Origin of the sequence: Nocardia sp. NBC_01377 (genome assembly GCF_045040005.1) — a bacterium.
Classification (GTDB): Bacteria; Actinomycetota; Actinomycetes; order Mycobacteriales; family Mycobacteriaceae; genus Nocardia; species Nocardia noduli.
In genome coordinates this window covers 5,355,903-5,471,245 of record NZ_CP109566.1, presented here as the reverse complement: position 1 = coordinate 5,471,245, position 115,343 = coordinate 5,355,903, and the positions used below count along the sequence as shown (strand labels likewise).

Below are 115,343 nucleotides of genomic sequence, written 5' to 3'. Positions count from 1 at the left end.
GGTGATGAGCGAACCGGTCGCGTGCACGATGTCCAGATGCTCGATCGTCGGTTCGCCCGGCCGTGCTCCGGCGAAGGCGGCGTCGACGGCCGGGTGGATCCGTTCCTGGAAGGCGCGGGCGCAGTGTGCCTCGGATTCCCACACATCGATGTAGCGCAGCCCGCCGTCGTCGCGGCGCACACACAGGTGCAGTAGCGAACCGGCCAGTGGTTCCGGACCGAGCTCTTCGATGATTCGCGTGTAGAGCTCCTCGCCGATCGGGACATCTTGAATGTAGGCGTACACCATGGCCGGAATCCCTTCTGAATTCATCCGAATCAGCATCGGACGAATATTGGTAGAATAGGCGTCGATGAACGACAACGTCAAGGCAGGCAAGCGGCGATACAACGCACCGCTACGCGCCGCGCAGGCGGCCGACAGACGTCACGCGATCCTCGGCGCCGCACGACATCTGTTCGTGGTCCGCGGATACTCCGCCACGACGGTGGCCGAGATCGCCGCGGACGCGGGTGTTTCCGTCGACACGGTGTACGCGTCGATCGGACGTAAGCCGGTCCTGCTCCGAGAACTCGTCGAAACCGCCCTCTCCGGCACGGACCAGGTCGTTCCGGCTCGGCAGCGCGAGTATGTGCGCGCCATCCGCGAGGCGACCTGCGCCGAGGACAAGATCGCGATCTATGTCGACGCGCTGGTCGCCATCCAGCAACGGCTCGCGCCGATCTTCCTCGCCCTGCGCGAGGCAGCGAGCACGGATTCGTCGTGTGCCCGGATCTGGTCCGAGATCGGTGAGCGGCGTGCCGCCAACATGCGTGAGTTCGCGGCCGACCTGCGCGGCACCGGGCAATTGCGCGAGGACCTGTCCGATGACGATGTGGCCGATGTCATCTGGAGCATGAACGCCACCGAGTACTGGGTGCTGCTTGTCGGCGAACGCAATTGGACCGTCGAGCGCTTCCGCGACTGGCTGGTCGACGCGTGGATCCGCCTGTTCCTTCACGATCCCCCGGTGCCTCGCGATGGTGCGCACCCGAACGGTGCGCCCCGATAACGCTTGCCGACAGGTTCGAAGGTCCGATCCGTCGACGTGTGCCCGGCCGAATCCCGCGCCGCGATACCGCAGGGGGATTCACGCCCGTCCGCTTCGCCCGGCGTAGGTACCGTGGCTGGTATGCGTACCCGGCGACTGATCGCGTTGACACTGACCATCGTCGCCGCCGTGGTGGTGGCGGCGTGCTCGTCGGATGCCGACCCGCCCGAACCGACGACCGGCGATTGGCACGGCGCGATCCAGGTGCCGGGGCAGCCGATCGAGATCGGTGTGAGCTTCACCGGCGACGGCGCCGCGACCATCGATATCCCCTCGCAGGGCCTGCTCGCCGTGGCGCTGAAGGATGTGCGATCCGACCGTGGCGGTGTGGAATTCGCGATCCCGGACATCCCCGGTGATCCGGTCTTCGGCGGACGTTACGAATCCGACCGCATCTCCGGCGATTTCACGCAGAGCGGTCGGAGTTTTCCGCTGACCCTGGAACGGGGGAAGGTCGCGGGTGTGGCGCGACCGCAGGAGCCGAAGCCGCCGTTCCCGTACGAATCCGAGGACGTCACCTACCGTAACGGCGATATCACCATCGCGGGCACACTCACCACCCCGCGTGGCAGCGGGCCGTTCCCCGCGGTGGTGATGATCACCGGAAGCGGCGCGCACAACCGCGACGAGGAGATGCTGGGCCACAAACCCTTCCTGCTGCTCGCCGACGCCATGACCCGCGCGGGCTACGCGGTGCTGCGCACCGACGACAGGGGTATCGGCGGCACCGGAGGGAAACTCGAGGACGCGAATTACACCGACCTGTCCGGCGACGCGGCGGCCGGGGTGAACTTCCTGCGCGGCCGAAAGGATATCGATCCGGCGCGCGTCGGATTGTTCGGCCACAGTGAGGGCGGCTATCTCGCCCCGCTGGTCTCCGCGCGGCCCGACAGCGGCGTGGCGTTCGCGATTCTGATGGCGGGCCCCTCGGTGCCGGGCGACCAGGTGCTCGTCGAACAGACCCGGGTCATCATGGCGGCCAACGGTGCGTCCGCCGCCGATGTCGACAAGCAGGTGAGCGAGAGCGCCGAGTTGGCCGCCTTGCTGAAGGTGGGCGACCTCGAAGGCGCCAAGGCATTCCTGAAGCGGTCCAACGACGCGTTGCCGCAGGACAAGCGCCTCCCCGACGACCAGGTCGGCGCACAGGTCACCCCGTATTTCGCCGCGCTCATCCAATACGATCCCGCCCCCGCGCTCTCCGCGCTGCGCATCCCGGTCCTGGCCTTCTTCGGCGGCACCGATCTCCAGGTGATCCCCGCGCAGAACGAGCGGCCCATGCGCGACCTGCTCGCCGGTGACCCCGCGGCGACCGTCCACACCTTCCCGGGCCTCAATCATCTGATGCAGCCCAGCGCGACCGGCGCGCTCGGCGAATACGGCACCATCGAAACCACCGTCTCCCCGGAAGTGCTCACCTACATCACCGGCTGGCTGACCCAGCGTTTCCCGCCGAAGTAGTGCCGCGCGCCGACGGCCGGAGGTCGGCGCGGTGCGATGGCGGGGCTTACATAGACTGTGAGTTATGAGCGCACTTACCGCCGAGTTGATGGATTACGCCGAGGTCATCTCCCGGTACGAGCCGGTGCTCGGCATGGAAGTCCACGTCGAACTGTCCACCGCGACGAAGATGTTCTGCGGTTGCCCGACCGAATTCGGCGCCGAGCCGAATACCCAGGTGTGCCCGGTCTGCCTCGGACTGCCCGGCTCGCTGCCGGTGGTGAACGAGAAGGCCGTGGAGTCGGCGATCCGGATCGGTCTCGCGCTGAACTGCTCGATCACCCCGTGGGGCCGTTTCGCCCGCAAGAACTACTTCTATCCGGATCAGCCGAAGAACTACCAGATCAGCCAGTACGACGAGCCGATCGCGACGAACGGCTACCTGGACGTGGTGCTCGACGACGGCAGTATCTTCCGCGTCGACATCGAGCGCGCCCACATGGAAGAGGACACCGGTAAATCGCTGCACGTCGGCGGCGCGACCGGTCGCATCCACGGCGCGAGCCACTCCCTGCTCGACTACAACCGCGCGGGCGTGCCGCTGATCGAGATCGTCACCAGGCCGATCACCGGGGCGGGTGAGCGCGCGCCCGAGGTGGCCCGCGCGTATGTGACCGCCCTGCGCGAGGTGCTGAAATCGCTCGGCGTCTCCGACGTGAAGATGGAACAGGGTTCGCTGCGCTGCGACGCCAACGTCTCGCTGATGCCGGTGGGCGCGAAGGAATTCGGCACCCGCACCGAGACCAAGAACGTGAACTCGCTCAAGAGCGTCGAGGTCGCGGTGCGTTTCGAGATGCGCCGCCAAGGCGCGGTGCTCGCGGGTGGCGGCACCATCGTGCAGGAGACCCGCCACTTCCACGAGTCCGACGGCACGACCTCACCCGGTCGCATCAAGGAGACCGCGGAGGACTACCGCTACTTCCCCGAGCCGGATCTGGAACCCGTTGCGCCCGCGGCGGATCGGGTCGAGGAGTTGCGCGCGACCATTCCGGAGTACCCGTGGCTGCGGCGTGCCCGCATCCAGTCCGATTGGGATCTGTCCGACGAGGTCATGCGCGACCTGGTGAACGCGGGCGCGCTCGATCTGATCATCGCCACCGTCGACGCGGGCGCGCCCGCCAACGAGGCGCGTTCGTGGTGGGTCGCCTACCTCACCGAGAAGGCCAAGGAGCGTGAGGTCGCGCTGGAGGATCTGCCGATCACGCCCGCGCAGGTGGCCGAGGTCATCGGGTTGGTCGAGACCAAGACGGTGAACAACAAGGTCGCCAAGCAGGTCGTCGATTTCGTGCTGGCGGGCGAGGGCGATCCGGCGAAGATCGTGGAGGCCAAGGGCCTCGGCATGGTCAGCGACGACAGCGCGCTGCGCGCCGAGGTCGAGAAGGCGCTGGCCGCCAACCCGGATATCGCCGACAAGATCCGCTCCGGCAAGGTCGCCGCCGCGGGCAAGATCGTCGGCGACGTCATGAAGGCGACGCGCGGTCAGGCCGACGCCGCCCGCGTCCGCGAACTGGTCATCGCCGCCTGCGAGTGAGGCGGGGCGTCTAGTAGAGAGCCGTGTTCGGCCCGCTACGTAGTCGAAGGTCTTCGAGAGACGAACGGCGCTCACCTCGGTGAGCGCCGTTCGTCATGGCCCGGGTATTCCTAGTCCGGTCCGCCGCCCCCGCCGGACTGCGGCAGCGGTATGCGCACGACGCGGTCGTCGTTGGGACCGGGCTGTCCATCGGTCTTGTTCACCGTGCCGACCCAGAAACTGCCGTCGGGTCCGATGGTCGCGCCGCCGAGCTGACCGTATTTGTCCTGGGACAGCAGGCTCGGCGCGGTGGTGATCGCGTGGGTGTTCTCGTCGACCGTGGCGAGCGCGAGCGCCTTCGCCGAGGTCATCGCGACGGCGACACCGTCGACCGCCGCCGCGCAGCCCGCGACGCCCGGTCGGTCGGGCCAGGTCCACCCGATGCTGACCTGACCGTCCGGGCCGAGGCGTTGCAGCCGGTCCTCGCCTGGCATGCGGTCGGTGATCCAGACGCTGTCCTTACCGTCGCGGCACAGGTCACCGGCGACGCCGATACCCGATAGCACGATCGAGGACGACGCGCCGGGCGCGGGTGAGTCGACGCGCAACACCTTGCCCGCCAGCGAGGAGGGCGTCGACGCCAGCCCCGGATTGCCCGCGTCACCGGTCAGTACGAGCAGCTGATCCGGTGTCGCCCACTCCAGCGCGCCGTGATTACCGGTCTGCCCCTTGGGAATTCCGGTCAGGATGTCCTTCTGTGAGCCGCCCTCGCCGATGCGGACCACCCGGTTGTCGCTGCCGGTGGTGATGTAGGCGTACATCAGCCCGTCTTCGCGGTAGGTGGGCGAGAGCGCGATATCGCTGAGCCCGCCGTCGGTCGATCCGTCGACATCGACCTTCGCGACCTCGACCGGCGGCGTATCCGGGTCGACCACCTTGAGGATGCGCCCGGTGCGGCGTTCGGCCACCAGCGCGCCCTCGCTGATCCCGATGATGCCGCCGGTGGTGTCCAGGCAGGTGGCGACCACGGCGGGGTCGGGATCGATGCACGGGCCGCTCGGTCGTGTCGTCGACGGCGGTGTGTTCGACGGGGGTTTCGGATCGGCCGGATTGAACGTCGGTTCCGGGGTGAACGGGCTCGACGCCGAATCGTCGAACCGGGCGCATCCGGCCACCAGGACGGCACCGAGCGCCAGACACATCGCGACGCGACCCACGACAACCACACTCATAGCTCAGACGTTACGGAAATAGTGCCGGGCGCGCCCCTCCCGGGTGGGTGTCGCGGGTCCCGCGGTGTCGCGGGGCGGTTGACACGCCGTCGCGTTCGGGCGGTCAGACCGCACCGCGCGGCATAGGGTATGCCCCGTGAGTGAGCGGAGCGAGCGAACCATCGACTCCTGTGAGCGGAGCGAGCGAACCATCGACTCCTGTGAGCGGAGCGAGCGAACCATTGACGCCCATCCGGCCCGGTGGACCCGAGCGACAGAAAGGCACGGCCGTGGCCGATAAGCCGAAGGACACATCCGAGCAGACCGAGCCGCAGGCCGGTGCGCAGAAAGCGGTGTCCACGGGTAAGGGCGTCGGCAGCCCCTACGATTCCCCGACCGGGCAGTTGCCCCGGGTCGGGATGACCAAGGAGCCCACGCCGAGCACCACGGTCCCCGTGGACGGCGTGCCGCGCACCGACGACGAACTCGGTCTCGATCCGGGTCCGGACGTGCCGACCGTGTCGCAACCCACCGACACCTCCGGCACCGGGGCGACGGCGGCGCCGCCGACCACCGCGGGCGCGACCGCGGCGGGTGCCGGTGCGGGCGCGGCGGGCGCGACGGCCGCCTACTCCTACGCGAGTATCCCCCCGGCCGCGAACACCCCGGGCGAACCGAGCCGGTCGTTGCGCCGTCGACCGGTCGACAATCGCCGTGGCACACTCGATTTCGGACTGTTCGTCTTACGTCTCGTGGTCGGTGGCACCTTCATCTATCACGGCCTCCAGAAGCTCACGGGCTGGTTCAACGGTCCCGGCCTCGACGGCACCCGCGACATGATGGCGGGCGGCGGCTGGGATCACGCGACGCTGTGCGCCGTCCTGGTGACCATCGGCGAACTCGGTGGTGGCGCACTGCTGGTCCTCGGTCTGGTGACACCGCTCGCCGCGGGCGCGGTGCTCGCGGTGATCCTCGACGCGTGGGCGTGGAAACAGGGCATGATCCCGGGCTTCCAGTATCGCGGCAGCGTGCCGTCCGGGGTCGAACTGGAGAGCGTGCTCGCGGGCACCGCCGTGGTCATCCTCCTGACCGGGCCGGGACGCTGGTCGCTCGACCGCAACCGCGGCTGGGCCATCCGCCCCCGGTACGGGTCGTTCGTGGTCCTGGTGCTCGCGGTGGTCGCCGCTGTCGTGACCTACTGGTACCTGCACGGCGGTAACCCGTTCACCGGTATCGGGCCCTTCGACTGATCGAAGAGTCCGCGCAGACAGCAGCGCCCCTCGAATCCGCGAAGGATCGAGGGGCGCTGTCGTTTTCGGGTATTGCTGTCGTTTCGGGTATTACGGAACGCGCCGCACGGCGCCCTTGTCCGCCGAGGTGGCGAGCGCGGCGTAGGCGCGCAGCGCGGTGGTCACGGTGCGCTCGCGGTCCAGCGGATGCCAGGGCCGTTCGGACGCTTCCATTTTCGCGCGGCGCTCGGCGAGCACGGCGTCGTCCACGAGCACCTCGAGGGTGCGGCTTGCGACGTCGATGCGGATCTGATCGCCACTGTCGACCAGACCGATCACACCGCCGCTCGCCGCTTCCGGCGAGATGTGCCCGATCGACAATCCGGAGGTGCCGCCGGAGAAACGTCCGTCGGTGATCAGCGCGCACACCTTGCCCAGACCCGCGCCTTTCAGGAACGCGGTGGGGTGCAGCATCTCCTGCATACCGGGACCACCGGACGGGCCCTCGTAGCGCACGACGATCACATCGCCCGGCTTGATCTTCTTGCCCAGGATCGCCGAGACCGCCTCCTCCTGCGACTCGACCACCACGGCCGGGCCCTGGAAGGAGAACAGATCCTCGTCGATGCCCGCGGTCTTGAGGATCGCGCCGTCGGGAGCGATATTGCCGCGCAACACGACCAGGCCGCCCTCCACGGTGTAGGCGTGCTCCTTGTCGCGGATGCAGCCGCCCGCGGCGTCGGTGTCCAGCGAGGACCAGCGGTTCTCGGTCGAGAACGGTTCGACGGTCCGCACCCCGCCCGGTGCGGCGTGGAACAGTTCGATCGCTTCCTCGGAAGCCTTGCCCGAGCGGATATCCCAGGTGTCGAGCCATTCGTCGAAGCTCGGTGTGTGCACGGTGCCGACGTCGGTCTCCAGCAGTCCGGCGCGGCGCAGTTCGCCCAGGATCGCGGGGATGCCACCGGCGCGGTGCACGTCCTCCATGTGGTAGTCCGAATTCGGCGACACCTTGGACAGGCACGGCACGCGACGGCTGATCTCGTCGATGGTCTCGAGATCGAAGTCGACCTCGCCCTCCTGCGCGGCGGCCAGGGTGTGCAGCACCGTGTTGGTCGAACCGCCCATCGCCACGTCCAGCGCCATCGCGTTGCGGAAGGCCTTGGCGTTGGCGACATTGCGCGGCAGCACCGACGCGTCGTCGTCGCGGTACCAGCGGGTGGCGATATCGACGACGACCGTGCCCGCCCGCTCGAACAGCGCGCGGCGCGCGGCGTGGGTGGCCAGCGTGGAACCGTTGCCGGGCAACGCGAGTCCGAGCGCCTCGGTGAGGCAGTTCATGGAGTTGGCGGTGAACATGCCCGAGCAGGAACCACAGGTCGGGCACGCGCTGCGCTCGACCTCGGACAGCCCGTCCTCGGACACGTCCGGGTTGGCGCTGGCCGAGATCGCGGTGATGAGGTCGGTCGGCGCCTGTGCGACACCGCCGACCACGACCGCCTTACCGGCTTCCATCGGACCGCCGGAGACGAACACCGCCGGGATGTTGAGCCGCATCGCGGCGTTGAGCATGCCGGGGGTGATCTTGTCGCAGTTGGAGATGCACACCAGCGCGTCGGCGGTATGGGCGTTGGCCATGTATTCGACCGAGTCGGCGATGATCTCGCGCGAGGGCAGCGAGTACAGCATGCCGCCGTGGCCCATGGCGATACCGTCGTCGACCGCGATGGTGTGGAATTCGCGCGGAACGCCACCGGCGGCACGCACCGCGGCGGCGACGATCTCACCGACATCCTTCAGATGCACGTGGCCGGGGACGAACTGGGTGTAGGAGTTCGCGATGGCGACGATCGGCTTACCGAAATCGGAGTCGGTCATACCGGTGGCCCGCCACAGGGCGCGGGCTCCGGCGGCGTTGCGGCCGATGGTGGTCGTACGTGAACGAAGCGGTGGCATGGAAGGTCCTCGATGGGTCGCGGGGGCTGATGTGCGACAGCGCGGCGCCGGCTCGCCGGCCACCCCACGGTACTCCCGGCGGGCCCGCTCACCGTCGGCGGGAGCCGAGGGGAGACGGGCGGTCACGAGTGTCGCGCGGAGTGGTTTCGCGGTGGTCACCGCCGTTCGGCATGCCCGGCCTACCGTGCTGTCGTCGGGCTTTCGGTGTCGCCGCGAGGGTTGTCGTCGGCGCGGGCGGTGTCATCGGGGAGGTGTCGGTCCCGAAACCGTCTCGGCGGCGCGCGATTCGGAGTGTGTCACCGGAATGCGCGCCGATATGCGGAGCGTCACCAGTCTATCGCGGCGCGGATGTGGCTCTCACCACTCGTGTCATCCGTCACACGAAAGAGTGGGTGTGGCCGTCAGTCTCGCTCGTCGGCGGTGTCGTCGGGAGCCTTCGGGTCGGTCTCCGGAGCCGCTTTCTCGGCGGCCTCCTCGTCCGCTTTCTCGGCGGCCGCGCGCTCGGCCCAGGCCCGTTCCTCGGCTTCCTCCGCCGCGGTGAACAGGTCGGGAATCTGTCCGTCGGAGGCGGTGATCAGGTCCCGGAGTCGGTCGTAGCTCACCGCGGGCAACGTCACCTCCGAACCGTCGGTCAGGTGCGCCCGGACGAAGCCGCGCTTGGGAATCCGCAGCCCTTCGACCTGCGCCCAATCCAGATGCCGTGACCCGAACACGGTGCGCAGATCGAGCCCGGATTCCGACACGGTGGTCTGCGTGCGCAGCACCCAGACACCCACCGCTATCGGCAGCGACATCAGCCACCAGAGGAAGGCGGGCGCGCCGACGAAGAAGAAGAAAGTGCCGAGCAGCAGCACGACCACGCCGAGAAACGCCAGGCGCGGGGTCCTGATGACCTTCGCCGTGGGCGCGGGCAGGTCGTGCTCGGTCGAACTACCCGTATCCGATCCCTCGGGCACGGTGTGGGACGATTCAGTAGGTGGCACGGACTGATGCGGTGATGACACACCACCATCCTCGCATCCTGGTGAACGGACACAAGCAACCGCACTGTCCCACATAATGGGACGCACTGGGTCATCTGTTTGACTCATCGGTTCACGCCCGCTTAACGTCGTGCGCGTGAATCGAAACCAGTTGCTCGTACTCGGCCGGCGCGTCCAGCGTTGAGCCTGACTGCCTGAGTCGAATACGTCAGCTCGCGTTGCGACGCGCCACCCTCGTTCAGCCCTGTGCTGACGGGGGCTTTTTTGTGTTCGGGCGAAAGTCCGCCCGTGTTTGTCGGTCATGTCGAATTGATCAGCATTTGTCCGGGGTCGAGTACGAGAACAGTTAGGAACGAAGACGGTGAGTGCACCAACCGCACGGCCCGGGCCATCGGCCCGCAGGCCTGCGCCCTCGAGTCAGCAAGCCGCGACAGCGGCCACCACCGCGGCGAACCGCCGCCAGGTCCCGCCCGAGCGGGTCACCGGCGCGCAGTCCGTCGTCCGTGCGCTCGAGGAGCTCGGCGTCGACACCGTATTCGGCATTCCCGGCGGCGCGATCCTTCCGGTGTACGACCCCCTCTTCGACTCGACCAAGGTGCGCCACGTGCTGGTGCGCCACGAGCAGGGCGCGGGCCACGCGGCCACCGGTTACGCCCAGGCCACCGGCAAGGTCGGTGTGTGTATGGCCACGTCCGGCCCCGGCGCGACCAACCTGGTGACCCCGATCGCGGACGCCCAGATGGACTCGGTCCCGATCGTGGCCATCACCGGCCAGGTCGGGCGCAGCCTGATCGGCACCGACGCGTTCCAGGAAGCCGATATCTCCGGCATCACCATGCCGATCACCAAGCACAACTTCCTCATCACCGAGGGCATCGACATCCCGCGCATCATGGCGGAGGCGTTCTACCTGTCGGCGACCGGCCGACCCGGCGCGGTGCTCGTCGACATCCCCAAGGACGTGTTGCAGGCACAGACCACCTTCAGCTGGCCGCCGGAGATGCGGCTGCCCGGCTACCGTCCGGTCACCAAACCGCACGGCAAGCAGGTGCGCGAGGCCGCGAGGATGATCCTCGAGGCCAAGCAGCCGGTGCTCTACGTCGGCGGCGGCGTCATCAAGGCCGACGCCTCGCCCCAGCTGCTCGAACTGGCCGAACTGACCGGAATTCCGGTGGTCACCACGCTGATGGCCCGCGGCGCGTTCCCGGACAGCCACGACCTGAACATGGGCATGCCGGGTATGCACGGCACCGTCGGCGCGGTCGCCGCGTTGCAGAAGTCGGATCTGCTGATCACCCTCGGCGCGCGTTTCGACGATCGCGTCACCGGTCAGCTCGACTCCTTCGCGCCGGGCGCCAAGGTCATCCACGCCGATATCGACCCCGCCGAGATCGGCAAGAACCGGCACGCCGACGTGCCGATCGTCGGTGACTGCCGCGAGGTGATCGCCGAACTGATCGAAACGCTCAAATCCGATCCGGCGGGCCCGCCGAAGTTGGACCTGACCGCCTGGTGGACGTACCTGGACGGCATCCGCAAGAGCTACCCGCTCGGCTGGAGCACCCCGAGCGACGGTTCGCTGTCGCCGGAGTACGTCATCGACGCGCTGGGCAGGCTCGCCGGACCCGACGCCATCTACTGCGCTGGCGTGGGCCAGCACCAGATGTGGGCCGCGCAGTTCATCAAGTACGAGAAGCCGCGCACCTGGCTCAATTCCGGTGGGCTCGGCACCATGGGTTACGCCGTCCCGGCCGCCATGGGCGCCAAGATGGGCGCGCCGGACAAGGAAGTGTGGGCGGTCGACGGTGACGGCTGCTTCCAGATGACCAACCAGGAGTTGGCCACCTGCGCCGTGGAGGGCGTGCCGATCAAGGTCGCGCTGATCAACAACGGCAACCTGGGCATGGTCCGGCAGTGGCAGACCCTCTTCTACGAGGAGCGGTACTCCAACACCGATCTCGGAACCCACACCCTGCGCATCCCCGACTTCGTGAAACTCGCCGAAGCGCTCGGCTGCGTCGGCATCCGGGTGGAGAAGGAAGAGGACGTGGAGGCCGCGATCCGCGAGGCGCAGTCCATCAACGACCGCCCGGTGGTGATCGATTTCATCGTCGGCAAGGACGCCCAGGTGTGGCCGATGGTCGCAGCGGGCACCGGTAACGACGAGATCATGGCCGCGCGCGGCATCCGTCCGCTCTTCGACGAGGACGAGCAGGCCGCCGAGCCCGCGATCATCCACGAGGCCCTGGCCCAGGGGCAGGCCGCGCAAGAGAAGAACCAGGTGAACGAATGAGTACGACCCACACCCTGAGCGTTCTCGTCGAGGACAAGCCGGGCGTGCTGGCGAGGGTCGCGAGCCTGTTCTCGCGGCGCGGGTTCAATATCGAGTCGCTGGCGGTCGGCGGGACCGAACTCCCCGAGATCTCCCGCATGACGATCGTCGTCACCGTCGAGGATCTGCCGCTGGAGCAGGTCACCAAACAGCTCAACAAGCTGGTGAACGTCATCAAGATCGTGGAGCAGGACGCCGACGCCTCGGTGGCCCGCGAACTGATCCTGGTGAAGGTGCGCGCCGACGCCAGTGTGCGGACCCAGGTGATCGAGGCCGTGACGCTGTTCCGCGCCAAGGTCATCGACGTGTCCCCGGACGCGCTCACCGTCGAGGCGACCGGAACCCGGTCCAAACTCGACGCACTGCTGCGAATGCTCGAACCGTATGGCATTCGCGAGATCGTGCAGTCCGGCGTGGTCGCCGTCGGTCGTGGGCCCAAGTCCATTACGGCGACCCGCTAGGGCCTGATCGGTCGATCGCGGCCAGCGGCTAGTGTTGGCTGCGATCGACGGTCGGCGCATCGCGCCTTCCCCGCCGCCGCGGGGATCTGATTTCGATATGTACGAATTGACAACCAATGCACGGCGCAAGCAGCGCGGTGCGCCCCGCCTCGGGCGGGGATAATCCCGGAAGGAACCACAGTGGCAGTCGAGATGTTCTACGACGACGACGCCGATCTGTCGATCATCCAGGGCCGCAAGGTCGCTGTCATCGGCTACGGCAGCCAGGGCCACGCGCATTCGCTGAGCCTGCGCGACTCGGGCGTCGAGGTCCGTGTCGGTCTCGCCGAGGGTTCGAAGTCGCGTCCGAAGGCCGAAGAGGCCGGTCTCACCGTCGGCACCCCCGCCGAGGTCTCGGCCTGGGCCGACGTGATCATGGTGCTCGCGCCCGACACCGCGCAGGCCTCCATCTTCACCAACGACATCGAGCCGAACCTGAAGGACGGCGACGCGCTGTTCTTCGGCCACGGCCTCAACATCCACTTCGGCCTGATCAAGCCGCCCGCCGAGGTCACCATCGGCATGGTCGCGCCCAAGGGCCCCGGCCACCTGGTGCGCCGCCAGTTCGTCGACGGTAAGGGCGTTCCCGCCCTGATCGCCATCGACCAGGACCCCAAGGGCGAGGGCCAGGCGCTCGCGCTGTCCTACGCCAAGGGCATCGGCGGCACCCGCGCCGGCGTCATCAAGACCACCTTCAAGGAAGAGACCGAGACCGACCTGTTCGGTGAGCAGGCCGTGCTCTGCGGTGGCACCGAGGAACTGGTCAAGACCGGTTTCGAGGTCATGGTCGAGGCCGGGTACGCGCCGGAGATGGCCTACTTCGAGGTGCTGCACGAGCTGAAGCTGATCGTCGACCTCATGTACGAGGGCGGCATCGCGCGCATGAACTACTCGGTCTCCGACACCGCCGAATTCGGCGGCTACGTCTCGGGTCCGCGTGTCATCGACGCCGACACCAAGAAGCGGATGCAGGACATCCTCAAGGACATCCAGGACGGCACCTTCGTCAAGCGCCTCGTCGCCAACGTCGAGGGCGGCAACAAGGAGCTCGAGGGTCTGCGCAAGGCCAACGCCGAGCACCCGATCGAGGTCACCGGCGCCAAGCTGCGCAACCTGATGAGCTGGGTCGATCGCCCGATTACCGAAACCGCCTGAGTCACGGTGTCATAGCGTCACAGCGCGATGGCCCGCTCCCGATGGGGGCGGGCCATCGGCGTTTTCTAGCTGCTGCCGAACAGGCCGTGCGGGCGGTGCGGACGGAACGGATTGTCGAACGGGTCGTGCCGATCCCAGGGATCGCAGTGGTCACGCGGTCCGTGCCGCGGGTCGTCCCACAGGTCCGACCAGGGATTGTCGAACAGGTCGCCGTGGCGGCATTCCCGCCTGTCGTGCTTGACGTCGGTGACCTCGGGACGCTGATCGGCCGAAGCGGGCCCGGCCGCGACGGTGACCGGAACCGCGGCGAGCGCGCCCGCGACGGCCAAGCCCGCCAGCAGCCGGCGGGAGGTGGGGGATTTTCTCGTCGTGAACAACGTAATACCTTCCAACTTCTCGAAATTCGGCACGTCGCCTGCCTTCGCGGCGTCGTGGCCAGCGGGCGGCGTGGCCGGAAACCGAGGGGAGGAAACCTCGACCGATTCGCCGACGCGGCGGCCACCGCACGAACACACTGTGCCGCACCCGGATCGAAAGGTCACCGGTCATCGCCCGATTCCGGAGAAAATTCATCCTTCGGTATGAGTCCGGACGCGCCGGGATGGGGCGAAGCCCTGAGAACGCCTGCCGCGGGCGCGAAATCCGTGCCGTACGTGCTCGAGCGCGGTCGGTCAGCGCGTCGACCGGTCCGGCTAATCATTGGCGAACCAAATGAGTTACCACCCCACCTGGCCTAACACGCCCATTCGGGCAACACTCTTGCGATGTCGCATCCATCGGGCAAGACTGAGCGGATGACAGATTCGGTCGGTGTGCTGAGCGCTGGTTCCGGGGTCGAGAAGGGGCGCGCGGCCCGCAAACGAGTACCACGTTCGGCCCTCGGGGGCTGGCAGCCGCCGAAGAACCGCACCGACCCGATCACGATCCTGGAACGCCAGGCGCGGACCCGGCTTCCCGAACTGGTCCCGATCCGATACGCGCGGATGGTCGCCGAGCCCTTTCCCTTCCTGCGCGGCGGCCCCGCGATCATGGCGGCCGATCTGGCCACCACCGAGAACACCGGATTGATCGTCCAGTTGTGCGGCGACGCCCACCTGTCCAACTTCGGCCTGTTCGCCTCACCCGAACGCGCCCTCGTCTTCGACCTCAACGATTTCGACGAAACCCTGCCCGGCCCGTTCGAATGGGACGTCAAACGGCTCGTCGCCAGTGTCGCCGTCGCCGCGAGGAGTAACGGATACAGCGACACCAAGGCCGAGTACGCCGCGATGGAGGCCGCGCGCGGATACCGCGAACATATGCTGCGGCTGGCCGAGATGGACGGCATGGCCGTGTGGTATCTCCAGGTCAACGCCGACGCCGTCGCCGAACTGGTGCGCAAACCCAAGCGGCGCGAAGGCGTGGAGAAGGCGCTGAGCACGGCACGCTCGCACACCAGCCTGCAAGCGTTCTCCAAACTCACCGAGCTCGACGAGAACGGCGTCCCCCGCATCCGGCACCGGCCGCCGCTGCTGGTGCGCATCGACGAACCGGAGGCGCTCGACATCTCGGCGGTCTTCGCGGCCTACCGCAAAACCCTCCCCGAGGAACGCCGGATCCTGCTCGACCGTCACGAACTCGTCGACCTCGCGCTCAAAGTGGTCGGCGTCGGCAGCGTCGGCACCCGATGCTTCGTCGGCCTGATGGCCGACCGCGACACCGGAAGCCCCCTGTTCCTCCAGGTCAAAGAGGCCGAAACCTCCGTCCTCGCACCGCATCTGACCGCCAGCAAATTCAAACACCAGGGCCACCGCGTCGTGCACGGCCAGCGCCTCATGCAGGCCGCGAGCGATATCTTCCTCGGCTGGGCCACCGGCCCCAACGGCCGCTACTTCTACTGGCGGCAACTGCGCGATATGAAGGGCTCGGCGGTTCTGGAGAACCTGTCACCCGGCGCGCTGGCCAAATACTCGATGCTGTGTGGTCACACCCTCGCCCGCGCCCACGCTCGCTCCGGGGACCGCGTCGCGATCGCCGCGTATCTGGGCGGCGGTGACGCCTTCGACCGGGCCATGGCCGAATTCGCGATGGGCTACGCGGATCAGACATTGACCGACCATCGGGAATTGGAGGACGCCGTCGCCTCCGGTCGGGTCACCGCGGCGACCTCGGGGTTCTGAGAAAGGCTCGACGCCGTTCCGCCCGGAGTCGAGCCGGACTGGGCGTCCACCGGGTCCGACGCCCCGTTCTACACTGGCTACCGATGAGTAAGTTCTTCGATTCGGTAGACGAGGTCACCCGTCGGCTCACCGCCGCCGGGTACCTGCCGTCCACCGATATCGCCACGGCCGTCTTCCTCGCCGACCGCCTCGGCAAACCCCTGCTCATCGAGGGCCCAGCCGGAGTCGGCAAAACCGAATTGGCCCGAGCCGTCGCCACCGCCAGCGACGCCGACCTGGTGCGGCTGCAATGCTATGAAGGCATCGACGAGGCCCGCGCCCTCTACGAGTGGAACCACGCCAAACAACTGCTGCGTATCATCGCCGCCGACGACAACGGCTGGGAAGGCACCCGCGACCACGTCTTCACCGAGGAATTCCTCCTCGAACGCCCCCTGCTCGCCGCCATCCGCAACCCTGACCCGACCGTGCTGCTCATCGACGAACTCGACAAGGCCGACGTCGAACTCGAAGGCCTCCTGCTCGAAGTACTCGGCGACTTCCAGGTGAGCATCCCGGAACTGGGCACCATCGGCGCGATCCGAAAACCCTTCGTCGCACTCACCTCCAACGCCGACCGCGACCTGTCGGAGGCATTGAAACGTCGCTGCCTCTACCTCCACATCGACTACCCGACAGCGGAACTGGAACGCGCCATCGTCGGTCTGCGAGTCCCCGAGTTGGACGCCGCCACCGCGACCGCCGCGGTCGAGGTCGTCGGCGCGCTGCGCGAACTGTCCCTGCGCAAAGCTCCCTCCATCGCCGAAACGGTGGACTGGGCGCGAACCCTGGTGACGTTGGGCGCGCGCAATCTCACCACCGGTGTGGTGCGCTCGACGCTGGGCCTCGGCATCGACACCACCGACCCGCGCCTGCCCGAGCAGCCGGAATCACTCGACGCCCTGCGCGACCGCGTCGTCTCGGTCCTGGCCGACGACGACCGCACCACCACAACGGAATTGGCCCGCGAAACCCTCGGCAGACTCGGCGGCTACGGCGGCGCGGGAGCAGGCCCGACCCCGAATCCCGTCGGCACCGGCTCCGGCATGGGCTGGTCCTCCTACCAGACCATGAAAACCCTCCGACCCGAGGACTTGATCGACCGCATCGCCGAAACCATGGGCGGCACCGACGAACTCGCCACCGCCGTCCACACCATCGAAGCCCGACGACGCGCCGACGCCTTCCGCACCGAGGCCATGCTGCGCTCGGCACAACTGCGCGGCACCGACTACATCGCCCGCCGCGGCGTCGAATCCGCCACCGACCACGTCGACTTCCTCGGAGCCCGCGAACAGGACCTCGCCGAAATGCGCCGCCTGGTCACCCCGTTGGCCCGCAAACTCGCCACCCGCCTCGCCGCCCGCCGCAAGAAATCCGTCCGCGGCCACATCGACATGCGTCGCACCCTGCGCCGTTCCATGGCCACCGGCGGCGTCCCCATCGACCCCGTCCTGCGCGCCCGCAAACACGGCCGCCCCGACCTGGTGATCCTCGCCGACCTGTCCGGCTCCGTCACCGGCTTCGCCGAATTCACCCTCCACCTGACCCAAGCCCTCCAAGACCAGTTCTCCCGGGTCCGCAGCTTCGGTTTCGTCGACACCTGCGACGAGATCACCCCCTACTTCACCCCCGGTACCCCACCCGCCCCCGGCATCGCCACCCGAATCATCCGCGAAACCAACGTCTCCCGCTTCGGCAGCAGCAACTACGGCGAAGCCTTCCGCGCCTTCACCACCACCCACCTCGACGCCCTCGGCCCCCGCACCTCCCTGCTCATCCTCGGCGACGCCCGCACCAACCGCACCGCCCCCAACCTCCCCGCCCTCCACCTGATGCTCGACCGCGCGAAACACGTCTACTGGCTCAACCCCGAGCCCGCCCGTTCCTGGTCCACCGGCGACTCCGCCGCAGCCGTGTACGCCGAGCACGTCACCATGCACGAATGCCGCAACGTCGAACAACTCGCCCGGGTGATCACCCGGCTACTTCCGGTGTGAGATTCGTACTTCGAGAGGCGCTTGCGCAACGATCGCCGTGACAACGGGCGGCAGGCTCCATTCCTCCACTAAAGTCTCCTCCGACTGGTGGCTCGGACGATTCTGGGGTGGCGATGACGGCGGAGTGGGAATTCGATGTTCCGACGACGGGTAGCAAGTACCTACCGCCCGATGCCAGGTACATGGACGCTCTCACCAGCCAGGGGTACGACTTCGAGGCCGCTGTCGCAGACCTGATCGACAATTCGATCGATGCGGGCGCCAACGATGTGGTGATCCATTTTCTGCGCGACGGCGACGCGCTCGTCAGTTTGCTGGTAATCGATGACGGTCGGGGAATGACCGACGACGAACTCGATGTGGCGATGACGGTCGGCGGTCGACGCGGGTACGCGGCGAACGCCCTCGGCATGTTCGGAACAGGACTCAAATCGGCGTCGCTGAGCCAAGCCTCCGCGGTGACGGTCACCAGTCGGACCCGGAAGACCCGCCCCGCAGGTCGGCGGTGGGTGATGGAACGCGCTCGCACGGGATTCCAATGCGACATCGTCGAATCGCGTTACGCCCAGGCATTGATCGACCGGTACAACGGTCAACCGATCACCTGGCAGGGCACGGTGATCCGCTGGGACGGCGTCAAGAACTTTCCACGACACGGCGGCAGCGGCCAGACCGACCGCTATCTCCAACGAACGATCAACAAGCTGGGTCTGCATCTCGGGCTGCAACTCCATCGCTTCCTGCTGCGCGACGACTTCAACATCACGATCGCGGTCGAAGACATTCGTACCGGCGACATCTATATGAATTTCGGTGTGGTGCCGCTGAATCCGTTCGGCTACCCGGTCACCGGACATCCCGACTATCCGCGTGTGTTCGTCGCCGATGTGCCTTCGATCGGTGCGGTTCGGCTGGCGGCCCATGTCTGGCCCCCGAAGTCGTCCCTGGACGAGTACAAGTCGGTCGGCGCTGTCCTCGACCGACAGGGCTTCTACTTCTATCGCAACGATCGAATCGTTCAATCCGGCGGGTGGAACAACTTCCGTCAGCCCGAACAGCATCTCTCCCTCGCCCGAGTCGATATCGATCTCCCACCGGACACCGATGAGGTGTTTCGGCTCAGTGTGAAGAAGGAAGGTGTCGAGGCGACACCGGAATTCGTCACCGCGCTCGAGAACGCGGTGGACCACACCGGTCGTCTGTTCACCGACTATCTCGCGGACGCACAGCAGACCTATCGTGAGGCGCGCAAACGCGCGGGTCTGACCCGCAAGGCGGTGATCCCGCCCGGTAGAGGTTTCGCGCCCGCGATCACGGAGGCGGTCGAAGACGAACTGCCGATACTGCCGGGCGAAGTTGCCATCGCCGTGCAGTGGAGCAAACTCGCGGATGATGTCTTCTTCGACATCGACCGGGACAATCGGACGATCGCCCTGAATCGAAAGTTCCGGACCGCGATACTGGGCGGCCGGCGAGGCAGCCTGAACGACGCGCCGGTGATGAAGTCGATGTTGTACCTGTTGGTTCACCAACTGTTCGAGTCGGAATTCAGCGGCCCGCGCGCCAGAGACAACATCCAATTGTGGCAATCCATCCTCCTCACCGCGGCGAGGGCCGAGATCCGCGAGATCGACAACGACGAGACGGGAGAGCTCGCGTGACCGAACTCGATGGGTCGCGACTGGAGCTGCATAGCGCTGTTCTCGCCGATATGGCGGGGAGTCGACCGAAGCGCCTGGTCAGAGCCATGGAATACCAGGCCGAGGATATTTCGGTCGACGCGCAGTCCTGTGCGAACGAGTCGGATTTTCGTCACGCACTCCTGTTGTCGGCTTCCGACGATCGGCTCATCGACATGTGGCGCAAACAGTTGACCCGGTGGGATTTCGCCGAGAAGGCCGCATGGTCGACGACATCACCGCGAACCGATGAGCGTCGCGCCGAGATCTATCGGATACTCGGCCTGGAGGACGGCACCGCGAAACTACTCGAGGCAGTCGTACCGATAGCCAAAGTCGCACAGGCCGTGGTGATCAGCGAGAAATTCGTACCGTGGTACACCCCTGCGTCACAGCAGGGAAGACCGTGGTATTGGCCCTCCTACCGCAAATTGCTGGAACAGAAGAAGTGGCCGGAGGAGGCGATCGCGGGTCTCGACGCCGCGACGGACAGCGTTGTCGAGCGACTGGCGGATCCCACACGTGCCGACTCGTATCAGTCGAAGGGCCTCGTGGTCGGATACGTTCAGTCCGGAAAGACCGCGAATTTCACCGGCGTGATCGCCAAGGCAGTCGACGCGGGCTACCGTCTGGTCATCGTGCTCGGGGGCACGCTGAATCTACTGCGCGCGCAGACCCAGCGGCGTCTGGATATGGAACTCGTCGGCCGCGAGAACATCTTGCGGGGCGCAGGGGAATTCGAGTCCGACTACGCGGACGACCCGGCGTGGAGTCAAGGGAAGTTCATCGAATTCGGTGCTCTTCCGTCAACCTTGTCCGCGTTCGACATCGTGCGAATGACGACTCGCTACGACGACTACAAGAGCCTGTTGCAGGGCATTGTCGCGTTGGAATTCGAGAAGCGAGAGCCCGCTCTGCCGCTCTACGATCCCCGCAACCTGCACCGTGCCTCGGCTCGGCTGATGGTGGTCAAGAAGAACAAGGCCGTCCTGACCAAGCTCGTCAAGGACCTCCGGAAGATCAAGACACCGTTGGCCGAGATCCCGGTACTCATCATCGATGACGAGTCCGACGAAGCATCGGTGAATACCTCGCGTTCCAAGTCACGACCGGATGCGGACCGGACGGCGATCAATCAGAAAATCGCCGATCTCTTGACCATGCTGCCTCGGGCGCAGTACGTCGGATACACCGCGACGCCGTACGCGAATGTCTTCATCGATCCGAGCGACACCGCCGATATCTTTCCGAAGGACTTCATCGTCTCGCTGCCACGCCCCGAGGGCTACATGGGGGCCAGCGACTTCCACGATCTCTACACCGAGATCACCGACAAGGAAAAGAACTACGCCAACTCGAACGAGAAGGCCCACGTCCGGGACGTGACCGTCGAGGACGAAGACGACACCGAAGCTCTACTGCAAGCAATCGATATGTTCGTCCTGACCGCAGCCGTCAAGCTGTTTCGTGAGGACAGGGGCGGGCTCGGCGACGGTTACTTCGACCATCACACGATGCTCATCCACGAGTCCAGTTGGGTGGAAGATCATCGCGATCTTCGCGGTCGCGTCACGAAATTGTGGTTCAACGCGGGGTATGCGGGCTCCAGCGGCCATGCCCGGCTCCGCTCGTTGTTCGAAGACGATATCGCTCGGGTGTCCGGAACACGTGCGCCGAAACATCTGCTGCCTGCCTCGTATGAGGAGGTCATGCCCTATGTCGGCCCGGCGGTTTTTCGGATCGGCGGCGACCAGAAGCCGATCATCGTCGTCAACGGGGACAAGGAGTTGGAGACCGGGGAGGCCGATTTCGACAGGCGATCCATCTGGAAGATTCTGATCGGCGGCCAGAAGCTCTCCCGCGGTTTCACCGTCGAAGGGCTCACCATCTCGTACTTCCGCAGGCGTGCCTCGAATATGTCGGCGCTGATGCAGATGGGGCGCTGGTTCGGGTTCCGGCCGGAATATCGAGATCTCGTTCGGCTCTATATCGGTCGCAGCGAGGTCGGTGCCGCCAAGCAGGATATCGACCTCTACCACGCGTTCGAAGCGATCTGTCGCGACGAGGAGGATTTCCGCCAAGAGCTGACGCAGTTCGCGGTGCTGGTGGACGGCGAGCCTCAGATCACTCCCGCACAGGTGCCGCCGCTCGTCTCTCAGCATCTACCACTGTTGAAGCCGACCAGCCCGAACAAGATGTACAACGCTCGACTCGTCGAGATCGATTCGGCTGGCCAATGGGTCGAACCGACTGCCTATCCCTCGGTCGTGCCGGACCTGCGGCACAACACCAAGCTGTGGCTGAACGTCCTGGATTCGACATCACCGGACGCCGTCGACGTCACGTTCGTATCGGACAAGAGTGCTGAACGCAGCTTCTCGGCCTTTCACGGCAGTCTGGACGGTCTCGAATTCCTCGAGCTCGTCCGGTCGTTGAAATGGCTGGCTCCCGGTCAATTCCAGCCGTATCTGGAATACCTTCGGCAGGTCACCGACGGCGCGTTGGTCGATCGATGGACTGTGCTCGCGCCGCAGCATCGAGGAACCGGTCAGACTCTCCGATCGGGTGGAGGTCGTCGATACTCGTGGTTCGCGCGTACCCGGCGTCGCAGTCCGTTGTTCGGTGCCATCGCCGATCCGAAGCACCGCTTGGCCGCGTTGCAGATCGTGCACTTACTGTCCGACTCGGGCGGCAGACACAGTGATCGATCCGTAGATCCCCAGACCGGAGTGGTTCTGATCTATCCGATGATCGAACCCGGCCATCGGGTCGAGGCGGAATCCGGCGTAGTCGATCCGGGCCATGTGGTCGTGGGTTTCGCGTTCGTGGCCCCGACCGCGGCGCACTCGCCGAGTGGGAGAAAGGTCAGGTTCACCACTATCGATTCCTCCAAGGACGCGGCCATCATCGACACCGCGCCGGTCGACGCGTAGCGCCGAATCTGCCCGGTGCGGGCGAATCGAGCCCGCGACGAAGGTTATGATTCTCGATCATGTCGTCGGATGCGGGGGCGGCGCCATCAGCCCAGATGATCGATCTGTTCGCGGGTCCCGGTGGATTGGACGTCGCCGCACAGTGGCTGGGTATTTCGGTGACCGGCGTCGAATGGGACGAAGACGCCCTCGCAACGCGGCTCGCCGCAGGGCTGGATACGGAGCCCGGAGATGTCCGCGATCGCGGGCCGGAATTGTTCCCGGACGCGACCATTCTCGCGGGCGGGCCACCGTGTCAAACGTTCTCGGTAGCGGGATCCGGTGTCGGTCGGGAGGCGTTGGACGAAGTGTTGAATTTCGTCGACCGAATGGGTGACGGTGATCGTACTGTCCGTGTGGAGCTCAAGAAGCTCAGGGATGAGCGCACCGGTCTGGTTCTGGAACCTCTGCGCTGGGCGCTAGACGCCATCGATCTCCACCGACAGCCGTACGAAGTCATTGTGCTGGAGCAGGTTCCGGCTGTGCTGCCGGTATGGAAGCGAATGGGCGAGGTGTTGCGATCCCGGGGGTACAGGTTCACCGCCGACATCCTCCGCACCGAGCAGTTCGGAATCCCGCAGACTCGTCGTCGCGCGATCCTGGTCGCCCATCTCCATCGTCAACCATCGCTGCCGGTGGCGACGCACCGACGGTTCAGGCGCGACGGCTCGATCCACCCGGACGACGCGCACCTCCCCGCCTGGATTCCAATGGGTCCGGTCCTGGCGGGACACGACAAGTTCGTTGTCGTCTCGAACTACGGAACCGGCGGTGATCCGAAGGCACGTGGCAGGCGTCGGTACGACGAGCCCGCCTATACCGTGACCGGGAAGGTCTCGCGAAACAAAATGGAGACCCTGCGGGGACGGTATATCCGTAACCTGGACCACCGCGACGCAGGGCACCTCCAGACATTTCCGCGTGACTATCCATGGACAGGCCGAGACCTCGCTCAACAGATCGGCAATGCGATCCCGCCGAGATTGGCTGTTCATGTTCTGAGCCGAGCGGTATTCGACCGTGCTCCCGACGAGAACGCGTTGAATACCGCGGTTGCGGGGCGGTGGGGAGAATTTCGGACCGGATATCGGAGTGCGCTTCTGGGGGCGGGCACCGTTCCCGATGAATCCGCCGAGCCACTCGATCAGCATGCTCGAACGCTCCCGACTCTGTGGTGAGTATCCGGTGAATTTCCGCATCGTCAGGCGCTGACAGTGTCCACGTCGCGTGGCCTCGAGCCGCAGACCATGCCTCAGAGGTGCTGGCCGACAGCCTTTCGGCCCCGCACCTCCGCGACGGCGACCGGCCGCCGCTCCGCCCGCGACAACTCACACGCCTCGGCGACATAGAACGCTTCGAGTGCTTCCGAAGGCGCGCAAGGGTTTTCGTGCCCCTCGGTCGCCACCCCGATGAACGCCGTCAACTCCTCCGTATACGCCCGCCGGAAGCGATCCATGAAGCTGCGATACGCGGGTGGCGCGAAGGTGGGGTGGCCGGGTTCCACCGACCGCAGCGGTGCGCGGTGGTCGAGCCCGACGACGGCGTTCGCTCGTGAGCCGAGCACTTCCAATCGCACGTCGTAGCCCGCCCCGTTGTAGCGCGACAGCGACACGGTGGCGAGGGTGTCGTCATCGAGGGTCAGGATGACGGCGGCCGTATCGACGTCACCCGCTTCGGCGAACAACGGATCTCCGCGGTTCGCTCCCCGCGCGTACACCTCGACCACTTCCCGCCCGGTCACCCACCGGACCATGTCGAAGTCGTGTATACCGCAGTCGCGGAAGATTCCGCCGGAGTGGGGGATGTACGCGGCGGGCGGTGGTGCCGGATCGAGGGTGGTGGCGCGCAGGGTGTGAAGTCGGCCGAGTTCACCGGACCTGACGGCGGCGCGGGCGGCGTTGTAGCCGGGGTCGAAGCGGCGTTGGAAGCCGATTTGTACGGGGACGCCGGTGTTTTCGAGGTGGCGTAGGACTTCGAGGGTTCCGGTGAGGTCGGCGGCGATCGGCTTCTCGCAGAAGACGGGGATGCCGAGGTCGACGGCGCGGATGATGAGGTCGGGGTGGGAGTCGGTGGCGGTGGCGATGACCAGGCCTGCGAGGTCGGCGGCGAGGAGGGTGTCGATGTCGGGGACGGCTTCGACGCCGAGTGCGTCGGCGGTGGCGTTGGCGCGGGCGCTGTCGATATCGGTGACCAGGACGCGGTCGACCTGCGGGAGCACCCTGAGGGTTTCGGCGTGGGCGGTGCCGATTCGGCCGGTGCCTGCCAGTCCGATGGTGACGGTGCCTCGGGATGTCATCGACTTTCCTCCTACTGATGCGGTGGTATGTCGTTGTCTGTCAAGGGGATCGGTGCGGTGGTCGCGCGGACGACCAGGGTCGGTTCGACGCGGTGGCGCACGGGGTCGGTGCGGCCCTCGCGCAGACGTTCGGCGAGTGCTTCGACGGCGAGCCTGCCCATCGTGACGCGTGGCTGGTCGACGGTGGTGAGGGAGAGGTGGCGCAGGGCGGCGAGTGAGGTGTTGTCGTAGCCGACGACGGAGACGTCCCGGGGGACCCGCAGTCCGGCTTCTTCGAGGGCGGACATCGCGCCGATCGCGTTGAAATCGTTGCCGCAGACCAGCGCGGTGGGGAAATTGCCGTGGGAGAACAGGTTCAGGAGTTTGCGGACGGCGGCCATGCCCGCGGAGTCGGTGTGTTCGCTCGGCAGCACCATCGGTTCGAGGCCGTGTCGTCGCATCGCGTCGCGATAGCCGCGGCGGCGGGCGGCGGAGGTGGAGGCGCCGCCGCCGTCGAGGTGCACGATGCGGCGGTGGCCGAGGCGGACCAGGTGGTCGACGGCGAGGGCCGATCCGGTTTCGCCGTCGTCGTTGACGGTGTCGATTTCGGGGGCGGTGGAACTACGGGAGACCAGCACTACCGGACTCTGCTGTGCCGCTTCGCGAATGGCGGCGGCGGGGAGGACGGGGGAGAGCAGGACGATGCCGCCTGGGCGGAAGGCGAGCAGGCTTTCGAGCGCGGTGCGTTCTCGGGTGGGGCTGCGACGACCGGTGTTGAGGATGAGTTCGAGGCCTGCCTCCCGCGCCGCCGCGTCCATGCCCTCGACGACGTCGGCGAAGAAGGTGTTGCGCAGGTCGGAGACCATGACCCCGACGATATCGGAGGTTCCGCCCGCCAGGGAGCGGGCCATGAGGTGCGGTTGGTAGCCGAGATCCTTCGCGGCGGCCAGCACGGCCCGCCGACGATGCGCGCTGACCTTCGGCGAGTCCCGCATGACGAGGGATACCAGCGCCCGGGAGACACCGGCGCGGGCGGCGACGTCGTCCATGGTCGGACGTCCCATGTCGCCTCCGCCGGTGGTTCGGTTCGACCTGCCGTGACGGAGGTTACAAGGTCGGCGCTGCCCCGGCAATAGAGCGCTCCAATAGCGAAAGCTCTCGGTCGACCGATTGATGGGAGGGGTGAATGCGCAGCTAGATCGCTATAAATACATCGGCGGCGCGCCCCTTGACATGCTGTGGTGTGCGTTACATAGTTGGAGCGCTCCAACAGTCGGAGTCCACTCGCACGTCGAAGGCCGGAGAGTCCGATGACCGAATCTCTCTACCCGCTGCGTATCGCCGCCGCACCGATTTCCTGGGGTGTGTGCGAAGTCCCGGGATGGGGGCACCTGCTCGACGCGCGCACGGTGCTCGCCGAGATGGCCGCGCTCGGCATCACCGCCACCGAACTCGGCCCGCCCGGATATCTGCCCACGGAACCGGGAGTGTCGCGCGGACTGCTGGACGGATTCGGTATCGAGGCGGTCGGCGGGTTCCTCGCGACGGTGCTGCACCGCGAACCCGAACGCGCGCTCGAACTGGCCCGCGAAACCGTGGCGATGTTCGCCGGGTGCGGCGCCGAGATCCTGGTCCTCGCGGCGGCCACCGGCCTCACCGGCTACGACACGCGCCCCCGGCTCACCGGTCCCGAATGGCGGACGCTGGTGACGACCGCCGCCGCCATCCGCGATATCGCCGCCGCCGACGGCGTGCGCACGGTGCTGCACCCGCATATCGGCACCCATGTGGAAACCGAACCCGAGATCGAACGGTTCCTCGCCGATTCCGATCTCGATCTCTGCCTCGACACCGGGCACCTGCTCGTCGGCGGTACCGACCCGGTTCTGTTGGCACGCAGGTACTCGGACCGGATCGGCCACATCCACCTCAAGGATGTCCGCCTGGCAGTCGTCGACGAAATCCGTTCGGGGCGTATCGAATACAGCGACGCCGTCCGGCGCGGACTGTATGCGCCGCTCGGCACGGGGGATGTCGATATCGCGGCGCTGGTGCGGGTGACGCGGACGGCCGGTTATCGTGGCTGGTACGTCATCGAACAGGACGCCGTTCTCGATACCGGTGCGTCAGCGGAAACCCCCAGCGGGGATATGCGGGTCAGCCTCGACTATCTGTCCGCCGTGGGGTTCGTGGCGGATTCGGCGCCGGTCTAGCGGTGACCGATCTCGAAGTGCTGACCGTCGGCAGGGTGGGCGTCGACCTCTATCCGCAACAGAGCGGTGTCCCGCTCGCCGAGGTCGAGACCTTCGCGAAATACCTCGGCGGCACCGCCACCAATGTCGCGGTCGCCGCCGCGCGTCTGGGCAGGCGTAGCGGGGTGCTCACCAAGGTCGGCCCGGACGGCTTCGGTGGTTACGTCCGCACCGCCCTCGAGCGGTTCGGCGTGACCGCGCGCTACGTCGGCACCGCCGCGGATCTGCTGACACCTGTGGTCTTCTGTGAACTCACCCCGCCCGCCGACCCGCCGCTGCTGTTCTATCGCGCGCCGATCGCACCGGATCTCACACTGACCCCGGACGAGGTGCCCTGGGATGTCGTGGACTCGGTGCCGCTGCTCTGGGTGACCGGCACCGGTGTGAGCGCCGAACCGGCTCGCGGCACCCAGCACGCGATCCTCGAACGCCGCGCCCGCCGCGCGCACACGGTGCTCGACCTGGATTACCGGCCGATGTTCTGGCCCGACGAGACGACGGCGACACGCGAGATCGGTGACATGATCGGTCACGTGACGGTCGTCGTCGGCAACCGCGCCGAGACACGGGTCGCGGTCGGTACCGCGGACCCGGACGAAGCCGCCGATCGCCTGCTGGCGCGCGGCGTGCGGATGGCCGTGGTCAAACTCGGCGCGGACGGGGTGCTGATCGCCACCGACCGCGAACGCTGGACGGTGCAGGCCTGTCCGGTGGAGGTGGTGTGCGGGCTCGGCGCCGGTGACGGATTCGGCGGCGCGCTCGTGCACGGACTGCTCTCGGACTGGGACCCGCACCGCATCGCCACCTACGCCAATGCCGCGGGCGCGCTGGTGGCGTCACGCCTTGCCTGTGCCGACGCGATGCCCACCGTCGCGGAGATCGAGGAGTTGCTGTGCCGATGAGCCGGTCGCACCCGGTCGGGACTCGACGTCGTGCGGCGATGTCGCCGAGAACGACCATGCTGAGCGCGATTGGTCGATACCACCTGCCTGTTCTTCCCCCCGCGGGACACCCGCCCAGCCAGCGGAAGGGGCGATCGGCCGTGGACGCGCACCGAGAACGAGGTCCGATGAATCCCCTTGACGGGACATGGATTCGATGAGGCTGCACCGCCCTTCGGGCACGCTCGCAGACGGAAACGACCCGGTGTCGCTCACACCGGAGGACGCCGGGTGGTCCTACACCGGCCTCCGGGTAGTTCTGGTACCTGCCGGGTCGACGCGCATCCTGCACACCGGCGATTCCGAGGCCTTCGTCGTGCCACTGGCAGGATCGGGCACCGTCCACGTCGACGGCCTGACCTTCGAATTGCGCGGCCGCGATTCGGTGTTCACGCGGGTCACCGATTTCGCGTACATCCCGCGCGACGCGGAAGTCCGGCTGTCGAGCGCACACGGTCTCGAAGCCGCGCTGCCCCTGGCTCGGTGCGAACGCAGGCTGACGCCGAAATACGGTCCGGCCGAGGATGTTCCCGTCGAGGTGCGTGGTGCCGGACAGGCGACCCGCCAGGTGACGAATTTCGGCGTCCCCGGGGTTTGGGACCACGCCGACAAACTCAACGCCTGCGAACTGATCACCCCGGACGGCAACTGGTCCTCCTACCCGCCGCACAAACACGACGAGGCGAGCGATTGCGAGGTCGTCAACGAGGAGATCTACTACTTCCGTATCGCCGGTCGCGACGGAATCACGCCGTCGCGTGCGGGTTTCGGCCTGCACCGCACCTACACCGCCGACGGCGCGCTGGACGAGAACGTCGCGGTCCGCGACGGCGACGTCTTCCTGATCCCGCGTGGATACCACGGCCCCTGCGTCGCCTCGCCCGGTTATCCGATGTACTACCTCAACGTGCTCGCGGGCCCCGCCCCGAAGCGTTCGATGGCGTTCTGCGACGACCCCGCGCACACCTGGATCCGCGAGCGCTGGCGCGACGAGCCCGCCGATCCGCGCTGCCCGGTCACCGACCATCGGGGCAGGCGCCCGTGAGTGAGTTCACCGAAGGACGGCCCGCATGGAACTGACCACGGCTCGGGCACTGGTGGCATGGCTGATCGCCCAGCGTTCGGAAAGTATCGATGGACGCGAAGTCCCGCTGTTCCCGACGGTTTTCGCGATATTCGGGCACGGCAACGTGCTCGGCCTCGGCACCGCGCTCCAGGAGCGCGCCGCCGAGATCCCGGTCTGGCGCGGTCAAACCGAGCAGGGCATGGCGCTGGCCGCCGTCGGCTACGCGAAGGCCACCGACCGCAGGCAGGTGGGGGTGGTGACCTCCTCCATCGGTCCGGGGGCGTTGAATATGGTGACCGCCGCGGCCGTCGCCCACGCGAACCGTCTTCCGCTGCTACTGCTGCCCGGCGACACCTTCGTCGGTCGGGCCTCCGATCCGGTCCTGCAACAGGTCGAGCATTTCGGCGACCCGACGGCCACCGTGAACGACGCCTTCCGCCCGGTGAGCCGATATTTCGACCGGATCACCCGCCCCGGACAGCTGCTCGCGACGCTTCCCCAGGTGCTCCGCGTGCTCACCGACCCGTCGGAGACCGGCCCGGTCACCTTGGCCCTGCCGCAGGATGTGCAGGTCGAGACGTTCGATTTCCCCGAGACGCTCTTCGAGCCGACCGTGCACCGAATTCCACGTCCCCGCGCCGATATTCGTGAACTCGACGAGGCGTCGGCGCTGCTGCGGACGTCACGGCGGCCGCTGCTGGTGCTGGGCGGGGGCGTGCGGTACTCGGGGGCGGCGACGGCCGCGATCGAACTCGCGCGACGGCACGGCATCCCGATCGCGGAGACCACAGCGGGACGCGCACTGGTCCCGCACGATCACCCGCTCTACGCCGGGCCGCTCGGCGTCACGGGTTCGGAATCGGCGAATACCCTCGCGGCCGAGGCCGACGTGGTGCTGGCCGTCGGCACCCGTCTACAGGATTTCACCACCGCGTCGTGGTCCGTCTTCGCCGAGGACGTCCGGCTGATCACCGTCAACACCGCGCGTTTCGACGCGGTCAAACACGGTGCCCTCGCCGTGGTGGGTGACGCCGCCGCGACCCTGCCCGAGCTGTCGCCGCCGGGGTGGACGGCCGACCCGGACTGGACATCTCGCGCGGCGCGACTGCGCGCCGCCTGGGACGCGCGGATCGACGCGCTGCGCGCTCCGGCCACCGGGACGCCGACGTACGCCCAGGTGGTAAGGGTCGTCAACGAACTCAGCGAGTCCGGTGACTACGTCATGACCGCGGCGGGCGGCCTACCCGGCGAACTCGTCGGAGGCTGGCGGGCGACGGGTGGATCGCCTTGCATGGACGTCGAGTACGGCTTCTCGTGCATGGGTTACGAACTCGCCGGTGCGTGGGGTGCCGCGATGGCGCGTGCGGACGGTCTGGTGACGACCCTGCTCGGCGACGGCTCCTACCTGATGGCGAATTCCGAACTCTTCTCCGCCGCTTTCGCCGGCCATCCATTCGTGGCTGTGGTCTGCGACAACGACGGATACGCGGTGATCGCCCGGCTCCAGGAGGGCCAGGGCGGCACCGCGTTCAACAATTTCTTCACCGACTGCCGCACCGAGCACACGGACCCGCCGAGGGTCGATTTCGCCGCGCACGCGCGGGCGCTCGGCTGCACGGTTTTCACCGCGTCCGCGCTCGACGAATTCCGGGACGCCTACGCGCGGGCCCGCGCCGCCGCCGTGTCGCGGCCCGCGGTCGTGGTGGTCCGCACCGATCCGCGCGTCTGGACCGAATCCGGGGCGTGGTGGGAAGTCGGTGTGCCACAACATCTTTCCGGGGGCACCGAATACCGGGCCGGGAAGCGGGATCAGCTGCGCTACCTGCGCGGTCGATGAATCCGACCCGTATTCGGTGACGGATACCCCTTTTGGGAGATCGCACGCATATTCGTGTCTTCGGCGAGGGATAGCTCACAGTGGGCGGCGCCGTAGGTGGAGGAATTCCGCGGATCGTGGCATCGTTGATGTATGAGACCAGGGCATTCCGTTTTGCCAGAATCTGGCTCGTCAACAGAAAGTATGAAATGGCTCAAGGCATTGTGAAGTGGTTCAACAGCGAGAAGGGCTTCGGCTTCATCGCGCAGGACGGCGGAGGCCCCGACGTCTTCGTGCATTACTCGGCTGTCAGCGGTTCGGGCTTCCGTTCCCTCGATGAGGGTCAGCGCGTGGAGTTCGAGATCGGCCAGGGCCAGAAGGGCCCGCAGGCCCAGGACGTGCGCGTTCTCTGATCGCAGCGGCCGCGCTCTCTGATCGCGACCAGGCTTCGACGGCCCCCGTACCCTTCGGTGCGGGGGCCGTCGCCATGTCCGCCCTTGTCGTCGGCGTATCGGGTCGCGAAGATCCACTCGTGCAACGCCTCGCCGCCTTCGCCCAGCGGATTGTCCCGTCCCTGGGTCGGTCCGGCGACATAGCCGTCCAGGGAGATGGAGATGTTGTGCGCGCGCAGCTTCGCCATGGTCGGCCCCGTCCCTATGTGATTGCATTATGCAATCGGTTGGGCCGAGGTTGGACCGGCCAGTTGTATATTGCAAGCAGTAGAACCGACGGAGGAGCATCATGCGCGACGAGGGACGCTCGGGTTGCCCGATCAACGCGACCATCGAGGTCATCGGCGATCGGTGGACCCTGCTGGTGCTGCGGGACGTGATGTTCGGTAACCGCAGGTACTTCCGGGAGATCCAATCGGGCTCCGAGGAAGGTATCGCCACCAATATCCTGGCCGACCGGCTCAAACGCCTCGTCGCCGCCGGGCTGCTCACTCGCGAGGACACCGGACGCGGGCAGAAGGCCGAATACCGGCTCACCGAACCCGCCGTCCAACTCGTCCCGGTCATGGCGCACCTCGGCGCGTGGGGGCTGCGGCATCGCCCGACCACCGAGCGGTTGCGGGTGCGCGCCGAACTGCTCGAGCGGGGTGGTCCCGAATTGTGGTCCGAGTTCATGGACGAACTGCGGGAAGCGCATCTGGGTATTCCGCGCCCCGATCCCGACCGGCCCACCGCCACCGACCGGTTGGCGCGGGCGTACGCGGCGGTCGCCGAGAGATAGGCGCGGTCGCCCGCCGCGATCTGTGGCCGTGTGCCACAGGCGATCACGGCGCGCCGTGACGGAGCCCGGTAGGGCAACCGGGCGCGCCCGGCGTTCGCGCACGTGACACCATAGATCCATCGGGCACGTCCGCAGTGGGCGGTCGGCGCCGGGTATGGAGGAACGCGCACCATGGTTCACGGCACGGTGAAATGGTTCGACACCGAAAAGGGGTTCGGTTTCATCGACCAGGACGGCGACGGTCCGGATGTCTTCGTCGACTATCTCGAGCTACAGGGCTCGGGATTCCGCGTGCTGACCGCCGGGCAGCGGGTGCAGTTCGAGGTGCGTCTGGTGAAGGCGGGGCCGGAAGCCGTCGCCGTGCGGGTCGTGGGCTGAACTATCGTCGCGCGCCGACGGCCAGCGCCTCGGCGCGGAAGAATTCCGCGGTCAGAGCTCTGGCCCGGTCGGTATCCGGGTCGGGTGTCCGGGGAAAAACGTCTGTGGCACGGTCGAATTCGTCCATGATGAAGGCCGCGATCGGGGTCGGCACCGCGCCGCTGCCCATTTCCCTGGTGCGCGACTTGAGTTCGGTCAGCTCCGTCACCGCCGCGACGAAAGCGTCGGTGAGCGTGCACTGTTCGAGCAGTGTCGGCAGGTGCATGGGCGCGACGGCGGCGCCGGGGTGTTCGCGCAGCCAACGCAGCGCCATGGCCGGGCGCAGTGAGTAGAACACCTTCTTGAGCGAGCGATGGTGTTCGGCGAGTTCCCACTGTTTGCGGCCCAGGTGCAGGTAGTGCCGCGCCACCTTGTTCCGATCGGCGACCCGGTCGGCCAGCTCGCGCAGGTCGTCCCGGAAACGGTCGTCGCCCCGGTACACGATGGGTGACATCAGCCACTCGATGAGTACGGCGTTACCGCTCACCAGCAGTCGCAGCGCCTTGGCGAGATCCCACCCGTTGACGTCGAGCAGGCCGACCAGCGGTGTTTCGATCACATCCCGACCGCGCCACGGCGTCAGGTAGTCGTCGAGGCTCGCGATGTAGACGAAGCGGCAGTCGTAATCGGAATCGGGGGAGGGGAACCCCCATGCGCGGCTCCCGCTTTCGATGGCCAGGCGTACCGAGACCCGATGGTCGAGCTCGACCCGGCCCAATTGGGCATCGATGGCCCCGACCACGGTCGGGTCCATGGAATCGGGGATCGCGCGCAGTGCCATGGGCCGATGGTAGGGGTCGACCGTCGATCGGTGCAGCTCGTTTTCGGCGGTGCGCGGGAGCGCGGTCGCGGACGGCGGAAGATTCCCGGACGGGCCGGAACATCTATCACCAACGGATCACGGTGCGGCGTGACCCCAATTCCATGGGCACCGGAGTTAATGGCCCCGATGCTTTGGTGACGAGAATTGACCGGCATCGCTCCTCGCGTCCACCTCGCATTTTCACGCGATCTCAATGATTTCGACAGGGTCTTCTCAAAGATCGAAGCTGGTCGGTTGTCCATCAACTTGATCATGCATATATACAGGTCAGAGCCATATTTTTGAGGCGCAAGCCCTGAATTTTCGTGGCCTGAGCCATTCTTTCGGGTGCGATGTGTTCTGCGTCACTAAATATCTCGATTACGTAACCGGATTCGTGGTACCTCCGATGTGTCCAATGTCAGCCAGTTGCGACTGGATATATTTCGACGAAGAGGAAAACAAATGATCCCCGTTATCATCGACACCGGTTCCGCTGCCCTGAACGGCATCTTCAGCACCGCGGGCGCGGCGCTCACCGGTCTTTTCAACACCCTGTGGACGGGTTCCTTCGGCGGCTGATCATGCCGTCGGTCGGTCATCGACCCGGTTGCGCGCCGCATGCTCGGCGCGACCACGTGTGGGAAGGCCTCGCACCCGGCGGTGCGGGGCCTTCCGCCGTCGTGACACCGCGATTCGCCGACGGAGACGCCACGCGTACCGGGGGGTAAGGGCACCCGAAAACGCGCCGACTAAGCTCGAGTCGGTAATTGCCGACCCTCTTCCCAGGAGTATCCCACCGTGAGCCAAGCAGGCCGTCCTGTTGTTCTGATCGCCGACAAGCTCGCCCAGTCGACCGTCGACGCGCTCGGTGACGGTGTCGAGGTTCGCTGGGTCGACGGCCCCGACCGCCCGGCGCTGCTCGCCGCGGTCCCCGAGGCCGACGCGCTGCTCGTCCGCTCCGCGACCACGGTCGACGCCGAGGTCCTCGAAGCGGGCAAGAATCTGAAGATCGTCGCCCGCGCGGGTGTCGGCCTCGACAACGTCGACGTGCCGGCCGCCACCGAACGCGGCGTCATGGTCGTGAACGCGCCGACCTCCAATATCCACACCGCCGCCGAGCACGCGGTCACCCTGATGCTCGCCGCCGCGCGCCAGGTCCCCGCCGCCGACGCCACCCTGCGCGAGCGCACCTGGGCGCGCAGCAAGTTCAACGGCGTCGAGATCTTCGACAAGACCGTCGGCGTCGTCGGCCTCGGCCGCATCGGCCAGCTCTTCGCCGCGCGCCTGGCCGCCTTCGAAACCAAGATCGTCGCCTACGACCCCTATGTCTCCCCGGCCCGCGCGGCCCAGCTCGGCATCGAACTGCTGAGCCTGGACGAACTGCTCGAGCGCGCCGACCTGATCTCGATCCACCTGCCGAAGACCCCGGAGACCAAGGGCATCATCGGCAAGGAGGCGATCGCCAAGACCAAGCCCGGCGTGATCATCGTCAACGCCGCGCGCGGCGGCCTGGTCGACGAGGCCGCGCTCGCCGACGCCATCAAGTCCGGCCACGTGCGTGCGGCGGGCCTGGACGTGTTCGAGACCGAACCGTGCACCGACAGCCCGCTGTTCGACCTGCCGCAGGTCGTGGTGACCCCGCACCTGGGCGCCTCCACCTCCGAGGCCCAGGATCGCGCGGGCACCGATGTCGCCAAGTCCGTGCTGCTGGCGCTCGCGGGCGAATTCGTCCCCGGCGCGGTGAATGTCACCGGCGGCACGGTCGGCGACGAGGTCGCGCCGTGGCTCGACATCGTGCGCAAGCAGGGCGCCCTGCTCGGCGCGCTGTCGGACGAACTGCCGGTGTCGGTCGAGGTGCAGGTGCGCGGCGAACTCGCCGCCCAGGATGTCGCGGTGCTGGAACTGTCCGCGCTGCGCGGTGTCTTCTCGGCGCTTGTCGAGGATCAGGTCACCTTCGTCAACGCGCCGACGCTGGCCAAGGAACGCGGTATCACCGCGCAGGTCACCACCGCGCCGGAGAGCCCGAGCCACCGCAGCGTCGTCGATCTGCGCGCCGTCTTCGGTGACGGACGCACCCTGAATGTGGCGGGCACGCTCACCGAGCCGCAGCAGGTGCAGAAGATCGTCAACATCAACGGTCGTAACTACGACATGCGCGCCGAGGGCCTGAATCTGGCCATCCTGAACTACGACGACAGGCCGGGCGCGCTCGGCAAGATCGGCACGAAGCTGGGCGAGGCGCAGGTCGATATCCTCGCCGCGCAGCTGAGCCAGGATGTCGACAAGGAAGGCGCCACCGTCATCCTGCGCGTCAACCGCGAGGTTCCGGCCGAGGTCCAGGCCTCGATCGCCGAAGCCGTCGGTGCGGCCAAGATCGTCCTCGTCGATCTGTTCTGATCGCCGCTACATCTCACGGTCAGAACTGAACGGAGCATTGTTGTCATGAAGCTTGCTGTCATCCCGGGTGACGGAATCGGTCCCGAGGTCATCGCCGAGGCGCTCAAGGTGCTCGACGTCGTCGTGCCCGGCGTCGAGAAGACCGAATACGACCTGGGCGCCAAGCGCTACCACGCGACCGGCGAGATCCTGCCCGACTCGGTATTGCCCGAGCTGAAGCAGCACGACGCCATCCTGCTCGGGGCGATCGGCGACCCGTCGGTGCCCAGCGGAGTGCTGGAGCGCGGCCTGCTGCTGCGCACCCGATTCGCGTTGGATCACCACGTCAACCTGCGGCCGTCGAAGCTGTATCCGGGCGTCACCAGTCCGCTCTCCGGTGATCCCGACATCGATTTCGTCGTGGTGCGTGAGGGGACCGAGGGCCCGTACACCGGCACCGGTGGCGCGATCCGTGTCGACACCCCGCACGAGGTGGCGACCGAAGTCAGCACCAACACCCGCTTCGGCATCGAGCGTGTGGTGCGCTACGCCTTCGCCAAGGCGCAGGCCCGGCGCAAGCATCTGACATTGGTGCACAAGAACAACGTGCTCACCTTCGCCGGATCGCTGTGGCAGCGGACCGTGGACGAGGTCGCCGCCGAATTCCCCGAGGTGCGGACCGCGTATCAGCACATCGACGCCGCGACCATCCACATGGTCAACGATCCGGGCCGCTTCGACGTGATCGTCACCGACAACCTGTTCGGCGACATCATCACCGATCTCGCCGCCGCCGTCAGCGGTGGTATCGGTCTGGCGGCCAGCGGCAATATCGATGCGTCCGGGGTCAACCCGAGCATGTTCGAGCCGGTGCACGGCAGTGCCCCCGATATCGCGGGGCAGTCCAAGGCCGACCCGACCGCGGCGATCCTGTCGGTCTCGCTGCTGCTCGAGCACCTCGGTGACGCCGACGCCGCCGCCCGCATCGAGGCGGCGGTCGCCAAGGATCTCACCTCGCGTACCGAGGCGGCGTCCACCGTCGCGATCGGTGACCGCATCGCCGCCGCGGTCTGACGCGAACGGCACGACGAAAGGCAAGCCCCGTACCGGATCCAGTACGGGGCTTGCCTTTTCGTGATTCGGCCAGCTCTCGGTTGTGCATCGCTGCGTCACCGTATCGCCACTGCATCGCCGGGTCGCCCTATCGCCGCCGCTGCACTGCGGCGTCACCGCTCGCTAGAAGGTGCCGGCGGATCCCGTGACGCCCTTCCGGAGGTGGTGGACGCGATCGTTGCCGCAGTTGCGATAGCGGTCCGACCGGTGGTGCGACCGCCCAGCGATCGGTCGCGCGCGCGAATCGCCCGCCTCACGGGTGGATGTTCGAGGACGGCGTGCGATCCAGGTGAGACGACCGCTTCCCGGGTTATCGCGGGGGTGTCGGCGGTGACGGAAACTGTGGTGGGGCAGGGTGATCCGGCGATCCGCCGGGTGACGTCGGGCAGGGCGGGGCCGGATATCCCGGTGCTCCGGGAGGTACGGGAGGCCGAGGAATCGGCGGGTGATCCGACCGGCCCGACCCCGGGGAATCCTGCGGTCTCGGCGGAAACGGTGGTACCTGCTGTTGCCGCGGCCCGCCGGGGTGACCGTGCGGTCCCGGTGGGAAGTGCGGCGGCGGCGGGAAGGGCCCGGTCGGCGGCATCGGTCCGCTGAACCGCTGGTAGGCGGCTTGGCGCGAGGTGCCGAGCAGATCGCCGAGTTCGGCCCACGTGTGACCTTCCTCGCGGGCCTGCCTGGCCAGCGTGTGCAGGATGTCGTCGACGAGATTGCCGAGATTGCGCGTCGCGCTGAGGGCGGCGAGCACCGGAACCGCCGGTGTGCCTTCCCCCGGACGCAGCACGCCGACGACGAGTTCGGCATTCGCGGAGAGCAGGGTGGCGAGCGTCGCCCGCTCGTCGTGTAGGTCGGTGCGGGGTTCTTCGGTCATATGTCAAGGCTGCCTTGACGTCGGGCGTGTGTCAAGGTCAGGTTTACATGTGCGGCGACCTGGTCTGCCGAACGAGTTCGGTGCTCGCTCGCTTCGTCGCACCGCGTACGAGGCCGACTACGTCACGTGTTCGAGCGGATGGCGTTCGGCGACCCGCCCGTGATCGCGCAGGACGAAGTTCACGACGAGGTCGTCGGCGATCTGGATCAGTACATCGCGACCTTCGACCCCAGCGGCCCATTCGTGCGGCAGACCGGACAGTCCGTGCAGCGCGCCGAGCAGGTTGCCCGCGACCGCGCCCGTGGAATCGGAATCGCCGGAATGGTTGACCGAGAGCAGCAGTGCCGCGCGCACGCCCTCGGTCTCGGCCCGCAACGCGCAGTGCACGGCGACGGCGAGGCACTCCTCGGCGATCCACCCCGCGCCCACCTGTTGCACGACCTCCGAGGTGGGCGGCTCGGTGTCGGCCAGGGTGAGCGCGCGTTCCAATGCGGTGGCCGTCTGCGCGCCGCGCGGCATCGACGCGACCTGAATGATCGTTTCCCGCAGTGCTTTCCGAAGGTCGAATCCGCTCATCACGCGATCGATCAGCGCACCGAAGGCTCCGGCAGCCAGATATCCGGTGGGATGGCCGTGGGTGAGTTGCGCGCAGCGCGCGGCCGTCTCGAAAGCGGCGTCCGGGCCGGAACCCACCAATCCGAAGGGCGCGGAGCGCATTACCGTTCCGCACCCCTTCGAATGGGCGTTGACCGGGCCGGGATATCCCATCGGGGCCGGGGGCACATAGCCCTGCGACTGTCGCGAGACTCCGCTCAGGCAGGTGTCGCCCGGGGCCCGGACCGCGTAAAGGAACGAGTGATTCGACAACCAGCCGTCGGGTGCGTGGCCGGGCGCCTGGGCTTTCTGGGTGTGCTGCCACCGTAGTAGGGCCCGGCGCATGACGGGCGCGATATCGGCGCCGGGCGGGCAGCGCAACAGACCCTCCGCGGTGAACAGGGTCATCTGGGTATCGTCGGTAACCTGTTGCGGCGGTCCGTAATCGGGGGCGAACCCGGTCACGCCCGCTTCGCCGTGCTGTTCTCTGATCTGGGCCAGACTCCGGAATTCGATCGGCCAACCCAGCGCGTCCCCGATGGCCCCGCCCAGCAGTGTGCCGCGCACGCGGTCGACGATCTCCACATACTCCACCATGATCCGATCTTGTCAGGTTCGGGCCGCCGCGCGCGGTGATAATCTACTCGCGAAACCTCTACTCGTGCGGTGTCTTCGTCCGATCCGACGGCACCAACGGGATCGCCACGGTCGCCAGCGCCGCGGCGGCCAGGTAGGCGGCGGGGAATCCGCCGACCGTGATCAAGGCGCCGAACGCCGGTGGAATGGCGGCCATCGCGAGATTCTGGCCGGTGTTCTGGACGCCGAGGCCGCGTCCGCTCCAGTACGGGCCCGCGATCTCGGCGACGGCGGTGAAGGCAAGACCGTTGTCGGACACCGTGATCACCGATGCCGCGATCAGCAGCGGGATCGCCACCCACCACCAGTTCGACCACGCCGCGAATCCGAGCGCGGCCATGCAGATCATCGCGGCCACCGCGACCGTGCGCAACGGGCCGAGCCTGCTGCCCACGTGATCCGACCACGCGCCCGCGCCGATCCGCCCACCGGCGCCGAGCAACTGCGTGACGGTGACCAGTGCCCCCGCCGTGGGCAGGGACCAGCCGATATCGCGGTGCAACCAGAGCAGGGCGAAAGTCCACACCACACCCTGGGGCACGCACAGCAGGACCGACACCGCGTGTATGCGCCACAGCGTGGAGTCGCCGCGGTACGGGTTGACCCGGTCGACGGATTTCGCGTCGGGCCGCGGCGGATCGATGATGCCGAAATAGCAGCCGACGGCGGCGAATCCGGCCATCAGAGCCGGAACGAGCACGGCTGCCGAGATACCGTGCCCCGCGGCGACGGCCGGGATGGCCAGCGCGGCGATGCCGACGCCGAGCGGCTGGGCCGTCTGGCGTATGCCCATCGCCAGTCCTCGACGCCGCGGCGGGAACCATCCGACGATGACCCGGCCGCTCGCACCGTTGGTACTCGCCGCGCCGACGCCGCCGAAGAACAGCAGCGCGCCAAGTGCGATGTCGTTCGTGGCGGTCGCGGCCGCGCAGCCCGCGGCCAGCATGACCAGCGGACCGCCGACCAGAACCTTGTGCTCGCCGATCCGGTCGACCACGTATCCCCAGGCGATCAGGGTGCACACCAGGCCGACGGTCGGCATGGCGACGAGCACGCCCGCCATCGGCAGCGACATGCCGCGGTCGGTGAGCGCGGGGAGCAGGAAGGGCACCCCGTGGGCGAATACCGCGCTCGACGCCTGGGCGAAGACACCGAGGCCGAGCATGGACCACCGTCGAACGTCGCGCACCTGTGTCACGGTAGCCATCGGCCTCACCCCGGTATCCCGCGTCTCCGCGCATCTCGCTATCATCCCAATATGTGGAATGAAAATCTCATTGAATGAACTCCTGGCGATACGCTACACCGTGCGGGCAAGTCGATTTCGGCGAAGCGATGTCGAACTTGTCACATCTGGCGGTATTCGGGCACCCGCGTCGACCGCCTCGCCTGCGTGTTTGCCCCGACCTCGCCGCTCGCCGCGCCATCCGGTCGCCGCGGCGGTCCTCGCGTCGCGCGAAAGTGACGAGAACATGTTCCGGACCACTCGGTCGGGTGCGTTCGGGCAGGTGGCGACCGCTCGATAGACTGCCGGGCATGCGTCTAGGTCGAGTTGCCAGTCCCGATGGGGTCGCGTTCGTCAGCATCGAAGGAGAGGGCGGCGCCGACGCGGCGTCGCTGACGGCCAGAGAGATCGCCGAGCATCCGTTCGGCACTCCGACGTTCACCGGACGGAGCTGGCCCCTGGCCGATGTGCGGATGCTCGCGCCGATCCTCGCCAGCAAGGTCGTCTGCGTCGGCAAGAATTACGCCGCACACGCGGCCGAAATGGGTGGTAGCGCACCCGAAGAGCCGGTAATCTTCATGAAGCCGAGCACGTCGATCGTCGGTCCGAACGCCTCGATCATCCTGCCGCCCAGCTCATCCCGGGTGGATTACGAGGGCGAACTGGCTGTCGTCATCGGCCGTCCGTGCAAGGATGTGCCCGCCGCACGCGCACTGGATGTGATTCTCGGGTACACCGTCGCCAACGATGTCACCGCACGGGATCAGCAGAGCAAGGACGGGCAGTGGACCCGCGCGAAAGGTTACGACACGTTCTGCCCGCTCGGCCCGTGGATCGAAACCGCCGTCGACCCATCGGATCTGGAGATCGTCACCGAACTGGACGGCGAGGTGAAGCAGCGTAGCCGTACATCGCTTCTGCTGCACGATATTCCGAAGCTCGTGGAATGGGTGACCAGGGTGATGACGCTGCTGCCCGGCGACGTGATCCTCACCGGAACACCGGAGGGAGTCGGTCCGATGCAGTCGGGGCAGCAGGTGTCGGTGACCGTCGAAGGTATCGGCACCCTGACCAATTCCGTTGCGACCAAACACCGCTAGCGACCGTTCGAACGAGTCCGAAAGAGAGCTATGACTGAAGTACGGGTCCGCTTCTGCCCGTCACCGACCGGAACACCGCACGTCGGCCTGATCCGCACGGCGCTGTTCAACTGGGCCTACGCCCGTCACACCGGTGGCACCTTCGTCTTCCGTATCGAAGACACCGACGCCGCACGTGATTCCGAGGAATCCTACGCGGCCATCCTGGACGCGCTGCGCTGGCTCGGGCTCACCTGGGACGAGGGGCCGGAGGTCGGCGGACCGTACGAGCCGTACCGGCAGTCGCAGCGTCGCGCGCTGCACCTGGACGTGGTCGGCAAACTCCTCGACGCGGGCGAGGCGTACGAATCCTTCTCGACTCCCGAGGAGGTCGAGGCGCGGCACCGGGCCGCGGGCCGCGATCCGAAACTCGGTTACGACAATTTCGATCGCGATCTCACGCCCGAGGCGATCGAGGCGCACAGGGCCTCCGGACGCCCGGCGGTGATCAGGTTGCGGATGCCCGATACCGATCTCGGCTGGCGCGATCTGGTCCGCGGTGAGACGGTATTCAAGGCGGGTACGGTTCCCGACTTCGCGTTGACCAGGGGTAACGGTGATCCGCTCTACACCCTGGTGAATCCGGTCGACGACGCGCTGATGCGGATCACCCATGTATTGCGCGGGGAGGATTTGCTCTCGTCCACTCCGCGTCAGCTCGCGCTGTATGCCGCATTGGAACGAATCGGCGTCGCCGAGTTCACCCCGGAGTTCGGTCACCTGCCGTTCGTAATGGGGCAAGGCAACAAGAAGCTGTCCAAGCGTGATCCGGAATCCAATCTGTTCGCCCACCGGGATCGCGGATTCATTCCCGAGGGTTTGCTGAATTACCTGGCGTTACTCGGGTGGGGTATCTCGGACGATCACGATGTTTTCTCGATGTCGGACATGGTCGAGGCATTCGATATATCGAAAGTGAATTCGAATCCGGCCCGATTCGACCAGAAGAAGGCCGACGCACTCAACGCCGAACACATCAGGATGCTCGATCCCGGCGATTTCGCGCATCGGCTGCGTGAGTTCCTGACGGAACACGGACATATCGGTGCCGACGTCGACGACAAGTTGTTCGCCGCCGCGGCGGACTTGGTGCAAACCCGGATCGTCGTCCTTTCCGACGCGTGGGAACTGCTGCGATTCCTGTTCGCGCCCGCCGAGGAGTTCGCCATCGATCCGGCGGCGGGTGCGAAGAATCTCGGCGCGGAGGCCGTGCCGGTTCTCGACGCCGCGATCGCCGCGCTGGAGTCCCTTCCCGCGTGGGCTACCGCGGGTATCGAGGAGGCGCTCAAAACCGCGCTGATCGACGATCTGGGCCTCAAACCCCGCAAGGCTTTCGCGCCGGTGCGCGTCGCGGTGACCGGATCGCATATCAGCCCACCGCTGTACGAGTCGCTGGAGTTGCTCGGACGCGAGCTGTCGCTGGACAGGCTGCGCTCCGCTCGCGGCTGGACCGCCACCGCCTGATCCGGCAAAACGGTCGAAAATAGGGCTTTGACCAGGCGATTTGTAGTTTACTGGCCGAGGTTTGGTACTCTTCTTCTCGGCCGGAACACGGCCCCGCGGTAGGCCAGTACGACTGGTCCGACTCCGGGGCTGACGTCCTGGTCATTGGGGTATGGTGTAATTGGCAACACAGCTGATTCTGGTTCAGCCATTCTAGGTTCGAGTCCTGGTACCCCAGCGGAAATGTTGCACATCTCTCGGTTCGCGACCGAAAGTGGTTCAGCATCCGGCGATTTGGTCGCCGAGCTTCGGTCGGTTAAGCTGGCCGAGCTTCCTCGGATCGCAAGATCCACAAGGTTGATCACCGCGGAAACGTGGGAGATCAAGTCCTGGCCCCGTCGTCTAGCGGCCTAGGACGCCGCCCTCTCAAGGCGGTAGCGCGGGTTCGAATCCCGTCGGGGCTACACAAGTGGAAGGCTCACGCTCACACAGGGCGTGAGCCTTTCTTGTTTCGCAATGTCTTGTGGGGGCGCCGCCCCCACGCCCCAGCCCGGCGGGGCTTCGCCCCCCGGTTCCCCCCGTTGGGCTCCGCCCTCGCCCCCGTGGTTCGGTTTCCGAAATATCTTGCGTTCTAGGTGGATTGGCTTAATTGCCATTATTTCCGGGGGCATCGCCGTGGTGCGGTTGCGGGCTTTTCTGTGATCTTGTTCCGTGATTGTGCGGGGTGTTTACCGGGGTTGCCGGGGTTTGCTCGGCTAGGTATCGAGTGATGCCTCCGCGGTGTGTCGCGGGTGGTGAGAGGCTCGTCACGTGAAAAAGCCCTACTGGTCGGTCGACCAGTAGGGCTTTTTCGTTATCCGGCGCCTGTGAGCGGCGACGGAGGGGAGCTGCTACCCGCTCTTGCGGCGGAACTCCCGCTTGTGGCTGGCGTTGCCTTGCGGCGCGGCGGCCTTGGAACGGCCGTCGAGGTGGTCGTTCGCCTTGGCGTTCTGGGAATTCTTGCGGTCGAGCGCCTCCTTGAACTTGCGCTTCACTTCGTCGGCACCGCCGTTGGAACTACCCGAATCCGTCATCGCCTGCTCCTCGTCATCGCGGCCACGCACCGCGTCCACGGACGCCGTACAGGGCCGATTCGTGTCCAACCGCCAGAAACGCTAACGCGCGACGCGACGGCTGTCAGCTGCATTATCCGGTGTGCCGCCTCAGGCCGAGGGGGCGGTGGTACCGCCGAGGGGAATGGCGGGCATACCGAGTTTGCGGTGGTCCCAGCTGCGCACCCGGTCCGGCCGCACCCGGATCGCTACCCGCTTGTGCAGCATGGCCTCCACCGCGGGCCGCATCTCCTCGCTGTACGGGCCGGTGTAGCGCTCCCACACGCTCACGCCGACCGCGAACAACCGCTCCGGGTCGGCGGTGATCTCGGCGGTGCCCTCCAGCGAGACTCCTCGCAGCTGGTCGTAGGTGTCGCCCGATTCGATCATGCAGGTGATGCGGGGGTCGCGCCGCAGGTTGACGGCCTTCTGCGATTTGGCCTTCGTCTCGAACCACACCTCGCCGTCGATCAGGGCGTACCACATGGCGATCAGGTGCGGCGCTCCCGTCGGGCCGATGGTCGCCATCGTCGCGACGCGGCTGTGCTCCAGGAATTCGGCGATCTCGGTATCGGACATCACGATCTGTGCCCGCTGGTTGACTCCCACGGGCCCACTGTAGAACGCTCGATCTGAAACGCGTTACAGGCGTTTGTGCAGCGCCTCGGCCGCGGCGACCAGATCGGCGGCCCAGCGGGCGCCGGGTCGGCGGCCCATCCGATCGATCGGGCCGGAGACCGACACGGCCGCCACCACGGTGCCCGCGGCGTCGCGGACCGGGGCGGATACGCTGGCCACGCCTGCCGCACGTTCGGCCGCGCTCTGCGCCCAGCCGCGTTTGCGAACTTCGGCCAGGGCTCGGTCGCCGAAGACCGCGTCGGCCAGGATGGTGCGCTGCAACTCCGGATCGGCCCAGGCCAGCAGCACCTTGGCGGCCGAACCCGCGGTGAGCGGCAGTCGAGCTCCGATCGGGACGGTGTCGCGCAATCCGACCGGCGGTTCCAGGGCCGCGATACAGACCCGCGCATTTCCGTCACGGCAGTAGATCTGCACGCTCTCGCCGGTGATCTCGCGTAGACGCGGCAGAATGGCGCCCGCTGCCTCCTGGAGCGGATCGGAGGCGCCCGCGGCGAGTTCGGCCAGCGCCGGGCCCGGTCGCCACAGCCCGTTGTTGTCCCGGGCCAGCAGGCGGTGCACTTCCAGGCCGACCGCGAGGCGGTGCGCGGTGGCTCGGGGCAAGCCCGTGCGGGTGCACAGTTCGTTGAGGCCGCACGGGTGCTCGGCGACGGCGTAGAGCACCGCCACCGCTTTGTCGAGGACGCCGATACCGCTATGCTGTCTCATAGAACGATACTAGCGTCTCGGATACTGAGAACTTCAACCGAGAAGTCCGACTGGGATTTCACTCGATGCGAAGTTCGGTCCGATGTCCGGGACATCGCTGTCAACAAATCTGTGCGGCCGGCAGCGCGCTCTCAGCCCAGAACGCGTGATCCGGTCGCCGTCCGAAAGGTGATCGAGAAATGGCCGACCGCCCACGCACCCTGGCAGAGAAGGTGTGGGAAGAACATGTCGTCGCCCGCGGAGCGGGCGATGGTGTCTCGCGCGAACCCGATCTGATCTACATCGACCTGCACCTCGTCCATGAGGTGACCAGTCCGCAGGCCTTCGACGGCCTGCGCGCCGCGGGCCGTCCGGTACGCCGTCCCGACCTGACCATCGCGACCGAGGACCACAACGTCCCCACGGTCGACATCGACAAGCCGATCGCCGACCCCGTTTCCCGCACCCAGGTCGAGACGCTGCGGCACAACTGCGAGGAATTCGGTATCCGCCTGCACCCGATGGGGGATCTGGACCAGGGCATCGTGCACGTCGTCGGTCCGCAGCTCGGACTGACCCAGCCCGGTACCACCGTCGTCTGCGGTGACAGCCACACCTCGACGCACGGCGCCTTCGGCGCGCTGGCCATGGGAATCGGCACGTCCGAGGTCGAACACGTGCTCGCCACCCAGACATTGTCGCTGCGGCCGTTCAAGACCATGGCGATCAATATCGACGGCACCGTGCCCGAGGGAGTCACCAGCAAGGACGTCATCCTGGCGGTGATCGCCCAGATCGGCACCGGCGGTGGTCAGGGCTACGTCCTCGAGTACCGGGGCGAGGCCGTGCGGGCCATGTCCATGGAGGCCCGGATGACCATGTGCAACATGTCCATCGAAGCGGGCGCCCGGGCGGGCATGGTGGCCCCCGACGAGATCACCTACGAATTCCTCGAAGGCCGCCCGCACGCGCCGCAGGGAGCCGACTGGGATGCCGCGGTGGCCGCCTGGGACGCACTGAAGACCGACGAGGGCGCGGTTTTCGACGCCGAGGTCCATATCGACGCGAGCACGCTGTCCCCGTTCGTCACCTGGGGCACCAACCCCGGTCAGGGTGCGCCGCTCAGCGATACGGTGCCGGATCCGGCCCGGATCGCCGACGAGGGCACGCGCGAGTCCGCGGAGAAGGCGCTGCGGTACATGGATCTGATCCCGGGAACCCCGCTGCGGGATGTCTCGGTCGACACCGTATTCGTGGGTTCCTGCACCAACGGCCGTATCGAGGATTTGCGTGCCGTCGCGAGCGTTTTGAAGGGCCGTCGCGTCGCGGACGGGGTTCGAATGCTGGTCGTACCGGGTTCGATGCGTGTGCGCGCCCAGGCGGAAAAAGAGGGATTGGGCGAGATTTTCGACGCGGCGGGCGCCGAATGGCGTCAGGCCGGATGTTCGATGTGCCTCGGAATGAACCCGGATCAGCTTTCGCCGGGTCAGCGCTGTGCTTCCACCTCGAACAGGAACTTCGAGGGCAGGCAGGGCAAGGGCGGTCGTACGCACCTGGTTTCCCCGCTGGTGGCCGCCGCGACGGCGGTCCGCGGAACTCTGTCCTCGCCTGCGGATCTGGACTGAATTCCGCCGTTTCCGGGCCGTACGCGGCCGTCTCGGGCCGATGAACGGCCACCGACGGGCTCGCGTCGCCCATGAATACCTCAACCGACCCAGGAGAATCTGATGGAAGCTTTCACCGTTCACAAGGGGACCGGGGTGCCGTTGCGCCGGTCCAATGTCGATACCGACCAGATCATCCCGGCGGTGTACCTGAAGCGGGTGACCCGAACCGGATTCGAGGACGGACTCTTCGCCGCGTGGCGTAACGATCCGGACTTCATTCTCAACGTCGAGCCGTACAACCGCGGCAGCGTTCTCGTGGCCGGTCCGGATTTCGGAACGGGGTCCTCTCGGGAGCACGCCGTATGGGCGCTGTCGGACTTCGGCTTTCGGGTGGTCATCTCGTCGCGCTTCGCCGACATCTTCCGCGGCAATGCGGGTAAGGGCGGGTTGTTGGCCGCGCAGATGTCACAGAACGATGTCGAATTGCTCTGGAAGATGATCGAGGAACAACCCGGCATCGAATTGGTAGTAGACCTCGAAGCGCGAACGGTGACGGTTGGAACCGTCGTGTTGCCGTTCGAAATTGATGACTACACGCGCTGGCGTCTGCTGGAAGGTTTGGACGACATCGGTCTTACGCTGCGGCGTAGCGACGTCGTCACCGAGTTCGAAAAGGTAAGGCCGAGTTGGAAGCCCACTACCCTGCCCGCGCGCATTTCACAGGCGTAATCACTGGGTTCCGATAGCTGGTCATCGTGGGAGGCGGTAGCTAGACGTGTGCTAAACCACGATGAATTTTGGCGTGGCACATAGACTCTTGCTCAAACTGGGTTTACCGTGGTACCTAGTCGGTCCGACGACGGGCCATTAGTCTGCGGAGGATTCAATGAACAAGGCGGAACTGATCGACGTTCTGACCGAAAAGTTGGGTACGGACAGGCGCACGGCTACCGCGGCAGTCGAGCACGTTGTCGACACCATCGTGCGCGCGGTGCACAAAGGCCAGAGCGTCACGATCACCGGTTTCGGTGTGTTCGAACAGCGAAAGCGTGCCGCCCGCGTGGCCAGGAACCCGCGCACCGGTGAAACCGTCAAGGTGAAGCCGACTTCGGTGCCCGCGTTCCGTCCCGGTGCCCAATTCAAGGCCGTTATCGCGGGCAAGCAGAAACTTGCCGCCAGCGGCCCTGCGGTCAAGCGGGGCGTGAATGCCCCTGTGGCGGCCAAGAAGACCGCCGCCAAGAAGACGGCAGCGGCCAAGAAGACCGCCGCCAAGAAGGCGACCGCCACCAAGGCGCCCGCCAAGACGACGGCCAAGCGGGCCGCGGCCAAGGCTCCGGCAAAGACCGCCGCTCGCAAGGCGACTGCCACCAAGACGGTCGCCAAGAAGGCACCCGCCAAGAAGACGACGGCGGCCAAGGCCACGGTGAAGAAGGCCGCACCGGCCAAGAAGACCACGGCAGCGGCGGCCAAGAAGACCACTGCCGCCGCCAAGAAGACCACCGCGGCCAAGAAGGCGCCCGCCAAGAAGGCCCCGGCCAAGAAGGCCCCGGCTCGTCGCGCTCGCTGACCCGAGCACCGGCGGTCCAGCGCCGCCGGGAGATTCGCCCCAACGCAGCCGAATCACCCGCCATACCGCAGAGAGACGGCCCCGGATAACCTCCGGGGCCGTCTCTCGGTCATATCGGTCAGGACGGCGGCGAATCCTTCACGACCTCGGTGGAGATGGAACGGTCGAGGTGGTCGGCGGCGACAAGCGCGCCGTCGATGAACGACAACACCCAGACACTGCCCTTGCGATTTCGGGCGGGTTGCAAGGTCAGGGCGTCCTTCTTCGCCCACCAGGCCATCAGATCCGGAATGACCTTGCCTTGGCTGCACACCACTCGCACCGCGCGGTCGGAGACCAGCGACACGGCCCGCTCGCGCGCCGCGTCGGTATCGGTCGCATAACGGATTTCGGACAGCAACGGCTCCAACGTGATGTCGGTGCCCAACTTCTCGGCCAGCGGCCGTACCGTGTCCACACAGCGCACCGGATCGGCCGAGTAGATCTCCTCGGCGCCGAAGGCGAGCAGGTTCGGGATCAGCGCCTGCGCCTGGGCCGAACCTGCCCGCTCCAGCGGGCGCTGTTCGTCCGGGCCGTCGAAAGCGTCCCGGCGGCCCGCCTTCGCGTGCCGCACCAACAGCAGTGTCGAGGTGTGCGCGGGCAGGCGGGCGAAGGTTCGCACCACCTGTCTGTCCATCGGATAGGAGAGTTCGTCCATCACCCGCTCCAGCGGATGCCAGTGCAGGACGTCGACTTCGGAGTTGGCGCTGAATTCACCGCCGGTGACCTCGGCCGCCCAATAGTCGACCCGCTTGAGTCTGCGGTGGCCCGGTATCGGATAGGTCACGTGTCCGAGATATCGGCCGAGCCTGCAATCGAGGCCGGTCTCCTCGTGGACTTCACGCACCGCGGCCATGATCGGTGTCTCGCCCGGGTCGAGTTTGCCTTTCGGCAGTGACCAGTCCCGGTACTTGGGCCGGTGCACCACGGCGATCTCGATGGCGCGCGACTTCCCCGGCGACCGCCGCCACACCACCGCGCCCGCGGCGTGAATGTTGGCTCTGACTCGGGGATCCCAGAACGGACCTGCTGCCTCGTATCCCGTCGGGTCGTTCACTGCTGTTCCGGTCTCCGCAGCCGCATGAGGTACTCCTGATGATCTCTGACCGCGACGTCGTCGGCACTTGCCTGTTGGGGCCATGAGTGCCAACTTCCGTTGGCGCTCAGCTTCCAACTGCGCGTGGCGGGATCGAGCGCCGATTCGAACACCGCGTCGAGCTGCTCGCTCAATCGCGGATCCTTCACTTGCGCCATGACTTCCACGCGCCGGTCCAGATTGCGGTGCATCAGGTCGGCGCTACCGATCCAGTACTCGTTCTGCGCCCGGAAGTGCAGCACCCGTGAATGTTCCAGGAAGCGGCCGAGTATGGAACGCACTTCGATGTTGTCGCTCACGCCGGGGACGCCGGGCCGAAGGCCGCAGATACCGCGCACCACGATCTCCACCGGCACTCCGGCCTGCGAGGCGCGATAGAGCGCGTCGATGATCTGCTCGTCGACGATCGCGTTGGCCTTCAAGCGGATTCGGGCGGGAGCGCCCTCGCGGGCCAGTTCGGTCTCACGCTGGATCCGCTCGATGATGCCCGCGCGCACACCCTGCGGTGCGACAAGGAGATTGCGGTAGTTGGCTTTTCGCGAATAACCGGTCAGCGAGTTGAACAGATCGGTCAGGTCCGCGCCGATTTCGGGTGCGGCGGTGAGTAATCCGACGTCCTCGTACAGTCGCGCCGTCTTCGGGTTGTAGTTGCCGGTGCCGATGTGGCAGTACCGTCGGATGGTCGAGCCCTCGCGACGCACCACCAGGCAGGTCTTGCAGTGCGTCTTGAGGCCGATCAGGCCGTAGACCACGTGGACGCCCGCCTGCTCCAGCGCGCGTGCCCACTTGATGTTGGCCTGCTCGTCGAAACGGGCCTTGATCTCGACCAGCGCGACGACCTGTTTACCGGCCTCGGCGGCGTCGATGAGCGCGTTGACGATCGGGGAATCGCCCGAGGTGCGGTACAGGGTCTGCTTGATCGCCAGCACCTGCGGGTCGGCGGCGGCCTGTTCGATGAAGCGCTGCACGCTGGTGGAGAACGAGTCGTAGGGGTGGTGCACCAGCACATCGCCCTCGCGCAGCGCCTGGAAGACGTTGCGCGGGGTCTCGCGTTCGCCGAACGCGGGCGGTGTCGCGGGGACGTACGGCGTGTCCTTGAGATTGGGCCGGTCGACCCCGTACACCTGCCACAGGCAGGACAGGTCGAGCAGTCCGGGCACCTGGATCACGTCGCCCTCGTAGACGTCGAGTTCGCGCAACAGCAGATCGAGCATGTGCTCGGTCATGTCGTCGGAGACCTCGAGGCGTACCGGGGAGCCGAAGCGGCGACGGGCGAGTTCGCGTTCGAGTGCCTGGAGCAGATCCTCGTCGCGGTCCTCGTCGACTTCGAAATCGGCGTTGCGGGTGATGCGGAAGGAGTGGTGTTCGACCACTTCCATCCCGGGGAAGAGCAGATCGAGGTGCGCGGCGATGAGCGCTTCCATCGGAAGGAACGCGGCGATGGGCGAACCGGATTCGCCACGGCGCACGCGCACGAAGCGATCCACGTTGTCGGGCACCTTGACCCTGGCGAAATGCTCGCCGCCGGTCGCCCCGTCCTTCACCGTCACGGCGAGATTGAGACTCAGTCCGCTGATATACGGGAACGGGTGGGCCGGATCGACCGCGAGCGGTGTGAGGACGGGGAAGACCTGGTCATGGAAATGGCCCGATAGTCGGGTGCGTTCGGCTTCTTCGAGATCGGACCAGTCGATGATCGCGATACCTTCGGCGGTCAGCGCGGGCAGCACCGAATCGAGGAAGACCCTGGCGTGGCGGTCGGCGATCTCCTGGGCACGCGCCGCGATCAACTCCAGTTGCTCGCCGGGGGAGCGGCCGTCGGCCGAGCGCACCAGGAGGCCGGTTTCGGCGCGGCGTTTGAGGCCCGCAACGCGGACCATGTAGAACTCGTCGAGATTCGAGGCGAAGATAGCCAGGAATTTCGCACGCTCCAGCAAAGGCAGCGACGAGTCCTCCGCGAGGGCCAGAACGCGGGAATTGAAGTCGAGCCAACTGAGTTCTCGGTTGAGGTAGCGATCACGTGGCAACTGCTGCTCGGCCGAATCCGCCGAGACCGGCGTCACAGCGGGCGGCGGTGTGGGAAGCAACTGCTGCTGCTTGACAATTTCCGTATCGCTCACGCAATCGATCATCCCCTACCCACCGGTCTGATTGCACGCCGACTCCGCGATCACACCCGGGTTCGTTCCGTCGTGGCGATCGACTAGCACACCCGTCGAACAGCCTCGTGAACATGGCCGGACCAGCCGATGTCGCGTAAGAGGGCGCGTGTCGCGTCACCCGCGCCGAGTTCGACCGCGCGATCCAGATCGACCGCCGTGTCGACATCCCTGCGCAGTCCGGGCCAGTCGCCCGCCAGATCCGTCGCGCCCGCCGCGATATGCGCGCGCGCCGAGTCCGGACCGAAGCGCGGGTCCAGCGCGACCGCGGGACCCGCGGCGTAGAGCGCCGCCGTGCCGGTGCCCGCGTGATCGACCACGATCGAGCGTCTGCCCGCCGGGGCCGCCGCGAGCATCGCGCACAGTTCCTCGGGACGGACCGCGGGCAGATCGGCCTGAAGCGCGAGCAGCTCGACCGGACCGTTGGCTCGACGCAGCGCCGACGCGGCGTCGTCGAGCGCGGCGTTCAGGTCGGAGATCCGCGGCTCGGGATGCACGGCCGCGCCGAGTTCGGCGGACAGGGCGGCGACCACGGGATCGGGCGTGACGACGGTGACCGATCCGATGCGGGGCACCGTCAGCGCGGCCGTCACGGTATCGGTGAGCATCGCGAGCACCAGCCGCGCCCGGAGTTCCGGGCGCAATCGTTCGGCCAGTCGGCTCTTGGCGAGATCGAGGTTCTTGACCGCGATCACGGCATGCACGTCGTGCGGGCGCATGCACCAATACTTCCATGACGGCCCACGCGCCCCGCCACGCGACTCTTTCGGGGGTATCGGGCAGCCGCGGCGGTTCCGAATGGCATATTGGGCGGATGACGAGGGCGGCGGTACTTGGTGCGGGGTCGTGGGGCACAGCGTTCGCAAAGGTGTTGGCGGACGCCGGCACCGACGTCACGATCTGGGCGCGCAGGCCGGAGGTCGCCGAGGCGCTCGCCACGAAACATCGCAACCCGTCCTACCTGCCCGATGTGCAGCTGCCCGCCGTCGATGCCACCGACGATCACGTCGAAGCGTTGCGCGGAGCGGAGATCGTCGTCCTCGCGGTGCCGTCGCAATCGCTGCGCGCGAATCTGGAGACCTGGAAGGACGCGCTCGGCGACGCGCTCACCCACCACGACGCCACCCTGCTGAGCCTGGCCAAGGGGATCGAGACCGGCACCCTGCTGCGGATGAGTCAGGTGATCGGCGAGGTGACCGGTGCGGATCAGGACCGTATCGCGGTGCTGTCCGGCCCGAACCTGGCCAAGGAGATCGCCGCCGAACAGCCCGCCGCCACCGTCATCGCGTGCACCGACGAGGCGCGGGGGATCGCGTTGCAGCAGGCGAGTGCCAACGCCTACTTCCGGCCCTACACCAATACCGATGTGATCGGATGCGAGATCGGTGGCGCGTGCAAGAACGTCATCGCGCTGGCGTGCGGCATCGCGGCCGGAATGGGCTTGGGGGACAACTCCATCGCGAGTCTGATCACCCGCGGTCTCGCCGAGATCATCCGGCTCGGGGTGGCGCTGGGCGCCGAGCCGGTGACGCTGGCCGGTCTCGCCGGAGTGGGTGACCTCGTCGCCACCTGCACCTCGCCGCTGTCGCGCAACCGGTCCTTCGGACATGTGCTCGGGGCGGGCGGATCCATGGAGGCGGCGCAACAGGCGACCCACGGTCAGGTGGCCGAGGGTGTGAAGTCCTGCACATCGGTGCGGGCCCTCGCGGCGGCGCACGACGTGGAGATGCCGCTGACGAACGCGGTCCATCAGGTGTGTCACGAGGGCGTTTCGGTGGCCGAGGCGGTCGGCAACCTGCTGGGCAGGCGGATGAAGCCCGAATGATCGTTCGGGGCCACGACGGCCCGGCATGATAGGGCCGGGACCGGTATCGCGCGCCCGAAACGGGTACGGTTCCCACCATGACGAACCGGATCAAGGTGGCTGTCGTGTTCGGCGGGCGGAGCAATGAGCACGCCGTGTCGTGCGTATCGGCGGGCAGCGTCCTACGCAACCTGGATCCGGACAAGTACGAGGCCATCCCCATCGGCATCACCACCGAGGGCAGTTGGGTGCTCGGCGGTGCCGACATCGCCGAGCTCGGGTTGCGCGACAAGGAATTGCCCGCGGTCGACACCTCCGGTACCGCCCTCACCTTCGCCGCCGACCCGAAACGGTCCGGCGCGCTCGTGGCCCTCGACGAACCGGGTGTCGTGCTCGGCTCGGTCGACGTGGTGTTCCCGATCCTGCACGGTCCCTTCGGCGAGGACGGCACCCTCCAGGGCATGCTCGAACTCGCGGGCATCCCGTACGTCGGCCCGGGAGTGCTGGCCAGTGCGGCCGGTATGGACAAGGAATTCACCAAGAAGCTGTTCGCCGCCGAGGGACTGCCGATCGGCAGTCAGGTGGTGCTGCGTCCCGGCGTCGAGACACTGACCGAGAAGCAGCGCGCGCAACTCGGACTGCCCGTGTTCGTCAAACCCGCGCGCGCGGGTTCTTCGATCGGCATCACCAAGGTGACCGACTGGGCCGCGCTCGACGGCGCGATCGCCGCGGCGCGGGCGCACGATCCGAAGGTCATCGTCGAGGCGGGCATCGTCGGGCGCGAAGTCGAATGCGGCGTATTGGAATTCCCGGACGGCCGGATCGAGGCCAGCGTGGTCGCCGAGATCCGGATGCCGACGGCCGAAGTAGCCGGTTCGGGAGACACCGGATTCTACGACTACGAGACCAAGTACGTCGATGACATCTGCGAACTCGATGTCCCCGCCGATCTCGACGACGACACCTCCGAGTTGATCCGAGACCTCGCGGTGCGCGCCTTCCGCGCGCTCGACTGCCAGGGCCTGGCTCGCGTCGATTTCTTCGTCACCGAGAACGGCCCGGTACTCAACGAGATCAACACGATGCCGGGCTTCACCGCGATCTCGCTCTACCCGCGGATGTGGGAAGCCAGTGGACTGGACTACGCGAAACTCGTCTCCACGTTGATCGAGACGGCGATGGCGCGGGGGACCGGCCTGCGCTGAGCACGTGCGCGTCGCCGACGGTGCGCCGCAATATCGGTGGTAGCAGGAGAAGTGCCCGGCGGGCCTACCCTGCGCGGTTTCGGCCGGGCAGCGTGCCTCAGTTGGGCAACGGACCCGGATCCAGGGGGCGTTCGGGCAGATTCGCGGTGATGGCGTCGGAGACTTCCTGCAACGGCGTCGGTCCGGAACCGTCGGGGACGGTCAGCGCGATGTAGGTCTCCCGGTCGACGGCGAACCACGTGCTCGCCGACCCGACCGGATCGCGCACCTCGAACCACTGCACATTGTCGACCAGTTGCAGCGGGGAGGCGCGGTTGAATTCCAGCGGGCGGTCCAGGCCGCAGCGCAGCACGATCGACGCACCGTCCTCGCGCTGCCAGGCACGGGTGGCGGGCGGCGCGGGTTCCACCAACTGGGCCTTGGTGTAGTCGTCGAGCGCGGTGGGCAGCGCGGGCAGCAGGGTCGTGCAGCCCGGTCCGTCCGCGGCGGGCGCGGGCACCGGGCCCAGCACCAGCGGTTCGTGTTCGGTCGGCATATTCCTGGCCATGACCGCGGCGATCAGTACCGCGACCACCAGTACGACCGGCAGGGCGACGGCGGTGGCGATCAGCGCGGGTGGGTAGGCGCCGGAATCGGCTTCGGGTGCTTCGGTGTCGTCCGCGTCGGTCTCCGAGGGGCGCTCGGCCGTTTCGTCCTCGGACTCGTTCGGGCCGACGGAGGGGTCCTCCACCGGTGACGGTGTCGCCGTCGAGTCTTTGTCCGACGAGTCCGCCGCCATACCGACCTGCTTTCCGATTCGCCGAGCGCGTCGCCGTACCGGTTCCCGCGGTCGTGCGAGGCGCCGCGCACCGGTTCGGTGGTCTCGATTGCCCTGGACAGGGTACCGTCGACCCGTTTTCGATCGGCACGGTGCCCGGGCCGGGCGATCCACCTCGGGAAGGACTCGGTCATCAGCGAGAGCGCGACGCCACGGACGGTCGGCGAGCTGGGCGAGTTCGCGCTCATCGACCGGATGAACGCGGGCCGGGTGCAGGCCGCGGGCGTGCTGCTCGGGCCCGGCGACGACGCCGCCCTGGTGGCCGCGCCGGACGGGCGTTTCGTGGTGACCACCGACATGCTGGTGCAGGGACGGCACTTCCGGCTCGACTGGTCGAGTCCGCGTGATATCGGCCGCAAGGCCATCGCGCAGAACGCGGCCGACGTCGTCGCGATGGGCGCGGTGCCGACGGCGTTCGTGGTGGCGCTGGGCTGCCCGGCGGACACGCCCCTGGAGCTGATCGACGGTCTCGCCGACGGACTGTGGGAGGAAGCGGGCAGGGCGGGTGGTTCCATCGCGGGCGGTGACCTCGTGCGCAGCCAGGAACTGGTCCTGTCGATCACCGCGTTCGGGGATCTGCGCGGCCGCGCTCCCGTCACCAGATCCGGCGCTCGCGCGGGTGACACGATCGCGGTGGCGGGCAGACTCGGCTGGTCGGCCGCGGGACTCGCGGTACTGGCCGCCGGAGCCGATATCGAACGGTTCACCGAAGTCGTTGCCGCCCACCGTGTTCCACAGCCACCCTATGCCTCGGTGCTGGAGGTCCTGCACGGTGATCCGGCGTCCGGCGCGGGTTCGGGGCCGAGCGCGCCGCACGCGCTCACCGATATCTCCGACGGTCTGCTGGCCGATCTCGGGCATATCGCCTCGGCCTCGGGTGTGTGGATCGACCTGGACACGACGGCGTTGCGCGATCCGTTCCTCGAGCCCATCGCGCGAGCGCTGGATGCCGATGCGGCGCAATGGATTCTGGCGGGCGGTGAGGAGCACGCGTTCGCCGCGGCCTGGCCCGCCGACGTCGTGCTGCCGTCGGGCTGGCACACCGTCGGACGCGTGCACGCAGGTCACGGCGTTACCGTCGACGGCGCGGTGCGGCCGGGCAGCGGCGGCTGGGAATCGTTCGGTGGGGCGGACTCTGCGGCGGCGGCCGAGCCACGATAGGTTGTGCGGTCATGGGCGGTAAACCATTGTCGGAAATCATGGATGCGGGCTGGGCGCGCGCACTGGATCCGGTCGCCGAGCAGATCGCGACCATGGGAGAGTTCCTGCGCACGGAGAACGCCGAGGGCCGGGGTTACCTGCCCGCGGGCGATAACGTGCTACGCGCTTTCCAGCGCCCGTTCGACCAGGTCCGCGTACTCGTCGTCGGTCAGGACCCGTACCCGACTCCCGGTCACGCCGTCGGTCTGAGTTTCTCTGTCGCACCCGATGTTTCGCCGGTGCCGCGCAGCCTCGTCAATATCTTCGCCGAACTCGCCAAGGATCTCGGCCACCCCACCCCGAGCTGCGGCGATCTGAGCCCGTGGGCGGATCAGGGTGTGCTGCTGCTCAATCGCGTGCTGACGGTGCAGCCGGGCAAGGCTGCCTCGCATCGCGGCAAGGGCTGGGAGGCGGTGACCGAACAGGCGATCCGCGCCCTGGTCGCCAGGGACGAGCCGCTGGTCGCCATCCTGTGGGGCCGTGACGCGTCGACGCTGAAGCCGACGCTCGCCGCCGCCGAGGTTCCCTTCATCGAATCCGCGCATCCCTCGCCGCTGTCGGCCTCGCGCGGGTTCTTCGGCTCCCGGCCGTTCTCCCGGGTGAACGAACTGCTCGACGAACTGGGCGCCGAACCTGTCGACTGGCGCCTGCCCTGACCATCCACCTCCCGGCCTTCGCCGGGGAGCACGACCCGCAGTACCGGATCCAACCGAGGAGCATCTCCATGCACAACCGAACCGTTCGCGGCGCGCTGCGCGGCACCACAGCCACTCTCGCCCTGTGCGCCGCACTGGCGGGCGGAACCTCCGTCGCGGGCGCGTCCGGGCTCGCGCTCGAACCCGCCACCGATACCGCCGCCGCACCGGTCGGCGAGGAATTCACCTCCACCGGTTCCTCGACCATCTCCTCGGGCGTCAACGCCAAGGTCACCTGCCTGTTCCAGAACACCTTCAGCGGTACCAAGCTGAACTGCTGAAATCCGATCCACGAGGCTCGCGCGTGACCGGATTCGGCACTGTGCGATCCTCAGATCGTGAGTGATGCGAACAATCTCCTCGAACCGGTCCGGCTGCGGCTGCGTGGTTCGGGTGGGATCGAGCTGGCCGGTGACCACTTCGGGCCGGTCGACGGCAGGCTCGTCGTCTTCCTGCACGGCGGCGGTCAGACCAGGCATTCCTGGAAGCTGACCGGCGCCAAACTCGGGCTCGCCGGCATGCGTGTCGTCACCCTGGACGCGCGCGGTCACGGCGACAGCGAATGGGCGAAGGACCGCGACTACCGGAGGTCGACCATGGTCGGCGACCTGGTCGCTGTCCTGGATCAGCTCGGCGCGACCCCGGAGAACCCCGCGGTGGTCGTCGGCGCGAGCATGGGCGGTATCACCGGTCTGCTCACCACCGAGGTGCCGGGCGGTGCGGCGATCGGCGCGCTGGTGCTCGTCGATATCGTCACGCGGCCGGAAACCGAGGGTGTCGCCCGTGTCCTCGATTTCCTGAGTCGACATCGCGACGGGTTCGACACCGTCGATCAGGCCGCCGACGCGGTCGCGGGGTACATGCCGCACCGTCCGCGTCCGAAGAACACCGACGGCCTGCTGCGGAATCTGCGCGAGCGCGACGGCCGCTGGTACTGGCACTGGGATCCGGGCATGCTGTCCGACCGGGTCGAGGACGCCACCCTGATGACCGAGGATATGGAGGCCGCCGCCGCCAAACTCACGATCCCGGTGTTGCTGGTGCGCGGCATGCGGTCCGACGTGGTCAGCGCCGAGGGCGCCGCCGCGTTCCAGGAACTCGTGCCGCACGTGCGGATCGCCGAGATCGGCGGAGCCGCGCACACGGCGGCCGGTGACGACAACGACGCCTTCACCGAGGCCGTCATCGATTTCGTGCTGAGTACGCAGGACCGATAACCCGCGCGGGGCCAGCGATCAATTCGATACCCGAGCGGATCGGCCGGAAGCTCCAGGCTCGAAGCACGTCAGCGCTGCCGGCATGACCTGGTCGCGATGGTATGTCGGCGTGCGACCGAGGCCGAAGCGTCATGACTCGACACCGCGCCTGCGGTTCGGACTGTCGGTAGCCGCGGTCTTACGGGTGCGAACGGCGGGCGGACTCGGCTCTTTGTGCTTCCCGTCGCACGGCGGTGAGCAGCGCGTCTCCGAGAATTGTTCCGACGACCGCCTTTTCGGCCTGCGTATCGCGGTCGCCATCGGCTTGTGCGACCCAGTCGAGTTCGACGACAGCGAGTTCGTTCGCGGCATCACGGTAGACATCCACCAGTGATCGCAAGGACGAGTGCCCGAGTCCGTCGGCCGCTGTCAGTATCGAATCGATGGACGAGTCCGAGACCGCCCGTTGCGCGACACCGAGAACCGAGTGCGTGGTGCGGCCCGGGTCCTCCACTGCCCCGATGACCGTTCGCGCGTCGGCGAGGGACAACCCGCCGAGTTCGATGAGTGCGCGGATCAGCCGAACCCGGCTCACATGGGAGTCCTGATAGTCCGACCTGTTCGCGGAAACCCGGACCGGTGCCTCGATCAGGCCTTCTCGGACGTAGTACTTGATGGCGGCCACCGACAGGCCCGTGACCCGTGCGAGTTCGGTAATTCCCACTTCTGACATCTTGCCGGAATCTAGTGATAGTGCAACTATCACTAGATCCGATAGTTCCACTATCAGTAAAGCCGGGAGGCCGCTGTGTTCTTACTCCGTCTCACTGCCGCAGGCGTCGCGCTGGTCACCTTCGTGATCATGCTGACCGCCGACCATTCCGTCCCGTTCGTGATCGCCGACTCCGCGGTGATCGTGTTGCTCGGCGCAGCATCGGTCCTGCCGGGTCGGCGGGGCGCCACCTCACTCATGACGGTCGGTTTCGCGTTGGCGACGGGGGTATTCGTGCTCGCCTTCGCGCTGTCGATGATCGACGGTCTGCCCAATGCGCGGGTGGCAGTCGGCTTCGTCGTCACGGTGCCCGCTCTCTTTGCGGCACAGAGGCTTCGACCCCGGGTGCGTCGGTTCGTGCCCGGTGCCTCGAGCAGCCCCGTTTAGGTGATCGGTCGCTCGTGCACGGGGAAGTCGGGTGCCGGATCGCCGCGGCCGGTACGGTCCCCAACGGGAAGCGCACCCGCCGGGGGTGTCGGCGGGTGCGTCTCGGTCTGTCGGATCAGCCCTGTGCGGAGTAGTTCGGCTTGCGCTTCTGGGCGAACGCGTCGACGCCCTCGCGGCCCGAGGGGCTGGCGGCGGCGGTCGCGATGGCTTCCCGTTCGCTGTCGAGCTGTTCGCTCAACGACGCGGTCTTGGATTGCACGAGCAGCTTCTTGATGCTGGCGTGGGTGGATCGCGGACCGTTGGCCAGGGTGGTGGCGAGTTTGCGTGCCTGGTCGAGGACCTGCTCGTCCTCGACCACCCGGCTCAGGATGCCGAGACGCTGCGCTTCCGCGGCGTCGAGGATGGCGTCGGTGAGCAGGATCTCGCTCGCACGGCCGGTGCCGACGATGCGCGGCAGCAGCCAGGACATGCCGCCGTCCGGGCTCAGTCCGATGCCGGGGTAGGCGGGGCGCATCTTGGTCGACGAGCCGCCGATGGCGATATCGGCGGCGAGCACCAGGCTCATACCCGCACCCGCCGCCCAGCCGTGCACGGCGGCGATCACGGGGACCCCGGCGGCGTCGAGGGCGCGCACGAATTCGTGCAGATCGGTCGCGAGACCGTGGATGTGGGCGGAACGGTCCTGCGCTGCGGCGAAACCGCGAACGTCGCCGCCCGCGCAGAAATTGGCGCCCGAACCGGTGAGCAGGATCGCGCCCGCGTCGAAGCCGGGTGCGCGCAGTGCGGCGTTACCCGCGTTGATACCCGCGAAATCCATCGAGGTGCCGTTCGCGGCGGTGGCAATGGTGATCTGGAGAACGCCGTCGACGTCGGTGACGTATTCGGTCTGCTCGGTGGAGGTCATATTTCGCACACTATCCTCCGGGGTCGGTGCGGGCCAACGCACCGCCCACCGAAATCGGAGTCAGCGCAGGTCGTCCCGCACCGCCGCGCGCACCATGCGGACCATGAGCGCGGGGGTGAAATCCTCGATCTTGCGCGCGCCGTCGAATACGAAGCCGTGCCTGCGGTAGAAGGCCTGCGCACGAGGGTTCTCGTCGAAGACCCACAGCGAACAGCGCAGGTCGGCGGGCAGCGCGGCACCGATGAGATCGTCGGCCACGCCGGTGCCGTACCAGGACGCGCGGACGTAGAGCGCGGTGAGTTCGAGCTGCGACGCGGGCGGTGTGTCCTTCGGCGCACCCACGCTCGCGAATCCGATGACGGTGTCGCCGGACAGCGCGATATGGGTGCCGTGCGGATACTTGACGCGCATGCGTTCCCACTGCGCGGCCCTGCGATCGACGTCGAAGGCGTCCAGCACATGCCTCGGCACCAGATCGTCGTAGGCCTCGCGCCAGCAGGAGATATGGCAGTCGGCCAGGCCGTGGGTGTACTCGGCGGTCAGCGGTTCGACGCGCCAGTCGCTCATCGTCGCCCGTCCTCGAACACGAATAAGCCCCGGCACTCGACGCGAGTATCGGGGCTTCGTTCGATCATCGCTCGACCGGAAGCGGAACCATACGGATATCCGAATGGTTCACGGATTCGGGTCGAATACCGCACCGCCGAAGCGGTGCGGAATCGTCCGTGGCGAATCAGCCGCGGACGACCTTGCCGGCCTTCAGGCACGAGGTGCACACGTTCATCCGGCGGGTGTTGCCAGGGGCAACCTGTGCACGGACGGTCTGGATATTCGGGTTCCAGCGACGGTTGGTACGCCGGTGCGAGTGCGAGACCGACTTCCCGAAGCCGGGGCCCTTGGCGCAGACGTCGCAGACGGCAGCCATAGTCGCGAACTCCTTCATGTCAAGTGGGGACCGCTGCAACACGGCAGCATGTCCGGAAACAATGTCGTGATGTGCCCTGCCGACAGCTGTCGGCCAGCGCAAACCGGGGCGGGCCGCGCGAGGCAACCCTGCAAGGGTAGCCAACGGCCCCCCGATCCTCCAAACCGGTGATCGGGCGTACGGGCCGGGGCGACCCGGCACACGGCAACAGTACTCGGTCGGTGTCGTCGATCGAGAGCCGGGATATCCCGCTAACCTGGCGGGGAACGGGTGTGGCGGTACGGCTATGGGAGTGAGGTGACGGTGCGGGCAGAGCGGGACGCGATCGACGGCACGGCACTGCTGCGCTGGGGGTGGACCTGTCTCGCGGGTCTGGAGCAGCGGCGCGAGGAGATCAACGCGCTGAACGTCTTCCCGATCGCCGACGCCGACACCGGCACCAACATGCTGGCAACCATGCGCGCGGCCGTGCAGGCGGCACAGGCACGCGCTGCTCCACAGTCCACCTACGAGGTCGCGGCGGCGATGGCGCGCGGAGCCACCCTCGGCGCGCGCGGCAACTCCGGGATCATCCTGTCGCAGGTACTGCGCGGCATCGCCGAGGCGACCAGGGAGGGCGAACTCACCGCGGCGACCCTGCGCGACGCGCTGGCACGCGCGGCGGCGCTGGTGCGCCAGGCGCTCAGTTCACCGGTGGAGGGAACGATCCTCACGGTGCTCGAATGCGCGGCGGCCAGCGCGGCGTCGCGGTCGGGGACCTCGCTCGCCGAGGTCGCGCTGTCGGCGGCGGACGGCGCGGCCAAAGCCCTCGGCGACACCCCCTCCCAGCTGGGCGTGCTGCGCGAGGCCGGTGTGGTGGACGCGGGCGCCCGTGGACTGGTCGTCCTGCTGGACGGACTGGTCTCGGTGATCAGGGGTGAAGCGCCCGCCCGCCCGGATTACCTGCCCGGCGATATCGAGGTCGTGTCGGGCCGGGAGCACCCCGAGCACGCGAATACCGGGCCGGATTCGACCGAGGCGTGTTTCGAGGTGATGTACCTGCTCGCCGACACCGACGAGACCAGGGTCGCGACACTGCGTGATCGGCTTGCCGCACTGGGTGATTCGGTCGGTGTGGTCGGAGACGGCAACGGATCGTGGTCGGCGCACGTGCACTGCGCCGACGCGGGCGCCGCGGTCGAGGCGGGGATAGCGTCGGGGACACTCGCCGCGATCCGTATCGAGAGTTTCGTCGTCACCGCCTCCCGCGTCGATGACGACTGCGCCGCCGATCCGCGCAATACGCGGGAGGGCGGGTGTTCGGACGCGGCCGGTATGCCGGTCGATCGCGCGGTTCTCGCCGTCGCCGAGGGCGAGGGCGCGGCGGTGCTGTTCGAGGCCGCGGGCGCGGTCGTACTCGGCGGGCACGAACCGATCACCGCGAACGCCCTGCTCACCGCCATCCGGCGGATGCCGAATCGGGAAGTGCTCGTGCTGCCCAACGGCGCGTTGCCCGCGCACGAACTGGTCGCCGTCGGTGTGGCGGCGCGTGACGCGCGCCGCGACGTGCTGATGCTGCCGAGCGGCTCGATGGTGCAGGGGCTGGCCGCGCTCGCCGTCCACGATCGGGGTCGGATCGCGGTGGACGACGCCTTCGCCATGTCGGAGGCGGCCGCGGCGACGCGCTGGGGTTCGCTGCGCGCGGCCGCGCATCGCGCCCTGACGATGGTCGGCACCTGCGCATCCGGCGACGGGCTCGGACTCGTCGGCAACGATGTGGTGCTGATCGAGCGCGACGTACTGTCGGCGGGGCGGACGCTGTTGGATCGGATGCTCGGTCTCGGTGGAGAATTGGTCACCCTGCTCATGGGCGCCGGTACACCGGAGGAACTCGCCGAGGAACTGTCCGCGCATATCGCGCGCGGCTTCCCCGGGGTCGAGGTCACCGTGTATTCCGGTGGACAGCAGGAGGATCTGGTGCAGATCGGGGTGGAATGACCCGCGCGCGGACGAAGGAATGAGGCATGGCGACACTCGGTGATCGGCTCGATCACATCCTCGGGGCGAAGGCGGCCGATTCGCTGGCCGAGTCCTTCGACATGAGTACCGTGGAGGATCTGCTGCGGCACTACCCGCTGCGCTACGCGACCCAGGGTCAGCCGCTGACCGAGGAGAAACCCGAGGACGGTTCGCACATCACCGTCATCGGCCGGATCGCCAAGACCGAACTCAAGCCGATGCGCAATCGGCGCGGTTCCCTGCTCAAGGTGATGCTCGACACCGGCGCGGGACGCCCGGTCGATGTGACCTTCTTCAACGGCGACAAGGTGAAATACGTCGTCAAGGAAGGGCTGCGGGCGATGATGTCGGGCACGGTCAGCTACTGGCGGCCCGGCAGTTGGAATCTCTCGCATCCCGGCTACCTGATTCTGCCCGAGACCGAGGACGATTCGGTCGGCACCTTCACCAGGGTGCGCGGCGGCGGTGATCTGCGCGGACTCGCCGAGAGCGCGAAAGGCGCCGGTGGCGTGGACGTCTCGTTCATGGAGCGGGAGTTCATCCCGGTCTATCCGGCCACGGCGAAGGTGCAGAGCTGGGATCTGCTCGCCTGTGTGCGCCAGGTGCTCGAACAACTCGACCCGATCGACGACCCGCTGCCCGAGCACACGCGCGAGGAACGCGCGTTGATGAAGATCTCCGACGCACTGCGCTCGATCCACCTGCCCGAGAGCAGAGCCGATATCGACCAGGCCAAGGAACGGCTGCGTTTCGACGAGGCGTTGGCCTTGCAATTGGTGCTGGCCGAGCGTCGGCACGAGGTGGCGGGGCGGACGGCGCGGTCGTGCCCGCCCCGTACCGACGGCATCGCGGCGGCCTTCGAGAAGAAACTCCCGTTCGAACTCACCGCGGGGCAGCAGGAGGTGATCGCGGAGATCTCCTCGGATCTGTCCCGCGTGCAGCCCATGCATCGGCTGCTCCAGGGCGAGGTGGGTTCCGGTAAGACCATCGTGGCCCTGCACGCGATGTTGCAGGTGGTCGACGCCGGTCAGCAATGCGCGCTGCTCGCGCCGACGGAAGTGCTGGCCGCCCAGCACTATCGGTCGCTGCGCGCGATGCTCGGCGAACTTGCGACCGCGGGTGAACTCGGCGCGGCGGATCAGGCGACCAAGGTGGTCCTGGTGACCGGGTCCATGTCCACCGCCACCAAGAAGGCCGCGCTCCTGGACGCGGTGACCGGCGAAGCGGGGATCGTGATCGGCACCCACGCGCTCATCCAGGACGCGGTGGAATTCTTCGATCTGGGCATGGTGATCGTCGACGAACAGCACCGGTTCGGCGTCGAGCAACGGGACGCGTTGCGCGCCAAGGCGAAATCCGGAACCAGCCCGCATCTGCTGGTCATGACCGCGACACCGATCCCGCGCACCATCGCGATGACGACCCTCGGCGATCTGGAGACGTCGACGCTCACCCAGCTGCCGAGAGGCCGTTCACCGATCACCTCCAAAGTGGTTCCGCGCAAACAGCATCCGAACTGGGTCGACCGCGCGTGGGAGCGCATCCTCGAAGAGGTCGCCGCGGGCAGGCAGGCGTACGTGGTCTGTTCGCGCATCGGCGAGGACGAGGAGGACGGCGGCGCGGGCAAGGGGCAAACGGCGAAAGGTGGCACGGCGAAAGGCAAGGGCAAGGCGACCCCGGAGAAGGAACCTCCGACCACGCAGGCCGCCGTCGAGGTCTTCGACATGTTGCGTGCCGGTCCGCTGGCGGATGTGCGGATCGGACTGCTGCACGGCAGGTTGCACGCGGACGAGAAGGACCGGGCCATGCGCGCGTTCAACGACGGCGATATCGATGTGCTGGTCTGCACCACCGTGGTCGAAGTCGGCGTCGACGTGCCCAACGCGACGGTCATGGTGATCCTCGACGCCGATCGTTTCGGCGTGAGTCAGCTGCACCAGTTGCGCGGCCGCATCGGACGCGGCGCGCATCCGGGCCTGTGTCTGCTGATCACCGATGCCGCGCCGGGCGGTTCGGCCATGGCGCGTCTGACCGCCGTCGCGGGGACCACCGACGGTTTCGAACTGTCGGTGCTCGATCTGCGCCAGCGTCGCGAGGGTGACGTCCTCGGTTCGGCCCAGTCGGGCACGGCGCGTTCGCTACGGCTGCTCTCGCTGCTCGATGATCTGGAAACGATCACCGCCGCACAGGATTTCGCCCGCGAGGTGGTGCGCGAGGATCCGCGTCTGGACAAACATCCGGGATTGGCGAGCATGATGCGCGCCGCCGTCGACGCCGAACGCCTGGAGTATCTGGCGAAGTCCTGACCCGGTGGCGGCGAGCCGAATTCAGCGCAGGGCGCGCGGATACGGCAGATCGGTGCTGATGTGCTCGGAGACGGCCAGTGGGCTGCCGATCTGTGGAAACGCGCGTTGTGCGCAGGTCGGCCGCTCGCACACCTTGCATCCCGCCCCGATCGGCACGGCGGCCGCCGGATCACCGAGTTGCAATCCGGTCGAATACACCAGGCGGTCGGCGTATTCGATATCGCAGCCGACGCCGATCGCGAAATTCTTCGTCGCGGTGCCGAAGCCCTGCGGCGCGGTCATCGCGGTGCGCGCGATCCACAGGTAGCGCCGCCCGTCGGGCATGGACGCGACCTGGGTGAGTATGCGGCCGGGATGGGCGAAGGCCTCGTGCACCACCCACAGCGGGCAGCTGCCGCCGACCCGGGAGAAGTGGAACGCGGTCGCCGACTGGCGTTTGGAGATATTGCCCGCGCGATCGGTGCGGACCAGGAAGAACGGAACGCCGCGCTGCCCCTGGCGTTGCAGCGTGCTCAGCCGGTGGCAGATCGTCTCGAAGCCGACCTCGAAACGCAGACTGAGCAGATCGATGTCGTAGCGCAGTTCCTCGGCCGAGCGCAGGAAACGGCCGTAGGGAAGGACCAGCGCGCCGGCGAAGTAGTTGGCCAGACCGATGCGGGCCAGGGTGCGCGATTCGCCGACGAGCGAGGGGGTCTCGTCGAGCACGATGTCGAGATCGTTGCCGTAGAGCAGGAATCCGAGTGTTGTCGCGATCTGGAACGCGCGCTGGCCCGGGCGCAATCGGCGCGCCAGGGTCAGGGTGCGGCTGTCGGCGTCGTAGTGGCGTTTCGGAATCGACGGGTCGGCGCCGTCGCCGCGCACCAGCACGGTGACCCCGGCGCGTTCCTCGGCGATCCGCGCCAGCTGACGATCCAGTGATCCGATGGTGAGCCCGCATTCGTCGAACAGGTGCTCGGCGGCCAGATCCAGGTGCGGGATGTGATTGTGGTGGTCGTAGAAGAAGTCGCGCACGTCCTCGTACGGCATGGGGGTGCCCGGGACTCCGGACGGGGCGGACACCCGGGAGGAGAACAGGTCGAGTTGATCGGTGGCCGCCCGTAGCCTGCGGTGCATGGCGACGAGGATGCGCGCCACTTCCGGCTGCCTGGTCGCGAGTTCTTCCACCTCGGTCAGTGGCGCGCTGTCACCGCCCGCCGCGTCGACCAGCACCTCGTGCAGATCCGAGACCAGTCGCGCGTCCGAATCGGCCGCGAAGAACTGGACGTCGAGGTCGAAGGTGGAATTGAGTTTCAGCAGGACCGGGATGGTGAGCGGCCGCTGATCGCGCTCGAGTTGGTTGAGGTAGCTGGGCGATAGGTCGAGGGATTTCGCCAGCGCGGCCTGGGTCATCCGTCTTTCCTCGCGCAGTCGCCGTAGCCGGGCGCCCGCGTACATCTTGCGCACGGCCGAATAGTAACCGGCGGCCTTCGCAAACATTGCACAAAACGGAGTTCTCGCGTACAAAGATCCACTCTTGCGAGGGGTTTCAGTGACAGGTCAACCTTGCGTAGCGTGCGAAGGGGCAGCAAGGGGCCCGAAGCGAGCCGAGGGATGCGCGAAGAACCACATATTACGCGTTCGCCCCGTTCGCGCGGCGTTTCCGAGTTCGAAACCTCGGGCGGAACGGATCGCTCGGGGGTGGCGCGCGCGGTCCGGGTCGCCGTCACCGACGCGCCGCGCGGAGTCGCACCGTCGACCCCGACCCGTTCGCGTGTCCGACTTCGAAACGTTTCGGATTCTCGCGGCCGGGGTAGTAAACCTGCGGGGTACGACCGTTTCTCGACGCGGCGAGCAGGACCGGAGTCGGTGCGGGCGCACTCGATCAGCCGCCGTTCGTCGTGGCGCCCGTGGTACCGGACCGGGCACCGGAGGTTCGTGAGGGGATCTTCTGATGCCCGGTCCGCCGCGCCGCGTCGGTGTCCACCGTGCGGCCGTCACGTCGGATCACCCGCGGGCCCGCGTCGTCGGGCCCGGATTCCGCATCCTGGGAAAACCCGCTGGAGATCGCGGGAACCGGATCGCACGATCGCGCGTCGAAGAGGGGTGACGGACGAGGTCGACGTGCGAGGAGGCGTGACGAATGGATCGTTGTTCGAGTCACATGTCGTGGCGGCGCGGGATCGACGGCAGGGGCGTCGGTCCCCGTGACGACGGCGCCCGCGAAAGTGGCACTCGCGGAATCGATCCCAGAGCGCGGTTACGCGCCGTCGAGCGCGCGGGCGAAGCCTGTGAGGCCTACACCTCGCGGCGCAGGCCGAAGCCGCGGGCGGAATGACATCGCCGTGGCCGCGCGAACGGCTCCGCGTCGATCTCGGATTCGGTGAGATTCCGTCACCAGCACCGGCTCATCGATCTGGACCCGGGCCACGCCCTTCGTCGCGAGCCGGGCGAGCAGGTCACGGGAGAGCGGAACCAACGCGGGCAACCGCCGCAGCGGCGCGCCCGAGGCATCCTCGGCCGATTTCAGGAAGGTGACGGGGTCGATCACCACGGGCCGGGCCGGCACGCCGAGGGCGAGCGCCTCGTCCACCTGCTTCAGCAATTGTTCGGAATGCAGGGCGAAGGTGGTCTCCGCCGTGATCTCGGGCACCGGGTAGTGGTAGTTGGTGTCGAACCATGTGGTCATCTCCGGCGGTTCGACGGTGTCGGTGCCGCTCGCGGCGGCGAAATATCGGTCGAGCGGATCGGTGATACCCGCCACACGCGGCGGCAGCGCGCCGAGGAGAACGGCGGTGTCGAGGACCTGGTCGTTGTGGGAGAAGGTGCCCATCGGCACCGAATCCATTCCGGCCGCGAGCAATTAGGCGAATTGGGTGCGGCGCAGATCCTGGGCGATGGCGTGCAATCGTTCGGCGTCGATGCGCCCGGCCCCACTAGGACTCGGTGGTGCGCTTCAACTCTTGGATCGGGCCGACCCGGGGCAGCCCGAGAACCGTTGCGGTGAACGGAGTGTGCGGAGAACAGTTGCGTCGATACTCCAGTGCTGTGGTCGTGAGCCATCGCCATGAGGGCAGTGCGAATCAGCGGGATGTCTCGGAGGGCGCGGTCGGAGCCCGAGAAATCGGCACCGGTGGTCCGCGAGGCGGTGGCGGCCGGATACGGCGTATCCGGCACAGTGTGGCAGGTCTTCGGACTCGCGGGCGCGGGACTTACTGGCCGATCACGGACGGGGCTCACCTACTGGCCGTCGCTTCCCAGGACGCCCAGTGCTCGTGACGGCAGTCGTTCCTGCATACCGCTGCGGGACAGTCCCGGATTCCCGCCGGGTTCCCTCTCGCCTGTCCGCCGACATCGCGGCGGACGGGTTCGACGCCGAGGCGCGACGTAGGGGCTCCATCTCGTCTGCGCTCGGCGAACCAGTTGCACTCGTCAGCATGCGCGGAACGGCCGGTCGGGCGCCGTGGCGGTGCGATACGTTCCAGCTACCATGGAGCGATTCGTGTGAGCTAATTCGCAGCGCCGGGTCCGCGGTTCATCGTCGCAGCATGTGACCGTACGATGAACACAACTTCGCAACCGTGCTAGTTCTGTTGTGAAGATTTCTGCGAAGGGCACTTCCCTGTCGGCAGCCGCCTCCGGGGCGGGTACCTTAAGCCAATGTTCTCGAAAGTCTTGGTTGCCAATCGCGGCGAGATCGCCATCCGTGCCTTTCGTGCGGCGTATGAACTCGGCATCGGGACCGTCGCGGTCTTCCCGTACGAGGACCGTAATTCGGTCCACCGGTTGAAGGCGGCGGAGTCCTACCAGATCGGTGAGAAGGGCCATCCGGTCCGTACCTATCTCTCGATCGAGGCGATCATCGGTGCGGCCAAGACCGCCGGAGCCGACGCGATCTATCCGGGGTACGGATTCCTGTCGGAGAATCCGGATCTGGCCGCGGCCTGTGCCAGGGAAGGCATCACCTTCATCGGCCCGTCGGCCGAGGTGTTGGAGTTGGCGGGAAACAAGGCGCGCGCGATCGAGGCGGCCAGGGCGGCGGGGCTTCCGGTGCTGGCGTCGAGCGCGCCCTCGGCCGATATCGAGGAGTTGCTGGCCGCGTCGAGCGAGCTGGAGTACCCGATCTTCGTCAAGGCGGTGGCCGGTGGCGGTGGTCGCGGGATGCGGCGGGTGGCCGAGCCCGAACAGTTGCGTGAGTCGATCGAGGCGGCTTCGCGTGAGGCGGAGTCGGCGTTCGGTGATCCGACGGTGTTCCTGGAGCAGGCGGTGGTGAATCCGCGTCATATCGAGGTGCAGATCCTGGCCGATCAGCACGGGAATGTGATGCATCTGTTCGAGCGGGATTGTTCGGTGCAGCGGCGTCATCAGAAGGTGATCGAGCTCGCCCCGGCTCCGAATCTGGATCCGGTGTTGCGGGAGCGGATCTGTGCGGACGCGGTGGCTTTCGCGCGTGAGATCGGTTATTCGTGCGCCGGGACGGTCGAGTTCCTGCTCGATGAACGCGGCAATCACGTGTTCATCGAGATGAATCCGCGGATCCAGGTCGAGCACACGGTGACCGAGGAGATCACCGATGTGGATCTGGTGCAGTCGCAGTTGCGGATCGCGGCGGGGGAGTCGCTGGCGGATCTGGGTTTGAGTCAGGAGTCGGTGACGATTCGTGGCGCCGCGTTGCAGTGCCGGATCACGACCGAGGACCCGGCCAACGGGTTCCGGCCCGACACCGGGCGTATCACCGCCTACCGCACCCCGGGCGGCGCGGGTATCCGCCTGGACGGCGGCGCGAACCTGGGCGCGGAGATCGGCGCGTACTTCGATTCGATGCTGGTCAAGCTGACCTGTCGCGGTCGCGATCTGGAAGCGGCGATCGCTCGTGCGGCGCGTGCGCTGGCCGAATTCCGTATCCGCGGTGTGACGACGAATATCCCGTTCCTGCAAGCGGTTCTGGAGGACCCGGATTTCCGTGCGGGTCGGGTCACCACCTCGTTCATCGACGAACGTCCGCAACTGCTGACCCTGCGCGGTTCGGCGGATCGCGGTACCAAGATCCTGACCTACCTGGCCGATGTGACGGTGAACAAGCCGCACGGGGAACGCCCGACCACGGTGTATCCGCATGACAAGCTGCCCGCGATCGATCTGAAGGTCGCGCCGCCGAATGGTTCGCGGCAGCGGTTGCTGGCGTTGGGGCCCGAGGGTTTCGCGCGGGCGTTGCGTGAGCAGAAGGCCGTGGGCGTGACGGATACGACGTTCCGGGACGCGCATCAGTCGTTGTTGGCGACCCGGGTGCGGACCAATGGGTTGTTGGGTGTGGCCGGGCATGTGGCCCGCCTGACGCCGGAACTGTTGTCGATCGAGGCGTGGGGTGGCGCGACCTATGACGTGGGGTTGCGGTTCCTGTACGAGGATCCGTGGGAGCGGTTGGCGGCGTTGCGCGAAGCGGTCCCGAACATTTGTTTGCAGATGCTGCTTCGGGGCCGTAACACGGTGGGTTACACCCCGTATCCGGAGCAGGTCACTCGCGCGTTCGTGTCCGAGGCGGCGGCGACCGGTATCGATGTCTTCCGGATCTTCGACGCGCTCAACAATGTCGATCAGATGCGTCCGGCCATCGACGCGGTGCGTGAGACGGGGACGACGATCGCCGAGGTCGCGCTGTCCTATACCGGGGATCTGTCGAATCCGAACGAGACCCTGTACACGTTGGACTACTACCTGAAGTTGGCCGAGCAGATCGTGGACGCGGGCGCGCACGTACTCGCGATCAAGGACATGGCCGGTCTGTTGCGGGCCCCGGCCGCGGCGACCCTGGTCACGGCGTTGCGCAGTAATTTCGATCTGCCGGTGCACGTGCACACCCACGACACTCCCGGCGGGCAGTTGGCGACCTATCTGGCGGCGTGGCAGGCCGGTGCGGACGCGGTCGATGGTGCGAGTGCGGCGATGGCGGGCACCACGAGCCAGCCCGCGCTCTCGGCGATCGTGGCCGCGGCCGCGCACAGCGAGTTCGACACCGGGTTGAACTTGCAGAACGTGTGCGATCTGGAACCGTATTGGGAGGCGTTACGCAAGGTGTACGCGCCGTTCGAGTCCGGGCTCCCGGCTCCGACCGGGCGTGTGTACACCCACGAGATCCCCGGTGGTCAGCTGTCGAACCTGCGTCAACAGGCCATCGCGCTCGGGCTCGGTGACCGGTTCGAGGAAGTCGAAGCCAAATACGCTGCCGCGGACCGGCTCCTGGGCCGGTTGGTGAAGGTGACCCCGTCCTCGAAAGTGGTCGGTGATCTGGCCCTGGCGCTGGTGGGTACCGGTGTCGAGGTCGAGGACTTCGCCACCGACCCGGGCCGCTACGACATCCCGGACTCGGTGATCGGGTTCCTGCGCGGCGAACTCGGCACCCCACCCGGAGGTTGGCCCGAACCCTTCCGCACCCGAGCCCTGGAAGGACGCGGACCGGCCAAACCCGAGAACCCGCTGACCCCGACCGACGAAGCCGGGCTCGCGGGCACCTCCGAACAGCGGCGCGCGACGTTGAATCGCCTGCTGTTCCCCGGCCCGACTTCGGAATTCCTGGCGCATCGGGAGAAGTACGGCAACACGATGGGGTTGTCGGCCAACCAGTTCTTCTACGGGCTGCGCCGAGGCGAGGAACACCGGGTGCAGTTGGAGAAGGGCGTCACCCTGCTCATCGGTCTCGAGGCGATCTCCGAACCCGACGAACGCGGCATGCGCACGGTCATGTGCATCATGAACGGACAGTTGCGTCCGGTCGCGGTGCGCGATCGTTCCATTTCCAGCGAGGTCCCGGCGGCGGAGAAGGCCGACAAGACCAATCCGAAACATGTCGCGGCCCCGTTCGCGGGCGTGGTCACGCTGTCGGTCTCCGAAGGCGACGCCATCGGCGCGGGCGACACCATCGCCACCATCGAAGCCATGAAGATGGAAGCCGCGATCACCGCACCGCGTTCGGGCACGGTCACCCGCGTGGCGATCGGCAAGGTCCAGCAGGTCGAAGGCGGCGATCTGCTCATCGAGGTGTCGGTACCGGAGTCCGCGAGCGAATGACACGGATCGTCGCCGGTTCGGCGGGCGGGCGGCGCCTGCGGGTGCCGCCCTCGGGTACCCGGCCTACCTCCGACCGGGTGCGCGAGGCGCTCTTCAGCGCACTCGACGCCAGAATCGAATTCGACGGCGTCCGGGTGCTCGACCTGTACGCAGGGTCGGGGGCGCTCGGATTGGAGGCGCTCTCGCGCGGGGCGGCGCTGGCGCTGCTGGTCGAATCCGACCGCAGAGCCGCGACGATCGTGCGCGGCAATATCGCCGACCTCGGTCTGCCGGGCGCGGAATTGCGGGTAGGGACTGTCGCCGCCGTTCTCGAACAGGGCGGTGCGGGCCTGTTCGATCTGGTGCTGTCGGATCCGCCCTACGACGTGGACACCGCGGCCGTCGTCGCCGACCTCACCGCGCTGGCCGCAAGAGGGTGGCTGGCGGCGGGCGCGCTGGTCGTCGTCGAGCGCTCGGTTCGTTCGTCCGAAATAGTGTGGCCCACCGGGTATATCGCCTCGAAGGCGCGCAAATACGGCGAGACGCGGATCGAACTCGCGGAATACGATCCGGCGGTCTGAGCACACCGAATCTGTCGGTGCCGGGGGCTACCGTGTGCGCGTGAACCGCACGGATCGGTTGTACGCCATCGTCGAAGAACTCAGGGCCGTCGCGCCACGGCTGCGCACCGCGCGGGAACTGGCGCAGCGGTACGAGGTGAGTATCCGCACCATCGAACGGGATATCACCGCACTCCAGCAGGCCGGTATTCCGGTCTACGCCGATGTCGGCAGGCGCGGCGGCTACGCGCTGGACAAGAGCATGTCGCTGCCGCCGCTCAATTTCACCCCGGCCGAGGCCGTCGCCCTCGCGGTGGCGCTGGACAACAGTCGTGCCACGCCGTTCGCCGACGCCGGGCGCAGCGCGCTGCGCAAGATCCTGGCCGTGATGCGGGAGACCGACGCCGAGGCCGCGCGTGATCTGGTGGCGTGTGTGCGGCGCGTGGAACGGCTCGACCAGCCACCCGCCGAGCAGATTCCGGCGGTGATCGAGCGCGCCATCGAGATCGGGCGGGTGTTGCGCATCGACTACATCGACCGGTTCGAAGCGCACAGCGCGCGCGAGGTCGAGCCGATGGCGTTCGTCGACGGCGTCAACGGCTGGTATCTGGTGGCCTGGTGCCGATTGCGCGACAGCTCGCGGTGTTTCCGCCTCGATCGGATCCGCGCGGTGACGATGACCGACTCACCGTTCCCGCGCCGCCTGCTCGACCCCACCGCCGCCGCGCCGCCCGACCGTGTCGTGCGCGCGGTCGGCTTCTGAATCGGTGGAATCGGCTCGGAAACACCGACATAGGGTTGTCGCCGGAGCGGGAGATGGTGAACGGGCACGTCAGCATCCACACATCCACACTCCAGGAGGAGCGAGATGACACAGCCCGCGGAGAACACGGTCGCCTGGTTCCAGATCGGCAGCGACAAGCCCGCCGAGGTGGGCAAGTTCTACGGTGATCTGTTCGGGTGGAATTTCACCCCGGATCCGAACACCGACGGATACGACCTCATCACCTACCCCGGCGGCCAGGGACCGAGCGGCGGGGTCATGCATTCCCCCGACGCGAGCGCCAATCACGCCACGTTCGTCGTTCTGGTCCGCGATGTCGCGGCCACGGTCGCCGCCGCCGAGGGGTACGGCGGCAAGGTCCTGGTCCCGCCCACCACTGCGAAGGACGGGCTCGTCTTCGCCCACATCCTCGACCCGTCCGGCAACAACTTCGGCGTTTTCACCCCCGGCTCGTAACGGGCGACCCGCGCGGCTATCGGGCGGCGTACACGACAGCGACGTCGTGTCCCGCCCGACTCGGCGTCGGCGACCCGTCGTCCTCGGAAGTGGCGGGGGCGTGGGTGGCCTCGCGGCTGCTACGGTCGGCCCTATGGCTGGAGCACTGTGCCCCGGATCCTTCGATCCGGTGACCAACGGACATATCGACGTATTCGCCAGGGCGTCGGCACAATTCGACGAGGTCGTGGTGACCGTCATGATCAATCCCAAGAAACAGGGGATGTTCACGGTCGAGGAGCGGATGGAGATGTTGCGCGAGGCGACATCGAATCTTCCCAACCTGCGGGTGGAGTCCTGGCAGGGCCTGCTCGTGGATTTCGCGCGGGAGCAGGGGATCGGCGCCATCATCAAGGGTCTGCGCGACGCGGGTGATTTCGGCTACGAACTGCAGATGGCGCAGATGAACAAGAAACTGTCCGGGGTGGATACCTTCTTCATCGCCACCAACCCCTCGTTCAGCTATCTGTCCAGTTCCCTTGTCAAAGAGGTCGCGTCCTATGGAGGCGATGTCACCGACATGCTGCCGCCGCTGGTGCACAAGCGGCTACTGGCACGGCTGGCCGAACGGAACAAGGGATAGGTTGCGTCGGACACGGATCCGCCCCGGCTCCTGATCACGGAGCCGGGGCGGATCTGTCAGTTCGAAAAGCGGCGCTCAGAAGACCAGGCCGCGCAGGGCGAGGAAGCGCATACCGCCGACCGCGGCGGTGATGGCGAGTACGGCGGCCGCCTGCATGCTGTCGCCGAGGCCGGGCGCCCACACTTCCAGGGCGGCGAGTCCCGCGGTGGAGATGCCGAGTCCGACCAGTGCCAGGCCGCCGCCCTCCCACTGCGCGGTGAACCAGCCGACGCGACCGGCGGCGTGGAAGGTGAGTTGACGGTGCAGTTCGTTGGCGATGACGGTGCTCACGATCGAACCCGCCACGTTCGCGAGCAGCGGACCGACGCCGTGCATGGCGAAGAACAGCAGGACGTAGGTGATATTGCTCGATCCCCCGACCGCCGCGAACCGGATCAGCTGGGCGAAAGCCCGATCACCGCGCAGGTATCCGGCGATCCGACCGATGCGACGCGTCACCGGCGCCGTGTCCAGGACCGGGTTGGGCCCCACCCACGGTGTGTACATGCCGGCGGGCAACATCGGTGTCCGCGGTACTTCCAGAACGGTCATGGTCTATCCGATCCACACTCTGCCTTCGATTGGAACAACGGCGATGGTCGTCGCTTCCTTCCCGCCACCGGGTGTTCCGTTCGTCGTGCGCACGTCAAGGATCCAATGCGAACGCGAACTGGTCAATCGGTATAGGGGAAGGGTTGATCCGACCGTCGGCCTCCTCTCGGTCCCACGGTTCCGGTCGGGGCCTGTACTTCTCTTATGAAGATCTTGTCGAGGTCTCTCTCGGTAAAAATGTAACACGAAGCGGAGAGGTGATCTCCACTTGATTTTGTGTGGTCTGCGAGACACTGGCGGTGACACGCCGGAAAGTGACTCGGCGCGGGCCGTGATGAGGGGCACACTGGGCTCGGCGGAATGTTTCGCCCGAAGGCCTGTACGAGAGCGGGGTAGTCAGCATGTATCGCGTATTCGAAGCGCTGGACGAGTTGGTGGCCATCGTCGAGGAGGCGCGTGGCATACCGCCGACCCGGAGTTGCATCGTGCCGCGAGGTGACGTGCTGGAGCTGCTCGACGACGTGCGCGACGCGCTACCGGGTGAGCTGGACGACGCCCAAGACGTCCTCGATCATCGCGACAAGATAGTCTCCGACGCCCGCAACGCGGCCGAATCCACGGTCACCGGCGCCAACGAGCAGGCCGAGCAGACCATCGGCTCGGCCCGCGAGGAAGCCGACCGGATGCTGGCCGATGCCAAGGCGCACGCCGATCGCATGGTCGCCGAGGCGAGCGCGCATGCCGATCACCTGGTGAATTCCGCCCAGATCGAGGCCGATCGCGTCGTCGCGGAGGGTAACGCCGAATTCGAGGCCGTCACCGGGCGGGCGGGCGCCGAGGCCGATCGCGTGATCGAGGCCGGTAAAGCCTCCTTCGAGCGCTCGGTGGCCGAGGGCAAGGCAGAACAGGCCAGGTTGGTCGCCCAGACCGAGGTGGTGCGCGCCGCTCACGCCGAATCGGCGCGCCTCATCGACGGCGCCCAGGAAGAGGCGGACCGGATGCGCGACGAATGCGACCACTACGTCGACTCGACGCTGGCCGATCTGGAGGAGACGCTCAGCACGACGCTGCGCACGGTGGGCCGGGGCAGGCACCAGTTGCGTTCCGGCACGGGCTCACCCGACTACGCGAGCGATTTCCGCCGGTAGCCCGCTCGGGGGCGTTTTGATTCGCCCGGGCCACCTCGCGTATTGTCGAGTGGTTGCCCATACCCCTTCGATCGTGAGTGAGTTCGTGATGCCCGCCGGTTCCGGTTCCACATCGCGTTCGCACGCGGCCCAGCGCCGCGAGCCGGACGCGGCATTCGTGCTGGATGTCCGCAGCCTCGGTCGGCGGCCCGGCACCATGAAAGAACTCCGGAGGACGGCGGTCACCGCCGATCGGCTCGGGCTGGAGATGATCGCGGTGCCCGAGGGCGCCGAGGTCGAACTCGACCTGCGTTTGCAGGCGGTCTCGGAGGGCGTGCTCGTCACCGGAACGGTCACCGCGCCGACGGCGGGGGAGTGCTCGCGCTGCCTGGAGCCGTTCACGGATTCGCAGGAGCTGTACCTCACCGAACTGTTCGCCTACCCGGACAGCGCCACCGAGCAGACCACCGAGGACGACGAGGTCTACCGCCTGGTCGATGACACCGTCGATCTCGAGCCGGTGATCATCGACCAGCTCGGTCTGGAACTGCCGTTGCAGCCGCTGTGCACGCCGGATTGCGCCGGGCTCTGCCCGGAATGCGGTGTCAGGATGGCGATTGCGGGTTCCGATCACGGGCATGAGATACTTGACCCTCGCTGGGCCGGGCTGGCGAAATTCGCCCCCGAATCGTCCGGCAGCGCCGGCCCCGATGCGGGCGCGGCCGAGCCGGACCATCAGTAGCAACACCAGTCAGCCGCCGTGGCGAACACCGCCATGGCATGCACACAGGACAGAGGAGAAGTAGTCGTGGCCGTTCCCAAGCGCCGGATGTCCCGTTCCAACACCAGGTCGCGGCGCAGCCAGTGGAAGGCCACCGCGCCGACCCTGATCACCTGCCCGAACCGCGCCTGCGGTGAGAAGACCCTGCCTCATATCGCGTGCCCATCCTGCGGCACGTACAAGGGCCGTCAGGTCACCTCCGCTGTCTGACAGTTCGATCATTCGTATCGACGTGGCCGTCAGCGAGGACGAAGCCGGTTCGGCCGGTGAACACGTGAGCCTGCTCGAGGCACTCGGTGTCGAGGTGGGGCCGGATCTACTGCGGCTCGCCCTCACCCACCGGTCCTACGCCTACGAGAACGGCGGATTGCCGACCAACGAGCGCCTGGAATTCCTGGGCGACTCGGTGCTCGGCCTGAGCATCACCGAGCGGCTCTACCACGAGCACCCGCACAAGTCCGAGGGTGAACTGGCGAAGCTGCGTGCCAGCGTGGTCAACATGCACGCGTTGGCCGAGGTCGCGCGGGGTCTCGGCGAAGGCGGTCTCGGTGTGCACCTGCTGCTCGGCAAGGGCGAAGAGCTCACCGGCGGCCGGGACAAGCCGAGCATCCTCGCCGACGGCATGGAATCGCTGCTCGGCGCCGTGCACCTCGAGCACGGTATCGGCGTGGCGCGCGAAGTGGTGCTGCGCCTGTTCGCCGATCTGCTCGAACGCGGACCGCGGATGGGCGCGGGCCTGGACTGGAAGACCAGCCTGCAGGAGCTCACCGCCGAACGCGGTATCGGCGTGCCCAGCTACGAGATCACCTCGACGGGCCCCGACCACGACAAGGAATTCACGGCGACGACGGTGATCGGCGGTGCCTACTACGGGCAGGGCGTCGGTCGGTCGAAGAAGGAAGCCGAGCAGAAGGCGGCGGGCGCCGCCTATCGGGCGCTGACCGCAGACGCCTGACGTGCCCGAACTTCCCGAGGTCGAGGTGGTGCGGCGCGGACTCGCCACACATGTGGTCGGCCGCACCGTGGAATCGGTGACCGTGACCCATCCCCGGTCGGTACGCCGCCACCTCGAAGGCGCCGCGGATCTCGCGGCCAGGCTGACCGGTCTGCGCGTGGAATCCGCGCGACGTCGCGGCAAATACCTCTGGCTCACCTTCGACGAGCCCGATACCGCGCTGGTCGTGCACCTGGGTATGAGCGGGCAGATGCTGGTGCAGCCCGCCGTCGCGCCGGTGGAGAAGCACGCGCATATCCGCGCGGCCCTGCACGACGGCGCCGAATTGCGTTTCGTCGACCAGCGCACCTTCGGCGGCTGGGCGCTGGCCCCGCTGGTCGAGGTGGGCGGATCGCTGCTGCCGGAACCGGTCGCCCATATCGCGCGTGACCCGCTCGATCCGCTGTTCGATCAGGAAGCGGCCGTCGCCGCGCTGCGCGCCAAGAACGCCGAGATCAAGCGGGTGCTGTTGGATCAGACCGTGATTTCGGGGGTGGGAAACATCTACGCCGATGAGTCGCTGTGGCGCGGTCGCATCCACGGCAATCGTCCGGCCTCCGGGCTGACGCGCCCCGCCTTGCGCACTCTGCTCACCGAGGTCGGCGCCGTGATGGGCGACGCGCTGGAGGCGGGCGGTACTTCTTTCGACGCGCTCTACGTGAACGTCAACGGGCAATCCGGCTATTTCGAGCGCTCACTGGCCGTATACGGTCGCGAGGACGAACCGTGCCGCCGCTGCGGCGCCCCGATCGTGCGCGAGCGATTCATGAACCGGTCTTCCTACTCCTGCCCGCGCTGCCAGCGCAAGCCTCACCACCGCTGAGCCGAGCGAGCTACCGTTTCCTCAGGCGGTCGGGATATCGGTCCGGTCGTTGGAGGAAGGATTTATGCGCAAGCTCACGTATTACGTCGCGTCCACTATCGACGGATTCATCGCCACCGAGGACGGAGCGGTCGACTTCTTCCCGGTCGGGGGCGACCACGGCCCGGCGATCACCGCGCAGTATCCCGAGACGCTGCCGACCAAGGTGCGCGAAGCGCGGGGGATCGACAAACGCAACGCCAGCTTCGACACGGTGCTGATGGGGCGCAAGACGCACGATTTCGGCGTGCGTACCGGCACGTCGAGTCCGTACGCCCATCTGCGGCAGTTCGTGGTGTCCACGACATTGCCGGAGAATCCCGATCCCGCGGTCGAGCTGATCGCGCGGGATCCGCTGGCGACGGTACGCGAACTCAAACGGGAGTCGGGGCTCGGAATCTGGCTGTGCGGCGGCGGGGAGCTGGCGCAGGCGCTGCTGCCGGAAATCGATCAGATCTACCTCAAGCTGTATCCGATCGTGCTCGGGCACGGTAAGCCGCTGTTCGGTGTGGGCACCAGGCTGCCGGATATCACCCGGTACCGGGTGATCACCAGCCGGGTCTTCGAGGACGGGGTGGCCTTCATCAAGTACAGCAAGATTCGATAGTCGCGGTGGCCGGACCGGAGTCGTCGGCCACACCGAGCCCGGCTGCGGCGCCGGGCCCGGTGGAAGCGCTGCGCGAAATCGGTTTCTGGCTCGAACGCGCACGCGCGCAGACACATCGGGTGAAGGCGTATCGGCGGGCCGCCGATATCGTCGCCGGTCTGTCCTCGGACGATCGAGAGACGCACCGGGCCGCGCACAGCTGGCAGGAGATCGCGGGGATCGGGCCCAAGACCGCCGTGGTCATCGAGCAGGCGTATTCCGGCGCGGTGCCCGCCTACCTGACCGAATTGCGCAATGCCGCGGCTCCCATCGGTCTCGAGGGCCGATCGATGCGCACCGCGCTTCGCGGTGATCTGCATACCCATTCGGACTGGTCCGACGGTGGCAGCCCGATCGAGGAGATGATGGGCGTCGCCGCCGCGCTCGGACACGAATACTGCGCGCTGACCGATCATTCGCCCCGGCTCACGGTGGCCAACGGCCTGTCGGCGGACCGGCTGCGCCGCCAACTGGATGTGATCGCCGAACTGAACGAGCGGGTCGCGCCGTTCCGGATACTGACCGGGATCGAGGTCGACATCCTCGATGACGGCACCCTGGATCAGCGCGCCGATCTGCTGGCCGAACTGGATATCGTGGTGGCGAGTGTGCATTCGCACCTGCGGGCCGATGCCGCGGTGATGACCAAGCGGATGGTCTACGCGGTCGCGAATCCGAATGTGGACGTGCTCGGGCACTGCACCGGACGCCTGGTCGAGGGTGGTCGTGGTACGCGGCCCGAATCGAGTTTCGACGCCGAAGTGGTGTTCGAAGCGTGCAGGCAGTACGGGACGGCGGTCGAGGTCAACTGCCGCCCCGAGCGCCGCGATCCGCCGTCGCGGCTGATCCGGCTCGCCGTCGAGATGGGGTGCTATTTCTCCATCGACACCGACGCGCACGCGCCGGGGCAATTGGATTGGCAGGGCTACGGCTGTGAGCGCGCGCTGGCGAACGGTATTACGCCAGATCGGGTGATCAACACCTGGCCGGTGGAGCGACTGATCGCCTGGACGCGCGCCGACGCCGGTTGACCGGACGTGAACAGTCGCCGAACACTGGCACCGCCACCGGGCAGGTAGCCGAATCCGCTCGAAAATGGTTGGGACGCGGGGGTAGTCGAGTTCGCGTGGCAATAATTTCGGGGGAGGGAACCGTCGGTGGGAGATTTTCCGGTCGACACGATACTGGCGCTGATCGGTATCGCCGTGCCGGTCGCCGCATTCCTGTGGGAGTTCGCGATCGCCGGACGACGCAGGCTCGGCTATCGCGTGCAGATGGACACGCCGGTCACCGGTGAGGTCGAAGCGGTATTTCCCGGGGTGCTGTCGCAACTGCGCCGGGATGCCGGTGCGAACATGCGCGATCTGTCGATCGTGCTCGTGCGGATCGAGAACAGCGGAACGTCGACGATCGAGGCCGCCGACTATCTGGCTCCGGTCGCTCGGGTCGGATTGCATCTGCGCTTTCCGCAGCGACGTGTGGTCGGTATGGCGGTCACCGAACTGAGCGATCAGGATCTGGCCGACTCTCTCGGCCCCAATTCCGGTATCGGCGTTCGCGAGGACACCGGCGGGCATATCGGTGTGATCGACCTGCCCAAGGTGCCGTTGAATCGCGGCGACCACTACAAGGTGCTCGCGATTCTGCAACGTTCGGAGGGCACAGGCGAATATCCCGATCCGATACTGCTCGGCGGGATCAAGCGCGGGCGCGTCACCGAGACCAAGAGCCGCACCGGGGTGTCGCGGGTGATGCTGACGCTCATCGCCTTCCTGGTGCTGGTGATCGTGGTGCAGTTCGTCGTCGCACAGGTCGGTCCGAAACCCGATCCGCTCGACTGCGCTTCCGGAAAGCTGACCGTCGTCGGATCGACCGCCTTCGAACCCGTCATTCGCGACGCCGCCGACCAATATGGAAAGCGATGCACCGGAGCGGAATTCGCCTTCGAATTCGCAGGCAGCGAACGTGGCCTCGACCATGTGACCGAGGTTGGCGCGGATCCGTCGCTGATCACGATCAGCGACGGATCCAAGGGCCCGCGCTATCCGGCGCTGCTCGCGCGCCCGCTCGCGCTGTCGATATTCACCGTGATCGTGCACAAGGATCTGGGCATCACCGATCTGACCGCGAAGCAGATCGCTGATCTGTTCCAGGGCAGGATCACCCGGTGGAGCCAGATCGGCGGACCGGACCTTCCCGTCGTGCTGGTCGACCGCACGCCGGGCTCCGGCACTCGCACGATATTCGAGAGCACGATGCTGGGTGGCGACCGCGCCCAACGCCCGCACCAGAGCTGTACAGCGATCAAGGACACCGAGAACACCTACTGCGATGTTGCGGCGACGAAGGATATGCACAAGGCGGTCGCCGATATCCCCGGCGCCATCGGATACAGCGAGCTCTCCGAGGCCCGTAAGGCCGATATGGGGATCGTCACGATCAACGGGGTTGCCGCCGATCGGGAGCAGACCATCGCCGGGTCGTATCCGTTCTGGGGCGTCGAGTACGCCTACAGCAATGGTGACCTGCCGGGCGACTCCTTGGCTGCGAGCTTTCTGCACTACCTGACCGTCGGAGCCGGAAACGGCGTGGTGCGCGCGCACGGGAACGAGCCGTGCGACAGCGTTCTGCTCGAGCCGGGACGGTGCGTCCCGGATCGCTGAATCGGGCCTCGACGGCGGCCGATAGCGTGACCCGCGCGCCGGAGGCGGTGTCTACCTGTCGGTGGTGTCGGAGAAGATTGATTCATGACGGAACTTTCGCTGCGTGCGCTGAACCGGACCCTGCTGGTACGTCAGATGCTGGCCGAGCGGGCCGAGATCGGGCCGCTCGAACTGGTCGAGCACGTGGTCGCCGTGCAAGGGCAGGAACCGAACTGGCCCTATGTCGGACTGTGGTCGCGGCTGGCGAATTTCGATCACGACGAGCTGGCGGCGCTACTGCGGGATCGGAAGCTGGTGCGCTCCACCATGATCCGTCGCACCGTGCACCTCGCGACCGCGCAGGACTTCCGCTGGCTGCGTCCGACCGTGCGCCCGATCGTGCACGCCGCGCTGCGCGCACCCTATTTCCGTGACGAGATCGACGGTATCGACCTCGATGGACTCGCCGTCGTCGGACGCGAGATTCTCGCGGGGAAGACGTTGAGCCGTAGTGATTTCGGGAAGCTGCTCGCCGAGCGGTTTCCCGACCGACTGCCCCGCAGACTCGCGGAATCGGTGGAGATGCTGGTGCCGATGGCGCACGGTCCCGAGACCGGCGAGTGGGGCAGGTGGCGCAATCGGTACGTGACGATGAGCCTGGCCGACGAATGGATCGGCGACCCGATGGGTACCGAGCCCGACCCCGAGCAGTTGATCGTGCGCTACCTGGCCGCATACGGCCCGGCCACCGTCGCCGATATGCAGGCCTGGGCGGGGGTCACCAGGCTGGCCGAGGTGATCGACGATATGCGCGACCGCCTGCGCGTCTTCACCGACGACAAGCACAAGGTGTTGTTCGACGTCCAGGACGCGCCGCTGGCCGATCCGGACCTGCCCGTGCCGGTCCGCTTCCTGCCCGCCTTCGACAATGCCCTGCTCGGACACAAGGACCGCCGTCGGATGATCAGCGAGGAGGACCGCGCGCGCACCGCCGCGGAGGCGTCGGCGGGGGTGCCCGTGTACCTGGTCGACGGTTTCGTCCACGGCCGGTGGGCGCTGGACGGCGCCACCGTCCGCGTCATCCCCTGGCATCCGCTCACCCCCGGTGACGAGGAGGCGGTGCGCGCCGAGGCGGCCTCCCTGCTGGGTTTCATCGCCCCCGGCGAGGACGGAAAGGTGATCATCGAGCGCTGACGGCCCGGCAACCGTGACCGAAATCTGACGCTCCGGCGCGGGTACTCCCGCATCCCGGCGCGACCGGGCACGATCGGGGTATGACACGAGACCGGCGAGTGGTGATGGGCGCGGTACACCGGCCGGAATCGCGCCGGTGAGCGGCATGAGAGTCCTGCTGACCGGCGCGGCCGGATTCATCGGATCCCACGTCTACCGCGCGCTGACCGGCGCGGGACACGAGGTGGTCCCGATCGATCTCATGGTGCCCGCCGCGCACGGCCCCGACGCGACGGCGCCACCGGGTGTGGCGCGACTCGACGTGCGCGACGGCGTCGCGTTGGACGGCGTACTGCGCGGAATCGACGTAGTCTGCCATCAGGCCGCGGTGGTCGGCGCGGGCGTGAGCGCGCAGGACGCGCCCGCCTACGCCAGTCACAACGATGTCGGCACCGCCGTGCTGTGCGCCGCCATGGACCGGGCCGGCTGTCGCAGACTCGTGCTGGCGTCGTCCATGGTGGTCTACGGCGAGGGGCGCTATTTCGGTCAGCGGTGCGGCCGAGTCGAGGTCGAATCTCGTCGACCGGAGGATCTCGCGGCCGGAATCTTCGAATACCGTGGCCCCGACGGCGAATCGCTGACCTGGGACACCGTCGACGAGGACGCGCCGCTGCGGCCGAGAAGTCTGTACGCGGCGAGCAAACTCGCGCAGGAGAACTACGCGGCCGCCTGGGCCTCCGCCACCGGTTCGACGGTCGCGGCCCTGCGCTACCACAATGTCTTCGGCCCCGATATGCCCAGGGACACACCGTATTCCGGGGTGGCGGCGATCTTCCGATCGGCGCTGGAGGTCGGGCAGCCGCCACGGGTTTTCGAGGACGGCGGGCAGATGCGGGATTTCGTGCACGTCGCCGATATCGCGGCCGCGAATCTGGCGGCCGTCGAACGGCCGCTGCCCGGCTTCCAGGCGCTCAATATCTCCTCCGGACGCCCGATCTCGATCCTCGAGGTCGCCGCGACCCTGGCCGTGGCGCGCGGCGGACCGGAACCGGTGGTCACCGGCGGCTACCGGGCCGGGGATGTGCGCCATATCGTCGCCGATCCGGGAAGGGCCGCGCGCGCACTGGGTTTCGTCGCGACCGTGGATCCGCTCGACGGTCTGGCCCGCTTCGCCTTCGAGCCGCTGCGTGAGAGCGCGGGAGTGTGCGCGCCGAGCGTGTGAGATTCAGTTCTTCGACAGCGGTAATCGCACCTCGAAACGGCTGCCCCTGTCACGGTTCTCGACGGTGATGTCGCCGTGGTGTGCCTGGATGAGTCCGGCGGCGATGGCCAGGCCCATACCGCTGCCCGCGGGAACCCCGTCGGCGGCGACCGGGGAACGCGCGGCGGTGCCGCGGTAGGCGACGTCGAAGATGCGGGGCAGATCGGCTTCCGAGATTCCCGGACCGGTGTCGTCGACACGTGCCCACGCCTGTCCGTCGGTGGTGCCCGCCGACAGCGACACCTCGCCGCCGGGCGGGGTGTGGGCGATGGCGTTGGAGACCAGGTTGGTGAGTACTCGGCCGAGGGCTTGGTCGCTGGCGGTCACCATGATCCGGTGCTCGGGCTGCTCGGCGCGCAGGGTGATGCGGGCGCGTTCGGCGGTGGTCCGATTGGCCGCGAGCACCTCGTCGATGAGTTCGCGCAGGTCAACCGGTTCCAACTCCAGTCGCAGCGCGCCCGCGTTGATCTTCGACATCTCGAACAGGTCGTCGACCATTCTGGACAGCCGGTCGGTCTCGCACCCGATCTGCGCCGCATAGCCCGCGACATCGTCTCGACCGCTCACGACACCGTCGGCGAGGGCCTCGGCCATCGCCCTGATCCCGGCGAGCGGCGTGCGCAGATCGTGGCTGACCCAGGCGACCAGTTCGCGCCGGGATTTCTCGGCCGCGCGCTCCTGATCCCGAATCTGCTTCTCCCACACGGTTTTGCGCGCCTGCTCGCGCCCGAGCAGAATCGCCGCGGGCACGGTGACGGCCGCGACGACTGCCAGAACCACGGCGGTGCGCTGCAATTCGTGGGTGAACATCAGACCGCTCACACCGATGATGCCAGCCAAGGTCGCCAGTGTCGGGATCAGGACGAGCACGGCCATGCTGACCGTCAGCGACCGATTACTGTTGGCGCGCAATATCAGCGCGCCGATCAGCACCACCGGCACCGAACAGGCGAGCGAGAACGCGATCAGCGCGAAGGTGTCCTCAGGCATGGTTTCCTCCGGAATCGGTACGTCCCCAGGCGTAGCCGCGCCCCCAGACGGTGTCGATGCGGTGCCGGTCGCCGAGTTTGGCGCGCAACCGCTTGATATGCACGGTGACGGTGGACAGATCGCCGAAATCCCAGCCCCACACCCGCGCGAGCAGTTCCTCCCGGCTGAAGACCTCGCCCGGATGTTTCAGCAGGAAGACCAGCAGGTCGAGTTCGCGCGGGGTCAGGTCGACGGGTTTGTCGTCGACCAGTGTCAGGCGCGCGGCGGGACGCACCTCGATGGGTCCGTCGCGCAGCACCTGGTGACCGTTCTCGCGGACCGGTTGCGCGCGCCGCAGCACCGAGGCCACCCGCAGCGCCAACTCGCGCGGGCTGAACGGTTTGGTGACGTAGTCGTCCGCGCCCGCCTCCAGTCCGAGCACCCGGTCGTCCTCGTCGCCGAGTGCGGTGAGCAGGATGATCGGGGTGTCCGGGCGCGGACCGGATCGGATGGCCCGGCAGATCTCGATCCCGTCCGGCGCGGGCATCATCACGTCGAGTACCGCGAGCTCCACCGCGTCGCCCTCCTCGGCCAGCGCGGCCGTCGTCGACGCGCCGTCGACGGTTTCGCGCACGGTGTGGCCGTCGCGTTCCAGGTAGCGCCGGACCACGTCCCGGACGACGGGATCGTCGTCTGCGATGAGAATGCACATGGTGTCACCAATTCGTCAGGACCAGATGGACGAGCGTGAGCGTGCCCGCCGCCTGGATCGCGAGCCAGACCCTGGCGTGGGACCGGGGTAGGAAAGCTGTCGCGGCGAGCAGCCACACATCGAACGGTAACCAGATCCGCTCGGTTTCGGCTTTGCTGAGTCCGCTGATGTCGGCGGCGATGATCGCGCACAGTGCGGCGGCGACGAGCAGCGCCGCCGGGTCGAGTGCCCGCAGCGTGCGCGGGGCCAGAGCCCGGGCCAGACCCGCCGCGGTGGCGAGGCCGACCGCGCACACTGTGGCGGCGAGATTGCCCCACCAGTAGTACGAGTAGGGACGTTCGGTGGCGATGCCCTGGTAGTAGCGTTCGATCACCAGGTGATAGCCGTCGAACCACCAGAATCCGGAGGCGGTGAACACCGCGACCACCGCCAACGCGCCCGCCGCCGCGGGGAGCAGCGGGCGCGCGGTGCGTCCGGCGATCGATACCGCCACCGCGGGAAAGACCATCAGCACGAGGCCGTAGTTGAGGTAGATCCCGAGGCCGAACAACACACCGGCGGAAACGGCGATCAACGGTCGCCCCCCGCGCTGCGGAGCGGTGATCGGGGTTTCGGCGGCACGGCGGGCGGAGCGGCTACGACCGGCGTGGCGCGAGATGGCGAACTCGGCGGCCGATATCTCTCGGGTCGGGGTGCGTGCCGGGCGGGAGCGGGTCGCGATCGCCAGCAGCGCCACGGCCCACGCGGTGACACCGGCGAACATCGCGTCGGCGGAGACGGCGATCCAGATCGCGGCGGGCGCCAGCGCCAGGTACGGCAGCGTGGCGCGCGCGCGTTCCTCGGCGCCCAGCGCCCGCAGCGTCACCGCCACCGCCACCACGGTGCTCGTGCCGATCAGGAGGCAGGCCGTCGCCGCCCAGGTCCCGCCGCCGAGACCGATCCGGTCCAGGGCGACGAAGAACAGCAGCGCGGCGGGCGGGTGCCCGGAGACGTGAGTGGTCCACGAATCCGGCTGGAAATCGAGGATGCGATCCGAGAAACCTTGCAGCGCAGCGGGAATGTCGGTGATGCCGGGCACCTCGTGCAGGTATTCGTGACCGTCGACGAGGTGGTCGGTGAAGCCGCGTCGCCATCCGTCGACCATGGCGAGCGCGAAGGCCCAGGCCAGCGCGGTGAGCCAGGCCGTCGCCAGCAGCCTCCGCCACGGGAGCCGCGCCGCCAGGTCCGGTCCCCGGAGGATCACCAGGCAGGCCACGAGGACGGCCGGACCCGTTCCCCAGCCGATATGCGGTAGCCAGTTCCCGAAGATCGGCGCCGAGCCCGCGTACAGCGTGGCCCGCCACTGTTCGCTGTGGAATCGCGGCACGATGAAGGCCGCGGCGACCAATACGGAGGCGATCCCCGCGGCGGCGATCTCGCCCCGCCACCGGAATCCCGGCTGCTCCGCGGCTTCCTGTTCGATGGCGTCCCTGACGTCGTGCACGGCTCTCACCCTAGGGTGCCGACCGGGCGGTTACCGCAGTTCCAGACCACTTTTCAGGCACCGTCACTGTTTCGTCACAGGATTTCGACCGCCGATCGAGCCCGCACCGCATAGCGTCGAACCGTGACCGAAGCCCACGTTGATCCGCACGGAGTGACCGTGGTTATTCCGTGTCGAGACGAAGCTGAATCATTGCCGGATGTCCTGGCGGCGATCCCCGCCGGCTATCACGCGCTGGTCGTCGACAACGGGTCGACCGACGGCACCGACGCCGTCGCCCGCAGTCGTGGCGCGACCGTGGTCCGCGAGGAACGCCCCGGATACGGCTCGGCGGTGCAGGCGGGTATCCACGCGGCCCGCACCGAACTGGTCGCGGTACTGGACGGCGACGGTTCGATGGATCCCGCCGAACTGCCCGATCTCGTCGAATTGGTCCGTGGTGGAGCCGATCTCGCGGTGGGGCGGCGTCGCCCGGTCGGCGCGGGGGTGTGGCCGTGGCACGCGCGGATGGGCAATATCCTGATCGCCCGCAGGCTGCGGCGCAGGTACGGACTCCCCGTGCACGATATCGCCGCCATGCGGGTGACCCGGCGCAGCACGGTGCTGTCGCTGGGGCCGCTGCATCCCCGTTCCGGATATCCGCTGGAACTGCTGGTCGGGGCGGCCGGGTCGGGATGGCGGGTCGTCGAACGGGATATCAGCTATCGGCCCAGGTCGGGCGGCCGGTCCAAGGTATCGGGATCGTGGCTCGGGACAGTGCGCGCCACCAGGGATTTCCTGGCGGTGCTGCGATGACCGGCCGCGAGACGACGCTGCTCGTCATCGCCAAGGCGCCGATCGCCGGATTCGCCAAGACCAGGCTGACCCCGCCGCTCGATCCGCGCGCGGCGGCCCAGGTGGCCGCGGCGTCGCTGCTCGACACTCTCGACGCGGTGACACGCAGCGGGGTCACCCACCGGGTGGTCGCGTTCACCGGTGATCTCGCCGCCGCCGAACGCGGTGCGGAATTGGCGCGGGCACTGGACGAATTCATCGTATTTCCGCAGCGCGGAACCGATTTCGGCACCAGGCTCGCCAACGCGCACGCCGACGCCGCCCGATTCGGCGCGCCCGTCCTCCAGATCGGGATGGACACCCCGCAGATCGGACCCGATGTGCTCGGCGCCGCCGCACGGCAGCTGGCCGAGGACGATTCGGCATTGCTCGGACCCGCCGAGGACGGCGGATGGTGGGCGCTCGGTCTGCCTGTGCCGCAGCCGGCGCATCTGCTGGCGGGGGTGCCGATGTCGACCCCGCGCACCGGCGAGCTGACCCGTGACATGGTGCGCCACTGCGGGTTCCGAGTGTGCGACCTGCCCACGTTCCGGGATGTGGACACCTTCGCCGATGCCGTGGCGGTGGCCGCGGTCTCCGGTGGACGTTTCGCCGCGACCGTCGACGCCGTGCGCGAACACGGGCTGGTGACACGGTGAGCGGCACCGATTTCGACGTGTTCGATCGCATGCTCGCGGGCGAGCGATGTTGGATACGCAGCGACGATGGGAAGCGTCATCGGCTGCCGACCCGGCGCTGGCTCGGGCTGTCCGGCGCCGAGCACCGCGCGGATTCCGCGCTGACCGCCTGCTGTGACGGACCGACACTCGACCTGGGCTGCGGTCCGGGCAGGCTCGTCGCGCGATTGCTGCGGCGCGGGGTGCTCGCCCTCGGTGTCGACATCTCGCCCGCGGCGGTGCACATCACCAGGTTCCGTGGCGCGCCCGCGCTGCATCGCGATCTGTTCGGCCCGCTACCGGGCACCGGACGCTGGGCGTATGCCCTGCTGGCCGACGGCAATATCGGCATCGGCGGTGATCCGGGGCGCATTCTCGCGCGCACCGCCGAACTGCTCGCCCACGACGGGCTGGCCATCGTCGAATTCGCCGTTCCCGGAACAGGTGTGGTGACCCGCCCGATCCGGTTGGAATCACGGTCAGGGGTGGGCGCGTGGTTCCCCTGGTCCCGCGTCGGCATCGAACACGCGGACGAGGTCGCGGCCGGGGCGGGCCTTCGAGTGGTCGGCACGGCCTCGGTGGACGGCAGACATATCGCGTGGTTACGGCGTGATCCAGAGTCGGAGCAGGTGCGTTGCGATGAGTTCCGGTGACAACGATTCCAGCCCGGGGGGCTCGGACTTCCGGCGGGTGCGCGAGTGGTCGCGGATCTCGCGGGCGCGGGGGCCCGAGGTCGCGAGCCGAGTCGGCATCGCGCTCGGCGTCGCGATCCTGATCTGTTTCTGCACCGGTCTGATCAGTCACGGCATCCAACATCCGCCGAACTGGTTCCGGTGGCCCGCGCATCCGGTCTGGCTCTACCGGTTCACCCAGGGACTGCACGTCGTCTCCGGAGTGGCCGCGATACCGCTTGTCGTGGTGAAACTCTGGGCGGTCTATCCCCGGCTGTTCCAGCGTCCGCTGTTCGGCTCACCGCTGCGCGCCCTGGAACGCGGATCGATCGCATTACTGGTCGGAGCGGTCCTGTTCGAACTGTCGACGGGACTGCTCAATATCGCCCAGTGGTACCCGTGGAAATTCTTCTTCCCGACCGCGCACTACGCGATGGCCTATATCGTCGCCGGTGCGCTGGCGGTGCACCTCGCGGTGAAGTTGCCGGTCATCAGGGCGGCGCTGAGTCGTCCGCTGGATTCGGAGCCCGCGGTCGATCCGCCGGGTACACCCGAGCCGATCGACGCCGACAGTGCTGGTGGACAGCGCAGTTCGCGGCGGATGGTGCTCACGGCGGCGGGCGTGTCGGCGGGATTGGCCGTGGTCGTGGTCGCCGGACAGAGCGTGCCACTGCTGCGGCACCTGTCCTTCGCCGCGCCGCGCAGCGGGCAAGGGCCGCAGGGGCTTCCGGTGAACCGAACGGCCACCGCGGCCGGTGTGCGCGACAGCGCGCGGGATCCCGCGTATCGGCTGCGGGTCGTCGTGGGGGAGCGCAGTAGGGAATTCAGCCGCGACGAGTTGTCGGCGTTGCCGCAGACCACGGCGACACTGCCGATCGCCTGCGTCGAGGGATGGAGTGCGTCGGCGGACTGGTCCGGGGTGCGCCTGCGCGACCTGCTCGAGGCCGTCGGTCCGTATCCGGGCGGTGCGGTCGGCTTCGCCTCGCTGGAGACCGGCGGCATCTATCGCACGTCGTTACTACCGCAACCGCACGTGGTCGCCTCGGACACGCTGATCGCGTTGACGCTCAACGGCGAGACGCTGGATCTGGAACACGGCTACCCGTGTCGCCTGATCGCACCGAACCGGCCCGGCGTGCTCCAGACGAAATGGCTGTCGAGTATCGAGGTGCGCGCGTGACCGCCGTACGCGTCGCGCTGGTCGCGGCCGGATTGTGGCTCGGCTGGCACGGCATCGGCCTGTTGTTCGATCTGAGTCGCCCCGATCTGGTGTCGGTGATCCTCTGGTTCGCGGCCGCGATCCTGGTGCACGACGGCGTCTTCGCGCCGCTGTGCGCCCTGACCGGGGCGACGGCGCGCTACTACCTGCCGCGCACCTGGTGGGGTCCGATCGCCTGCGGTGCGGTCTGCACGGTCGCGGTACTGCTGATCACCGCCCCGGTCCTGCGCCGCGGCGGGGCCGTCGCGGACAATCCGACCGTGCTCGACCGCGACTATCCGCTCGGCCTCACCGTCGCGCTGGCCCTGATCTGGATTCTCGTGCTCGCCGCGGGAACGGCAGCACACCTGCGCTCCCGACGTTCCCCCGGCACCACCGCGACAAGGAGTACACCGTGACCGGATTCGACGATCTGACGTGGAATCTGCTGCATCTGGCGCGTCTGCTGAAGAACAACGACGGCATTCCCGCGCACGGCAACCAGCGCTCCGAATGGGACGCCGGTTGCCGATTCGATTTCGAGAACCCCGAATACCGCTGAATCGAGGTCGGCGGGCTACCGCGCCGCGCCGGTCCCCGTCGGCGCGACGATCGCGCCCACGTCCACGCCCGCCCGCGGAATCCCCTCGAGGAAATCCGCGCCGAGGGCCTGGCTCGGGGTGTGCGCTCCGGCGGGGACGGATTCGGCCGCGGCCAGTGTCCGCACCGCGTGCAGGGCGCCGGCGGCGGTGAAATCGTAGGTGTTGGCGACCACGAGGCTCAGCTGCCTCGCCTGCCCGGCGGGGTCGGTGACCTCGGCCCACAGTTCGCTGCGGGTGTCGGCGCGGGTGTTCTCCGACGGGCCGGTGATCGCCGCCGCGATCCCGCGATCGAGCAGTTTCGTGACGCCGGGCAGGCGTAGCGTCGCGCGCACGACGGGATCGACGCGACGGAGGAATCCGCCGAACGGGATTCGGGTGAAGTCGGTGATATTCGCGATGCCGGTGGAGCGGTACGCACTGCTGATGTCACCGAGCGGAATGCTGTGGACGGTGACCTCTTCGCCGGTCAACCTGACCCGGCGGGAGCGATGCGCGGTCGCGACCGACACCAGGTCACCGTCGGCGCGGACCCGCCCGCCCGCTTGCGCGCCCTCCAGCGCGGTGCGCAGGGTTCCGCGACTGAACCCGCCCCGGCTGACCAGGGCGATATCGAGGTGGGTGGCGGTCGGCAGTTCCCGGGCCAGGCGCACCGCGAGGTATTCGGTGGGCACGACGTCGAATCCCACACCGGGCACGAGCGCGACCCCGGCCGCCACCGCCGCGTCGTGCAGCCCGTACAGCGCCTCGAAGACGTCGACCTCGCCGGTGACGTCGGTGTAGTGGGTGCCGGTGCGCAGGCAGGCCCGCGCCATCGGCAGAGCCGTCGCCGAGAACGGGCCCGCGCAGTGCGCGACGATATCGACATCGGCGAGCGCCGCGTCCAGCCCGGCGCTGTCGGCGAGATCCACCACGACGAACGGCAGATCCAGTCGTCGCGCGACCGCGCCCACGGCCTTGGCGTTGCGGCCCGCGAGCACCGGCCGCTCACCGGCGGCGACCGCGCGCTCGGCCAGCAGCCCACCGGTGTAGCCGTTCGCCCCGTAGATCATCCACGTCATGCCGGTCTCGGTCCTCTCCGCTGGTTGCCCGGTATGAACTACCGGTACTGACAAACTGTAACTTGTTCCCCGGGTCGGACATGACCCGTACGCCGGCCTCGAATCCGACCGCTCGGGACGGCCGAAGGCGGGTGCGGGTTCGACCCGGTGCGGTTCGCCCGGTAGCGCCGTGTTCCGCCGAGGCCTCAGCCCCGGGGTGCGCACCGGTGAGTCAAGTCCGTGAAAGGGCCGTCGCCGCGCTTCCTTACGGGTTCTCGGCGGTCCATCGGCAGGCCTTGACGTCTCGTTGACGGGGCGTGCCGCGTGTGGAAAGAGTCCGTCAAGGCCGGGCGCGATCCCGTCAAGACGTCGTAAAGACCGCGCTCGTCGCCCGACACCGGGGGTAGGAACGACATCGAGAGGCCGAGCGGACATCCCAGCGCGACCCCGTTGTCGAAAGGGAGTCGGTCGTGGCGGTCACCCTGGTCGTGGGGTTCGTACTCTGCGCGCTGTTGATAAGGACGTCGCAGGTGGCGGCCGGTGATCGTGGCGTCGGTCGCCGAGACACGAAGCTCGCGACAGACCGTGGTCGCAACGGCGGTCGCGCGTCGTGGCGCGCGATGATGGACGAGTGAAACGCGGTCAGCTTCGCATCTACCTGGGTGCGGCACCGGGGGTCGGCAAAACCTTCGCCATGCTCGGCGAAGCGCATCGCCGAGTCGAACGCGGTCGCGATGTGGTGGCCGCGTTGGTCGAGACGCACGGCCGGGCCAAGACCGCGGAACTCCTCCAGGGAATCGAGCGGATCCCCACCAAGCCGATCACCTATCGCGGCGCCGAATTCCGGGAACTCGATGTCGAGGCGGTGCTGCGCCGCCGACCCTCGGTCGTGCTCGTCGACGAACTGGCCCATACGAACGCGCCGGGCAGCAGGCACGAGAAGCGCTGGCAGGACATCGAGGAACTACTCGACGCCGGTATCGACGTCATCTCGACGGTGAACGTGCAACATCTGGAGAGCCTCAACGACGTCGTCGAGCAGATCACCGGAGTCGAACAGCGCGAGACCGTTCCCGACGCGGTCGTGCGCGGCGCGGAACAGGTCGAACTGGTCGATATCACCCCGGAAGCGTTGCGGCGCAGACTTTCCCACGGCAACGTCTATGCTGCGGACAAGGTCGACGCCGCGCTGCGCCACTACTTCCGTCAGGGCAATCTGACCGCGCTGCGCGAACTCGCCCTGCTCTGGCTGGCCGATCAGGTGGACGCGGCGCTGGCGAAGTACCGGGCCGACCACAAGATCACCGATCTGTGGGAAGCGCGCGAGCGCGTCGTGGTCGCGGTGACCGGCGGTCCGGAATCGGAGACCGTGGTCCGGCGCGCGAGTCGCATCGCGACGAAATCGAGTGCCGATCTCGTCCTGCTGCACGTGGTGCGCGGTGACGGGCTGGTCGGCGTCTCCGCGGCGCGGATGGCGAGGCTCCGTGATCTCGCGGCCAGTCTCGACGCGTCGCTGCACACGGTGACCGGCGACAATGTGCCCGCCGCGCTGCTGGAATTCGCCCGCGAGGTGAACGCGACCCAGTTGGTGCTCGGCACCTCGAGGCGGTCGCGCTGGGCCAGGATCTTCGACGAGGGCATCGGGTCGACCGTGGTGCAGCGGTCGGGGAAGATCGATGTCCACATGGTCACCCACGAGGAGGCCAACCGGGGCAGGCGTCGGCGGTCCATCGCACCCCGGCAGCCGGTGACGGCCTGGCTCGCCGCGGTCCTCGTGCCGCTCGCGGTCTGCGGGATCGGCGCCGCGTTCCTGGACGGGTACCTCGAACTCGGCGGTCTGAGCGCGATGTTCTTCATCGGCGTGGTCGCGGTCGCGCTCTTGGGCGGCGTCGTGCCCGCGGCGTTCTCGGCGCTGTTCTCCGGACTGCTGCTGAACTGGTTCTTCGCCGACCCCCGCTACAGCCTGACCATCGCCGAACCCGACAGTTTCGTCACCGTGGTGGTACTGCTGATCGTCGCGGTCGCGGTGGCGGCCCTGGTCGACGTCGCGACCGAACGCACGGGCCAGGCGCGCAAGGCCTCTCGGCAGGCCGAACTGCTGACGATGTTCGCCGGCGCGATCTTGCACGGCGCCGACCTGCCCAAACTGCTGGAACAGGTGCGCGAGACCTACGGGTTTCGCGCGGTCGCCATGATGTGCGGTGACGTGGTGGTCGCGGAGGTCGGGGTCGATCCGCCGCGCCGGGTCGCCGACGCCGAAACCGTCGTCGAAGCCGGTGACACCACCAGCGCGTTGCTGCTCGCGGGATCCGCGCTGTCGGCGGGTGACCGGCCGGTGCTGACCGCCGTCGCGAACCAGGCGGCGGGTCTGGTGCGACAGGCGCGACTGGCCGAGGAGGCGAGCGCGGCGGCGGCGCTCCTGGAAGCGGACCGGTTGCGCCGGGCGCTGCTGTCGGCGGTCAGCCATGATCTGCGCACCCCGTTGGCCGGGGCTAAGGCCGCCGTCTCCAGTCTGCGCAGCGACGATGTCGAATTCTCGCCCGAGGACACCGCCGAACTGCTGGAGGCCGTCGAGGAGTCGGTGGATCAACTGACCGCGCTGGTCGGCAATCTGCTGGACTCGTCGCGCCTGGCTGTCGGGGTCGTCACGCCGCGGGTGCACCGGATCTACCTGGACGAGGTGGTGCATCGCGCGCTGGTCAGCGTCGGGATGGGTGCGCGTGGACCGCGCCGCGCCGCCATGGATCGGGTCGAGGTGGCGGTGGGCGAGGTCTCGGTGCTCGCCGACAGCGGCCTGCTGGAACGGGTGGTCGCCAACCTGATCGACAACGCGCTTCGGCACTCCGGACGCGACACCCCGATCCGGGTGACGGCGGAACGGGTCGGCGACCGGGTCTCGCTCACGGTCGTCGACATCGGCCCCGGCATTCCCCGCGGTGCCGAGGAGCAACTGTTCGAACCGTTCCAGCGCCTGGGCGATCACGACAACACCACCGGGGTCGGATTGGGGCTGTCGGTGGTGCGCGGTTTCGTCGAGGCGATGGACGGCACGGTGCACGCCGAACCGACGCCGGGTGGCGGGCTGACGATGGTCGTCGATCTGCCCGCCGACCCGGAGACCTCGGCCGGGTCCGCGTCCGTCGGGACCGAGTCGCGGATCGCGACGGGCCCGACGGAACAGACGCCGGAGGCGGTTCCCGCCGATGTCGCGTCGGCGCCGAACCCCATCGACGAGCGTGATGGCGGTGGCCGATGATGACAACGACCGTGATCGAACGGGCCACGGCGCAGTATCCGGAGAGGCGGAGCGAAGTCTCGATGACCGAAACGAAGCAGGACGGCCCGTCGATCACGGTGCTGGTCGTCGACGACGAACCGCAGATCGTGCGGGCGCTGCGCATCAACCTGTCGGTGCGCGGCTACGAAGTGATCACCGCGGGCAGCGGTGCGGCGGCATTGCGCGCGGCGGCCGAAAGGCATCCCGACGTGGTGATCCTCGATCTCGGGCTGCCCGATATGGACGGCATCGAGGTGCTGGCCGGGCTGCGCGGCTGGACGGAGATCCCGGTGATCGTGCTCTCGGCCCGCACCGATTCCGCCGACAAGGTCGAGGCGCTGGACGCGGGCGCCGACGACTACGTCACCAAACCCTTCGGCATGGACGAACTGCTCGCCAGGCTGCGCGCGGCCGTTCGGCGCGGCGCGGCCGCCTCGGCCGATTCCGACGATCCGGTGGTGGTGACCTCGTCGTTCACCGTCGATCTGGCCGCCAAGAAGGTCACCAAGGACGGTGCGGCCGTACATCTGACGCCCACCGAATGGGGCATGCTCGAAATGCTGGTCCGCCACCGGGGAAAGCTGGTCGGGCGCAAGGAACTGCTGCGCGAGGTCTGGGGACCGTCCTACGCCACCGAAACCCACTACCTGCGGGTGTATCTCGCGCAGTTGCGGCGCAAACTCGAAGACGATCCGTCGCATCCGAAACACCTGCTGACCGAGGCGGGGATGGGATATCGCTTCCAGGAATGAGCGGCGGCGCGCGCGTTCGTCCTCGGGGGTGTGACGATGCTCCCGGCAGGAATGCGGGCGCGTCCGGACGGTGTTGCCAACCGTGAGTGGTTCCCGACCGTCCCGACGACAATGGCAGGATCGACCCATGGCTGACCAGACCGCTGCACCCGTGACCAATGCCGCCGTGAGCGACGCGGCAGCGCCGACGAGCGCGGAACCGACCACGCTGTGGGCCGAGCGCACCGGAACCCGCGAATACACCGGTCGCAGTTCCCGTGGCGCCGAGGTATTGATCGGGTCGCAGGGGGTCCCCGGCCGGTTCACACCGGGCGAACTGCTGAAGATCGCGCTGGCGGCCTGCTCGGGTCTGAGCGCGGATTTCCCGCTCTCGCGTCGGCTCGGCGACAATTTCGACGCCACCATCCGGGTGTCGGGCGACCCGGATCGGGAGAACGAGGTCTACCCGCAACTCGACGAGGTCTTCGAACTCGATCTGAGCGAACTCGACGACGAAGCCCGCGAACGACTACTCGTCACCGTGACGCGGGCCATCGACAAGGTGTGCACCGTCGGTCGGACATTGAAGTCGGGAACGAAGGTGACGCTGTCGTTCGAGGTCGACGCCTGAGCCGACACGCGGGAAGCCGCGCCGCAGCGCGAACCGACTCCGCCGGTGGAGTGCACCCGCCGACACCGCACCCGTTATGGTCTGCGCCATGGGTGAGTTACCTGCGCCGGGATCCGGGCCGGATGAGCGCGCGCGACTGAGCGCGTGGGTGCACGGCACCGTGCAGGGTGTCGGATTCCGCTGGTGGACACGCTCGCGCGCACTGGAACTCGGACTCACCGGATATGCCAGGAACGCACCCGACGGTCGCGTGCACGTGGTCGCCGAGGGACAGCGCACCGCCTGCCTGAAGTTGCTGGAAATGTTGCGCTCGGGTGATACGGCTGGCCGGGTGACCCTGGTTGTGGAAAGCTGGGAGCCCGCCCGGGGTGATATGCCCGGATTCGAGGAGCGGTAGTGGTGGTTTCGAGAGTGCCGGGGAGGTTTCGTTGAGCACGCAGCAACCGGGTGGGGAATCATCTGGCGGTTCCGGTCGTGAAGAACCGGGTAGTGGTGCGCCGATTCCGCCGCCGCCCGGAGGATTTCCCGGATCCGGTGATAACGCGCCGCCGCCGTGGCCGCCTTCGGGAGGTTCCTCCGGATCTGGCGGTAACGCGCCGCCGCCTTGGCCTCCGGCGGGGGGGCCTTCCGGATCTGGTGGTAACGCGCCGCCGCCGTGGCCGCCGTCGGGAGGTTCTTCCGGGTCCGGTGGTAACGCGCCGCCGCCTTGGCCGCCGTCGGGAGGTTCTTCCGGGTCCGGTGGCAGTGCGCCGCCGCCGTGGCCGCCCCCGGGTTCGACAGGTTCCGATGCGGGCCAGCCGGTTCCGACCACGCCGTTCGGTGCGCAGCCCCAGCAGGGTGGTGACCAGCAACCCTGGCAGGGCAGTGTCCAGCGCCAAGAACCCGGTGTCACCCAACCGCGTCCACCGACGGTCGCCGAGTCGAGGGCGCGCGACAAAGCGCGCAAACGCGCCGAGGAAGCGCAGCGCGCGGCGGTCGCCGCCACGCAGAACAAGAAGCGCAACCGCAATCGCGTCCTGATCGGCGGTGTCGCCGTCGTCGGTGTCGCCGGATTGGTCGGCGGCGGCTATCTGGCGTATCGCGCGCTGACAGCGCCGGATTCGGTGACCGCCTCGTGCGTTCAGGTGAACGAGAAGGGGCAGGAGGTCGTGGTCGAGGACAAGTACTGCAAGCCCGGCCAGGCCGGGTTCGCCGACGACGACACCGGACGCAACAGCGCCGGCGCCATCATCCTGCTCGGAGGCTGGCCGCAGTACCGCTACTACTACGGCGGCAGCACCACCATCGGCAAACCGCCGACGGGCGCGGTCACCGTGCGGCCCAAGGGCGCCGAGATCAAGACCAAGTCCGGCACCACCGTGCAGCGCGGCGGACTCGGCAGCAAGAGCACCGGGGGCGGATCGTAATGCGGCGTGTCCGAGGCACGCCGCGGCCGGGATGGCAGCAGATCATCGAAGGCCAGGGCCTGGTCTACGGTGCGCCCGGCCGCGACGCGAGCGGACAGCCGCGCCCGTACTGGGACGAATCGGTGCACTACGAATTCGACATGCCGGAGATCCTCGCGCTGGAAGCCGATGTCGAACTGCTGCACTCGATGTGCCTGCACGCGGTCGAACACGTCGTTCTGACCGAGCGCTACCGGGAATTCGGCCTGCCGGAATGGACGTGGGAACCGATCGCCGAATCCTGGCGGCGCAGTGATCCGCACGTGTACGGCCGCTTCGACCTGCGCTACGACGCGCGACGACCGGCGAAACTGCTGGAATACAACGCCGATACGCCGACCTCGCTGCTCGAGGCCGCGATCATCCAGTGGCACTGGCTGACCACGGTCCACCCCGACGACGACCAGTGGAATTCGCTGCACGAGAAGCTGGTCGAGCGCTGGCGCGAGTTGCGCGACATCCTGCCCTCGGCGCAACTGCATTTCAGCTGGTCGTCCGCCGACGCCACGGGTGAGGACAATGTCACCACGGCGTATATGCAGGAGACCGCTGCCGAAGCGGGGTTCGACACCATCGCGTTGCCGATCGAGGAGATCGGATTCGATTCCGAGCTGGAACGTTTCGTCGACCTCGCCGAGGCGCCGATCGAATCGGCGTTCAAGCTCTACCCGTGGGAGTGGGTGCTCGACGACGACTTCGGAAAGAAGGTCGTGCAGAGCCTGCCGCAGACCATGTGGGTGGAACCGTTGTGGAAAGCGCTGCTGAGCAACAAGGCGATCCTGGCGGTGCTGTGGGAGATGTATCCCGGGCACCCGAATCTGTTGCCCGCCTATCTCGACGAGCCGCACGAACTCACCGAGTACATCCGCAAACCGAAACTGGGGCGCGAGGGCGCGAATATGACGATCGTCGGCGCGGGTATGGAGACGGCGACCGGCGGGATGTACGGCGACGAGGGTTTCGTCTACCAATTACTCGATCCGCTGCCGGAATTCGACGATATGCGACCGGTCCTCGGTGCCTGGATGGTCGGCGACACCGCCGCCGGTCTCGGTATCAGGGAGACCGCCGGTCTGATCACCGACGACGGCGCCGCCTTCGTCCCGCACCGCATTCCCACGAACTAGACGTTCAGTGTTCAGGAAGGACCATCGATGACCGCAGTCGCCCTCGAATCGGGGTACTGGAGCTCACTCGGCGAAGGCGTGGGGGCCATTCTCCTCTACGCCGTGATCGGCCTGGCGTTGATGCTCATCGGCTTCTACGCCATCGATCTGACGACGCCGGGTAAATTGCGCAAGCTGGTCGCCGCGGGCAAGCCCAACGCCATCATCGTGACCGCCGCGGGCATCATCAGCATGGCGATCATCGTGGTCCTCGCGATCTTCTCCTCCGAGGGCAAACTGTCCGAGGGCCTGATCTCCTCGCTGGTGTACGGCCTGGTCGGCATCATCGCCCAGGTCATCTCGGTGCGCGTGCTGGAGCGGGTGCTCGGCATCCACATCGGGAACGCCCTGCACGCCGATACCTACACCGTCGAGGTTCTCGTCGTCGCCGCGGCGCATTTCGCGCTCGGTCTCGTCGTCGCGTTCGCCATCCTGTAGACCGCCGTCCCGGAGGCCGGAACCCGTTCGCGGGCTGCGGCCTCCGAGGCGTGCCACCGGGGTCAGTGACCGCGGGCGATCCAGTCGGCCAGCGCGGGCTTCTCGGTGCCGATGGTGGTGCCGTCGCCGTGGCCGGTGTGCACCGTCGTGTCCTCGGGGAGGGTGAGCAGCCGGGTGCGGATGGATTCGATGATGGTGTCGAAATCCGAATACGAGCGACCGGTGGCTCCCGGCCCCCCGTTGAACAGGGTGTCGCCGGTGAACAGCGCGTGCAGTTCGGGCAGGTGCAGGCTGACCGAGCCGGGGGAGTGGCCGGGGGTGTGCAGGATGTCGATATCGGTGCCCGCCACCGTGATTCGCTCGGTATCGGCGAGCGAGCGATACGCGACGCCGGGGTGGGTCATCTGCCACAGCGGCTCGTCGCCCGGGTGCAACAGGATGGGCGCGTCCAGGCGCTTGCTCAATTCCGGTGCGACGGTGACGTGATCGTTGTGCCCGTGCGTGCACAGCACCGCGACGACGTTGCGGCCGCCGACGGCCGCCGCGATCGCGTCCGCGTCGTGCGCGGCGTCGACGACCACGACCTCGCTGTCGTCGCCGATCAGCCAGACGTTGTTGTCCACATCCCAGGTGCCGCCGTCGAGCGAGAACGTGCCCGAGGTGACGACCCGATCGATACGCGCGCTCACAGGACCACCACCGATCGCAGCACGTCACCCTTGTGCATCGAGTGGAATGCCGCTTCCACCTGGTCGAGCGCGATGCGTTCGGAGACGAAACGGTCCAGCGGCAGTCGGCCCTGGCGGTACAGGTCGATCAGCACGGGGAAGTCGCGCTCGGGCAAGCAGTCGCCGTACCACGAGGATTTGAGCGCGCCGCCGTGCGAGAACAGGTCGATCAGCGGCATGTCGAGGGTCATCTCCGGGGTGGGGACGCCGACGAGAACCACGGTTCCGGCCAGATCGCGCCCGTAGAACGCCTGCTTCCAGGTTTCCGGACGACCGACCGCGTCGATCACGACGTCCGCGCCGAATTCATCGGTGAGTTCCTTGAGTCGCTCCACCACGTCCTCGGTACTCGCGTCGATGGTGTGGGTCGCGCCGAATTCGGTGGCCCAGGCGAGTTTCCGCGCGTCGCGGTCGATGGCGATGATGGTTCTCGCCCCGGCAAGCCTCGCCCCGGCGATGGCGGCATCGCCGACGCCGCCGCAGCCGATCACCGCGACGCTGTCACCACGGGAGACATTGCCGGTGTTGACCGCCGCGCCGATCCCCGCCATGACGCCGCAGCCGAGCAGGCCCGCGACGGCCGGATCGGTCTCGGGATCGACCTTGGTGCACTGCTTCTCGTGTACCAGTGTCTTGTCCGCGAAGGCGCCGATGCCGAGGGCGGGGCTCAGTTCGGTGCCGTCGGTGAGCGTCATCTTCTTGCTCGCGTTGCTGGTGTCGAAGCAGTACCAGGGGCGCCCGCGCTTACAGGCGCGGCACTGTCCGCAGACCGCGCGCCAGTTCAGTACCACGAAATCGCCCGGGGTCACGTGGGTGACCTCGGCGCCGATGGTGTCCACGATGCCCGCGGCCTCGTGGCCGAGCAGGAACGGGAACTCGTCGTTGATGCCGCCCTCGCGGTAGTGCAGATCCGTGTGGCACACCCCGCATGCCTGAACGCGCACGACCACGTCGTGCGGTCCGGGATCGGGGATGACGACGTCGACGATCTCTACCGGTGCACCTTTACCTCGGGCGATGACGCCACGCACGGTTTCCGACACGAATGCCTCCTGGGTTCGGCCTGTCGCTTTTCGAACATGGCCCATCCTGCCGTGTACGGGGATCGGCGCGACACGGGGCCCGGGGCAAACAGTTGACATTCCACATTGGAGGATTCATCCTTGAATCACATTCTAATGTGGAATATGACCGCCTGCCGCGGCCGTAGGAACAACGACATAAGGAATCGGATATGGATATCGCGACCGGTATGCGGGCATCGGACCAAGAGCGTGACCATGTGGTGGGGCTACTGAGTAGGCATCTGGCCGAAGGCAGGCTCGACCTCGCCGAATACGACCAGCGCGTGGCGAAGGTCTACGCCACCGCCACCCGTGACGATCTGGCGCTGGTGCTCTCCGACCTGCCCCGGCTCTCGCAGCAGGCCTCGGGCGACACCGGCGTCACCCGGACCCGGATTCCGCTCTGGCAGCGCATCGAAGGCGCCTCGTGGCTCGGAGTCAGCCTGCTGGTGCTGGTGATCTGGGGCGCGATCTCGCTCGGCGTCGGCGAACTCACCTACTTCTGGCCGGTCTGGGTGATCGGACCGTGGGGCGCGGTACTCGCGTTCCGCATGGTGACCGGATTCGAATCCGGACATCACCGCAAGCGGGTGTGAAACCGCGGGCGGCGCGATGTCGCCCGCTATCTGCCGTGGCGGGACCGCGGCACGTCGTCGTCGTAGTCGTCGTCGAAATCTCGGCGGCTCCGCGCGGCGGCCGCACTGTCGACCGTCCGCTCGGAGGTCACAGGAGCGCGCCGCCGTGCCGGGTCGGCGGCCCGTGCGGGTTCGAGCGGTGTGTGCGCGGGTTGCGCCCGCGTGCGCTCGGAACGTTCGCGCCCCGGCGTCTCCGGTGCGGACCGCCCGTTGCGGTTCGGCTCCGGCTGGGCCGAACGCGAATTCACCGCACGGTTCCCGTTGCTCGCGGGCGTCTGCCGTCGCGCATCCTGATCGCGCCGCGCGCCACCCTCGCGCGCTGCCGCGGCACGACGGGCGGGCGGATCCTCGGACGGTGCGCGACGGTCACGCGGCTCGGCCGCCGCGACCGGCCTGCGCGCCGGACGATCGACCGGATCCTGATCGCGACGCCCGCGACGCCCGTCGCCGACCGGTTCGGCCGGAACCGCGCCGTTCGCGCGTGCGGACGCGGTACGGGCCCGAGGCGACGGACCGGCGGGTTCATGTGCCGGATCGCTCAGCGAGCGGCGGGACCGGCCGGGGTCCCCTGCGGATTGTTGCCCCGAATCGTGGCCACGTGATCGAGGGACGGCGGGGTCGATCGCGGACTGCGGCCCCGAATCGTGTGCGGCGCGCCGGGATCGGGTTGGCGTCGAGTCCGTGGCAGGCCGGACCGGCCAGTCGGATCGTTGCGTGATCGGGCGGTCCTGGGAGGCTGCGGCGCGTTCGCGCACGGGTCGTCCGTTGCGGTCAGAATCGGAGACTTCCCGACGGAACTGTGCGGCGGGTGCGTCCGCGATCCGGTCCGCGCGCCTCCGTCGGTCGGGTTCCGACGCGTGACGGTCACGCGTCGCCGGTGCCACACGGTCGTCGGCGGCGCGCGCGGGCACGGCGCGCCTGCCTCCCGTGTCGGCACGGTCGGCCGCGGCGGAACCGTCGCGCCGTGTCGCGCCGGAGCGTCGCGCGGTCGCGCCGTCGACCGGACGGCGTCGCGGCCCGGCATCGTCGTAGCGGACGTCGTAATCGGAGTAGCCGTCGTAGTCGGCGGGAGCGGGTCGGTAGTCGGAGCGATCGGCACTGGCGAACAACTCGTCGTCCGGATCGTCGCGGTACTCGTCGTCGAATTCGTCGTACTCGTCATCGAGGTCGCCGAAGTCATCGAATTCGTCGTCGGCGCGGCGCTGTGGGATCACACGGGCCAGCAGCCCGCGCGCCTGGTCGAGCCGGTCGCGCAACGACGGCGGATAGTCTTCGGCGGGCGAGGAATCCGCGATGTCGTCGAGGTCGGACTCATCGACGTCCCGATCGGCACGGCGACCACCTCGGACCGACACCCGCGCGGGTTCGGGCATGACCCGGGGGCTCGGGCCGGACGGCGGGCGCGTGGCATCGCGCCGGACCGGCGCCGCGGGCTCGGCGGTCGTTCCGGCTGCGATGGCGGCGACCTTGCCGGTCTGCAATTCGCGTGGAAGACCGCGTTTGAGTATCGGCAGTTTGCGGGTGGCGTGGCTGGGGTTGTCGCCCTTCTCGCGGTAGGTCGCGGTGATGCCGTGCGCGCGCACCCACGCGCCGGGGTCGCGGCGGCTGTGCCGATCCAGTCGGGGGATGATCTCCTCGAGTAGTCGCACCAGTTCGCCGTCACCGCCGCCGAGCGCGGTCCGGATCGCGGGGAAGGTGGTGGGACGGAAGGTCCACGACCACTCGTGGGCCTGCGGGCCGTCGGAGATCTCCCTGCCGTGGAACACCAGATTGCCCGAGGGCGCGATCCGCGCCCGGATCCGCCGTCCTTCGGATTCGAGGAGGAACTCACCGGATTCGCCGGTCTCGGCGGCTTCTTGTTCGGCGGTCCGATTGCTCAGCGAGATCTCGAACCAGGCCGCGGCGATCCCCGCGATTCCCAGACAGGCCGCGAGCAGCACCTCGCCGAGCACATCCGAGAGCATCGAACTGCGGCTGCGTTCACAGGCGTAGAGAAAGACCAGGCTGCCTAGCACCAGGGCGGTGATACGGGCAAGCCGGTAGCGGGTGCTGGTCCCGAGTGTGGGGGCTGGCATCGGCAATACTCCCGAACAACATTCCGCTGGCGAATCACGTGGATGGTAAGCCCAGTGAGGCTTTCATGGCAGAGTTTGCGCTCTGATCGACACGGGGCGGGCGCGCGCGGGCCCCGTGAAAAGCGCGCGAGCCCGCCCCTCGGCGGTTGCGGTGATCGAGTGGGCGTCCGGTTCCGGTGTCGGCCGCCGGACTTCCCGCACAGGTCAGCGGCGTGCCGGGTGCGGGCGAGTGCCGCAACGACGGCAGCGGGGCAAACGCGGAGCACACCCGGATACCCGATATCGCCCGATGACTCGATAACCTGGACCGGGCTGCCCGCCGGTCAGCGGGTACGCGCCGCTCGGCCGATGGGCACGGTTGGTCGTCTCCCAGTACTGTCGGCCGCATCGAAGACGGAAAGGTCGTCCGAATTTGCACCTGAAGAGCCTGACGTTGAAGGGGTTCAAATCCTTCGCGTCCGCGACGACACTGCGCTTCGAGCCCGGCATCACCTGTGTGGTCGGTCCCAACGGTTCGGGCAAATCCAATGTCGTCGACGCGCTCACCTGGGTCATGGGTGAGCAGGGTGCGAAGGCGTTGCGCGGCGGCAAGATGCAGGACGTCATCTTCGCCGGAACCACCGGCCGCGCGGCGCTCGGGCGCGCCGAGGTGACCCTGACCATCGACAACTCCGACGGCGCGCTGCCCATCGACTACGCCGAGGTGTCCATCACCCGGCGCATGTTCCGTGACGGCGCGGGCGAATACGAGATCAACGGCAGTTCCTGCCGTCTGATGGATGTGCAGGAACTGCTCAGCGATTCCGGTATCGGGCGCGAGATGCACGTCATCGTCGGGCAGGGACAGCTCTCGGCCATCCTGGAATCGCGTCCCGAGGACCGCCGCGCCTTCGTCGAAGAGGCCGCCGGTGTGCTCAAACACCGCAAGCGCAAAGAGAAGGCGGTTCGCAAACTCGAGGCGATGCAGGCCAATCTGGCTCGCCTGACCGACCTCACCACCGAATTGCGCCGCCAGCTCAAACCGCTCGGGCGCCAGGCCGAGGTCGCGCGACGCGCGCAGACCGTGCAGGCCGACCTGCGCGATTCGCGGATGCGCTTGGCCGCCGACGATCTGGTGACCCGCCGCGGTGAACTCGAGAGTCAGCAGAGCAAAGAGGCGTACGCGCGCGAGCAGCAGATCACCGTGCAGTCCGAACTCGACGCCGCCAATGCCGCGCTCGCCCAGCAGGAATTCCAGCTTTCCCGGCTCACGCCGAGTGCCGAGGCCGCCGCCCAGATCTGGTTCCAGCTCTCCGCGCTCGCCGAACGCGTGAACGCCACCCTCCGGATCGCCGGTGACCGGGCCCGGCACCTGCACACCGAGACCCAGGTCGGCACCGGGCGCGACCCAGACCAACTGGAGGCCGAGGCGGCGCGCGTCGAGGCCGAGGAAGCCGAACTGCGCGAAGCGGTGGAGATGGCCACCGAAACCCTGGAGGCGGCGCGCGACGCGCTGCACGAGCGCGAGTACGCGGCCAAGGCCGCCGAACAGGCGCATCTGGCGGCGGTGCGGGCCATCGCGGATCGCCGCGAGGGTTTGGCCAGGCTCGCCGGACAGGTCGACAACCTGCGCACCCGGGGCCAATCGTTCGACGCCGATATCGCGCGACTGTCGCTGGCGATCACCGAATCGCGGCAGCGCGGCGAGATCGCCGGGGCCGAATTCGAGTCGGTGCAGAACGAACTCGGGGAACTCGAATCGGGTGAGGCCGGACTCGACGCCCAGCACGAACACGCGGTGCAAGCCATGGCACTGGCCGACCAGCGCGTCACCGAACTGCGCGAACAGGATCGCGACGCGAGTAAACGGGTCGCGTCGCTGAGCGCGCGCATCGAGGCGCTGAGCATGAATCTGGCGCGGCGTGACGGCGCGGCCTGGCTGGCCGAGCATCGCGCCGACGGACTGCTCGGCCCGCTGTCGGGAATGCTGCGGGTGCACGGCGGTTTCGAGGCCGCGGTGGCGGCGACCCTCGGTCCGCTCGCCGATGCCGTCGCGGCCGAGACCGGCGACGGCGCGCACGCGGCGGTCCGGGCCTTGAAGGAAGCCGACGGCGGACGGGTCGCGCTGGTCTTCGACGCGGGCACGGCGACGCCTGCGCTCGGTGCGCCCCTGCCCGATTCCGCCCGTTGGCTCGGCGATGTGGTCGACTGCCCCGAACAGGTGCGCGGGGCGATCGCGGCGCTCACCGCGGGCGTGGCGGTGGTGTCCGATCTCGCCGAGGCGACGCGATTGATCGCCGAACGTCCGCAATTGCGGGTCGTCACCCGCGACGGTGACCTGGCCGGAAGCGGCTGGGTGCTCGGCGGTTCCGATCGCGCGCCCAGCCAGTTGGAGATCCAGGCCGACATAGATACGGCCGCGGCCGACCTCACCGCCGCGCAACGACGTGCCGAGGAATTGGAGGCGGCGCTGTCCGGCGCGCTGGACGAACAGGCCGACCGCAAGGACGCCGTCGACCAGGCGCTGCTGGCGTTGCACGAATCCGATCAGGCGCTGACCGGAATCTACGACCGGCTCGGCAGACTCGGCGAAGCCACCCGCGCCGCCGAGCGCGACAGCGAACGACTCACCGGACAGCGCGACGTGGCCGAGTCGAACCGTGAGGAATCCCTCACCGCGCTGGCCGAATTGGAGGATCGGCTGCGCGCGGTCGAACTGGAACAGGGCGACGACGACGGAGCGGGCGCGGCGGGCACCGAATCGGCCGGACGCGACCGCGAGGAAGCCGCCGCCGCGTTGGCCGAGGCCCGCTCGATGGAGGTCGAGGCGCGCCTGTCGGTCCGCACCGCCGAGGAACGCGCCGAATCGGTACGGGGCAAAGCCGATTCGTTGCGTCGCGCGGCGCGTGCCGAACGGGAGGCCCGCGCCCGCGCCGAACGCGCGCAGGCCGCCCGCCGCCAAGCCGCCGGAGTCGCCGCCGCGGTCGCCGAATCCGGTGCGAGGATCGCCGCCGAACTGGAGAAGGTGGTGGCCGAGGCGAGCGCGCGACGTGACGACCTGGTGCGCCGCCGCACCGAGGCCGCGGCCCAGGTGGACCAGGTCAAGGAGCGGGCGCGGGCGCTGACCGTCCAGCTGTCCCAGCTCACCGACGCGGTGCACCGCGACGAGGTCGCCAAGGCCCAGGCGGCGCTGCGCATCGAACAGCTGGAGGCGAATATCGCCGAGCAGTTCGGTATCGCGCTGTCGGATCTGATCGCCGAATACGGCCCGGATGTGCCGCTGCCGCCCTCGGATCTGGAATGGCAGGAATACGAACAGGCCAAGGAGCGCGGCGAGCAGGTCACCGCGCCCGCCCCCATGCCCTACGACCGGGCGAGCCAGGAGCGCAGGGCCAAACGCGCCGAGAAGGATCTCACCACCCTCGGCAAGGTGAACCCGCTCGCGCTCGAGGAGTTCGCCGCGCTCGAGGAGCGCTACAACTTTCTCGCCACCCAACTCGAGGATGTCAAGAGCGCCCGCAAGGATCTGCTGGAGGTGGTCGCCGAAGTGGACGTGCGCATCCTTCAGGTCTTCACCGAGGCCTACGAGGACGTGGAACGCGAATTCGTCGGCGTTTTCGCGAAACTGTTCCCCGGCGGCGAGGGCAGGCTGGTGCTCACCGACCCCTCCGACATGCTGACCACCGGTATCGAGGTGGAGGCGCGGCCGCCGGGCAAGAAGGTCAAACGACTGTCGCTGCTGTCCGGCGGCGAGAAGTCACTGACCGCGGTGGCCTTGCTCGTTGCCATCTTCCGGGCCCGCCCGTCACCGTTCTATGTGATGGACGAGGTCGAGGCCGCGCTCGACGACACCAACCTGCGGCGTCTGATCGGGTTGTTCGAGCAGCTGCGCGAGAAGAGTCAGCTGATCGTCATCACGCACCAGAAGCCGACCATGGAGATCGCCGACGCCCTCTACGGCGTGAGCATGCGCGGCGACGGCATCACCCAGGTCATCTCCCAGCGTCTGCGCGGAGATGAGCCGTCGCGAGTGCGGTCCGCCAGCTGAGACCACCGCCGCGAGGGCGTGCCCGTTCGATCAGCGTCCGGCGTCGGCCCGCTGCTGATCGCGCTCGGCCGCGAGTTTCGCGGATCCGCCCGTGGTCAGCCAGGTTTCGAGGGTGAGCAGGCCGGGGTGCAGTTTCCGGAGCGCTGGGATGTCGGCACGCCAGCCGCCGGTTTCGCGCGACACACGCCAGGCACCGGCGATCTCCGTGCCGAACGCCTCGGCTTCGGCCTCGGTGAGTTCCTGGTAGCGGACCGGGTGACCGGTGACGCGGGTGATGGTCGCCGCGGCATCGTCGGGAGTGGGGTCGTCACCGGCGATCTCGAGGATTTCGCCGTGGAAGCGGTCGGGATTCGTGAAGGCCATGGCGGCGAATGCCCCGATATCGGCCACCGCGATCATCTGCAACGGGCGATCGGCCCGGAAGATGTGGTGGTTCACGCCGTCGACGATGCCGTCGATGGGGAAATCCCGGATCAGGTAGTTCTCCATGAAGCGCACCGGTCGCAGCACCGTGTAGCGGGTCCGGCCGTCGATCAGCGCCGCTTCGATACGTCGCTTGCCTTCGGCGTCACGCTGGCTGTCGCGGCTCATCGACGCGACTCCGGTGAACACGATGTGGTCGACCCCGGCTCGCGCGGCGGCCTCGATGACGTGGATGCCGCGGCTCGCCTCCAGATCGACATCCCACCCGGTGGGCCCGAAGGCCACCGGAGGCACCAGGAAGACACCGCGCGTGCCCGTGACAGCGGGCGCGAGACTCTCGGGTCGGTCGAGATCACCGGTCACCAATTCCGCGCCCGCCGCGGCGAGATCGCGCGCGGCTGCCGACAGTGGGTCGCGGACCAGCGCGCGCACGGCGCCGCCGTCGGCGAGAAGTGCGCGCGCGGTGGCGCCGCCCTGCTGGCCGGTCGCTCCGGTGACCAGGATCGGATCGTGCTGAGAGGACATGCTGACCTTTCGTTTCCGAACGGACGTCGTCCGATCGGGCAGTCTCGGTAGAATCGGGTCGATCAACCCGTATCAGCACCGTATGGTGCCGCCGCGCACCCTGAACAGCACCTGAAACGGAAGGCCGTAACGAATGTCCGCCCCTTCGCTCCCGCGTGACGGGATCGGTCGCGCCGACGCGCGCCGCAATCGCGGTCGTGTTCTCGACGCCGCTCAACGCGCCTTCGCGGAAAACGGGACCGGGGTGTCCCTCATCGAGATCGCGCGGCGGGCAGGCGTCGGCGCGGGCACCGTGTACCGGCATTTCCCGACGAAAACCGATCTGTTGGAAGCGGTTATGCAGCAGCGGGTGGACGGTCTGGCCCGGCTCGCCACCTCTCGCCTCGGCGACCCCGACCCCGGGGCCGCCTTCTTCGCGGTCTGCACCGAGGTGGTTGCCCGCAGCCCCGGTAACCAGGCACTCTGCGATCTGGTCCAATCCGACGACGGCTGGCCGAAGGCCCTGCTGCGCGGCGCGGGGGAACGCTTCCAACGCGCGCTGGAGGAACTGCTGCGCGCCGCCCAGCGTCAAGGGGCGGTCCGCGCCGACATCACCGTCGCCGATGTCCAGGATCTGTTCACCGGATGCGTTGCGATCCAGCGGTATCAACGCCCCGACGGGCAACTGGTCCGCGCCGCCGCCCTGGTGCTCGACGCACTGCGCACGAATCCCACCGCGCCTTCGGTAACGAAACGCGTGCTGGAGAGTGATGACCGCTATGAAACGGGGGAACGTAACGAAAGTGCCACTGTCGCGCGGTGCCCGATCTGCCGCGGCCCGGTGCGCAGCACCGGAATGGGGCGGCCCGCGAGGTATTGCTCGGCGGCCTGCCGCCAGAAGGCCCACCGCAGGCGGCGGGCTGTCGGTTCCGCACTTTAGCGAGGCGCGCCACCGATCCGGTGTACGGGACTGTCGTGCCGTCGAAGTCGACCGATTCGGCCGATTTGTTCCGCGAGGTGAGCGAGGGCATCCGTCGTGCGGGCACTGCGCCGACTCGGCAGCGGCGTGTGGCGCACGGTGAGCGGCGCTCGTCCGCATCGTGGGAAACACCGGCGTCCGGGCATGCGGGAGCCGACAGCCGGACTGCCCGCCGGCTGCCGTGGTTCAGGGCGTCGGGGGGGGGGGGGACTCAGAGCAGGTCGCTGACGTCGTCGGGGACGTCGACGGCGTATTTCCGCAAGATCTCGACGGAGATCACTTCCAGCGCGTTCTCGTGGGTGGCGGCCAGTACGACGGGGGCGGCGACGCCGTCCTCGTGCGCGTGCAGCCAGCGCACCGCGACCACACACCAGCGGTCGCCCGGTTGCAGTCCGGGGAAATTGTTCTCCGGACGCGGCGTACTCAAGTCGTTCCCGATGGACGCCTGATGCTCGAGGAACTCGGCCGTGACAACAGTGCATACTGTATGGCTTCCCAGATCCTCCGGTCCGGTACTGCAGCAGCCGTCCCGGTAGAACCCGGTGAGAGGATCGGCGCCGCACTCTTCCAGCGGCCCCCCAAGCACGTTTCGATCGGTCACGTCGCCGATCCTATTGTCACTTCGCGAGAAGTTCCGCAGGACAAGAAATCTCGGGGGCTGTGTCGATGGCCTCTTCGCCGCCCCCAGCGCGTGCCCGCGCGCCGACTACCTGCGGCGCGACGCGGCGACCGGCATCCGCGCCGGGTTCTGCAAGGATGGTCGGCGTGAGTTCCGAAGCCTGGATTCTGATCGCCGTTGTCGCCGCGCTGCTGCTGGTGGCGTTTGTGGCCGGATTCGTCCTGTACAAGCGTCGCCGCGTATCGCTGACGCCACCGACCGAGGAAAAGGAGCTGACCGACCGATCGGGTGGTTACACCGCCTCGGGCGGCTTCAGCTTCAGCCAGGGCGGCGGCACGGCGACGCCGACACGCCCGGAGCCCGCGCCGATCGAACGGACCGACACCGAGGGCCAGCCGCATATCGGTGACGACGCCGCGATCCCGCGCGACGCGCCCAAACGCGGGATGACCAACGTCCCGCTGCCGGACGCGGATGTCGAGACAGCCGTCGCGCCCGATACGGCGACCGCCGCACCCGACAGCGACGGATCAGCGGGCGCGTCGGCCGCGAGTACCGCCCTCGCCGAGCCGGACGGCACGGCGACCGCAGACGGGGCGACAACCGCCGCGCCCGATACCGCCGCGCCCGATACCGGCGCGACCAGCACAGTCGCGCCCGACCTCACGACGCCTGATACCGCCCGGGCCGACACTGTCGCGCCCGGTGTCGTGACGCCCGGTGCCCCCGGAACCGATACCGCCGCTTCCGGTACTGCCGGAGCCGGTACCGCCGCGCCCGATGTAGCCACGCCTGGCACCGCCGGGACCGACACCGCCGCGCCGGACACTGCCGCGCCCGGTACCGCCGCGGCGGAAACCTCCACGCCCGGCACCGCCGCGGCAGCCCCCGACGGGATCGGGCTCGCCGAACCCGACACGCTATCCGCGCCGACCGACGCCGCCACCGTCGCGCCTGAGACAGCCCTCACCGCGCCGGAGACGACCGCTCCCGCGCTCGAGGAGATAGAACCCACCGCGGGCCGCCTCATCCGCCTGCGCGGCCGTCTGTCGCGCTCCCAGAACGCCGTGGGCAAGAGCCTGCTCGGACTGCTCGGCGGTGGCGATCTCGACGAGGATTCGTGGGAAGAGGTCGAGGACACCCTCGTCCTCGCCGACCTCGGCACCGCGAGTACCGCCGCCATCGTCACCCGGCTGCGCGAGGAAATGGCACTCCGCAGCGTGCGCACCCCCGATCAGGCCCGCGACGTGCTGCGCGACGTGCTGATCGAAGCGCTGCGCCCCGAACTCGACCGATCGGTGCGCGCGCTCCCGCACGACGACCACCCGTCGATCCTGCTCGTCGTCGGCGTCAACGGCACCGGCAAGACCACCACCACCGGCAAACTGGCCCGGGTACTCGTCGCCGACGGCCGCCGGGTACTGCTCGGTGCCGCCGACACGTTCCGTGCCGCCGCCGCCGACCAACTACAGACCTGGGGTGAACGGGTCGGGGCCGAGACCGTACGCGGCAAGGAAGCCTCCGACCCCGCCGCCGTCGCCTTCGACGCCGTCGCCGCGGGTATCGAACGCGGCGTCGACGTGGTCCTCATCGACACCGCGGGCCGCCTGCACACCAAAACCGGCCTGATGGACGAACTCGGCAAGGTCAAACGCGTCGTGGAGAAGAAGGCGAAGGTCGACGAAGTACTGCTCGTACTCGACGCCACCGTCGGCCAGAACGGCCTCACCCAGGCCAGGGTCTTCGCCGAAGTCGTCGACATCAGCGGGGTGGTGCTCACCAAACTCGACGGGACGGCCAAGGGGGGAATCGTCTTCCAGGTTCAGCACGAGTTGGGTGTTCCGGTGAAGCTCGTCGGGCTCGGCGAGGGCGCCGACGATCTGGCGCCGTTCGAGCCCGGAGCCTTCGTGGATGCGCTCCTTGGTTAGGCCGCGCCTGCGGCGCGCCGCGAACCGGGCGCTCGTAAGACTCGCGCCGGGCGTGCTCGGTTTCGATTCGGAGGGTTCGTATATGGGCTCACCGTGGGCGGGGCGGGTTCGGTTCTGAGGGGTCGAATAGGGCCTCACCGTAGGTAGCGGTTGTGCGGAGGGTTTGCTGCTTTGCGGTTGATCGCAGAATTCTTTGTGAGGGGGAGGGGAGTGGTGACATTCTTTCTGTCCTCGCGCGGAGATCCCGCAAACATCGCGCGCTCCCCGGGGGAATGTGACACATGACCTACTGTCGGGTAGTCATATTTCGGGTGGCGCGGCACCGGCTTCACGCGGGGGCGGAAACCCGTGGTGTACACCGCGAAACGTGGCGGCAACACAACTCCGCCATCCGTTCACGCAGGTGAAACATTGCAGCATGACGGATGAAACACCGAGTGAGGAACCTCTTGTGCAGGTCCATTTGCCGGAGTCGGCTGGGCCCGAGATGAGGAGGACATTAAGGTGGCATTTCCCGTAATCGGCGCGCCGGACGCCGGTGACACCGCATGGATGCTGGCCAGTTCAGCACTCGTGCTCTTGATGACACCCGGACTCGCGTTCTTCTACGGCGGCATGGTCCGCTCCAAGAACGTGCTGAACATGATCATGATGAGCATCAGCTCCATGGGCTTGATCACGATCCTGTGGGTGCTGTACGGCTTCTCGCTGACATTCGGCGAGGACAAAGGCAATCTCATCGGAGACCCGGGTCAATATTTCGGATTGAAGAGCGTATTCGGCGGTAGCTACCTTGCCTCCACCGATCCGGCGGCACCTGCCGCGGTTCCCTTGAACGGAACCATCCCGTTGTCGGTATTCGTCGCGTTCCAGTTGATGTTCGCGATCATCACCGTCGCACTCATCTCGGGCGCTGTCGCCGATCGCCTGAAGTTCGGCTCCTGGCTCATCTTCTCCGGAATCTGGGCAACGGTCGTGTACTTCCCGGTCGCGCACTGGGTGTTCGCGTTCGACGGCTACACCGGTGAGGCCGGTGGCTGGATCGCCAACAACCTGAAGGCGATCGACTTCGCCGGTGGTACCGCGGTCCACATCAACGCCGGCGCCGCCGGTCTGGTGCTGGCCATCGTCCTCGGCAAGCGCAAGGGCTGGCCGGGCACCCCGTTCCGTCCGCACAACCTGCCGTTCGTCATGCTCGGCGCCGGTCTGCTGTGGTTCGGTTGGTACGGCTTCAACGCCGGTTCCGCTGTCGGCTCCAACGGCATCGCGGGTGCCACCTTCCTCACCACCACGATCGCCACGGCCGCGGCCATGCTGGCGTGGATCCTGGTCGAGAGGTTCCGTGACGGCAAGCCCACCTCGCTGGGCGCCGCCTCGGGCATCGTGGCAG

Annotated in this window: 101 protein-coding genes, 2 tRNA genes, 3 pseudogenes and 1 riboswitch (2 of these 107 cut by a window edge); of the genes and pseudogenes, 72 read left to right on the top strand and 34 right to left on the bottom strand. The window is 67.7% G+C overall.

Annotated features, from left to right (window positions below; genetic code table 11):
• A protein-coding gene (locus OG225_RS25150; protein ID WP_405177533.1) for a hypothetical protein crosses the window boundary here: on the bottom strand, positions 1–312 show its 5' portion. It extends 15 nt beyond the left edge of the window; only the first 312 of its 327 coding nucleotides appear in the window; it begins with the start codon at positions 310–312; its stop codon lies off the left edge, out of view.
• 40 nt (positions 313–352) lie between these two features.
• Here OG225_RS25150 and OG225_RS25145 point away from each other — a divergent pair, with 40 nt between their 5' ends.
• The 3 genes from OG225_RS25145 (at position 353) to gatB (ending at position 4,118) form a co-directional block, all read left to right on the top strand.
• A complete protein-coding gene (locus tag OG225_RS25145; RefSeq protein ID WP_405177532.1) occupies positions 353–1,051 on the top strand; it encodes a TetR/AcrR family transcriptional regulator in 699 nt (232 codons plus the stop codon).
• A 120-nt stretch (positions 1,052–1,171) separates the two neighbouring features.
• Positions 1,172–2,548: an alpha/beta hydrolase family protein gene (locus OG225_RS25140; protein WP_405177531.1), complete on the top strand. Its 1,377-nt coding sequence runs from the start codon at positions 1,172–1,174 to the stop codon at positions 2,546–2,548.
• A gap of 64 nt (positions 2,549–2,612) precedes the next feature.
• Positions 2,613–4,118 carry an Asp-tRNA(Asn)/Glu-tRNA(Gln) amidotransferase subunit GatB gene (gene gatB / locus OG225_RS25135; RefSeq protein ID WP_405177530.1) on the top strand — a complete coding sequence of 502 codons (1,506 nt, stop codon included), beginning with the start codon at positions 2,613–2,615 and terminating at the stop codon, positions 4,116–4,118.
• Positions 4,119–4,228: 110 nt separating this feature from the next.
• Here gatB and OG225_RS25130 read toward each other — a convergent pair whose 3' ends face one another.
• On the bottom strand, positions 4,229–5,329 hold the full coding sequence (locus OG225_RS25130) for a sorbosone dehydrogenase family protein (RefSeq protein WP_216916526.1): 1,101 nt from the start codon (positions 5,327–5,329) through the stop codon (positions 4,229–4,231).
• 269 nt (positions 5,330–5,598) lie between these two features.
• Here OG225_RS25130 and OG225_RS25125 point away from each other — a divergent pair, with 269 nt between their 5' ends.
• Positions 5,599–6,558: a DoxX family protein gene (locus OG225_RS25125; protein ID WP_405177529.1), complete on the top strand. Its 960-nt coding sequence runs from the start codon at positions 5,599–5,601 to the stop codon at positions 6,556–6,558.
• Positions 6,559–6,648: 90 nt separating this feature from the next.
• Here OG225_RS25125 and ilvD read toward each other — a convergent pair whose 3' ends face one another.
• Together ilvD and OG225_RS25115 are read right to left on the bottom strand one after the other, a co-directional pair.
• A complete protein-coding gene (gene ilvD / locus OG225_RS25120) occupies positions 6,649–8,490 on the bottom strand; it encodes a dihydroxy-acid dehydratase (protein WP_405177528.1) in 1,842 nt (613 codons plus the stop codon).
• A gap of 401 nt (positions 8,491–8,891) precedes the next feature.
• Positions 8,892–9,446 carry a PH domain-containing protein gene (locus OG225_RS25115; protein WP_405177527.1) on the bottom strand — a complete coding sequence of 185 codons (555 nt, stop codon included), beginning with the start codon at positions 9,444–9,446 and terminating at the stop codon, positions 8,892–8,894.
• A 388-nt stretch (positions 9,447–9,834) separates the two neighbouring features.
• On the opposite strand from OG225_RS25115, the gene OG225_RS25110 reads away from it, so the two are divergent.
• The 3 genes from OG225_RS25110 (at position 9,835) to ilvC (ending at position 13,460) form a co-directional block, all read left to right on the top strand.
• On the top strand, positions 9,835–11,766 hold the full coding sequence (locus OG225_RS25110; protein WP_405177526.1) for an acetolactate synthase large subunit: 1,932 nt from the start codon (positions 9,835–9,837) through the stop codon (positions 11,764–11,766).
• The gene (ilvN, locus tag OG225_RS25105) at positions 11,763–12,266 is read left to right on the top strand and encodes an acetolactate synthase small subunit (protein ID WP_054814465.1); all 504 of its coding nucleotides are present in this window, start codon (positions 11,763–11,765) and stop codon (positions 12,264–12,266) included. The genes OG225_RS25110 and ilvN overlap by 4 nt, the downstream gene beginning before the upstream one ends.
• Positions 12,267–12,458: 192 nt before the next feature.
• Entirely contained in the window at positions 12,459–13,460 is a 1,002-nt protein-coding gene (gene ilvC / locus OG225_RS25100; protein ID WP_216916549.1) for a ketol-acid reductoisomerase, read from the top strand.
• Positions 13,461–13,525: 65 nt separating this feature from the next.
• Here ilvC and OG225_RS25095 read toward each other — a convergent pair whose 3' ends face one another.
• Positions 13,526–13,837, bottom strand: a complete 312-nt coding sequence (locus OG225_RS25095; protein WP_405177525.1) for a hypothetical protein — start codon at positions 13,835–13,837, stop codon at positions 13,526–13,528.
• Between the two features lie 417 nt (positions 13,838–14,254).
• Here OG225_RS25095 and OG225_RS25090 point away from each other — a divergent pair, with 417 nt between their 5' ends.
• From OG225_RS25090 to OG225_RS25065, 6 genes and pseudogenes are all read left to right on the top strand, one after another.
• Positions 14,255–15,619, top strand: a complete 1,365-nt coding sequence (locus OG225_RS25090; protein ID WP_405177524.1) for a DUF2252 domain-containing protein — start codon at positions 14,255–14,257, stop codon at positions 15,617–15,619.
• An 83-nt stretch (positions 15,620–15,702) separates the two neighbouring features.
• Positions 15,703–16,506, top strand: a pseudogene (locus OG225_RS25085) (AAA family ATPase); the annotation flags it as partial.
• Positions 16,507–16,704: 198 nt separating this feature from the next.
• Positions 16,705–17,658 carry a VWA domain-containing protein gene (locus tag OG225_RS25080; protein ID WP_405183362.1) on the top strand — a complete coding sequence of 318 codons (954 nt, stop codon included), beginning with the start codon at positions 16,705–16,707 and terminating at the stop codon, positions 17,656–17,658.
• A gap of 113 nt (positions 17,659–17,771) precedes the next feature.
• Positions 17,772–19,319: an ATP-binding protein gene (locus tag OG225_RS25075; RefSeq protein WP_405183361.1), complete on the top strand. Its 1,548-nt coding sequence runs from the start codon at positions 17,772–17,774 to the stop codon at positions 19,317–19,319.
• Positions 19,316–22,270, top strand: coding sequence for a Z1 domain-containing protein (locus tag OG225_RS25070; RefSeq protein WP_405177523.1), 2,955 nt, complete (start codon positions 19,316–19,318; stop codon positions 22,268–22,270). The genes OG225_RS25075 and OG225_RS25070 overlap by 4 nt, the downstream gene beginning before the upstream one ends.
• 59 nt (positions 22,271–22,329) lie before the next feature.
• Positions 22,330–23,487 (top strand): DNA cytosine methyltransferase, encoded by a 1,158-nt coding sequence (locus tag OG225_RS25065; RefSeq protein WP_405177522.1) that lies wholly within the window; start codon positions 22,330–22,332, stop codon positions 23,485–23,487.
• 74 nt (positions 23,488–23,561) lie between these two features.
• Here OG225_RS25065 and OG225_RS25060 read toward each other — a convergent pair whose 3' ends face one another.
• Positions 23,562–24,605, bottom strand: a complete 1,044-nt coding sequence (locus OG225_RS25060) for a Gfo/Idh/MocA family oxidoreductase (RefSeq protein ID WP_405177521.1) — start codon at positions 24,603–24,605, stop codon at positions 23,562–23,564.
• An 11-nt stretch (positions 24,606–24,616) separates the two neighbouring features.
• Positions 24,617–25,648: a LacI family DNA-binding transcriptional regulator gene (locus OG225_RS25055; protein ID WP_405177520.1), complete on the bottom strand. Its 1,032-nt coding sequence runs from the start codon at positions 25,646–25,648 to the stop codon at positions 24,617–24,619.
• A gap of 246 nt (positions 25,649–25,894) precedes the next feature.
• On the opposite strand from OG225_RS25055, the gene OG225_RS25050 reads away from it, so the two are divergent.
• The 7 genes from OG225_RS25050 (at position 25,895) to OG225_RS25020 (ending at position 32,270) form a co-directional block, all read left to right on the top strand.
• Positions 25,895–26,797, top strand: a complete 903-nt coding sequence (locus OG225_RS25050; protein ID WP_405177519.1) for a TIM barrel protein — start codon at positions 25,895–25,897, stop codon at positions 26,795–26,797.
• A 2-nt stretch (positions 26,798–26,799) separates the two neighbouring features.
• Positions 26,800–27,738, top strand: a complete 939-nt coding sequence (gene iolC, locus OG225_RS25045; RefSeq protein WP_405177518.1) for a 5-dehydro-2-deoxygluconokinase — start codon at positions 26,800–26,802, stop codon at positions 27,736–27,738.
• A 196-nt stretch (positions 27,739–27,934) separates the two neighbouring features.
• Positions 27,935–28,822: a 5-deoxy-glucuronate isomerase gene (gene iolB, locus OG225_RS25040; RefSeq protein WP_405177517.1), complete on the top strand. Its 888-nt coding sequence runs from the start codon at positions 27,935–27,937 to the stop codon at positions 28,820–28,822.
• A 25-nt stretch (positions 28,823–28,847) separates the two neighbouring features.
• Entirely contained in the window at positions 28,848–30,680 is a 1,833-nt protein-coding gene (iolD, locus tag OG225_RS25035; protein WP_405177516.1) for a 3D-(3,5/4)-trihydroxycyclohexane-1,2-dione acylhydrolase (decyclizing), read from the top strand.
• 188 nt (positions 30,681–30,868) lie between these two features.
• A complete protein-coding gene (locus tag OG225_RS25030) occupies positions 30,869–31,072 on the top strand; it encodes a cold-shock protein (RefSeq protein ID WP_014987157.1) in 204 nt (67 codons plus the stop codon).
• Positions 31,073–31,400: 328 nt separating this feature from the next.
• A complete protein-coding gene (locus OG225_RS25025; protein ID WP_405177515.1) occupies positions 31,401–31,892 on the top strand; it encodes a winged helix-turn-helix transcriptional regulator in 492 nt (163 codons plus the stop codon).
• Positions 31,893–32,063: 171 nt separating this feature from the next.
• Entirely contained in the window at positions 32,064–32,270 is a 207-nt protein-coding gene (locus OG225_RS25020) for a cold-shock protein (protein ID WP_109528066.1), read from the top strand.
• 1 nt (position 32,271) lies between these two features.
• Here OG225_RS25020 and OG225_RS25015 read toward each other — a convergent pair whose 3' ends face one another.
• Complete coding sequence (locus OG225_RS25015) at positions 32,272–33,090, bottom strand: DNA polymerase beta superfamily protein (protein WP_405177514.1); 819 nt, start codon at positions 33,088–33,090, stop codon at positions 32,272–32,274.
• Between the two features lie 822 nt (positions 33,091–33,912).
• On the opposite strand from OG225_RS25015, the gene serA reads away from it, so the two are divergent.
• Both serA and OG225_RS25005 read left to right on the top strand, forming a co-directional pair.
• Positions 33,913–35,511: a phosphoglycerate dehydrogenase gene (gene serA, locus OG225_RS25010; protein ID WP_216917548.1), complete on the top strand. Its 1,599-nt coding sequence runs from the start codon at positions 33,913–33,915 to the stop codon at positions 35,509–35,511.
• A gap of 45 nt (positions 35,512–35,556) precedes the next feature.
• A complete protein-coding gene (locus tag OG225_RS25005; RefSeq protein ID WP_216917547.1) occupies positions 35,557–36,564 on the top strand; it encodes a 3-isopropylmalate dehydrogenase in 1,008 nt (335 codons plus the stop codon).
• Between the two features lie 349 nt (positions 36,565–36,913).
• On the opposite strand, the gene OG225_RS25000 is transcribed toward OG225_RS25005, so the two are convergent.
• The 3 genes from OG225_RS25000 to OG225_RS24990 all read right to left on the bottom strand — a co-directional run bounded on the left by OG225_RS25000 (position 36,914) and on the right by OG225_RS24990 (position 39,911).
• The gene (locus tag OG225_RS25000; RefSeq protein WP_405177513.1) at positions 36,914–37,474 is read right to left on the bottom strand and encodes a hypothetical protein; all 561 of its coding nucleotides are present in this window, start codon (positions 37,472–37,474) and stop codon (positions 36,914–36,916) included.
• Between the two features lie 117 nt (positions 37,475–37,591).
• Positions 37,592–38,665: an ADP-ribosylglycohydrolase family protein gene (locus tag OG225_RS24995; protein ID WP_405177512.1), complete on the bottom strand. Its 1,074-nt coding sequence runs from the start codon at positions 38,663–38,665 to the stop codon at positions 37,592–37,594.
• Between the two features lie 58 nt (positions 38,666–38,723).
• Positions 38,724–39,911 (bottom strand): MFS transporter, encoded by a 1,188-nt coding sequence (locus tag OG225_RS24990; RefSeq protein ID WP_405177511.1) that lies wholly within the window; start codon positions 39,909–39,911, stop codon positions 38,724–38,726.
• A 329-nt stretch (positions 39,912–40,240) separates the two neighbouring features.
• Here OG225_RS24990 and OG225_RS24985 point away from each other — a divergent pair, with 329 nt between their 5' ends.
• The 4 genes from OG225_RS24985 (at position 40,241) to OG225_RS24970 (ending at position 42,975) form a co-directional block, all read left to right on the top strand.
• A complete protein-coding gene (locus OG225_RS24985; RefSeq protein ID WP_109528059.1) occupies positions 40,241–41,029 on the top strand; it encodes a fumarylacetoacetate hydrolase family protein in 789 nt (262 codons plus the stop codon).
• Between the two features lie 30 nt (positions 41,030–41,059).
• Positions 41,060–42,532: a glutamate--tRNA ligase gene (gltX, locus tag OG225_RS24980; RefSeq protein ID WP_405177510.1), complete on the top strand. Its 1,473-nt coding sequence runs from the start codon at positions 41,060–41,062 to the stop codon at positions 42,530–42,532.
• Between the two features lie 145 nt (positions 42,533–42,677).
• Positions 42,678–42,749 (top strand) — tRNA-Gln (locus OG225_RS24975).
• A 153-nt stretch (positions 42,750–42,902) separates the two neighbouring features.
• A tRNA-Glu gene (locus OG225_RS24970) sits at positions 42,903–42,975 on the top strand.
• Between the two features lie 426 nt (positions 42,976–43,401).
• Here the strand turns inward: OG225_RS24970 and OG225_RS24965 are convergent.
• The 3 genes from OG225_RS24965 to OG225_RS24955 all read right to left on the bottom strand — a co-directional run bounded on the left by OG225_RS24965 (position 43,402) and on the right by OG225_RS24955 (position 44,946).
• Entirely contained in the window at positions 43,402–43,584 is a 183-nt protein-coding gene (locus tag OG225_RS24965; protein WP_109528536.1) for a DUF5302 domain-containing protein, read from the bottom strand.
• A gap of 129 nt (positions 43,585–43,713) precedes the next feature.
• Complete coding sequence (locus tag OG225_RS24960) at positions 43,714–44,211, bottom strand: pyridoxamine 5'-phosphate oxidase family protein (RefSeq protein WP_405177509.1); 498 nt, start codon at positions 44,209–44,211, stop codon at positions 43,714–43,716.
• A gap of 33 nt (positions 44,212–44,244) precedes the next feature.
• Positions 44,245–44,946, bottom strand: a complete 702-nt coding sequence (locus OG225_RS24955) for an IclR family transcriptional regulator (RefSeq protein ID WP_216911236.1) — start codon at positions 44,944–44,946, stop codon at positions 44,245–44,247.
• A 179-nt stretch (positions 44,947–45,125) separates the two neighbouring features.
• Here OG225_RS24955 and leuC point away from each other — a divergent pair, with 179 nt between their 5' ends.
• The 3 genes from leuC (at position 45,126) to OG225_RS24940 (ending at position 48,099) form a co-directional block, all read left to right on the top strand.
• Complete coding sequence (gene leuC / locus OG225_RS24950) at positions 45,126–46,550, top strand: 3-isopropylmalate dehydratase large subunit (RefSeq protein WP_405177508.1); 1,425 nt, start codon at positions 45,126–45,128, stop codon at positions 46,548–46,550.
• A 102-nt stretch (positions 46,551–46,652) separates the two neighbouring features.
• Complete coding sequence (gene leuD, locus OG225_RS24945; protein ID WP_405177507.1) at positions 46,653–47,261, top strand: 3-isopropylmalate dehydratase small subunit; 609 nt, start codon at positions 46,653–46,655, stop codon at positions 47,259–47,261.
• Positions 47,262–47,418: 157 nt separating this feature from the next.
• Positions 47,419–48,099 (top strand): HU family DNA-binding protein, encoded by a 681-nt coding sequence (locus tag OG225_RS24940; protein WP_109528053.1) that lies wholly within the window; start codon positions 47,419–47,421, stop codon positions 48,097–48,099.
• 118 nt (positions 48,100–48,217) lie between these two features.
• Here the strand turns inward: OG225_RS24940 and OG225_RS24935 are convergent, their stop codons facing one another.
• From OG225_RS24935 to cofC, 3 genes are all read right to left on the bottom strand, one after another.
• Entirely contained in the window at positions 48,218–49,195 is a 978-nt protein-coding gene (locus tag OG225_RS24935; RefSeq protein ID WP_405177506.1) for an NUDIX domain-containing protein, read from the bottom strand.
• The gene (locus OG225_RS24930) at positions 49,192–51,366 is read right to left on the bottom strand and encodes an RNA degradosome polyphosphate kinase (protein WP_405177505.1); all 2,175 of its coding nucleotides are present in this window, start codon (positions 51,364–51,366) and stop codon (positions 49,192–49,194) included. The genes OG225_RS24935 and OG225_RS24930 overlap by 4 nt, the downstream gene beginning before the upstream one ends.
• Positions 51,367–51,437: 71 nt before the next feature.
• Complete coding sequence (gene cofC, locus OG225_RS24925) at positions 51,438–52,112, bottom strand: 2-phospho-L-lactate guanylyltransferase (RefSeq protein ID WP_405177504.1); 675 nt, start codon at positions 52,110–52,112, stop codon at positions 51,438–51,440.
• 95 nt (positions 52,113–52,207) lie between these two features.
• On the opposite strand from cofC, the gene OG225_RS24920 reads away from it, so the two are divergent.
• Positions 52,208–53,218: an NAD(P)H-dependent glycerol-3-phosphate dehydrogenase gene (locus OG225_RS24920; RefSeq protein ID WP_216911231.1), complete on the top strand. Its 1,011-nt coding sequence runs from the start codon at positions 52,208–52,210 to the stop codon at positions 53,216–53,218.
• 77 nt (positions 53,219–53,295) lie between these two features.
• Positions 53,296–54,402, top strand: coding sequence for a D-alanine--D-alanine ligase family protein (locus OG225_RS24915; RefSeq protein WP_405177503.1), 1,107 nt, complete (start codon positions 53,296–53,298; stop codon positions 54,400–54,402).
• A gap of 97 nt (positions 54,403–54,499) precedes the next feature.
• Here the strand turns inward: OG225_RS24915 and OG225_RS24910 are convergent, their stop codons facing one another.
• Entirely contained in the window at positions 54,500–55,180 is a 681-nt protein-coding gene (locus tag OG225_RS24910; protein ID WP_405177502.1) for a DUF3515 domain-containing protein, read from the bottom strand.
• A 171-nt stretch (positions 55,181–55,351) separates the two neighbouring features.
• Between OG225_RS24910 and OG225_RS24905 the strand changes: the two genes are divergently transcribed.
• The 4 genes from OG225_RS24905 to OG225_RS24890 all read left to right on the top strand — a co-directional run bounded on the left by OG225_RS24905 (position 55,352) and on the right by OG225_RS24890 (position 58,331).
• Positions 55,352–56,380 (top strand): thiamine-phosphate kinase, encoded by a 1,029-nt coding sequence (locus OG225_RS24905; RefSeq protein ID WP_405183360.1) that lies wholly within the window; start codon positions 55,352–55,354, stop codon positions 56,378–56,380.
• A gap of 11 nt (positions 56,381–56,391) precedes the next feature.
• Complete coding sequence (locus OG225_RS24900; RefSeq protein ID WP_405177501.1) at positions 56,392–57,075, top strand: uracil-DNA glycosylase; 684 nt, start codon at positions 56,392–56,394, stop codon at positions 57,073–57,075.
• Positions 57,076–57,143: 68 nt separating this feature from the next.
• Positions 57,144–57,395, top strand: coding sequence for a hypothetical protein (locus tag OG225_RS24895; RefSeq protein ID WP_109528046.1), 252 nt, complete (start codon positions 57,144–57,146; stop codon positions 57,393–57,395).
• Between the two features lie 57 nt (positions 57,396–57,452).
• Complete coding sequence (locus tag OG225_RS24890; RefSeq protein WP_405177500.1) at positions 57,453–58,331, top strand: alpha/beta fold hydrolase; 879 nt, start codon at positions 57,453–57,455, stop codon at positions 58,329–58,331.
• Positions 58,332–58,509: 178 nt separating this feature from the next.
• Here OG225_RS24890 and OG225_RS24885 read toward each other — a convergent pair whose 3' ends face one another.
• Positions 58,510–59,043: a MerR family transcriptional regulator gene (locus OG225_RS24885; RefSeq protein WP_405177499.1), complete on the bottom strand. Its 534-nt coding sequence runs from the start codon at positions 59,041–59,043 to the stop codon at positions 58,510–58,512.
• Between the two features lie 129 nt (positions 59,044–59,172).
• Between OG225_RS24885 and OG225_RS24880 the strand changes: the two genes are divergently transcribed.
• Positions 59,173–59,469 (top strand): hypothetical protein, encoded by a 297-nt coding sequence (locus OG225_RS24880; RefSeq protein ID WP_405177498.1) that lies wholly within the window; start codon positions 59,173–59,175, stop codon positions 59,467–59,469.
• A 115-nt stretch (positions 59,470–59,584) separates the two neighbouring features.
• On the opposite strand, the gene OG225_RS24875 is transcribed toward OG225_RS24880, so the two are convergent.
• The 3 genes from OG225_RS24875 to rpmB all read right to left on the bottom strand — a co-directional run bounded on the left by OG225_RS24875 (position 59,585) and on the right by rpmB (position 61,298).
• Positions 59,585–60,373, bottom strand: a complete 789-nt coding sequence (locus OG225_RS24875; RefSeq protein WP_405177497.1) for an enoyl-CoA hydratase/isomerase family protein — start codon at positions 60,371–60,373, stop codon at positions 59,585–59,587.
• A 60-nt stretch (positions 60,374–60,433) separates the two neighbouring features.
• A complete protein-coding gene (locus OG225_RS24870; RefSeq protein ID WP_405177496.1) occupies positions 60,434–60,940 on the bottom strand; it encodes a GNAT family N-acetyltransferase in 507 nt (168 codons plus the stop codon).
• Between the two features lie 166 nt (positions 60,941–61,106).
• Positions 61,107–61,298: a 50S ribosomal protein L28 gene (rpmB, locus tag OG225_RS24865; protein WP_011210730.1), complete on the bottom strand. Its 192-nt coding sequence runs from the start codon at positions 61,296–61,298 to the stop codon at positions 61,107–61,109.
• Positions 61,299–61,595: 297 nt separating this feature from the next.
• Between rpmB and OG225_RS24860 the strand changes: the two genes are divergently transcribed.
• Together OG225_RS24860 and recG are read left to right on the top strand one after the other, a co-directional pair.
• Positions 61,596–63,275: a DAK2 domain-containing protein gene (locus OG225_RS24860; RefSeq protein WP_405177495.1), complete on the top strand. Its 1,680-nt coding sequence runs from the start codon at positions 61,596–61,598 to the stop codon at positions 63,273–63,275.
• A 26-nt stretch (positions 63,276–63,301) separates the two neighbouring features.
• On the top strand, positions 63,302–65,602 hold the full coding sequence (recG, locus tag OG225_RS24855) for an ATP-dependent DNA helicase RecG (protein WP_405177494.1): 2,301 nt from the start codon (positions 63,302–63,304) through the stop codon (positions 65,600–65,602).
• Between the two features lie 21 nt (positions 65,603–65,623).
• On the opposite strand, the gene OG225_RS24850 is transcribed toward recG, so the two are convergent.
• Together OG225_RS24850 and OG225_RS24845 are read right to left on the bottom strand one after the other, a co-directional pair.
• Positions 65,624–67,045: a short-chain fatty acyl-CoA regulator family protein gene (locus tag OG225_RS24850; protein ID WP_405177493.1), complete on the bottom strand. Its 1,422-nt coding sequence runs from the start codon at positions 67,043–67,045 to the stop codon at positions 65,624–65,626.
• A 922-nt stretch (positions 67,046–67,967) separates the two neighbouring features.
• Positions 67,968–68,622: pseudogene (locus OG225_RS24845) on the bottom strand (5-methyltetrahydropteroyltriglutamate--homocysteine S-methyltransferase); the annotation flags it as partial.
• 141 nt (positions 68,623–68,763) lie between these two features.
• Positions 68,764–68,916, bottom strand: a riboswitch (cobalamin riboswitch).
• A gap of 322 nt (positions 68,917–69,238) precedes the next feature.
• On the opposite strand from OG225_RS24845, the gene OG225_RS24840 reads away from it, so the two are divergent.
• The 5 genes from OG225_RS24840 to coaD all read left to right on the top strand — a co-directional run bounded on the left by OG225_RS24840 (position 69,239) and on the right by coaD (position 75,044).
• A complete protein-coding gene (locus OG225_RS24840; protein WP_405177492.1) occupies positions 69,239–72,643 on the top strand; it encodes a pyruvate carboxylase in 3,405 nt (1,134 codons plus the stop codon).
• Positions 72,640–73,203 carry a 16S rRNA (guanine(966)-N(2))-methyltransferase RsmD gene (gene rsmD / locus OG225_RS24835; RefSeq protein WP_405177491.1) on the top strand — a complete coding sequence of 188 codons (564 nt, stop codon included), beginning with the start codon at positions 72,640–72,642 and terminating at the stop codon, positions 73,201–73,203. The genes OG225_RS24840 and rsmD overlap by 4 nt, the downstream gene beginning before the upstream one ends.
• Before the next feature lie 40 nt (positions 73,204–73,243).
• Positions 73,244–73,945 (top strand): helix-turn-helix transcriptional regulator, encoded by a 702-nt coding sequence (locus tag OG225_RS24830; RefSeq protein ID WP_405177490.1) that lies wholly within the window; start codon positions 73,244–73,246, stop codon positions 73,943–73,945.
• Between the two features lie 105 nt (positions 73,946–74,050).
• On the top strand, positions 74,051–74,422 hold the full coding sequence (locus tag OG225_RS24825; RefSeq protein ID WP_405177489.1) for a VOC family protein: 372 nt from the start codon (positions 74,051–74,053) through the stop codon (positions 74,420–74,422).
• Positions 74,423–74,555: 133 nt separating this feature from the next.
• Complete coding sequence (coaD, locus tag OG225_RS24820; RefSeq protein ID WP_405177488.1) at positions 74,556–75,044, top strand: pantetheine-phosphate adenylyltransferase; 489 nt, start codon at positions 74,556–74,558, stop codon at positions 75,042–75,044.
• A 75-nt stretch (positions 75,045–75,119) separates the two neighbouring features.
• Here the strand turns inward: coaD and OG225_RS24815 are convergent, their stop codons facing one another.
• A complete protein-coding gene (locus OG225_RS24815) occupies positions 75,120–75,635 on the bottom strand; it encodes a GtrA family protein (protein ID WP_405177487.1) in 516 nt (171 codons plus the stop codon).
• Between the two features lie 401 nt (positions 75,636–76,036).
• Between OG225_RS24815 and OG225_RS24810 the strand changes: the two genes are divergently transcribed.
• From OG225_RS24810 to OG225_RS24765, 10 genes are all read left to right on the top strand, one after another.
• A complete protein-coding gene (locus OG225_RS24810) occupies positions 76,037–76,783 on the top strand; it encodes a DivIVA domain-containing protein (protein WP_405177486.1) in 747 nt (248 codons plus the stop codon).
• Between the two features lie 88 nt (positions 76,784–76,871).
• Positions 76,872–77,504, top strand: a complete 633-nt coding sequence (locus OG225_RS24805) for a YceD family protein (protein WP_405183359.1) — start codon at positions 76,872–76,874, stop codon at positions 77,502–77,504.
• Between the two features lie 66 nt (positions 77,505–77,570).
• A complete protein-coding gene (rpmF, locus tag OG225_RS24800; protein WP_109529679.1) occupies positions 77,571–77,753 on the top strand; it encodes a 50S ribosomal protein L32 in 183 nt (60 codons plus the stop codon).
• 22 nt (positions 77,754–77,775) lie between these two features.
• The gene (rnc, locus tag OG225_RS24795; protein WP_216911214.1) at positions 77,776–78,498 is read left to right on the top strand and encodes a ribonuclease III; all 723 of its coding nucleotides are present in this window, start codon (positions 77,776–77,778) and stop codon (positions 78,496–78,498) included.
• A gap of 1 nt (position 78,499) precedes the next feature.
• On the top strand, positions 78,500–79,360 hold the full coding sequence (gene mutM / locus OG225_RS24790) for a bifunctional DNA-formamidopyrimidine glycosylase/DNA-(apurinic or apyrimidinic site) lyase (protein ID WP_405177485.1): 861 nt from the start codon (positions 78,500–78,502) through the stop codon (positions 79,358–79,360).
• A gap of 64 nt (positions 79,361–79,424) precedes the next feature.
• Entirely contained in the window at positions 79,425–80,006 is a 582-nt protein-coding gene (locus OG225_RS24785) for a dihydrofolate reductase family protein (protein ID WP_405177484.1), read from the top strand.
• A 5-nt stretch (positions 80,007–80,011) separates the two neighbouring features.
• Positions 80,012–81,076 (top strand): PHP domain-containing protein, encoded by a 1,065-nt coding sequence (locus OG225_RS24780; protein WP_405177483.1) that lies wholly within the window; start codon positions 80,012–80,014, stop codon positions 81,074–81,076.
• 126 nt (positions 81,077–81,202) lie between these two features.
• Positions 81,203–82,708, top strand: a complete 1,506-nt coding sequence (locus OG225_RS24775) for a substrate-binding domain-containing protein (protein ID WP_405177482.1) — start codon at positions 81,203–81,205, stop codon at positions 82,706–82,708.
• Between the two features lie 84 nt (positions 82,709–82,792).
• Positions 82,793–83,881 carry a winged helix DNA-binding domain-containing protein gene (locus OG225_RS24770; protein WP_405177481.1) on the top strand — a complete coding sequence of 363 codons (1,089 nt, stop codon included), beginning with the start codon at positions 82,793–82,795 and terminating at the stop codon, positions 83,879–83,881.
• Positions 83,882–84,017: 136 nt separating this feature from the next.
• A complete protein-coding gene (locus tag OG225_RS24765) occupies positions 84,018–85,082 on the top strand; it encodes an NAD-dependent epimerase/dehydratase family protein (protein WP_405177480.1) in 1,065 nt (354 codons plus the stop codon).
• 3 nt (positions 85,083–85,085) lie between these two features.
• Here the strand turns inward: OG225_RS24765 and OG225_RS24760 are convergent, their stop codons facing one another.
• Genes OG225_RS24760 through OG225_RS24750 form a run of 3 tightly spaced genes read right to left on the bottom strand, consistent with a single transcriptional unit; the run spans position 85,086 to position 88,264 of the window.
• Positions 85,086–86,111 (bottom strand): sensor histidine kinase, encoded by a 1,026-nt coding sequence (locus tag OG225_RS24760; protein ID WP_405177479.1) that lies wholly within the window; start codon positions 86,109–86,111, stop codon positions 85,086–85,088.
• On the bottom strand, positions 86,104–86,802 hold the full coding sequence (locus OG225_RS24755; RefSeq protein ID WP_405177478.1) for a response regulator transcription factor: 699 nt from the start codon (positions 86,800–86,802) through the stop codon (positions 86,104–86,106). Before OG225_RS24755 ends, OG225_RS24760 begins: the two co-directional genes overlap by 8 nt.
• A 4-nt stretch (positions 86,803–86,806) precedes the next feature.
• On the bottom strand, positions 86,807–88,264 hold the full coding sequence (locus OG225_RS24750) for a hypothetical protein (protein ID WP_405183358.1): 1,458 nt from the start codon (positions 88,262–88,264) through the stop codon (positions 86,807–86,809).
• A gap of 174 nt (positions 88,265–88,438) precedes the next feature.
• On the opposite strand from OG225_RS24750, the gene OG225_RS24745 reads away from it, so the two are divergent.
• From OG225_RS24745 to OG225_RS24720, 6 genes and pseudogenes are all read left to right on the top strand, one after another.
• The gene (locus OG225_RS24745) at positions 88,439–89,080 is read left to right on the top strand and encodes a glycosyltransferase family 2 protein (RefSeq protein ID WP_216911243.1); all 642 of its coding nucleotides are present in this window, start codon (positions 88,439–88,441) and stop codon (positions 89,078–89,080) included.
• A complete protein-coding gene (locus OG225_RS24740) occupies positions 89,077–89,757 on the top strand; it encodes a DUF2064 domain-containing protein (protein ID WP_405177477.1) in 681 nt (226 codons plus the stop codon). Before OG225_RS24745 ends, OG225_RS24740 begins: the two co-directional genes overlap by 4 nt.
• Positions 89,754–90,428: a methyltransferase domain-containing protein gene (locus OG225_RS24735; RefSeq protein ID WP_405177476.1), complete on the top strand. Its 675-nt coding sequence runs from the start codon at positions 89,754–89,756 to the stop codon at positions 90,426–90,428. Before OG225_RS24740 ends, OG225_RS24735 begins: the two co-directional genes overlap by 4 nt.
• A complete protein-coding gene (locus tag OG225_RS24730) occupies positions 90,415–91,626 on the top strand; it encodes a molybdopterin-dependent oxidoreductase (RefSeq protein WP_405177475.1) in 1,212 nt (403 codons plus the stop codon). Before OG225_RS24735 ends, OG225_RS24730 begins: the two co-directional genes overlap by 14 nt.
• A complete protein-coding gene (locus OG225_RS24725; protein ID WP_405177474.1) occupies positions 91,623–92,063 on the top strand; it encodes a hypothetical protein in 441 nt (146 codons plus the stop codon). The genes OG225_RS24730 and OG225_RS24725 overlap by 4 nt, the downstream gene beginning before the upstream one ends.
• 17 nt (positions 92,064–92,080) lie before the next feature.
• Positions 92,081–92,206, top strand: a pseudogene (locus OG225_RS24720) (flavodoxin family protein); the annotation flags it as partial.
• A 15-nt stretch (positions 92,207–92,221) separates the two neighbouring features.
• Here the strand turns inward: OG225_RS24720 and OG225_RS24715 are convergent.
• Positions 92,222–93,304, bottom strand: coding sequence for a saccharopine dehydrogenase family protein (locus OG225_RS24715; RefSeq protein ID WP_405177473.1), 1,083 nt, complete (start codon positions 93,302–93,304; stop codon positions 92,222–92,224).
• A 449-nt stretch (positions 93,305–93,753) separates the two neighbouring features.
• Between OG225_RS24715 and OG225_RS24710 the strand changes: the two genes are divergently transcribed.
• From OG225_RS24710 to OG225_RS24675, 8 genes are all read left to right on the top strand, one after another.
• On the top strand, positions 93,754–93,918 hold the full coding sequence (locus tag OG225_RS24710; RefSeq protein ID WP_405177472.1) for a hypothetical protein: 165 nt from the start codon (positions 93,754–93,756) through the stop codon (positions 93,916–93,918).
• A complete protein-coding gene (locus OG225_RS24705) occupies positions 93,915–96,539 on the top strand; it encodes an ATP-binding protein (protein ID WP_405177471.1) in 2,625 nt (874 codons plus the stop codon). Before OG225_RS24710 ends, OG225_RS24705 begins: the two co-directional genes overlap by 4 nt.
• A 62-nt stretch (positions 96,540–96,601) precedes the next feature.
• Positions 96,602–97,312 carry a response regulator gene (locus OG225_RS24700; RefSeq protein WP_216911195.1) on the top strand — a complete coding sequence of 237 codons (711 nt, stop codon included), beginning with the start codon at positions 96,602–96,604 and terminating at the stop codon, positions 97,310–97,312.
• 127 nt (positions 97,313–97,439) lie between these two features.
• Complete coding sequence (locus OG225_RS24695; protein WP_216911193.1) at positions 97,440–97,922, top strand: OsmC family protein; 483 nt, start codon at positions 97,440–97,442, stop codon at positions 97,920–97,922.
• 88 nt (positions 97,923–98,010) lie between these two features.
• On the top strand, positions 98,011–98,319 hold the full coding sequence (locus OG225_RS24690) for an acylphosphatase (RefSeq protein ID WP_405177470.1): 309 nt from the start codon (positions 98,011–98,013) through the stop codon (positions 98,317–98,319).
• 31 nt (positions 98,320–98,350) lie between these two features.
• Positions 98,351–99,328, top strand: coding sequence for a hypothetical protein (locus OG225_RS24685; protein WP_405177469.1), 978 nt, complete (start codon positions 98,351–98,353; stop codon positions 99,326–99,328).
• Positions 99,328–100,494 carry a glutathionylspermidine synthase family protein gene (locus OG225_RS24680; protein ID WP_405177468.1) on the top strand — a complete coding sequence of 389 codons (1,167 nt, stop codon included), beginning with the start codon at positions 99,328–99,330 and terminating at the stop codon, positions 100,492–100,494. Before OG225_RS24685 ends, OG225_RS24680 begins: the two co-directional genes overlap by 1 nt.
• A 27-nt stretch (positions 100,495–100,521) precedes the next feature.
• Complete coding sequence (locus tag OG225_RS24675) at positions 100,522–100,971, top strand: DUF350 domain-containing protein (protein WP_216911190.1); 450 nt, start codon at positions 100,522–100,524, stop codon at positions 100,969–100,971.
• Between the two features lie 62 nt (positions 100,972–101,033).
• Here the strand turns inward: OG225_RS24675 and OG225_RS24670 are convergent, their stop codons facing one another.
• Positions 101,034–101,660 carry an MBL fold metallo-hydrolase gene (locus OG225_RS24670; protein WP_405177467.1) on the bottom strand — a complete coding sequence of 209 codons (627 nt, stop codon included), beginning with the start codon at positions 101,658–101,660 and terminating at the stop codon, positions 101,034–101,036.
• Positions 101,657–102,742, bottom strand: coding sequence for an S-(hydroxymethyl)mycothiol dehydrogenase (locus tag OG225_RS24665; protein ID WP_405177466.1), 1,086 nt, complete (start codon positions 102,740–102,742; stop codon positions 101,657–101,659). The genes OG225_RS24670 and OG225_RS24665 overlap by 4 nt, the downstream gene beginning before the upstream one ends.
• Positions 102,743–102,933: 191 nt before the next feature.
• On the opposite strand from OG225_RS24665, the gene OG225_RS24660 reads away from it, so the two are divergent.
• Complete coding sequence (locus OG225_RS24660) at positions 102,934–103,359, top strand: DUF1707 domain-containing protein (protein WP_405177465.1); 426 nt, start codon at positions 102,934–102,936, stop codon at positions 103,357–103,359.
• Positions 103,360–103,385: 26 nt separating this feature from the next.
• Here the strand turns inward: OG225_RS24660 and OG225_RS24655 are convergent, their stop codons facing one another.
• A complete protein-coding gene (locus OG225_RS24655) occupies positions 103,386–105,473 on the bottom strand; it encodes a hypothetical protein (protein WP_405177464.1) in 2,088 nt (695 codons plus the stop codon).
• Between the two features lie 412 nt (positions 105,474–105,885).
• On the opposite strand from OG225_RS24655, the gene smc reads away from it, so the two are divergent.
• Positions 105,886–109,500, top strand: coding sequence for a chromosome segregation protein SMC (gene smc, locus OG225_RS24650; protein WP_405177463.1), 3,615 nt, complete (start codon positions 105,886–105,888; stop codon positions 109,498–109,500).
• Between the two features lie 30 nt (positions 109,501–109,530).
• Here the strand turns inward: smc and OG225_RS24645 are convergent, their stop codons facing one another.
• Positions 109,531–110,448: an NmrA/HSCARG family protein gene (locus OG225_RS24645; protein WP_405177462.1), complete on the bottom strand. Its 918-nt coding sequence runs from the start codon at positions 110,446–110,448 to the stop codon at positions 109,531–109,533.
• Between the two features lie 133 nt (positions 110,449–110,581).
• Between OG225_RS24645 and OG225_RS24640 the strand changes: the two genes are divergently transcribed.
• A complete protein-coding gene (locus OG225_RS24640) occupies positions 110,582–111,367 on the top strand; it encodes a TetR/AcrR family transcriptional regulator (RefSeq protein ID WP_405177461.1) in 786 nt (261 codons plus the stop codon).
• Positions 111,368–111,617: 250 nt separating this feature from the next.
• Here the strand turns inward: OG225_RS24640 and OG225_RS24635 are convergent, their stop codons facing one another.
• The gene (locus tag OG225_RS24635) at positions 111,618–112,007 is read right to left on the bottom strand and encodes a DUF2237 family protein (RefSeq protein WP_109529650.1); all 390 of its coding nucleotides are present in this window, start codon (positions 112,005–112,007) and stop codon (positions 111,618–111,620) included.
• 155 nt (positions 112,008–112,162) lie between these two features.
• On the opposite strand from OG225_RS24635, the gene ftsY reads away from it, so the two are divergent.
• Together ftsY and OG225_RS24625 are read left to right on the top strand one after the other, a co-directional pair.
• Positions 112,163–113,953, top strand: a complete 1,791-nt coding sequence (gene ftsY, locus OG225_RS24630; RefSeq protein WP_405177460.1) for a signal recognition particle-docking protein FtsY — start codon at positions 112,163–112,165, stop codon at positions 113,951–113,953.
• Positions 113,954–114,457: 504 nt separating this feature from the next.
• A protein-coding gene (locus tag OG225_RS24625; RefSeq protein ID WP_405177459.1) for an ammonium transporter crosses the window boundary here: on the top strand, positions 114,458–115,343 show its 5' portion. 461 nt of this gene lie beyond the right edge of the window; the window shows 886 of its 1,347 coding nt (coding positions 1–886); its start codon is at positions 114,458–114,460; its stop codon lies beyond the right edge, outside the window.

What these genes read in the sequence shown, in the direction of transcription:
- leuD (WP_405177507.1), top strand. Translation starts at nt 46,653, where the DNA reads ATGGAAGCTTTCACCGTTCACAAGGGGACCGGGGTGCCGTTGCGCCGG.
- OG225_RS24965 (WP_109528536.1), bottom strand. Translation starts at nt 43,584, where the DNA reads ATGACGGATTCGGGTAGTTCCAACGGCGGTGCCGACGAAGTGAAGCGC.
- OG225_RS24660 (WP_405177465.1), top strand. Translation starts at nt 102,934, where the DNA reads ATGGATATCGCGACCGGTATGCGGGCATCGGACCAAGAGCGTGACCAT.
- OG225_RS24675 (WP_216911190.1), top strand. Translation starts at nt 100,522, where the DNA reads ATGACCGCAGTCGCCCTCGAATCGGGGTACTGGAGCTCACTCGGCGAA.
- OG225_RS25145 (WP_405177532.1), top strand. Translation starts at nt 353, where the DNA reads ATGAACGACAACGTCAAGGCAGGCAAGCGGCGATACAACGCACCGCTA.
- OG225_RS24840 (WP_405177492.1), top strand. Translation starts at nt 69,239, where the DNA reads ATGTTCTCGAAAGTCTTGGTTGCCAATCGCGGCGAGATCGCCATCCGT.
- OG225_RS24940 (WP_109528053.1), top strand. Translation starts at nt 47,419, where the DNA reads ATGAACAAGGCGGAACTGATCGACGTTCTGACCGAAAAGTTGGGTACG.
- OG225_RS24885 (WP_405177499.1), bottom strand. Translation starts at nt 59,043, where the DNA reads ATGTCAGAAGTGGGAATTACCGAACTCGCACGGGTCACGGGCCTGTCG.
- OG225_RS25065 (WP_405177522.1), top strand. Translation starts at nt 22,330, where the DNA reads ATGTCGTCGGATGCGGGGGCGGCGCCATCAGCCCAGATGATCGATCTG.
- OG225_RS24640 (WP_405177461.1), top strand. Translation starts at nt 110,582, where the DNA reads ATGTCCGCCCCTTCGCTCCCGCGTGACGGGATCGGTCGCGCCGACGCG.
- OG225_RS24915 (WP_405177503.1), top strand. Translation starts at nt 53,296, where the DNA reads ATGACGAACCGGATCAAGGTGGCTGTCGTGTTCGGCGGGCGGAGCAAT.
- OG225_RS24920 (WP_216911231.1), top strand. Translation starts at nt 52,208, where the DNA reads ATGACGAGGGCGGCGGTACTTGGTGCGGGGTCGTGGGGCACAGCGTTC.
- OG225_RS24755 (WP_405177478.1), bottom strand. Translation starts at nt 86,802, where the DNA reads ATGTGCATTCTCATCGCAGACGACGATCCCGTCGTCCGGGACGTGGTC.
- OG225_RS24815 (WP_405177487.1), bottom strand. Translation starts at nt 75,635, where the DNA reads ATGACCGTTCTGGAAGTACCGCGGACACCGATGTTGCCCGCCGGCATG.
- OG225_RS24825 (WP_405177489.1), top strand. Translation starts at nt 74,051, where the DNA reads ATGACACAGCCCGCGGAGAACACGGTCGCCTGGTTCCAGATCGGCAGC.
- OG225_RS25020 (WP_109528066.1), top strand. Translation starts at nt 32,064, where the DNA reads ATGGTTCACGGCACGGTGAAATGGTTCGACACCGAAAAGGGGTTCGGT.
- OG225_RS25130 (WP_216916526.1), bottom strand. Translation starts at nt 5,329, where the DNA reads ATGAGTGTGGTTGTCGTGGGTCGCGTCGCGATGTGTCTGGCGCTCGGT.
- OG225_RS24955 (WP_216911236.1), bottom strand. Translation starts at nt 44,946, where the DNA reads ATGAGACAGCATAGCGGTATCGGCGTCCTCGACAAAGCGGTGGCGGTG.
- cofC (WP_405177504.1), bottom strand. Translation starts at nt 52,112, where the DNA reads ATGCGCCCGCACGACGTGCATGCCGTGATCGCGGTCAAGAACCTCGAT.
- OG225_RS24645 (WP_405177462.1), bottom strand. Translation starts at nt 110,448, where the DNA reads ATGTCCTCTCAGCACGATCCGATCCTGGTCACCGGAGCGACCGGCCAG.
- OG225_RS24880 (WP_405177498.1), top strand. Translation starts at nt 59,173, where the DNA reads ATGCTGACCGCCGACCATTCCGTCCCGTTCGTGATCGCCGACTCCGCG.
- OG225_RS25080 (WP_405183362.1), top strand. Translation starts at nt 16,705, where the DNA reads ATGGGCTGGTCCTCCTACCAGACCATGAAAACCCTCCGACCCGAGGAC.
- OG225_RS25025 (WP_405177515.1), top strand. Translation starts at nt 31,401, where the DNA reads ATGCGCGACGAGGGACGCTCGGGTTGCCCGATCAACGCGACCATCGAG.
- OG225_RS25015 (WP_405177514.1), bottom strand. Translation starts at nt 33,090, where the DNA reads ATGGCACTGCGCGCGATCCCCGATTCCATGGACCCGACCGTGGTCGGG.
- recG (WP_405177494.1), top strand. Translation starts at nt 63,302, where the DNA reads ATGGCGACACTCGGTGATCGGCTCGATCACATCCTCGGGGCGAAGGCG.
- OG225_RS25055 (WP_405177520.1), bottom strand. Translation starts at nt 25,648, where the DNA reads ATGGGACGTCCGACCATGGACGACGTCGCCGCCCGCGCCGGTGTCTCC.
- ftsY (WP_405177460.1), top strand. Translation starts at nt 112,163, where the DNA reads ATGGTCGGCGTGAGTTCCGAAGCCTGGATTCTGATCGCCGTTGTCGCC.
- OG225_RS24730 (WP_405177475.1), top strand. Translation starts at nt 90,415, where the DNA reads ATGAGTTCCGGTGACAACGATTCCAGCCCGGGGGGCTCGGACTTCCGG.
- OG225_RS24990 (WP_405177511.1), bottom strand. Translation starts at nt 39,911, where the DNA reads ATGGCTACCGTGACACAGGTGCGCGACGTTCGACGGTGGTCCATGCTC.
- OG225_RS24985 (WP_109528059.1), top strand. Translation starts at nt 40,241, where the DNA reads ATGCGTCTAGGTCGAGTTGCCAGTCCCGATGGGGTCGCGTTCGTCAGC.
- OG225_RS24810 (WP_405177486.1), top strand. Translation starts at nt 76,037, where the DNA reads ATGTATCGCGTATTCGAAGCGCTGGACGAGTTGGTGGCCATCGTCGAG.
- OG225_RS24695 (WP_216911193.1), top strand. Translation starts at nt 97,440, where the DNA reads ATGGCTGACCAGACCGCTGCACCCGTGACCAATGCCGCCGTGAGCGAC.
- OG225_RS24805 (WP_405183359.1), top strand. Translation starts at nt 76,872, where the DNA reads ATGCCCGCCGGTTCCGGTTCCACATCGCGTTCGCACGCGGCCCAGCGC.
- OG225_RS25060 (WP_405177521.1), bottom strand. Translation starts at nt 24,605, where the DNA reads ATGACATCCCGAGGCACCGTCACCATCGGACTGGCAGGCACCGGCCGA.
- ilvC (WP_216916549.1), top strand. Translation starts at nt 12,459, where the DNA reads ATGTTCTACGACGACGACGCCGATCTGTCGATCATCCAGGGCCGCAAG.
- gltX (WP_405177510.1), top strand. Translation starts at nt 41,060, where the DNA reads ATGACTGAAGTACGGGTCCGCTTCTGCCCGTCACCGACCGGAACACCG.
- OG225_RS24690 (WP_405177470.1), top strand. Translation starts at nt 98,011, where the DNA reads ATGGGTGAGTTACCTGCGCCGGGATCCGGGCCGGATGAGCGCGCGCGA.
- OG225_RS25000 (WP_405177513.1), bottom strand. Translation starts at nt 37,474, where the DNA reads ATGACCGAAGAACCCCGCACCGACCTACACGACGAGCGGGCGACGCTC.
- OG225_RS25090 (WP_405177524.1), top strand. Translation starts at nt 14,255, where the DNA reads ATGACAGATTCGGTCGGTGTGCTGAGCGCTGGTTCCGGGGTCGAGAAG.
- ilvN (WP_054814465.1), top strand. Translation starts at nt 11,763, where the DNA reads ATGAGTACGACCCACACCCTGAGCGTTCTCGTCGAGGACAAGCCGGGC.
- OG225_RS25075 (WP_405183361.1), top strand. Translation starts at nt 17,772, where the DNA reads ATGACGGCGGAGTGGGAATTCGATGTTCCGACGACGGGTAGCAAGTAC.
- iolB (WP_405177517.1), top strand. Translation starts at nt 27,935, where the DNA reads ATGAGGCTGCACCGCCCTTCGGGCACGCTCGCAGACGGAAACGACCCG.
- OG225_RS25050 (WP_405177519.1), top strand. Translation starts at nt 25,895, where the DNA reads ATGACCGAATCTCTCTACCCGCTGCGTATCGCCGCCGCACCGATTTCC.
- OG225_RS24910 (WP_405177502.1), bottom strand. Translation starts at nt 55,180, where the DNA reads ATGGCGGCGGACTCGTCGGACAAAGACTCGACGGCGACACCGTCACCG.
- OG225_RS24995 (WP_405177512.1), bottom strand. Translation starts at nt 38,665, where the DNA reads ATGGTGGAGTATGTGGAGATCGTCGACCGCGTGCGCGGCACACTGCTG.
- leuC (WP_405177508.1), top strand. Translation starts at nt 45,126, where the DNA reads ATGGCCGACCGCCCACGCACCCTGGCAGAGAAGGTGTGGGAAGAACAT.
- OG225_RS24870 (WP_405177496.1), bottom strand. Translation starts at nt 60,940, where the DNA reads ATGAGCGACTGGCGCGTCGAACCGCTGACCGCCGAGTACACCCACGGC.
- OG225_RS24770 (WP_405177481.1), top strand. Translation starts at nt 82,793, where the DNA reads ATGACGGAACTTTCGCTGCGTGCGCTGAACCGGACCCTGCTGGTACGT.
- OG225_RS24700 (WP_216911195.1), top strand. Translation starts at nt 96,602, where the DNA reads ATGACCGAAACGAAGCAGGACGGCCCGTCGATCACGGTGCTGGTCGTC.
- iolD (WP_405177516.1), top strand. Translation starts at nt 28,848, where the DNA reads ATGGAACTGACCACGGCTCGGGCACTGGTGGCATGGCTGATCGCCCAG.
- ilvD (WP_405177528.1), bottom strand. Translation starts at nt 8,490, where the DNA reads ATGCCACCGCTTCGTTCACGTACGACCACCATCGGCCGCAACGCCGCC.
- OG225_RS24655 (WP_405177464.1), bottom strand. Translation starts at nt 105,473, where the DNA reads ATGCCAGCCCCCACACTCGGGACCAGCACCCGCTACCGGCTTGCCCGT.
- OG225_RS24875 (WP_405177497.1), bottom strand. Translation starts at nt 60,373, where the DNA reads ATGACCTCCACCGAGCAGACCGAATACGTCACCGACGTCGACGGCGTT.
- gatB (WP_405177530.1), top strand. Translation starts at nt 2,613, where the DNA reads ATGAGCGCACTTACCGCCGAGTTGATGGATTACGCCGAGGTCATCTCC.
- OG225_RS24930 (WP_405177505.1), bottom strand. Translation starts at nt 51,366, where the DNA reads ATGATCGATTGCGTGAGCGATACGGAAATTGTCAAGCAGCAGCAGTTG.
- OG225_RS24785 (WP_405177484.1), top strand. Translation starts at nt 79,425, where the DNA reads ATGCGCAAGCTCACGTATTACGTCGCGTCCACTATCGACGGATTCATC.
- OG225_RS25030 (WP_014987157.1), top strand. Translation starts at nt 30,869, where the DNA reads ATGGCTCAAGGCATTGTGAAGTGGTTCAACAGCGAGAAGGGCTTCGGC.
- rsmD (WP_405177491.1), top strand. Translation starts at nt 72,640, where the DNA reads ATGACACGGATCGTCGCCGGTTCGGCGGGCGGGCGGCGCCTGCGGGTG.
- rpmB (WP_011210730.1), bottom strand. Translation starts at nt 61,298, where the DNA reads ATGGCTGCCGTCTGCGACGTCTGCGCCAAGGGCCCCGGCTTCGGGAAG.
- OG225_RS24895 (WP_109528046.1), top strand. Translation starts at nt 57,144, where the DNA reads ATGCACAACCGAACCGTTCGCGGCGCGCTGCGCGGCACCACAGCCACT.
- OG225_RS24715 (WP_405177473.1), bottom strand. Translation starts at nt 93,304, where the DNA reads ATGACGTGGATGATCTACGGGGCGAACGGCTACACCGGTGGGCTGCTG.
- OG225_RS25140 (WP_405177531.1), top strand. Translation starts at nt 1,172, where the DNA reads ATGCGTACCCGGCGACTGATCGCGTTGACACTGACCATCGTCGCCGCC.
- OG225_RS24760 (WP_405177479.1), bottom strand. Translation starts at nt 86,111, where the DNA reads ATGCCTGAGGACACCTTCGCGCTGATCGCGTTCTCGCTCGCCTGTTCG.
- coaD (WP_405177488.1), top strand. Translation starts at nt 74,556, where the DNA reads ATGGCTGGAGCACTGTGCCCCGGATCCTTCGATCCGGTGACCAACGGA.
- OG225_RS24680 (WP_405177468.1), top strand. Translation starts at nt 99,328, where the DNA reads ATGCGGCGTGTCCGAGGCACGCCGCGGCCGGGATGGCAGCAGATCATC.
- OG225_RS24740 (WP_405177477.1), top strand. Translation starts at nt 89,077, where the DNA reads ATGACCGGCCGCGAGACGACGCTGCTCGTCATCGCCAAGGCGCCGATC.
- OG225_RS25005 (WP_216917547.1), top strand. Translation starts at nt 35,557, where the DNA reads ATGAAGCTTGCTGTCATCCCGGGTGACGGAATCGGTCCCGAGGTCATC.
- OG225_RS24900 (WP_405177501.1), top strand. Translation starts at nt 56,392, where the DNA reads ATGGGCGGTAAACCATTGTCGGAAATCATGGATGCGGGCTGGGCGCGC.